Source organism: Streptomyces sp. NPDC030143, assembly GCF_055573695.1.
The window spans coordinates 1-115,343 of the sequence record NZ_JBVIAY010000005.1 but is presented as its reverse complement, the minus strand read 5'-3'; the positions used below and the strand labels follow the sequence as shown (position 1 = coordinate 115,343).

The following is a 115,343-nucleotide window of genomic DNA, read 5'->3' as shown; positions in this document are numbered from 1 at the left end:
CAGGGTGAAGTCGCCGGCGAAGATCCGGCTGCGTACCCGGACGGCACCGGTTCGGTCGGGTGTGACGACGAACTCGGTCCGGCCGCTGCTCCACTCAGCGCCGACGGTGTATCCGCCGCGGCCGCGCAGTCCGCTCACGCGCCCGGTGGGCCAGGCGGCCGGCAGCGCCGGCAGCACGTGCAGTTCGCCGTTGTGGCTCTGCAGCAGCATCTCCGCGATGCCCGAGGTGGCGCCGAAGTTGCCGTCGATCTGGAAGGGCGGGTGCAGGTCGAACATGTTGGGCGCGAGCCGGTCCGTCCGCACCAGGTCCCGGATCAGCTTGTGGGCCCGGGCTCCGTCCTCCATCCGGGCCCAGAAGTTGATCTTCCATGCGAGCGACCATCCCGTCCCGTCGTCACCGCGCAGTTCCAGCGTCCGCCGCGCGGCCTCGTGCAACTGGGGTGTCCCGCGCTTGGTGATCTGGTTGCTCGGATGCAGACCGTACAGGTGGGAGACGTGCCGGTGAGTTCGCTCGGTCTCCACCCAGTCGGCCAGCCACTCCTGGATGTTGCCCCGGGAGCCGACCCGCGTCGGCGCCAGCCGGTCCCGGGCCGCCAGTGCCTGAGCGCGGAAGGCGGCGTCCACGCCGAGGACTTCGCCGGCGCGGGCGACGCTGTTGAAGAGGTCGCGCAGGATCTGGTTGTCCATGGTGGGCCCGGCGCAGACGGTGGCGTTCGCGTGGTGTGCGAGCTCCGGCGAGTTCGACGGGTTGGTGACCAGGTGTCCGAGCGCCGGGTGGGCGACCAGGGTGTCGAGGAAGAACTGGGCGGCGCCCTTCAGGGCCGGATAGTTCGAGCGGAGGAAGTCGATGTCACCGGTGAACAGGTAGTGGTCCCAGATCAGGGTGGCCAGCCATGCGCCACCGGTCTGCCACATCCCCCACTGCGCTCCGTCGACGACCGAGGCGCCCCGCCACGCGTCGGTGTTGTGGTGCGTCACCCAGCCGCCGGCGCCGTACTGCGCCTGGGCCACCCGGGCGCCGGTCACGGTCAGGTCGCCGATCATGTCGAAGACCGGGCGGAAGCACTCGGACAGGTTCGTCGTGTCGGCGGGCCAGTAGTTCATCGGCAGGTTGGCGTTGATGGTGAACTTCGAGTCCCAGGACGGAGCCATCTGGTCGTTCCAGATGCCCTGGAGGTTCGCCGGCTGGGTGCCCGGCCGCGAGGACGAGATGAGCAGATACCGGCCGAACTGGAACAACAGGGCGGAGAACTGCGGGTCGTTCACCTGCGCGTGCTGTGCGATCCGTACATCGGTCGGCTGGTCGGCCGCCGCCGTACGTCCCAGATCGACCGACACCCGATTGAACAGCGCCTGATAGTCGGCGCGATGCCGGCTGCGCAGTCCGTCGATGCCGACGTCGCGGGCAGCGTTGAGGCGGCTTCGCGCGATCCCCTGGTAGTCGCCGTCGACCTTCCGGAAGTTGACGTAGCTGGAGCCGATCGACACCAGCACCGTCACGCTGGTGGCGCCAGAGACCCGCAGCGTGCCGCCCGAACTGCTGACCGTGCCGCCCGTCACGGCGGCGTGGGCCAGAGCGAGGAACCGGACCCGCCCGGCGATGCCCTCCATGGCGCCGGAGATGCCGTCGAGGGCGATCGTGGCCCCGTCCGGGCTGGACACCGTGGTCCGTTGTGGGCTGTCGAATGTGGCCGTGAAGGCGATGGAGTTGGCCCGGTCGGCCGTCAGCCGGACCACGATCACCTGGTCGGGTGCGCTGGCGAACACCTCACGCTGGTACCGCACGCCGTTCAGCACGTAGGTCGTGGTGGCCGTGGCGGTGGTGAGGTCCAGCGTCCGGTTGTACTGCGACGCCCCGCTGGCGCTGCCGAAGGAGAGCCGAAGGTTTCCGACCGGCTGGTAGGCCAGCTGTCCGGCCGGGCTGCCCAGCATCGTCTGATTGATCAGGTCCTGCGCCGGCCCCCACTGATCCGCGAAGACCCGCCGTCGGATCTCCGCGATGTTGGCCGCGCCGCGGGTGTTGGCGGAGTCGTACGGACCGCCGGCCCAGACGGTGTCCTCGTTGAGCTGCAGCCGTTCGGTGTCGACGTTGCCGAACACCATCGCGCCGAGACGCCCGTTGCCGATCGGCAGTGCCCGCAGCCAGTCCGCGCCGGCCGGCTTGTCGTACCACAGGGCGAGGTCGTCGGCGGCCAGAACCTCCGGCGGTGCGGCCGAGCCGCCCCTGGCAACGGCCGTCCACCCACCCGACACGATCCCTGCTCCAGCCGCCGCCCCGGCGGCGAGAAACCGTCTGCGTGTCACTTCGGACATGTCGTTCTCCCTTCACGGACTGGAGCAGGTCACTGACTTGGGTGATGACGAACCGCCGGTGAGAAGGGCGACGCCCGCACGCCGGCTTCTCCGGCGAGCCGCAGGCCGTTGCCATCGGCTCGGCCGCGGCTGGCGGTCACCGTCCACCGTGTCCGCCGAGCCGGGCGTCGCGTCGCGCGTCAGCGTTCTGGATCTGCCATTTCTGGTTGTCGCCGCCCCAGCACGTCCACAGCTGCACCTTGAAGGTGGCGGTGTTGACGTCGAGGCAGAGGCCGGAGTGAACGCTGCGGACGGTGCCGTCAGTGCCCACCGTCCAACGCTGGTTGTCGCCCCCGTTGCACGCCCACGTGCCGACCACGGCGCCGTTCGTCGTCCCGCTGCTGTACGCATCCAGGCACTTCTGGCCCCCGAGTGCGGTGATCTGTCCGCCGGCCGTCAAGGTCCACTGCCGGCCGACCGTGTTGACGCAGGTGTCCACCTGGACCTGGATGTTCGCCGTGGTCCCGCCGGGGATGTCCAGACAGCGCCCGGTGCCGACGTTGCGCAGCAGGCGGGTCGGGGCCGGGACGTCGCCGTCCAAGCCCCAGCCGTACCGGAGGCGCTCGCGGCCGCTGGCGCTGGAGGTGCTGAGCGTGAGGTTGGTACCGGTGCCGTGCAGTTTCTGCATGGCATACCAGTCGTCATCCTGGCCGGCGCGTATCTTTCCGCCCAGTCCGGGCCAGTAGATGGAGCCGATCCGCAGTTCCCGGAGCACCGTGGTGGTGGCCCGGAAGTAGCGCACGAAGTTGTCGGTGCTGCCGGCGTCGTGGTAGTTGAGCCCGGTATCCATCGGCGCGCCGAACTCGTCGACGACAGTGCGGTCGGCGCAGGAGCCGATCGCGTTCCGCAGGTACGCCACCCACTGGTCGTAGGTCTTCGCGCCGCTGAAGAACGTGTAGTGGTGCAGCGACAGGAACGTCCCGTCGAGGCGGCGGTCGGCGCACATGGATTTGATGTCGGTGTTCAGGCCGGCGCCGCTGACGAAGATGCGGTTCCGGGGAATCGACGGGTGGCCGCTGATCCAGTTGCCCACCACGTTCGCCCACTCGCCGGCGCTGTGCCCCGCCGGTTCGTTCATCGGCTCGAAGTAGACGAGGCTGTTGGTGCCGTACCGGGCAAGCACGGTGTTCCACATGGTGTCGAAGGCGCCCGGGTTGACGATGCGACCGTCGCGGGCGGCCACCCCGTCCTCCCAGTAGGAGAGGACGACCTTGAATCCCTTCGCGGTGGCCGCGTCTATCGCGCCCGTGTACGCGCTCCACCAGCTCGTGCCGACTGTGTAGGTGTTGATCGGGAGCCGAACGGTGTTGGCGCCGAGGTTGTTCTCGAAGCCGGTGTAGACGGCGTTGGCTTTCGCCACGACCGTCTGGTAGCTGTCGGAGCCGCTCAACCCGTGCAGGACCAGCGGTCCACCGTGGAAGTTGTCACCGAGCCGGGCCCAGTTGACGCCGCGGAACTGGGCGGTGTCGGCGGCGGCCGGCGAGGCGCTCTGGGGCTCGACGACCGCGAGCGCGCCGAGAGCGGCCAGGATGCAGGCGAGCGCCCGGGCGAGGTAGCGCCGGCGATGGGTGTGCGGCATGGTCGTGCCTTCCCGGTTGGCGGTGTGGTCACGTCTGCGCTGTGCGGAATCCGTTGACGTCGGCCGCCTGCCGGCAGCCGGCCGAGCCGGCGCGGAGCTTGCCCTCTCCGCGCCGGCCCCCTCCCAGATCGCTCGCGCAGTGAGCATGTCAGCGTCATGCCTCTGCCGTAGCGCCTGGAAAGCCTCGCTCCCCGGCTTCGCCCGGATCTCCGGTCAGCAGGTGGAGTTGGTCTGGGTGAGTAGCCCCGCCCCGCACGGCTGGGAGATGCAGTCGCCGCCGGCGTTGGGGGTCGTCCATGCCCTGGTACAGGAACTGCAACTGGCAATCCGTAGATCGATTTCGGATGCCGATTTCACAGGTCGTGAATGGGGAACGTCACGCGTCGACGACTAGAAGATTGCCAGATTGCCATGGCCTATTCAAGAGGGAATCGTCAATTAATATCGACCTGATCCGTCGCGCAACTAACCGGAAAAGCAAGACTGTTGACGGCCTCCCGTCATAACATTTTCGGACGGCGAATCGGAGTGGCGGACGGGTGTAAATCGCGGCAGTTCTCGTTATCGGCGGCCTGCTTGAACAGTCACATTCGCCGTAGCGCCGAAAAGCACGCCGCCGTCGCCGAACGCGATGACCTGGGTGCCGACTCGACTCCCCTCACGACGGCATTCTCGGTCACCCCGGCGAGCGCAGGTTTGCCGAGCACCGACGCCGACCGCGCCGACGGGACGGGGAGCATCGCCAAGGCGACGATCAGCCGCTCAAGGGGCACCAGTTCGTCGGCGGCCCGGCCGCAGTCCGCACAGGATCGAGTGTGCCGCCGGGTGAGGCGCTTACGCCACAGCGTGCTCGGTACGCCGTCCCAGCCCCCCAGCGCGGCGGTCAGCTGCGGGCGCCGGGGGCTGGCTTCCAGCGCGGCGACGAGTGACCGGCTCAGCTCCGGCTGGTTGCGCATCCGCTGGACGCGCACACCCGCGTGAGCCACGCTCGTTCCCAGCGCCGCCGCGAGCTCCGCCCTCGTCAGCCGGCCCACGAGCCCGTACACGTTGCCGCGGGCGAGGCCGCCCCCGGTGCCGCGCACGCCGCCACCCTCGGGTTCGCACGCACGATCGACTCGGGCGCGGCCGACTGGTAATGCTCGGCGGCTCATAATCGCCCCAGCCATCCGCCATCAACGGGAAGAACGGTGCCGTCGACAAGGTCCGAGGCCGAGGAGGCCAGGCACACCGTGGCCGCGGCCAGATCGTCGGCGCGTCTCCAGCGACCGGCCGGGATCGGGCGGCCAAGGATCGCCTGGTCGCGCCTGGGGTCCGCGCGTAACGCCTCGGTGTTGTCGGTGGCGATGCAGCCCGGCGCGATGGCGTTGACGTTGACGTCGCGCCCGCCCCACTCCTTCGCCGGGGCCGGCGCCTCGGCGGCCCTGCTCGCGATCTCGAGGGTGCGGGCCCCGCGGTGGACAACGGCCTTCATCGATCCTCCATCCTCATGGTGTCGAACGTCCCTTCCGCGGTGGATCGGCATGGTCCCGGGGTGACCGCGAGCAACCGACGGCCGGCCTGCTCCGGCCGTATGTGCGGTCCGTCGGGTGTGTGTGCCGTTCGCTGACGGGCCGCGGTCATCACCGTTTCGTCGATCCGGATGCCCAGGCCCGGCGTGTCGCCGAGCACGAAGGCGCCGTCCTCGACCTGCAGGTCCATCGCGACGCCGATCGGCGGCTGCAGGCCCTGCAGTTCGCTGACGAGGTGGTTGGGCACCGACGTCGCGGCGTGCAGCAGCGCGACAGGCGTGTTGCCGATCGGGCTGACCGGCAGGTCGTAGGCGTGCGCCAGCGCGGCGACACGCAGGAAGTGGGTGACTCCCCAGACCGCGGCCGTCTGGACGACGTCGACGCCTCCGGCCGCGATCAGCGGGCGGAACTGCTCGAGGCCGGTGAGGTTCTCCCCACTGGCGACCGCCGTCCGTACGCCACGGCTGACAGCGGCCAGGCCGTCGGCGTCCCAGCGCCGGACCGGTTCCTCGATCCAGGTCAGGTCGAGTGTGCGTTCCAGTTCAGCGACGTGGCGTACCGCCTGCTTGCGGCTCCAGGACTCGTTCACATCCAGCATGAGCCCTGGCCGGGTCCCGTGCGCGGCCTCGGTCAACACCTCGCGTACGAGCAACAGCCGGTGCCGGTCACACTCGATGTCCAGGCCGCCCTTGAGCTTCGCCGCCCTCAGACCGCGTTCGGCATAGGCCCGGTAGGTGGCGACGAGTTCGTCGTCGGTGAGCCCGATGTCCAGGCCGGAGGCGTAGGCGTGGACCATGCGGTCGTCGCCGCCGAGCAACCGCCACAGCGGCTCGCCCACGGCCTGTGCCTTGATGTCCCACAACGCCGTGTCGAACGCGCCGATCGTGCCGAACACCACGCCGGCATGCCCGGCTTTGAAGGTGTGCCGCAGCATGCGGTCGTAGAGGGCCGTCACCGCGCGCGGGTCCTGGCCGTCGATGGCGGCGAAGATCGCCTCGGCTTCCACGTGCGGTCCCAGGCCGACTCCGGTGATCCCCTCATCGGTCTCGACGACGACGACCGGCACGGGCACGACGCCGTCGGCGTAGACGCCGTTGGCATCACCGACAGGTCGGCCCCATCGCTGCGCCGTCGTCAGGGTTCTGTACCCGGTGATGCGCATGCGTCAGCCCTTCGTCGCGCCGGCCGTCACGCCGTCGGCGATCTGGCGTTGCAGGAACAGGTAGGTCACCAACACGGGGAGCCCGGCGATCAGGACACCGGCCGCGAAGGTGGGGATGTCGGCGGAGTACTGGCCGCGCAGTGCGGTGATGCCCACCATCAGGGTGCGATGGTCGGCCGACGGCATCATCAGCAGCGAGATGAGCACGTCGTTCCAGCAGAACAGCGCGTCGAGGATGCCCACCGACAGCAGTGCCGGAGCGCCCATCGGCAGCATGATCCGCCGGTAGACGCCGTACAGGGTGTTGCCGTCGATCCGTGCGGCGTCGACGAGTTCGGTGGGCACCGCTCGGTAGTAGCTCGTCATCAGGAAGACGGTGAACGGCAGGAACTGCGCGACGTAGGCGAGGATCAGCCCCGGATAGGTGTCGATGAGACCGCCGTCGGCCATGATCCTGGCCAGCGGCACCATGATCACCTGGAACGGGATGAACAGGGCCGCGAGGCAGATCAGAGCCAGCGCGGACGAGCCACGGAACCGCACCCGGGCCAGCGCGAACCCGGCCATGGACCCGATGAGCAGCAACAGCGCTACGGCGCAGGCCACCACGATCACGGAGTTGAGGAAGTACCGCCCCATGCCGACGCTGTTCCACGCGGTGCTGAGGTTGTCCCACCTGAGGGTGCTTGCCAGGGAGAACCGGTCGAGGACGTATTCCCGGCGGGTCTTCATCGCGACGTTGGCGGTGAACAGCAGCGGGTAGATCGTCGCCAGGGCGAGGAGCACCATCGGCACGGCGACCAGCCATCTGCTCGGTCCTAGGCGGGACATCAGTCCTCCCTCCCCGCCCGGCGCAGCAGGCCGACCTGCAGCAGACCCACGACCAGCATGATGAGGAAGAGGACTGTGGACGCGGCCGACGCGAGCGCCGGGCGGCTCATCTGCCCCTGTTGGACCCAGATGTAGTACTCCGGCAGGTAGGTCGCCCCTTCCGGGCCACCGCTGGTCATGACGTAGAGCAACCCGAACATCGAGGTCAGCATCCCGATCATCGTGGTGACGACGACGAACTGGATGGTGCGGGACAGCCCCGGGATGATGACGTGCCAGATCATCCGCGCGAGCGAGGCGCCGTCGACCCGGGCGGCGTCCACAAGTGCGGAGTCCAGGGTCGCGAACCCGGCCAGGAACACCACCAGCGCCATCCCTGACGTCGCCCAGATGTGCACGCCGACGACGGCGAACATGGCTACGTCGGGATCGCCGAGCCAGTCCACCGGGCCGAGCCCCGAGCCGCCGAGCACGGCGTTCAGCGGACCGTCGAAGGCCAGGAGCAGGTTGAAGATCGCGCCGACGATCACCGGTGAGAGCACAGCCGGGAAGAAGTAGACGCTCCGGAAGATCGAGTGTCCTGGGACCCGCAGATAGATGAAGGTGGCGAGCAGTCCCGGGATCGCGACCGCGACCGGCAGCAGCAGCACCAGCAGTCCGACGTTGCGCAGCGCGGTGCGGAACAGCGGGTCGTCGATGAGCTCCGCGTAGTTGTCGAACCCCACCGTGGCGCCGTTGTGTTCGCCGTCACCGGTGAAGGAGAAGTTGACACCCAGTCCCAGTGGCCAGAGCCGGAGCACCACGATGATCAGGACAGCGGGAGCGACCAGGACGTAGGGAGCGAGGCGATCGGCGCGCCGGCCGCCCCGGACTCGCGGAGACTTCGACGCAGGGCCGCGGCCACCTACCGCCTCACCTGCTCGCGTCCCCTCGGGCGGCCCTGCTTGAGCGGCGCTGACCGACGAACCGTCGGGTGACATGGCCTCAGCCCGCCTGGTCGGACGCCGCCAGCTGCTTGACCGCAGCGTCGACCGTGACCGATCCGCTCAGCAGTTGCTGGGACAGCCGCCCCATCAGGTCTACCGTCTTGGACGGCAGGGCCACATGCAGGGCGGGCTTGCCACGGTCGATCTCGGACACGATCGTGGCGACGGCCGGGCCGGCGCTCGAGACGTCCACGGTGCGGTCGGCCGCGATGGCGCCCGCGTCGGTGTGGAACGACTTCAGTGCGTCGGTCGAGGTCAGGGAGCGCACCAGGTCGGCGGCGACCTCGGGGTCCTTGGTCCACTTCGCGACGGCGTAGCCGATGCCGCCGTCGTAGGGAAGGCTCGGCGTGGCACCGGCCGTGACGACCGGCGACTCCATGACGCCGACATCGTCGGCGTCGAGGAATTCGGCGAAGTCCTTCCAGTGGCCGATGTCCGACATCAACCCGATGACGTGGGCGGCCTTGTTGGACTGGAACACCGCGAACGCGTCGTTGAACATCGCCGTCGAGTTCACCCCGTCGTTGTTCAGGCCTTTCTCGTCGGCCTCTTTCCAGAGCGCGAAGACCCGCTTGACCGCTGGTGAAGACCAGTCTCGTTCGCCGGCGATCCAGTCGTCGTACTCCGTGGGCGACAGGACGCCCGAGCCGAGCCCGGACAGGAAGAACTGGATGCCGATGCCTTCCTTGTTGCCCTGCGCGAAGCACCTGGCACCGGTCGCCTTGGTGATGGTCCGGCAGTTGGCGAGAAACTCGTCCCAGCTGGTGGCCGGCTTCTCCGGGTCCAGCCCTGCCTTCCGGTAGAGCGACTTGTTGTAGTAGATCGGGTGACCTTGCAAGGTCACCGGAGCGGCGTAGGTCTTGCTGTCCTTGGTGAAGGCCTCCCACCCGGCCAGCCGCTTCCTGTCATCACGGAGGTACTCGTCCAACGGCAGAAGGGAGTCCGCGCGGTCACGGATCTGCCCGCCGCCGTTGAAGAGCATGACGTCCGGCCCCTTGCCGGCTTGGATGGCGGCCCCGAGCAGGGTGTAGTACTGCTCGAACGGCTGCGCGACGAACTCGACCGTCACGCCGGGGTGCTGCTCGGCGAAGTCGGCCTTGGCCTTCTTGATGTAGGAGGACGCTGCGGCGTCGCCGGACTTCCAGTCCCAGACGACGAGCTTGCCCTTCGAACCACCGGACGCCGCATCCGGGTCGGAGGCGCTTCCGCAGCCGGCTAAGACAACGAGCCCGGCAACCAGGATCGCCGACCACGGTGTTCGCTGCTTCATTGCTGCCCCGCTCTCCTGAGGTGGCCGGCTGCCCGGCAGTTGAGGTTGAGGAGGAACGCAACTCGTATGACGTGTGTAACTCGTATGACGTATGACGTCAACCGGATGCCGTATAATAGGCCAGCATCCGTGGTACGACGCGGTTCCCGGGGGGTGCCATGACGGCAGTACCGCAGTCATCCACAGAGGCTTCCGAGGCCCCCGCCTGGAGTCGGCGCCCGGCGAATCTTGCCGCCGCCGTCACGGCTGAGCTGGTGGAGCGGATCGTTCGTGGAGTCCATCCGTCCGGTTCGCCGCTGCCCCCCGAACCCGTGCTCTGCGAGACCTTCTCGGTCAGCCGCACCGTGGTCCGCGAGGCGGTGAAGATACTTCAGGAGAAGGGGCTGGTGCAGGTCCGCCAGGGCGCCGGCACGATGGTCACGCCGTCGGCGATGTGGAACATGCTTGACGAGCTGGTCCTCGGCGCGACCATCGCCGAGGACGAGAGCCTGGCCATCCTCGACCACCTCGTCGCGACCCGCCGCGTGCTGGAGTCCGACATGGCCAACGTCGCCGCCCGCCTGGCGAACGCCGAGGTGATCGAGCAGCTGCGCAGTCTGGTGGAGCGGATGGACGAGCTCGTCGACGACCCCGCTTCGTACCACGAAGAGGACCGGGCGTTCCACGACACCGTCATGCAGGCGTCGGGGAACCGCATCGGCCGTGCCGTGGTCCGTTCGCTGGAGCGGCAGGTCATCGACTCCGCCCGTTACACCGGCCGAACCGGCCGCGCCTTCTGTGTCGCGTCCAACCACGGCCATCGGCGCATCTACGAGCGGATCGCCGCGCACGACCCCAAGGGTGCGGCCGAGGCGATGTTCACCCACATCACCGAGGCGTGGGTGGTGCGCCGCAGCGGGCCGGGCGAGCCGACTCTGCTACGGCGTTGACGGCGACCGACGGTCCTGCAGCTCGCGTTGCCGACGACGAAGCTGCTGGTGCTGCGGACGACTGCACCTGTCCGGGCCTTGGCACACCCCGCTGAACGACCGGATGAGCCCGGAGGGGCCAGCGGGGGCGTGCCGCATTCAGCACGTGTCGACGGATCCACCGAGGCGCGGCGGGGGCCCGCACCCACTCGGGCCCCCGCCGCCGGCATCCGCTCCTGTCCTCAAGGAGCGGACAGACGTTGATTCCGCTGTCGCAGTGCCCACTGCTGGTTGGTGCCGCCGTTGCAGGACCAGAGGATGGTCCTGGTGCCGTTGGCGGTGCCGCCGGCGTTGGCATCGAGGCACAGTCCGGAGTGGACGCCGGTGATGGTGCCGTTGGGGTTGACGTTCCACTGCTGGTTGTTCTGGCCGTTGCAGTCCCAGATGACGACGGCGGTGCCGTTGGTGGTGCCGCGTCCGCTGGCGTCGAGGCACTTGTTTCCGTGGACGGTCAGTTGTTTGCCGGTGGTGTAGGTCCAGGTCTGGCCGGCTGCGCCGGTGCAGTCCCAGAGTTGGGTCTGGGTGCCGTTGGCGGTGCCGGCGCCGGGGACGGTCAGGCAGCGGCCGGACTGCGCGCCCACGATCTGCTGACCCGTGGGCGGCGGGGTGGTGCCCTGCGGTCCGGCGGACGCCATCACGTCCTGGGCGCCGGAAGGCCAGTTGCCATTGGTGACCGTGACATTGCCGGAGACCACGTTGCCTCGGTCCCCGTTGGTGATGTTCGTGCTGCCGTTGGTCGACCAGTTGTTGGTGACGGTCCAGTTCCCCATGTTCTCGCCACCCCAGTAGTTGGCCGTCGCCCACGTACCGGTGCTCGAGAAGACGTTGTTGGTGGCCGTGTAGTACTTCGAGCCCTCGTCGAAGTACACCCCGAAGTATCCGTTGGTCCGCAGGCAGTAGTTCCGGCTGATCTGCGCGCTCGGGTTCCATCCGAGCGTGTAGATGCAGCCACCGTCGTTCATCTGCTGCATGACATCGTGGATGTAGTTGCCGATGAGCCGGTTGTTGGACGCGGTGGTCGGCGTCGTGTAGCGCGGCTGGTAGTTGTACAGGCCGCGGTTGGCATAGTGGGTGCTGCCGCCCGCGTCGTTGGCGCCCCAGCCGTACCCGATCGACATGCCGGAGTACGGCATGTTGTAGACCTCGTTCTGGGCGACGGTGCTGTTGGTGACGTACGTGGTCAGGACGGAGACGATGCCCCGGTGGTCCGCCCCGAGGTCGTGGATGCGGTTGTTGCTGATCGTGATGTCCCTGTTGACCATGCGCTGGTCGCTGGGATGGTGGGCGTCGGCGCGCACGCCGCCCACGAGGATGCCGCCGGCCGAACTCCGGGCGATCTCCGACCGGGTCACCGTGATGTTGGCGGCACCCAGGCCGACGCCGCTGGCGTGCGCGTTGGCGTCGTTGCCGATCCCGATGGCCGTCTGGCCCAGGTTGACGAACCGGGAGTCGCTGAAGGTGATGGTGTTGGCGGCGGAGACCTGCACGGCGGCCGGCATCTGCTGCCAGTGTGGCCGGGCAGCCTCGAACTGTGTGCAGCCGTTGTGGCAGGAGTCGAAGCTCGGCCAGCTCCAGTTGCCGGAGATGTACGCGCCCGTCTGCTGGTCTGCGTAACCCTGGTTGCTGCTGGGGCCCAGCCAGCTCGTACCGGTGAAGGTGATCCCGCTGAACGTGACGTGGTGCGCCGGCTCGCTGTACGTGCCCCCGACACTCACCAGCGACTGCAGCCTCGGCAGTTCCACACTGGCAGTGCTCATGTTCTGCCCGGCCAGGGGGATGTAGTACAAGGATCCGGCCGTGGGGTTGAGGTACCACTCGCCGGGCGAGTCCAGGAACTCGTACGCGTTGGACAGGTAGAACGGACCGGCCCGGTGAGGCCGCATGAGGGTGTCGTAGCCGAAGTTGTTGTTGTTCCACGCCGGCTGCTGCATCGTGATGAAGTTCCCACTGATGCTCTGCACCGGCGAGTACCGGTCGGTGAAGGAGTTGACGCTCTCCACCTCGATCCGGCTCTGGCCGGCCAGGTTGTTCAGATAGCTCAGCGCACCGCTCGAGAACCTCATCCCGGCGCTGGAGGCCGTGAAATCGGCTCTGTTCACCTGCGTGCGTGCCCGGGTGGCGACGGCGCCGTCGACATAGAGCTGCCTGGCATCGAGACCGGCGGGCACGTCGGCCTTCCAGATGTTCCTGGCTGCGTCGGCCACCGACCAGCCGGTGACCGCCCGGGCACCGGTGATCACCGGGCGCGCCGACGGGGCGGCCCGCCACACGACCGTGTGACCGCCTGAGCCGGAGTCCTCCGCCGTCAGCCGCAGGGGTTGGGCCAGCCGGTACACACCGTCGGCCAACTGCACCACGATGTCGTCCGACATGGCGTCGTTGAGCGATCGCACCGCCGCCTGCGCGGCGGTCAGTGAGCACGGCTGCGCGCTGGAACAGTCGGTGCCGGTGCCGGACGGCGAGACGTACACCGTGTGGGGAGCTGCGGCTGCGGGCGCGGGGAACGCCATCACGGCGGTCGCGGTCAAACCGACTGTGGCGGCTCCGGCCAGCAGCCGCCTTCGTATCCTGAGAGTTGTGAACACCTTTTCTCCTTTGGCGGTTCCCGGGCGGACGGGATGAGGCGCGACCGGGCTACTCGACGTGCGGGGGTGAGGGCTCGCGGAGGGGACACGATGTTCGGGCGTGGGCGTGGGCGTTGGCGTTGCGCTTCGCTCGGTGCCCACCGCCGTACTGTCGGCGAGTCGTGCGAGGTCCGCCCCACCGCGGCGTGGACCGGGCCGCCGACGCAGGGCGCGCGCCGTTGATCGGCGGCACGGGCTTGCCGGCGTCCTCGAACGCCTCGACCGCCGCGCCCGCGACCGCCCCGGCGTCCATCCAGACGCCGTCGATCGTGCCGTACCGCTCGATGCAGTCGTTGACGATCTTCTTCGCCCTGGCCGGGTCGCCGTCGGTGAACTCGACGCCGACGACGTCGACGCCCGCCTTGTCGAAGGCGACCTTCGCCGCGGACCAACGGGTCTCCAGCACGTCGACACCGGGCAGGATGCGCAGCGCGAGCACCTTGCCGCCCCGCTTCATCTCCTGGGTGACGAACTCCGCCGCGACGTGGCCGAATCCGTAGCCGCCGATCGGGTTGACGAACGTCACCGGGCAGGTCGTGTCGACGCCGCGGTCGAAGACGATGACCGGCAGGCCCTTCCGGCAGGCGGCCTCCACGGCCGGGGTGAGCGTCGCGGTGGTGTTCGGCGAGACGATGAGCGCGTGGCAGCCCTTGTTGCCGCCGGTGGTCGGTGCGTCGCCTCCTGGTGTGGACAGCGGCGGGGCGTAGTAGACGTAGACGTGCCGGCTGATGGCGAAACCCGGGTCGATGCCGATGCCCTGCCGGCCGTCCTCGTCGTGCACGTATACGGGGATGCTGCCGATCACCGTGGTGGTGCCGTTGACGTCCGTGCGGCGCACGGTCCCGCTGCGGGCGGTGTGCAGCACCGACCGGTCGGCGAGTACGGCCAGCGACATCGGCTCACCGACCTCCGCCACCCCGCGGGCCAGTTGGACCTGCTGGAAGTCGGCGGCGTTGGAACTCGGCGGCGTTGATCGGGTGCGCCGAGACCGGGGGCGCACTGGACAAGGTTGCCATGAGAGCGGCCGCTACCAGGAGCAGAGCAGAACCGATGGCCGGCCAACGCGCGGGAACACTCTTTGCTCATGAACATGACAATGCACTCCCCTTCCTGAACAGGCGGCTGCCAGGCTTGGGGCGCGCGCTGCCGCGCCGATGCCGTAGCGAGATGTCGCCGCCTCGGCTCGCTGGAATGTGCTTCAGCAGGCGACTACGCCGAGCGGGGGCAACAGCTCGGAAACAGGAGAAGTCGATGGTTACCGCGCTGTCGGGTCACATCGACGACCGTGATGGTACACCGACAAGACTAGAAGACTTCAGCCCCATATGTCCACACTGCCCTCCGGACCGACCAAGCTTCTGGCCTGATGTGGAGCAAGTCACGAAGGGCCCGAGCCCTGTCAGGACTCGGTGCCATCTGCCACCCGGTTCGGCGGGACGCAGACGGGTGCGTGATCGCCGCCGCCCGCGCGACAATCCGGCCGAGCCCGGCCACACCTTCGCCGACCACGGAAACACCCCCTGCGCACCGCAGCCGAGGCCGCGGGACTCACCACGTCCCCCAGATCGTGGCCATCAGCCGCCCCCGGCGAAGGCGACCAGTTTCTTTACTGCGCCGGCCCGGCCGAAGTCAGCCACGCGGCCAACCAGTCCGCGACCACCCCGGGTCCGCAAGTCCTGCACATCAGTTGGAGCGCCCGGAGCGGGACGAGGAACGAGCGGGACGAGGAACGACACATCCTGAGGCTTCTCCCGTACGGAGAGTCGGTCAGCCCTGGTGTAATCGGTGGCGGACGACCGAGGATCGAGGGGGGCCATCATGCAGGCCAAGGAGACGTTGTTCGCCGATCTCGTTCAGGGCCGGGCCCAGCAGTTCCAAGTGCCGCTCTACCAGCGGACGTACTCCTGGACCGAGAAGCACCTCAAGCAGCTGTGGAGCGACATCCTGGAGCAAGCCCGACTGCTCGAGTCGGCGGAGGGGAAGGCCAGCACACACTTCCTCGGTTCCGTCGTGCTCGCGCCGTCACCGCAGAACGATGCGATGTTCCCCCGCTGGCTCGTCGTCGACGGTCAGCAGCGGCTGACCACGCTGTCTCTGGCCCTGGCCGCCATCCGCGATCATGTCGCGGACACGGCGCCGAACGAGGCTCAGCGGATCGACGAGCAATACCTGATCAACAAATGGAACAGTGGCAACGACCACCTCCGCCTGCTGCCGACTCAGGCGGACCGGCCGCAGTTCGCCGCCCACATCCGCGGCTCCCTCACCGACCACGCCCCCGGCAGCGGTGTCGCCACCGCCTACACCTTCTTCCGCAAGAAGCTCGTCGAGGCGGACGATCCGGTGGCTCCGCAGGACGTGTTCCTCATCGAGCAGGCGATCATCTCCCGGCTCACGCTGGTGGCGGTGACCGCCGAACGCGGCGACAACGTGCACCGCATCTTCGAGTCGCTCAACAACACCGGTCTCAAGCTGAGCCAGGCCGACCTGCTGCGCAACTACCTCTTCATGCGGCTGACGACGCGCGGCGAGCACGTCTACGAGACTCACTGGCTGCCTCTGCAGGGCAGTCTCAGCAACGACGACCTGGAACAGCTCATGTGGCTGCAACTCGTACTCGACGGGGACGACCGGGTCCGCCGCCAGGACCTGTACGCGGCCCAGCAGAAGCATTTCGAAGAAGGGAGGACGGGCGAGGCGGAGATCGAGGGGTACATCAGGGAACTCCACCGCCGCAGCGTCCACTTCCGCCGACTGCTGCACCCCGAGGAGGAACCCGACCTCACCGTCAGGGCCGCGCTGCGCCGCCTGGACGCGTGGCAGGCGGCCGTCACCTATCCCGCCTTGATGCTGCTGCTCGATCGGCGCGAGCGCGGGGAGCTGGACTCCTCCGAAGTCGCCCGTGCCATGGCGTACATCGAGAGCTTCCTCGTCCGCCGGATGATCTGCCGGGTCCCGACCAACAACCTCAACCGGATCTTCCAGGCAGTGCCCGGACAGCTCCCGCGCGACGTGCCCGTCACCGAGGGGCTGCACCGGCTCCTCTCCTCCGAGAACCGCTTCTGGCCCGACGACACCGAACTGCGCGACAAGATCCGGAAGGCGCCGTTCTACCAGTACGGCCGTCCGCAGCAGCGCAAACTGGTACTGCAACGGCTGGAGGAGAGCTACGGGCATCCTGAGCCGGTCGACTTCACCACCGCGCAGCTCACCGTCGAGCACGTCATGCCGCAGTCGCCCGGCGACGAGTGGCTGCGCGCGCTGAGCGAAGAGGCGGCCGACGACGAGACCGCTGAGGAACTGCACGCCCTGTTCCAGCACACCCTCGGCAACCTGACGCTCACCGCGGTCAACTCGGAGCTCTCCAACCACCCCTTCGAGCGCAAACAGGATCTGCTGCGGGGCAGCCACCTGGAGATGAACCGGCGCATCGCCGCCACCGAACGCTGGGGGGTGCGCGAGATCCTGGCGCGCGCCGACGAACTCGCCGACCGCGCGATCGCCCTGTGGCCGGCGCCCCTGCGCGGAGTCGGCCGCGCGGAACGCAGCCGCGACTGGCAGCTCGCCCACCAGGTCCTCGCCGCGCTCCCCCACGGCACCTGGACCTCGTACGGCGACGTCGCCGCGTTCCTCGGCTCAGGCGCCCAGGCTGTGGGCAACCACTTGGCCAACACCCCCGGCGTGGCGTACGCGTACCGCGTCCTCACCTCCGAGGGCAGGGTCTCCGACGGCTTCCGATGGGCGGCGCCCCAGGATGCGGGAAGTGACGACGTCCGCGCCCGGCTGACCGCCGACGGCGTCCGCTTCACGTCCTCCGGGGCAGCCGACACGGCCCAGCGGCTCACCGCCGACGACCTCGCCGCGCTGCTCGCCGGCACGGACGATGACGAGACGGACGGCGAGGACAGCGCTCAGGACGGCAGCGTGGAGGCGCCGGGCGACGAAACGCGCGCCGAGCGGTTCTTCCGCCAGCTCACCAGGGACGACTCCCCGGAAACGGTCGACGCGGTCCGTGCGCTCTTCGCCCACTGGGAGGGACTCGGCGGTTGGATCGGTCACGGCGCGGGGCGCGTCACCACCAGCGCGTTCCTCATGCTCGGCGAGGCGGGCGGCCCCGGACGCGGCATCTGGCCGATGACGCTCTACCCCGGTACCGGGCGCGGCGGCACAGCGGAGGTGGTGTTCCAGTACCTCGCCGCGCGGGAGCCGTTCACCAACCGCGCCCTGCGCGCGGAACTCCTCACTCGTCTCAACGCGTTGGACGGCGTCAACATCCCGGAGGGCAAGCTGGAGCTGCGCCCCAACATCCGGTTGTCCCTGTTGGAGAAGGACGCCAACCGGGAGTTGCTCGCCCAGACGCTGACGTGGTTCCGGGACCGCTGGGAGGACCGGAGCGCGTCCTGACGCCACGTCGGCCGACGACCGGGCCGCGGTGGGACGGGCACCGGGCGGCAGAGTGCCTCACCCTGGCTGCCGCCCGGCCCGGGCGGTCCGTCGGGCGCACTCCGCCCACACCGTCTTGCCGCCCGGGTGACGGGGCTCGCATCCCCAGGTCTCGGCGAGCGCTGCGACGAGGAACAGGCCCCGCCCGGACTCGCCGTCGGCATCGGCGGCCCGCGGTCGACGTGGGCAGACGTTCACCCCTCGCGTCGGTGACCTCGATCCGCAGGGTGGTGGGCGTCAGAGCGAGGGTGAGGCGTGCGTCCCTGCCCCGCACCCGCCCGTGCGCGGCCGCGTTGGCGGTCAACTCCGCGATGAGGAGGGACGCCGTCGTCAAGCTGTCGTCGGCGGCGGGCTCCGACCGCCCTGCTGCGCGGCGAGCCAGCGCTCAGCGGCACGGCGTGCGGTGTGCGCGCCCCGCGCCGTGGTGGGGAACAACCTGTTCCGGGCCCTCGGCCGTCAGATCAAGGTCGCCCGGGAGCGGCATGAGGGGCACAGGACGAAGATCGCGCTGCGCCCGCTGCGCGGGACGAGCGGGTGTCACTGCGAGGGCCGGAGCTCCGGCCCTGCGGTTCGCGGTCGGCGTGCGCTGGTATGACTCGGCGCAGAGAGCCGTGAGGCGGCTCGGCTCCGGTGGCCGGGGGCCCGCCCGGATGGGAGCGTGGACTGCGGGGACGACCTGTACGCCGCCGGACGGGGCCGGCCTTCAGCCGAGACGGAGACTGCCATGTCGTTGGTCGAGAAACTGCTCGATGCCTACCCCGCCGAGACGGGAATGCCGCCCAGGCTCCTGGGCGAGGCGGTCGACAAGCTGTACGAGTGCGCCGGTGTCTGTCTCACCTGCGCCGACGCGGCAGCCGCCGAGCAGGATCCGGAAAAGATCGTGATGTCCATCAAGTGCGTACGGCTCGACAACGACTGCGCGGATCTGTGTACGGTCGCCGCCCGCATCCTCGCCCGGCAGACGGGCTACGACGCGCCCACGACCATGGCCGTCATCGAGGCGACCCGGACCGTCCTTCGGGCGAGCGCGGACGCCGCCGAGGAGTTCAAGGAGATCCCCTATTTCGACTTGTCCGCGAGGGCCTGCCGCGAGACGGTGAAGCTCCTCGAGAAGCTGGTCGAGCAGATGAAGTCGAGCGGGGCGGCGGAGGGCTACCCGACGTCACCGCCCAGCGCGACGACGCCGGCCGGAGCGTCGATGGACAGCGGCGCGCAGACGCCGGAGAGAGCCGACGTGTCCGAGGACGAGCTCCGTGAGATGAACGTGGACGAACTGCGCGAGATGGCCAGCGGCAAGGGCCTCAGCGGGGTGCACAGCATGCGCAAGGAGGAACTCATCAAGGCCATCAGCGGCAAGCGCGGCTCCTAGTACTGCAACGGTTGGGGCGCACAGGACGAGTGGGGCGCCCGTCCTCCGGATTGCGGCCCCGCTCCGGGCTGCGGCCCCGGTCCGTCGGCTTCCGCGGGCGCCGGCCCCCTGCCTGTGCTGGTGCGGTGGCGCCGGACCGGGACACCGGCGCGGCGCCCATGCAGCAGCGTGACCGCCCCGCACGTTTCCGGAGCCTCCCGCGGGGGGACTCGCGGCTCGTGGTGGCGTACGGGGCGGAACAGCGGGTCCAGGTGCCGGCGTTGCGGGCCGGGTGGCTGACGCAGACGTTCGTCCACTGGTCCTTCGCTCCGGAGGCGGTGCAGGCGCTGCTTCCCGAGGGCCTGGTCGTGGACGAGCACGAAGGCGCTGCCTGGGTGGGTCTCACACGTCCATTACGGCGACTACACCGTGATGCGTTCGCCGCTGGCCGCGTTCCTCAGGGAGGTCGACGCCCTCGGACTCGGCGATCGCCTCGTCCACTGCCCTCACGGACAGCGCACACGGATCACCGCAGCACCGGGAGCGACGCCGACGGTCGTCTGACGTGCCGCCGTCGAGCCGGTGATTGGAATCCGCCCATGTGGATTAGGCGGCCCGCGCCGCGCAGCGGCACGCACCGGTCGTCTTCGCCGCGACCCGCCGGACAGTCGCCGGGGCAGCGCGCGCCGCTCGCCGGCTGGGCGCTTCCGTCCGGGGCGGCCGGGTACACGCGCAGGCCCAGGCAGCCCTCCAGGGTGCCGTCGGGAGCGTCGGTCACCAGGAAGTCGGCCGCCTGGGCGGCGTAGAGCGAGACGGGACGCTCCCGCAGCGCACCCGAGCGCACGAAGGGCCGGGACAGGTCGGCGAGCGCTGCGGCGTCCTGCGGACGGGCGGTGCGCACGCAGGACGCCGGCGTGCGGCGCGCGGGCGGCTGCGGGGCGGGCCGTGGGGAGGCCGTGATCACGTCTTTCCTTCCGGCTCCACCGCGTGCGGAGAACGACCCGGCGCAGGCGCGAGGGGTCAGTCGTCCAGCGACGCCACGAGCGACCGCACTCCGGCCCCGCGCCGCCCGGTGAGACCGGAGCACCCACGGCGGCATCAGCGCTTCGGGACGTCCCTGACGAACACGATGCCGTCGCTGTCCGCCAGGTGGGCGGGGTCGAGCGGGGCGTAGCCGAACCAGGGGGACACACGGGGCGCGGGCCGCGGATCGCCGAGGGCGGCGGCCAGCCGCGGGGCGTCGACGACGCAACGGTCCTCCGGCAGCGCGTACAGGAGTCCTTCGACGGTGTCCGGCGGCGGAGTGTCCACTCCCTGGTGCCGGATCGTGCCGAGGGCCGTGGCCACGAAGGCGTACTCCTCCCCGAGGCGGGTGCTCACCAGCGCACCGGCGCCCCACCACTCCAGCGGCGCACCGCCCATCCGCATCGTGCTCCTGCCCCGCTGGAGATGGGAGTTGTGGGCGTGGACGAGCGCCGGGCCCCGGGCGGCGACGGCGAGGAGGTTGTGGGCCATCATCCCGTCCCGCGCGCTCACCAGCCGGGTCAACCGGCTCGGGGAGGTGTCGGCCATGCAGTGGTGGTAGCGCAGCAGGCCGGTGGCGGTGCGCCCGTACAGGCGGGCCCGGTCCCAGTCGTCCCACGAGGTCGACGCGATCAGGTGCGGCGTCTGCTGGTCGAGCAGCGCCACCAGATCGTCGGCGATCAGCCGCAACCGGCCGGCCTCGGCCGACCGCCCCACGGACCGGGCCGGGTCCCGCATCGCGGCGGGCTCGGTCCACCGGTCGTCGGCACCGAGCAGGTGGTCGAGCGTCTCCGCGGTACAGGGGAGCAGGTCCGCGTCCACCCAGGCCGAGAGGTAGTCGTGGAGTGCGGTCAGGGCCTGCCGGGGGCTCGCGGCCCCGGTGATCTCCAGCGGGCCGTCGAAACCGGCGAAGCGGAGCTGTTCGGACGGGGGCCGGCCGTCGTTGTGGGCGCGCATCCAGCGCACGAGCTCGCGGTTGGCCGCGAAGGCCCCCCAGCCGTGGCTGATCCCGTGCTCCACGACCTCGTCGAGGGTGCCCGTGCCCGAGGTGACATAGTCGTCGACGACCAGGCCGCTCAGGCAGTCGCTCTCGATCGCGATCGTCCGGTAGCCCTCCTCCTCGACGAGCTGCCGGAAGAGCTCGTTGCGCAGGTCGAGCAGTGCGTCCTCGCCGTGGGTGGGCTCGCCCAGGGCGAGCAGTCGGGGCCGGCCCCGGAGCAGCCCCATCACGGCGGCGGCCTCGACGGCATGGGCGGTGTCCTTGATGTCAATCGCCATGCCGTCAACGCTATCGTTGAACCTCCGGTGGAAACTTTGGACGAGTATCGGCGGGAGCATGGGGCGAAACCTTCAAAGCGGTGAGCGGCTCAGGCCGGTCGATCTGACACGCGGGCACGGTCTGTCCACGCAGGCGATCAGGAACTACGAGGAGGCCGGCATCCTTCCGGCCGCCGGTCGCACGCCGCACGGTTACCGCACGTACACCTCGCTGCACGCGGGCGCCCTGCGCGCGTTTCTCGCCCTGGTGCCCGGCCACGGCCACCGGACGGCGGCGTCGATCATGCGAGCGGTGAACGAGGGCGCGGTCGACGAGGCGCTGCGCATCGTCGACGAGAGCCACGCCCAGCTCCTCGACGACCGGCGGACCCTCCAGGCCGTCGAGCGTGCCCTGCGCGACCTCGGACCGGTCACGGCGCCCGAGCCCGGCGTCGGGACAGGCCCGACCGGGATGTCGGGCTCGGCCGGCGCATCCGCGTCGGCCCCCGTGTCCGGACCTGCCGAGGTGCCCGGTCCGGCCGCGGTCTCCGGGACCGGCGGCACGTTCATCGGGCCGCTGGCCGGGAAGCTCGGCCTCCGGCCCGCGACGCTGCGCAAGTGGGAGCGCGCCGGGCTCGTGCGCCCGCGCCGCGACCCCCTGACCGGATACCGCGTCTACGACGAGGCCGATGTGCGGGACGCCCGGCTGACGCACCAGCTCCGGCGGGGCGGCTACCTGCTGGAGCAGATCGCCCGGGTGCGGGCGGCGGGCGGCCTGGAGCCGCTGGAGGCGGCACTGGGCGACTGGCGCGGCCGGCTGTCCGCGCGCGGGCGGGCGATGCTGACCGGCGCCGCGGAGCTGGAGGCGTACCTGCGCGAGCGCGAAGGGGACGTCGGGCGCCCGCCGGGCCGGGCACGCGTCACCGCCGGTTCCGCCCCGGCCGCCGCTGAGGCCGAACCGTCCGCCGCCCGGGCGGGCCCGGTACCGGGCCCGCCCAGGTGAACCGGCCTCGGCGACCGCCGGCGGAGTGAGGGACGGGACGGCGGTTCACCGGGCCACCGCCCGGCAGTAGTCCGCGTCCGCGGCCAGCAGGTTGCGATACGTGTCCTGCGCCGTGACGACACCGTCGTCCAGGACGACGACGCGGTCGGCGGCGTCCAGGAGGACCGGGCTGCTGGTGATCACGAGGCTGGTGCGGCCCCGGCGCAGTTTCGCGATGCTAGTCCCGGCCGACCATGAACCGTTCGCCCGTCCTCGCCTCCGGCTTCAGGTCGACCTGGACCTGATGCGTCGTCTGACGGTCCACCGTCTTGCCGAGTTCGGCCGTCACCACGCCGATGCGCAGGCCGCCGCGGCCGGTTCCGCTCCGGTGGACCTGCACCGTGAACGTCAGGCTGACCTTCTCCACGCTGAAGCCCAGGGCCCGGCCCTCCCCCTCCTGCTGGGCCTGCTCCAGTTCGTCCCGGATCTGGCGGATCACGTCGGTCAGCCCCACGAACCCCGGACCATCCGTCAACTCGCACCCCCCGAAAGGTCGTTGATCTGATGTCGCCCCAGTATGCGACAGGACCCGGCACTCGTATAGTCATGGTATGGCGGCCGACGGGGGTAACCATGAGGGTTCGTCCATGGAAACGCCTTGCTGGGCGGTGCGCATCCGGCGGGCGAACGGGAAGATCGCGGGCGCCGGCATCCTGCTGAGCCCCGACCGGGTCCTCACCTGCGCCCATGTGGTGAAGGACCGAGAGGCGCACTTCACTGCGGAGTTCGTCGGAGCGGCGCCCGGACGGGCGGTGCCCTCGGTGGCGGCGCGGGTCGACGGGGACGCGTACGTGCCGAACACGCGGGACGCCGACGGCGATCCCAGCGGCGATGTGGCCCTGCTGCGCCTGGAACACCCCAGACCCGCCGGCGAAACGACACTGCTCCACCGGCTCTCCGCCCCGAACCGCGCGGTGCAGATGTACGGCTTCCCCTACGAACACAACGGCGGCATCTGGTTCCGGGCCAGCATCGTCGGCGGTTGCGGCCGCGACGGGCAGGTACAGCTGAGCCCCACGAGCGCCGGCGAGCTGGCCAGCCCGGGATGCAGCGGCTCGGGCGTGGTGGACACCCAGAGCGGCAAGGTCATCGGGATGCTCCTGAGCGGGATCAAGGACCGCCACGGCAACCTGTTCTCCTTCATGAGCCCGGCCGAGACCATCGTCCGGCATCTCCCCCAGGTCGCCCGGTGGACCCGGGGCAGGACGGCGGTCGACGACCGGCTCCGGTCCACGGGGCGGGACGCGGCCCAGTCCCTGCTCGACGAGCCGTTCGCGCAGCGCCTCGCCCACTGGCTCCAGGACGACGGACAGCAGGTGAAGATCAGCCTCGTCCCGGTCGACGACGCGGTGCGGTCGGCGACGCTGCGCCGGGCCATCACCCTCGCCGACCGGGAGCTGCGCACCTCGGCCTCCGTCGACCGGGCCTCCCTGGACTCGCCCGGCACCGTCCCGTCGGCCGGCGGCCACGACCTGGCCGTGGACGCCGCGGGGCTCACCTCCACCGAGATCGGGGAGCGGATCGCCGAGCGCATGGGGCTGTGGCGGCATCCGGCCGACCCGGTGGCCGAGCGGCTCGGGGCCGCGGACGTCACCCTCACCCTGGTCGTCGTCGGCGTCGACCAGGCCGCCGACCCGCCGGCGCTGCTGGACCTGCTGACGACGCTGCGGGCCGGGGGAAACCGTCTGCTGCTGGTCTTCCGCACCGCGGACGCGGTCTACCACCGGGCCCGTCACGACCTGGTGGTGGCGCCGGAGCGGGAACGCCGGGCCCGTCTCGTGGAGCGGCTGAAGAGGATCACCGGGCCGCTCGCCGGGACGCTCCAGGCGCGCAGGGCGGCCGTGTGGGCCGAGGACATCCGCTCCCCCGACGCCGACCTGGTCAGAGCCCACGCCGCACTGGCGGCCCTCCGGCGCGCGGAGGGCACCGCCGGCGCCGGCGGCCCGGACCTGGCCCGCTACGAACGGCTCGCGGAACGGGTGGCCGCGCGGATGACCAGGAGCATCGACACGCTCGACAGACTCCGCGACCGGCGGGACGAACTGGACGGCCGGCTGCGCAGCTACCACGTACTGCACCTGGACTCCCTCAGAGGCGAGGAAGAGGATCTGACCTTGGACGCCCTCCATCTCCGCGCACACGAACTGCTGCAGGCCAGGCCGTGTGACGTGCAGGCCGCCGAGGCCGCCGTGGACGCCTACACGCGTGACGTCGACCGCCGGGCCACCCAGAGACAGGGGCAGGGGGGTGCCTCCGCGTCATGACATCCGTCTTATCGACGCCGACGCGGTGCCCCAGATCCGCCTGCGGCGGCCGCATCATGGTGACCGGCTTCTGCGACACCTGCCAGCGCCGGCCCCCCGAGGCGGCCCGGCCGGCGCCGGCGGCGCGGCCCGCCGCCGAGCCCGAGGAGGCCTCGCGCCGGCCCACCGCGCCGGCCGCAGACGCGCTCGACGGCGACGGCCTGCTGGTCCTCCCGCCCATCCCCTCCCCCGACCCGGCGGAGGCCGCGAGCACCGCCGCCAGTCCGCCCACCGGGGGCCGGCCCTGCGGCGTCGACAACTGCACCGGCACCATCGGCGTCGCCTACGTGGGAGGCCCCGCCCTCGACGAGGGCTACTGCCCCCGGTGCGGCCGGCCGTACTCGTTCAGGCCGAAACTGCGCCCCGGCGACCGGGTCGGCGGGCACTACCGGGTGCTCGGCTTCCTCGCGGCGGGCGGACTCGGCTGGGTCCACCTGGCGGAGGACACCCGGGTGCCGGGCCTGTACGTCGTCCTCAAGGGGCTGATCAACACCGGTGACGCGGTCGCCCGGCGGTCGGCCGTCGAGGAGCGCCGCTCCCTCACCACGCTCCACCACCGGGACATCGTGCGCATCGTCACGCATGTCCAGCACCAGGAGCCCGGCGAGGCGGAACCCACCGGATACATCGTGATGGAGTACGTCGGCGGGCGCTCGCTCGACTGGATCCGGCGCGCCTCCGACGAGGAACTCACGCACCTGTTCGGCGGCCCCTTCGGCATCGGTCATGTGATCACCTACGGCTGCAAGATCCTCGGCGCCCTGGAGTACCTGCACGACCAGGGGCTGCTCTACTGCGACATGAAGCCCGACAACGTCATCCACTACGGGCGCGACATCAAGGTCATCGACCTCGGCGCCATCCGGCGCACCGACGACCGCTCCTCCAACCTCGTCTACACCTCGGGCTACGCGCCGCCGAAGCACGAACGCGACACGCGCGGCTTCCACGTCGACACCGACCTGTTCACGGTCGGCCGGACCCTGCAGACCCTGGCCGCCCGCGCCGAGCCGGCCGCGGGACTCGCCGCCCGCTCGTTCGACGCGCTGGTCCGACGCGCCACCCACGAGGAGGCGGCGGCCCGGTTCACCTCGGCGGCCGAGATGAGCCGCCAGCTGTGGGAGGTGCTGCGCGAGCACCTGGCGCTCAGCGGACACGAGCCGTACCCGGAGCGCTCCACCCGGTTCGAGCCGACGGCGGCGGTGTTCGGCGCGGCGCTCGGCACCGTGCCGTCGCTGGAGCACTGGACGGGGCGGCCGGACCCCGGGGTGCCGGAACTGCCCGTCGGTCCGCCGGAGCCCGGGGACACCGCGCGGGCCCTGCCCGTCCCCGTCCCCGACGCCCACGACGCCGCCGCCGTGCTGCTCGGCGGCCTCGTGTCGGGCAGCCCCGAGCGCATCGCGGAGCGCGCCGCTCGCGACCCGGCGCTCGACACGGTGGAGACGGCGTTGTGGCTGTGCCGCGCCTACCTCGACACCGGGGAGCCGGACCGTGCCGAACGCTGGCTCGACCGGGCGGACGAGCGCAGCCCCGCGTACGACTGGCGGCTCTTCTGGCACCGCGGCCTGGTGCGGCTGGCACAGGGTCAGGTGCAGCAGGCGGAGGACGAGTTCGCCGCGACCTACGCCGCGTTGCCCGGGGAGTCGGCGCCGAAGCTGGCGCTCGGCTACTGCGCGGAGCGACTGCGTGCCGCGGAGCACCGGACCGAGGCCTACTACGAGGCGGTGTGGCGGCGGGACCGGACCCAGGGCAGCGCGGCCTTCGGGCTCGCCCGGCTCCATCTGCGCCGCGGGGACCGGGCCCGGGCCGTCGCGGTCCTCGACGAGGTGCCGACGACCTCACGGCACTACGACGCCGCGCGCATCGCGGCCGTCCGGGTGCTCACCGGCCGGCTGGCCGGAGCGGGGCCGACGACGGACCAGTTGGCCGAGGCCGACCGGCGGCTGGCGCGGCTCGGGGAGTCCGCGCAGCACCTCGTGGGCAGCGGGGCCTGGGAGCGGCTGCTCACCGAGGTCCGGGAGAACGTCCGAGCCTGCCGTCCGCCGGAGGGGTGGGGGGCGGGATTCCCCGCCGGTGAGCGGTTCGGTCCGGCGGACACACCGAGCGCACTGAGCGAGCTGCTGTCCCGCTCGCTGCGCAGGCTCGCCGACCAGGCGGGCAGCGCCGCCGAGCGCGGTGACCTGCTCGACCGGTCCTACGCGGTGCTCCCCCGGGCGGTCGGCCTGCGGGAACTGCTGCGGGGCCTGCGGCGGACGGCGTGAAGACGCGGAGCCCGTGGGCGGGACGCCGGCGGGACGGGAACGGGCCGACGGGCGGGCCGGGGGGCCCGCGGACGAGGAGCACGGACACCGTGGACGGAGAAGTACCGTGAACGAGGACGCGGACGGCATGCATGCGGGGGGCGGCGGGGCGGCGGGGAGCCCCTCGGTCGGTCTCGGCATCAGCCAGTGGAAGTACCTGTCGGCGGAGGCGCGTGATCCGCGGATGCACGCCGTCCTGACCGTCGAGGCCGAGGGCACGGAGAACGGCGGCGGGGCGGGCGGCCCGGTGCTCGCGCAGGTCCTGGCCGTGGACTGCTCCGGTTCGATGGCGTATCCGCAGGAGAAGCTGCGCGCCGCCCACCAGGCGGCCGTGGCGGCGCTGCGGATGCTGCCGGACGGCACGCCGTTCGCGGTGGTGCGCGGCACCCAGTCGGCGGAGCTGGTCTATCCGGGGACGCACACCATGGCCCTGGCGGACGCCCGCAGCCGCGCGGAGGCGGAGCGTGCCGTGCGCCGTCTCGCCGCGGGTGGCGGCACCTGCATCGGCAGCTGGCTCGATCTGTCGCGCCGGCTGCTGACGGACGCGGACGCGCCGATCGGGCACGTGCTGCTGCTCACCGACGGCAGGAACCAGCACGACGAGCTGATGCCGCTGTCGGACGTCCTGGACGCGTGCGCCGGGCGCTTCGTGTGCGACGCCTGGGGCATCGGCGACGGCTGGGACGGGCGTGAGCTGCTGCGCATCACCAGCCGGCTGCACGGGCGGACCTCCTCGGTACGGGAGGAGGCGGCGCTCGAGGGGGAGTACGAGCAGCTGATGCGCCGGCTGCTCGCGAAGAGCATTCCCGAGCTGGTGATCTCGGTGACGCCCGCGGCAGGGGCGGAGGTGCGGTACCTCAAGCAGGTCTTCCCGACCGAGGTGGAGCTCCCCGCCGTCGGCGTCGGCGAGGACGGGGCGCGGCGGTTCGTCACGCGCGCGTGGGGCGACGAGACGCGCCGCTTCCAGCTGTGCCTGTCCGCCGATCCCGCCGGGCGGCCCCGCGGGGAGGACCTGCAGCTCGCGGTGGTGGCCCTCGACGTGCCCGGCGGTGACGGCGTGGACGTGACGCCGCCCGTGCCGTGCGTCGTGCACTGGACCGACGACATGGACCTGTCCCGGCGCACCGACGTCCAGGTGGAGCACTTCGAGCAGCACCAGCGGCTCGGTGAGGCCGTCGCGGCCGCCACCGACGCCCACGGGAAGGGGGAGCACGATCAGGCCCTGCACCATCTGGGCAGGGCCGTGCAGCTCGCCCGGGCCCTCGGCGCCGACGAGTCGCTGCGCCGGCTGGAGGAGCTCGTGGAGATCCTCGACGCCGACGCGGGACGGGTCAGACTGCGCCCCGGCGTGGCGGCCGTCGACTTCGAGCACCTGATCACCGCCAGCAGCCACAGCGAGTACGGCCCACGGTCGGGCTCCGCCGACATCGGCGGGATCGGAGGGCCGCCGACGGCCACGGTGCGGTGCCCGCGCTGTGACATCAAGGTGACCGCGACGGCCCGCTTCTGCCCGAAGTGCCGTCACGAGCTGCGGGAGCGGCCGTGAGCACCACCGGGCGCGACCTGGTCCGCCGGCTGCGGCTGCTGCTGGCCCTGGGGGCGCTCACCACCCTCGTCCTGTTCGTCGCCTACCGGGGGGTGCACGACGACACCGTGCCGCTGGCGTCGTCGAGCACGCCGGGGATCCTGGCCGTGGACACCGCGAAGAACGCGCTGCAACGGGCGCACCGGGCCGTCGACGGGAGCGGTCCCACGGGGGGCGCGACCGGTGAGTTCCACACGCAGATCTCGGTCGCCCACCAGAGCATCGCCCTCGCGGCCTCGGAGAACGTCACGGGCCCCGCGGACCGTCACACCCTGCAGACGGTCACCGGGTTGATCACCGTCTACTCGGCCTGGGTGGAGCGGGCCGGCCAGGAGACGGACGCGTCGCTGCGCCGGGCCTATCTGCACTACGCGGCCCAGGGCCGGGACGACATCCTCGACCGTCTCGACGACCTGCGGAACGAGCAGTTGGACGTCGCCCGGGAGCAGGCGTCCTTCCCCTGGCCGCTGTGGCTGGGCTGGGGCGCGGTGCTGGTGCTGTGCCTCGCGCTGTGCGCGGCGCTGGTGGAGGCCCAGCGGTTCGCGCGGCGCCGCTTCCGCGAGGCCGTGCATCCGCCCCTGCTCGCGGCGACCGTCCTGTGCGCGAGCGGGGTGGCGGTCCTCGGCTGGTTCACGGTGCGGGCGCACGCGGCGATGGGCGACTCCCTCGCCGAGCTCCGCGAGAGCCGGTCCGCGGCCGAGATCCCCGAGACGGGCGCGGACGTGGAGCGGTACATGGCGGACGCCGGACTGTGGGCGTCGTTGTCCGTATGGGTCCTCGTCGGAGGAGTGGCGCTGATGGTGTTGACGTGGGCGGGGCTGTGGCCGCGCATCTCCGAGTACCGGTTCCGGGTGCCGCGATGAGCCGGCCGCGCCGCCAGACCCTCGGCATCGTCTGCGTCTGTCTGGTGCTGCTCGCGGCGGGGGTGGTCGCGGGGGTGCGCTGGGCGCGGGGCTGGACGGGATCGGTCACCGTGCTCGCCAACTGGAGCGGCGGCGAGAAGGAGCAGTTCGAGCGGGCCCTGCGGCGGTTCGAGGAGGAGCACCGCATCGACGTCGTCTACCAGGGCAGCTCGGCCCTGAGCCAGGTGCTGGCCGCCGACCTGGCGGCCGGGACCCAGCCCGACGTGGCGGTGCTGCCCGGGCCGGGCGAGCTGACGGCCTACGCGGCCGAGGGCCGGCTGGCGCCGCTGGACGGCCTGTTCGACGCGGGTGACTACGACCGCGTCTGGATGCCGAAGGTGGCGGGCGAGGACGGTGTGCGGCGCACGTACTGGCTGCCGGTCAAGACCGGTCTGAAGAGCATGGTGTGGCACGCGGGGGACGTGTCGCCGGGCGGGCTCGCCGCTCTCGCCCGCCGCCCCGACGGCTGGTGCCTGGGCATGGCGTCCGGCGCGACCTCCGGCTGGCCGGGAACCGACTGGGTGGAGGACGTCCTCCTCCAGCAGGCCGGCCCCGGGATGTACGAGCGGTGGGCGACCGGCGGCCTGCCGTGGACGGACGCCCGGGTGCGCAAGGCGTGGCAGACCTTCGGCGCCCTGGTGGGCGCGGGCGACAGGAGCCGCGTCGAACGGGTGCTGGAGGACGACTTCGGCCAGGACTGCCCGCGCCAACGCCTGGAGCACCAGGGGTCCTTCCGCGACGCCCACTGGAAACGCCTCGCGGGGGACTTCGTCCACTCGGCCCGGGTGATCCCGGGCGCGCGGGCGGACGCCGGCCACTGGGAGGTCTCCGGTGACCTCGCCGCCCTGCTGAACCCGACCGAGGAGGCCAGGAAGCTGATCCGGTTCCTCGCCGACCCCGACGCGGGGCTGCCGGAGTTCACGGCCCACAGGAAGGCCGCCGCGCCGGACAGTGCGGGGGACCCGCTCAAGCGGAGGATCGGCTCGATCCTGCGGGGCGCGCAGCGCAACCTCTGCTGGGACGCCTCGGACACCATGCCCCCCGCCCTGCGCGACGCCTTCCACCAGGCCGTCCTGCACTTCCTCGTCGCACCCGACACACTGGAGGACCACCTCCGGTCCCTCGACGCGCTGAACGACCGCCGACAGCCCGCCCCGCCGGTGTGCGGCACCGGGTGACCGTCCGTCGGCCGCGGCGGGAGCGCCCGAGGGCACCGGGGCGCTCCCGCGCGGACAGCGGTACCGCGGCGCCAGGGGGTGTTTCGAACGTCCCGCACAGCACCCACGGCGCCCGGCAGGCCCTCTCGCCGCACCGGCCGAAAGCACGAGTACACCCGACGAGCGCGTTCGTCCGGCACGCCGAGAGCACGCACCGGACACCGCGGGCATCGCACAGGACTTTCGGAACACCCCTAGACTGGTGGCCTCCCCGTCCGTCGTTCACCCATCCGTCGCCGGATCCCCTGCTCCGGCACCCTCTGGAGGGGCGAGTTTGAGCACCCCCGCTGCCCCGTGTCCGCTGCGCCGCTACGGCTGGAACGAGTCGTTCGCCGCCGACTTCGCCCCCTACGGGGCCGACGGTCTGCGGCCCGGTCGCCTGGTGCGCGTCGACCGCGGCCGGTGCGAGGCCGTCGTCGCCGACGGCGCGGGCGTGACGTCCGTGCGGGCCGGCCTCGCGCCGGTGGACTCCCGTGATCCGGTGACTCGTCCCTGTACGGGTGACTGGGCGGCGCTGGACCTGGAGCAGAAGGTCGTGCGGGCGCTGCTGCCGCGGCGTACCGCGTTCGTGCGGGCCGTCTCCTCGCAGCGGTCGGACGGACAGGTCCTGGCGGCCAACGTCGACCTGGTGCTCATCGCCGTGTCCCTCGCCGACGAGCTGGACCTCGGGCGCGTCGAGCGTTTCCTCTCCCTGGCGTGGGAGAGCGGCGGGCAGCCGGTGGTGGTCCTCACCAAGGCCGACCTGGAGCCCGATCCGGTGTCCCGGTCGTACCTCGTGCAGGACACCGAGCGGGTGGCGCCCGGGGCGCGTGTGCTGTCGGTCAGCGCGGCCACCGGGCAGGGCATGGAGGCCCTGGCGGACCTGATCGGTGAGGGCGACGGCGTCACGGCGGCCCTCCTGGGGCAGTCGGGCGCCGGCAAGTCGACGCTCGCCAACGCGCTCACCGGGACGGACACCCAGCGGGTCGAGGCGATCCGGGACGGTGACGGCAAGGGCCGGCACACGACGACGACCCGCGATCTGCTGCCGCTGCCGGGCGGCGGCGTCCTGATCGACACGCCGGGGCTGCGCGGAGTGGGCCTGTGGGAGGCCGACGGTGGTGTCGCCCGGGCCTTCGCCGATGTCGAGGCCCTGGCGCGGGAGTGCCGTTTCCCCGACTGTTCGCACCGCGCGGAGCCCGGGTGCGCGGTGCTCGCGGCGGCCGATGAGGGGACGCTGTCCCTGCGGCGGCTGGAGAACTACCGCAAGCTGCTCCGTGAGAACGACCGGATCGCCGCCCGCAGCGACGCCCGGCTCAACGGGGAGCTGCTGCGGGACTGGAAGCGCAAGAAGGCGCTGGGCCGCCACATGATGGAACGCAAGCGCGGCCCGCGTCCGTGAGGACGGCCGTGCCGGGCCCCGGGCCCGCGTGACGGCCGGCTCGCCTCACGCAGGCGCGTCGATGTGCCGTGCGTCGTCGAACCGGAGCAGCCGCCAGTGCGAGCCGTCGTGGACGAACTCGTTGATCGAGGTCGCTGCGGGTGTCGTGTCCGTGAACAGCACGTCGGGGACGACGTCGAGCAGCGCGGACATCACCGCGACGATGAGACCGGCATGGCACACGACGAGGACGGTCCCGCCCCGGTGGCGGGACGTCAGGTCGCGGACGACGCGGCCGGCCCGGTTGCGGAAGCGGTTCCAGGTCTCGCCGCCGGGGGCGAAGGGCCGGTCGGGCTGGGCGGTCATGTCGAAGGCGCCGTGCAGGCGCCGGTATTCGTCGATGGACAGGCCGTCGGCCGCGCCGAAGTCGAGCTCCCGTGCCTGCCTTTCGACGACCGGCGCTCCGAGGCCCAGCCCCTTCGCGAGTACTTCGGCCGTCTCGTGGGCTCTGGGCACCGGACTGGTCAGCAACGCGTGCGGGCGCAGTCGTTCGGCCGCCAGTCGGGCCGTGAGCCGCGCGGCCTGTTCCCGGCCCAGTTGAGTGAGGCCGGGGCAGGTGCGGGACCCCGCGATCATCTTTCTCACGCTGGCGTGCGACTGCGCGTGCCGTACCAGCAGAAGACGGGTGGTGGGGTTTCTCTGCTCGTGATCGTGCGCCATTCGTGTGAAGATCCTTGGATCGGCCTGCCGGGGCAGGTCAGTTGAGGTCCCAGCCGCCGTCGACGGTCAGGCTCTGGCCCGTGATGAAACCCGCTTCAGGGGAAGTCAGGAACGCGACGGCGGCGGCCACGTCATCGGGACTGCCATGCCGTTTGACGCATTGCCGGGCGAATTCCCTTTGCCGCCAGGACGGGTAATCCGGGTGGGATCTCTGGTCAGCACTCAGTTCGATCGACCCCGGTCGGACGCAATTCACTGTAATGCCGTGCGGGCCGAGTTCGCGAGCGAGCGCCCGGACGAATGCCTCGAGGCCGCCTTTCGCCGCGATGTAGGGGGCGAGTTCCGCACGTCCCAGCCGGGTGAGCACCGTGGAAACGGCCACGATCCGGCCGGTTCCGCGCGCCACCAAATGCGGTGTGGCGGCGCGTGCGCAGGCGATGTGCGCGAGGAGATTGACGTCCACGGCCGCGCGCACGTCGTCCCACGCGGTGTCCCGCCAGGGCACGTAGGCGTACGCCCCGGCGTTGCACACCAGGACGTCCAGCCGGTCGCCACAGGCGGCCATGGCCTGTCCCAGCCGGTCCACGGTCTCCTCCCGGGTGAGGTCCCCGACCACGGTGGCCAGGACGTTCCCCCCGGCCGCCGCCACGCGGGCGGCGGTCTCGTCGAGTCCCGGGTCCGCGGCCAGGTGGGTCAGCACCAGGTCGTGGGTGGCGGCCAGCCGGACCGCGACGGCGGCGCCGAGGCCGGACCCAGCCCCCGTGACCACGGCGACGTCCCGAACTGACATCCCATTCCCCCCTCCGCGAGGCGAACTGATCACCCGTCCGAATCCTGCCATCTCAGAACAGGCCGATCACCCCCGTGATCCGGCCATTCCGGCAACGACCGCTGTCGGCCACGAAAGCGCTGCGGCATTGTGTGATGCCGGATCAGGCCGACGAAGCTGGAGGTATTCAGTGGGTGCCATGGACGCCGAACGTCGGACGAATGCTGATTGTCTGGAGCGCACCAAGCAGGTCATCGCCGGCGGCGTCAGCAGCAGCATGCGCGCGGCGGCCGTGCCCGTGCCACTCGTCGTGCGGCGCGCCGAGGGCTGCTCGATCCGGGACGTCGAAGACGGCGAGCTCGTGGACTTCAACATGGGCTACGGTCCGCATCTCTTCGGTTATGCCGACCGTGACGTCGCCGAAGCGGTGGCCGACCAGTTCACCAAGGGCCATATGACCGGCCTGCCGCACGAATGGGACGCGGAGGCCGGATCCCTCGTCGCCGAGCTCGTCCCCGGCGTGGAGCAGGTCAGGTTCGCGAATTCCGGCACCGAGGCGGTCGCCTCCGTGCTGCGGCTCGCCCGCGCCAGCACGGGCCGCTCGCTCGTCGTCACCTTCGAGGGGCACTACCACGGCTGGAGCGAGACCGTGCTGCGCGCGGGCAAGACGACGCTCCAGATGCAGGGCACCCGGCCGACGGACGTCGTCCCCGGAGCGCCCGGCATGATCCCGGAGGCCCTCGCCCACACCGCGCAGCTGCCGTGGAACGACGCCGCCGCCCTGGAGGAGTTCTTCGCACGCGACGGCGACCGGATCGCGGCCGTCATCCTGGAACCGGTCCTGGCCAACGCCGGTGTGATCCCGCCGGCGCCCGGCTTCCTGGAGCTGCTGCGGGAGCTGACCTCGCGCAGCGGCGCCCTGCTGGTCTTCGACGAGGTGATCACCGGTTTCCGGGTCGCCCGGGGCGGAGCGCAGGAGCGGTACGGCGTCGAGCCCGACCTCACGGTCCTGTCCAAGGTCATGGGCGGCGGGTTCCCCGTCGCGGCCTTCGGCGGCCGCCGGGCCGCGATGCGGATGCTCGCCACCAACGAGGCCCACCACGCCGGCGTCTACGCCGGGAACCACGCGGCCCTGCGCGCGGTCGTCACCGTCCTGACCAAGATCCGCGCGCTGCCCGGCCTCTACGACGAGCTCGAGGCCCTCGGGGCCAACGCGGAGGAGGCCGTGCGCGAGGTCTTCGCCGCGGAGAAGAGGCCCGTGCACATCAGCCGGGTCGGCACCCTGATGAGCGTGGCGCTGCTCAGGAAGCCGCTGGCCAAGGACGACTCCTTGCGCGACCTCGCCGACGCCGTCGACTTCTCCCGCCACCGCCGCTTCCAGACGCTGGCCCAGCGCGAGGGCGTCTACTTCCACCCCAACGCGCTGGAACCGTGGTTCCTGAGCACCGCGCACACCCCGGACGTCCTCGACAAGGCGGCGGGGGCCCTGCGGCGCGCGCTGTCCGGTCTCGGATGACCGCCGCAGCGCGCGCGGAACTGCTGCGCCTGCTGCGCGAGCGGGGCGCCCGCCGGGGCGACGCCCCGTTGTTCGAGGACGGCTCGGGGACCACCGACGCCGCGCAGCTGCTCGAGCGCGTCGACGCCACGGCAGGTGCCCTGCGGGAGGCGGGCGTCGGGCCGGGCGTCCTCGTGGGGACCGTCGCCTGGCCGGCGGCCGCGTTCGTCGCCGACGTGTTCGCGATCGTCTCGGTCGGGGCGGTCGCCGTTCCGCTGTCGCGCCGGCTCACCCCGTGGGAGCTGCGGCGCGTCCAGGAGCGCTGTCCGCTCGACTTCCTGTCGGCCCCCTCCGGGTCGCCCCTGGCCTTCCCGCGCACCGTCACGGACCGGGACGGGCGCACACTGAGCGTCGGCCGGGAGGGGCCGCGGCGCCCCGCCTTCGAGGGGGCGGCGACCGCGCAGATCACGTCGGGCACCACCGGGCACCCGCGGGTCGCGCTGCGCTCCGCGGCCGCCCTGCTGGCCGAGGCGGAGCACTACCGCACGGCCCTGGGGCTCGGCCCGGGGAGCCGGCTGGTGTGCCCGGTGCCGCTCCAGCACGCGTACGGCTTCGGGCTGTGCGCCGTCGCCGCGCCCCTGGCGGGTGCGCCCGTGCGCTGCTCGGCGCCCGACAAGCCGCGGCTGCTGCTGCGCGAACTGGCCGCCGGCGACGTGACGTTGTTCGTCGGGGTGCCCCCGATGCTGCGGCTGCTCGCCAGGGCCGCCCGCACCCGCCCGTCCGCCGACGGCGCGTCCCCGGTCGGGTTCCTCTCCGCCGGCATGGCGCTGGACGCGCACACCGCCGAACTGGTCGCGACCCGGCTCGGCGGGCACGTCGGACAGGTCTACGGCACCACGGAGACCGGGCCGATCTGCGTACGCCGCCCGCAACCCTGGCAGCCGGGTTCCGGCGGGCCGGGCGCGCCGCTGCCCGGGGTGGAGGTCGCGCTGTCCCCGGTCCCCGGGACGGTGCCGGCGGAGGCCGGGACGGGGCTGGTGACCGTCACCTCGCCGTCGATGATGCTCGGGTACGCCGAGGCGGACGGCATCGACGCGGCCCCCCTGCGGGGCGGGTTCACCACCGGCGACCTGGCCCGCTGGCAGGGACCGGAACTCGTGCTGTCCGGGCGGCTGTCCACGAGCATCAACGTGGCCGGCGTCAAGGTCAGTCCGGAGGAGATCGAGGCCGTCCTGCTCGCCTTCCCGGACGTCGCCTCGTGTCTGGTCTCCGGTGTCGACGACCCCGTCCTCGGACAGCGGATCAGCGCGACGGTCACCCCGGACACGGTCGACCTCGACAAGCTGGAGCGCTTCTGCCGGGAACGGCTGTCGCCCTCCTGGGTCCCCCATGCCTTCGCCTCCCAGGCGGAACTGCCGACCACCGAGACCGGGAAGGTCATCAGGCCCCGGACCGGTCAGTAAGGACTTGTGAGCGTGAGAACAGAGAACATCTTCCTGGCCGGGACCGGCGCGTTCGTCCCGCCCCGGGTGAGCGTGGCGGAGGCCGTCCGGCGCGGCTGGTACGACCAGGAGCGGATGGACTCCTGCGGGTGGCGCAACATCGCCGTGGCCGAGGACACTTCCGCGCCGGACATGGCGGTGGCGGCCGTCCGGCAGGCGGTGGAGCGCTCGGGTCTCGGCCCTGACGACATCGACCTCCTGATCCACTCCTGCGCCTACCACCAGGGCCCCGACGGCTGGTCGGCACCGCACTACATCCTGCGCTCCACCCTCGGCACCCCGGTTCCGGCGCTGACCGTCGAGCAGGGGTGCAACGCGTTCCTCGCCGCCCTGGAGATGGCCACCCAGTACCTGCTGTGCTCGCCGTCGCGCAGCGGGGCCGTGGTGAGCAGCGCGGACCACTTCGGCGCCCCCTCGGTCGACCGCTGGTACGCCCACCGGGACGCGGTGCTCGCCGACGCGGGCACCGCGGTGGTGCTGTCGAAGCGGTCGGGCTGGGCCGCGCTGCGCTCGATCGACTCGGTGTCGCTCCCCCAGTTCGAGATCCTCAACCGGGGCCACGAGCCGATCTTCCCGCCGGCGGTCACCACCGGGCGCAGGCTCGACATGAACGAGCACCTGGAGGCGATGGTCGAGGAGCTCGGGCCGAAGGCGTCCGAGATCGGCCGGGAGTACGCCGCGAGCGGTGCGAAGCTGATCGACCAGATCACGGGCGAGGCGGGCATCGGTGTGGCCGACCTGGCGCGGGTGCTGCACCTCGGGGCGGGCACCGCCGACTTCCTGGCCGGCCATCTGGAGCCGATGGGGCTGGACGCGTCGCTGGGTGGCGTCGACTTCTTCCGCGACCTGGGACACGCGGGCGCCGCCGACGTCGGGTTGCAGCTCAACCACCTCGTGGAGGACGGGCGGCTGAACGCCGGCGACCACCTCCTCCTGCTCAGCGCGGGACCCGGCCTCATGATCACCGCCGCGGTGGTCACGGTGCTGGAGCGCCCCACCGGGCGGGCCGCGGGCACCGAAGGGAGCCGGGCGTGAGCCCTTCGCAGGAGACCGCCGTCGACGAGGAGCCCGTCGCCGTCGTGGGGCTGAGCTGCCGGTTCCCCGGCGACGCCGACTCCCCCGACGCCTTCTGGGACCTCCTCGTCCGCGGCCGGGACGGCATCGGTGACGGGTCGCAGCGCTGGGCGCCGTACGCGGCGGCCGGGGACGACCACGCGGCCGTGGTACGGAACACCACGAGCCGGGGCGGGTTCCTCACCGACATCGCCGGGTTCGACGCGGAGTTCTTCGGCATCTCGCCGCGCGAGGCGGAGCTGATGGACCCCCAGCAGCGGCTGCTGCTGGAGCTGGCCTGGGAGGCCCTGGAACACGCGGGGATCCCGCCCCTCGGCCTGGGCGGCAGCGCCTGCGGCGTGTTCGTGGGCGTCGGCTCGGACGACTACGGGCGACGGCTGCTGGAGGACCTGCCCCGCATCGAGGCGTGGACCGGCATCGGCGCGGCGATGTGCGCCACCGCCAACCGCGTCTCCCACAGCCTGGACCTGCGCGGTCCCAGCCTCGCGGTGGACACCGCGTGCTCCGCCTCCTTGGTCGGAGTCCACCTGGCCCGGCGCAGTCTGCTGTGCGGGGAGTCCGACGTGGCGCTGGCCGCCGGGGTGAACCTCATGGTCGCCCCCGGGCTGTCGGTCACCCTGGACCGAGCGGGCGCCACCTCACCGGACGGCCACAGCAAGCCGTTCGACGCCTCGGCGGACGGCTACGGCCGCGGCGAGGGGGCGGGCGTCCTCGTCCTGAAGCGCCTGTCGGACGCCGAACGGGCGGGCGACCGCGTCCTGGCGGTGATCCGCGGCAGCGGGGTGAGCCAGGACGGGCACACCGCCGGCATCATGGCGCCCAACGGCGAGGCGCAGGCGGACCTGCTGCGGCGGACGTACGCGCGGTGCGGCATCGACCCGGGCACCGTCGACTACGTGGAGGCCCACGGCACCGGCACCGTCGCGGGCGACCCGCTGGAGGCCGGTGCGCTCGCCGCCGTCTTCGGCGCGGGCCGGCCGCGGCACGACCCCTGTCTGATCGGCTCGGTGAAGGGCAACATCGGCCATCTGGAGGCCGGTTCGGGCGTCGCCGGGATGATCAAGGCGATCCTCGCCCTGGCGCACGAGGAGATCCCGCCCAGCGTGCACTTCTCCGCCCCCAACCCGCGCATCCCCTGGGAGGAGTCGGGGCTGCGGGTGACGCGGGAGCGCACCCCGTGGCGCCGGGGGGAGCGTCCCCGCCGGGCCGGTGTCTCCAGCTTCGGCTACGGCGGCACCATCGCCCATGTCGTCCTGGAGGAGGCGCCGGCGCCGGCCGCACCCCGCGACACCCGCCCGGACGACGCGGCGCGGCCCCGTCTGTTCCCGCTCTCCGGCCGGTCCGGGGCGAGCCTGCGCCAGGACGCGGCACGGCTCGCCGACTGGCTGGCCGGGCCGGGCGCGGGCGTCCCGCTCGCCTCCCTCGCGCGCGACCTCGGCACGCGCCGCAGTCACCTGGAGAGCCGGGCCGCCGTCGTCGCCGCCGACCACGAGGGGCTGGCGAACGGGCTGCGCCGGTTCGCCGCGGGCGAGTCGGCGCCCGGCCTCGTCGAGGGCACGGTGGCGGACGAGGGCCGGGACGGCGTGGTGTGGGTCTTCTCCGGTACCGGCGCCCAATGGCCCGGGATGGGCCGCGAACTCCTGGCGCACGACGCCGTGTTCGCGGAGGTGATCGACCGGATCGGGCCGGTCTTCGACGAGGAGATGGGCACCACGGCCCGGCGGATGATCGAGGAGGGGGACGTCGGCCGGGTGGACGTCGCCCAGTCGATGATCTACGCGGTCCAGATGGGCCTGGCCGCCGTCTGGCGGTCGCTCGGGATCCGGCCCGCGGCCGTCGTCGGCCACTCGATGGGCGAGATCGCGGCCGCCGCCACGGCCGGGATCCTCTCGCCGGAGGACGGCGCCCGGCTGGTGTGCCGGCGCAGTGTCCTGCTGCGGCGGGTGGCGGGCGCGGGCGGCATGCTGATGATCGGCCTGCCCGCCGACGAGGCCGCCGCCCGGCTGGCCGGCGCCGACGGCGTGGTGCCGGCGGTGCTCGCCTCGCCCACGACGACGGTGGTGGCGGGGGCGACGGCGGAGATCGACCGCCTCGCCCGGGAGCTGACGGCCGACCCGGACCTGCTGGTGCGCCGGGTCGACAGCGACGTGGCCTTCCACAGCCCCCAGATGGACGCCCTGACGAAGGAGCTCGCCGAGGCCGCCGCCGACCTCACCGTCCACGCCCCGCGCGTCCCCGTCTACAGCACCGCGCTGGAGGACCCGCGCGACGCGAGGCCCCGCGACGGCGCCTACTGGGCGGGCAACCTGCGCAACCCCGTCCGGCTGGCCGGGGCGGTCACGGCGGCGGCCGAGGACGGTTTCCGCACCTTCCTGGAGGTGTCGGCGCATCCGGTGGTCCGGCACTCCGTCCAGGAGACGCTGGACGCGGCCGGCGCCGACCGGCACCGCGTCGCGGTGTCCCTGCGCCGCGGCGCCGGCGAGCGGGAGCACCTGCTCGCGAACGCGGGGGTGCTGTACTGCCACGGCGTCGCCCTGGACTGGCCCTCGTCCCCGGACGGGCCGCCCCTGTCGCTCCCGCCGCGGACGTGGCGGCGTCAGCGGTACTGGCGCGACCTGCCGGTGCGCAGGGCCGACCGCGGACGGCACGACGTGGCGAGCCGTACCGTGCTCGGGCCGCGCACCACCCTGGCCGGGACCACCCCCCTGGACCTGTGGCGCACCCGCGTCGACCTCGACACCCGGCCGTATCCGGGCAGCCACACCATCCACGGCGTGGAGATCGTCCCGGCGGCCGTCGTGCTGCAGACGTTCCTGGACGCGGCGGGGCGGGGGGAGGGCTCACCGGGTCTGGCCGACGTGTCGTTCGACCTGCCGCTGACCCTGACCACGGGCCGGGACGTCGACGTCGTCGCGCAGGACGGTGTGGTCCGCCTGCTGTCCCGGACGACCGGCCCGGACGAACCGGAGGCGGACGGGGACCAGCCGTGGCTGACGCACGCGGTGGCCTCCGTGGCCGCCCCCACCGTGCCGCCGGCCCGTGCGGCCGGTGACGCAGGGCCGGGGACGGTGCTTCCCCCGGACCGGATCGTCGCCGATCTCGCCTCGGTCGGCGTGCCCGGCATGGCCTTCCCCTGGCGGGTGGAACGGCTGGAGCGGATCGGGGACGGGCTGCGCGCCGACGTCGTGGCGGCCGAGGAGCCGACGCCGACCTGGGCGCCGCTGTTCGACGCCGCGCTGTCCATGGCGGCCGTCGCCTTCCCCGGGCCCGCCGCGCTGCGGGTGGTGGCCGGTGTCGGCCGCGTGTGGACCGCCGGTGAGGCCCCGTCCCGGGCCCGCCTGGAGGCGCGCGTCGACGGGCCGACGACGGCGCACGTGCGGATCACGGCACGGGACGGCCGGACGGTGGCCGTCCTGGCCGGGGTGCGCTACGCGGACTCGGAGGCCGGGACCGCCGCGAGCGACCCCGGGGACCTGCTGTTCCGCCTGGTGTGGAAGCCCCTGTCCCGCGACGGCTCACCGCTGCCCCGTCCGCCCCGGCCGCTGGTGCTGGTCGGCGGTGACGCAGACCTGACGGCGGCGCTGCGGAGCGCCGCCGACGACCTGGGCGTCCCGTGTGTGCCGGTGCTGGATCCCGACGCCCTCGACGGCCTGCGCGATCAGCTGTCCGGGCCCGTGGACGTGCTCGTGCTGCCGCTGCCGCGGGAGTCGGCGCCGGAGGCCGGGGAGCGCGCCGTGCGGGAGGCGTGGCAGCTCGCCCGGGCGGCACGGCGGCTCGGCGCGTGGCCGCCCGGTGCGGCGCGGCTGTGGTCGCTGACGACCGGGGTCCGCGAGGCGGACCGGCTGGAGGCCGTGGCGCAGGCCGCCCGCTGGGGGCTCGGCCGGGTCGTCGGCGGCGAGCACCCCGAGCTGTGGGGCGGAACGCTCGATCTCGGCCACCGGCCCACCGGGGACGACGTGGTCACCGCGCTGGGCGTCGTCGCCGAGAACCCGGGAGAGGACGTCGTCGCGGTCCGCGAGGGCGCGGCCTGGGCGAGCCGGCTGGTCCGCGCCACGGGTGCGGGCGCGGACCGCGCGCCGCTGCGGTGCCGGCCGGACGGCACGTATCTCGTCACGGGCGGACTGGGCAGCCTGGGCGGCGAGATCGCCCGCTGGCTGGTGGAGCGCGGGGCGCGTCGTCTCGTCCTGGCCGGGCGCGGAGACCTTCCGCCGCGGTCGCAGTGGGACGCCGTCACCGACGCGGACCTGAGGCGCCGTGTCGAGACCGTCCGCGGGCTCGAGGCCCTCGGGGCGAGCGTGCGGGTGGTCGGCGTCGATCTGTCCGACGCCGAGGCGGCGGCCGCCGCGCTGAACCCGGACGCGCTGGGCATGCCGCCGATCCGCGGGGTCGTGCACGCCGCCGGGGTGCTGGCGGACCAGCTCGTCGACCGGCTCGACGCCGACTCCCTGGCGGCGGTGATGCGGCCGAAGGCCGGTGGTGCGCTGACCCTCCATCGGCTCTTCCCGCCGGGCAGTCTCGACTTCCTGGTCCACTTCTCGTCGTGCGGTCAGTTCCTGGGCCTGACCGGCCAGGCAGCCTACGCCTCCGCCAACGCGTTCCTGGACGCCATGGCCGCGTACGAGCACACCCTCGGCGCCGTCGGCAGCACGAGTCTGGCGTGGACGTCCTGGCGCGGCATGGGCATGGCGGCCAACGCGGCGGTGGACGCCGAGCTGCGGGCGCACGGCGTCGGGGACGTCACGGCGTCCGAGGCCTTCGGCGCCTGGGACCGGGCCAGCCGGGTCGGCGCCGCCTCCCTGGCGGTGCTGCGCACGGTGCCGCTCCCGGACGGAGCACCCCGGACGGGCCTGCTGCGGGACGTCGTCGACGGCGCGGCGCAGGCACCGGCGCGCGAGGCGGCGGCCCGGGACCTGGGAGAGCTGTCGGAGGAGGCGCTGCGGGAGCTGCTGCACGAGCAGACGGTGTCCGTCATCGTCGACGAGATGAAGCTGGACCGGGCGGACCTCGACCCGGACCGGTCGCTGTTGAAGACGGGGCTGGACTCGGTGATGGCGATCGTCATCCGCCGCCGGCTGGAACGGCTGCTGGAGCGCAAGCTCCCGGCCAACCTGGTCTGGCACCAGCAGACGGTCACGGCCATCGTCGACTACCTCGTGACGAGCGCGCGGTCCTGAGGCATGGGGGCGGAGGCGCAGACGGTGGAGTTGGCCTGCCGGATCACCGGTGATCCGGCGGGCGCCCCGGCGGTCCTGCTGCACGCGCTGGGCGAGACCGGGCGGAGCTGGGACCGGCTCGCCGCCGCCCTGCGGCCGCGGGGGCGCCGGCTGTACGTGCCGGACCTGCGCGGACACGGGCGCAGTCCCCGGGCCGAGGCCTACACGTTCGAGCTGATGTACCGGGACGTGCTGGGTCTGCTGGACCGTCACCGTCTGGGCCCGGTGGACCTGGTGGGGCACTCCATGGGCGGTCACGTCGCGTGGCTCGTCGCCCAGCGCCATCCCGCGCGGGTCCGCAGGCTGGTGATCGAGGACGCGCCGCCGCCCCCTCGGGACCCGGCGGCGGAGGCGGAGCTGCGGGCGCGGTCCCGCTCGGACGGCGGCGAGGCCCGGGTGCTGTCCCTGTACCGGGAGTTCCGCGAGCTGTTGCGGACGGGAGAGCTGGACCGCGCCGCGGTACGTCCGGTCATCGACGGGCTGCGGGTGGCGGATCCCGGATGGTGGCGGCGGCTCGGGGACGTCACCGCCGAGACGCTGGTGATCAGCGGAGGGCTGTCCAGCCCGGTCCCCCGGCCGCTGCTGGCCGAGGTGGCCGAGGCCGTGCCCCGGGGGCGGCTGCTGGCCGTCGACGCGGGCCACTACGTGCATCGCGCCGAACCCGAGCGGTTCTGCGCCGAAGTGGCCCGCTTCCTTGCCTGACGCCGTGCCGCCGCCCCCGCGGTCAGGAGACCCGGGCGCGCTCGTAGGCGGACTCGACCACGAGCTGCACCTCCAGGGCGTCCTGGCCGCTCACCCTGCCGTGCGGGGTGGCGACACCCGTCACCGTGTCGAGGTACGCCGTGATCGCGGCGAGTTCCGGTCTCTCCCCGGCCGTCTCGACCGTGCCGTCCGCCCGGCGCAGCTCGTTGCGGCGCAGGTCCAGGACGTGGTCGCCGTCCGCGGTGGTCACGGTGACCGCCGTCTCGAGCCGGCGCGCGGCCCGGTCGATCCGTACCGTCGCCGGCAGGCCCTGGAACGACAGCTCCAGCTCGACCCGCTCCTCCACGCCCGACGTGTCGGTCCGGCACGCCTCGACGTCCGGCCTGCCGAAGACGGTCATCAGCAGGTCGACCGCGTGGGGCCCCAGATCGAGCAGGGCACCCCCGCCGGCCTGGTGGACGTCGCCGTACCAGGGGGTGCGGGAGCGCCACACCCGGTTGCCGGGGGTGGCGAAGGAGAAGTCGACGCGCTGTGCGCCGGTGCGCGCCGCCTCGGCGAACGCCTCCAGCAGCGGATGGAAGCGGAAGGGCATGTTCACCCCGAGGAGTTTCTCGGCCGCCGGATGGGCCACCATCCGCCGGGCCTCCTCGACGGTCGCGGCGAGGGGCTTCTCGCACAGCACCGCGACGCCCGCGTCCAGCGCGGCCAGCACCGGCTCGAGGTGGGCGGCGTTGGGCGTGCAGACGCTCACCACGTCCGGCCGGGCCTCCCGCAGGAGCCGGTCGACGGAGGTGCCGGTCCACACCCGTGGGCGGTCCGCGACCAGGGCCCGGGCCCGCTCCTCGTCGGTGTCCACCAGCCCCACCAGTTCCATGGTGTCGCGGGCGTCGACGCACGGCAGGTGGTAGCGCTCGAGCACCCTGCCGCAGCCGACGGCCGCGAACCGGATCCGCTCCCCCGTCATCGCCTCAGCCCCTCACCTGGGCGAGGGCGTGCTCACCGCACGCCTTCGCCGTCTCGACGACGAAGTCCGGGAAGGTGTGGCCGAGGTGCTCGCGGTCGTACGCGGTGATCATGGCGCGCAGCTCCGTCTCCAGCCGCTCGGCGAGCCCGGGCGGGTTCTCGTCCGCGAGGAGCAGCCCGGCGTTGAGGAAGGCGACGAGCAGCCCGGCGAGCCCCTGGTCCCAGCGGCGCAGCCGGCCCAGCAGCGGGCGCAGGGACTCGGCGCCGGTGCCGCGCCGCGCCCGGACGGCGTCGGCGATGCTCTGCGCGAGGAACGGGACCTCGTTCTCCTTGCGGTCGTTGATCTCCGAGGAGACCCGGCTCCACGCCGTCCACAGGTGTTCCACGCGTTCGTCCTCGACGCGGTAGTCGCGGCGGGCGTGCCGCAGCACCTCCCAGGCGGCGCCCTCCACACCGGGGATGTCGGGCTCCTCGTACCGTGTGGCCTTGTCGTAGATCTCGGTTCCGCGCAGGGCGATGGCCCGGTTGATGAGGAAGAACGGGTTCTCGCTCTCGTGCACCCGGGCGGCCACGACGAACTTCAGGTTCTCCCAGAGTTCGTCGAGGGTGGTGCCCGGTTCGATCATGATCCAGCCGGGTTCGAGTTCGATGCCCTCCTCCTTGAACAGGCGGGCGGCGTCGAAGTTGTACTCCACCGTGGTGCCCTTGCGGAACCGCTTCATCATGCCGGGCGAGCCGGTCTCCATGCCGAGGAGCGCCAGGTCCATGCCGGCCCGGCGCAGGGTGCGCAGGGCCTCCCGGTCGATGAGGCCGGTGTCGACGCGGAACTCGCAGTGGAAGGAGATCTTCAGGCCGCGGCGGAGGATCTCCTCGGCGAACCCGACGGCGTGGTGGTAGCCCTCCTGGAAGGCGCCGCCGAAGTTGTCGTCGTTGAACCACAGGAAGCGGGTGCCGAAGTCCCGTTGCAGGAACTCGATCTCGTCGACCGCGTCCTGCACCGGCCGTACGCGCCAGGGCCCGTCCACCACTCCGGGCTGGCGGGGCGCGTAGCAGAAGGTGCACTTGGCGTGGCAGCCGCGGCTGGTGTACGTCGAGGCGCGCGGGGTCGGGATGCCGTTCTTGCGATGGTGGACGAGCAGGTCGCGCGCCGGCCACGGTTCCTGGGCCAGGTCGGGCAGTTTCGGCGGGCCGCTGCTGCGGACGCGTCCGTCCTGCCAGAACCACAGGCCCGGCACGCTCCGCCAGTCACGGCCGGCCGCCAGGCACTCCATGAGCCCCTCGACGGTCAGTTCGCCCTCGCCGAAGGCCACGCAGTCCGCCTCCGGCACGCGTTCGGCGATCAGCTTGGCGTTGTACGTGCAGAACGCCCCGCCGATCGCCACGAACACCGACGGATCGGCCTCGCGCACACAGCGCAGCAGCCGCACGGCGTCGATGATGTGCAGGTCGTACATGATGCTGATGCCGACGAAGCTCGGCCGCTCCCGGCGGATCAGGTCGACGATCGCCTCATCGCTGGGGTTGCGCCCGTGCAGGTTCAGCGCCCGCACCGAGTACCCGCACGACCGCAGGTGACCGGCGATGCAGGCCACGCCCAGGTTCTCCCGGACCCGCTTGTAGAACAGGCGCATCGCCGGGTCCAGGGACAGGTACTCCTCGTCGTTGATGAGGACGTTCTGGTTGTTCAGGCTCGCGGCGCCGGTGGGGATCTCCCGGGGGGTCAACAGGACCACATCCGCCATGGCCGGTCTCCTTTCTCGTCTTCACGTGCGTGTCCCGGCACCGAAGGGGTCAGCCGGCCATGGCCTGTTCTCCGCACAGCCTCCTGGTCTCCTCGACGAAGGTGGGGTAGGGCTCGCCGAGGACCTTGCGGTCGTAGGCTTCGACCAGCGCGCGCAGCTCGGCCTCCAGCCGCTCGGCGAGCCGCGGTGGGTTCTCGTCGCCGAGCAGCAGCCCGACGTTGAGGAAGGCGACCAGCAGGTCCGGCAGCCCGTCGGCCCAGCCGCGCAGCCGGCTCAGCAGCGGGCGCAGGCCCTGTTCGCCCCGGGACCTGCGCGCCCTGGTGGCGTCGACGATGATCTGGGCGACGAAGGGCAGCTCTTCCTTGCGGTCGGCGACCTCGGCGCTGACCTTGCTCCAGGCCTCCCACACGTCCTCCACCCGCTGGTCGGGGATGCGGTACTCCCGGCGGGCCTCCAGCAGGACGTCCCTGGCCGGCCCCTCGACGTCCGGGAGTTCCGGAGGCGTGGGGTCGGCGATCTTGTCGTACATCTCGGTGCCGCGCAGGGCGATGGCGCGGCTGATGAAGGAGAACGGGTTCTCGCTGACGGCGATGTCGGCGGTCACGATGAACTTCAGGTTCTCCCAGAGTTCGTCGAGGGTGGTGCCCGGCTCGACCATGATCCAGCCGGGTTCGAGCTCGATGCCCTCCTCCTTGAACAGGCGGGCGGCGTCGAAGTTGTACTCCACCATGGTGCCCTTGCGGAACCGTTTGGCCATGCCGGGGGCTCCGGTCTCCATGCCGAGCAGCGCGGAGGCCATGCCGGCCCGGCGCAGGGTGCGCAGGGCCTCCCGGTCGATGAGGCCGGTGTCGACGCGGAACTCGCAGTGGAAGGAGATGTCCAGGCCGCGGCGGAGGATCTCCTCGGCGAACCCGACGGCGTGGTGGTAGCCCTCCTGGAAGGCGCCGCCGAAGTTGTCGTCGTTGAACCACAGGAAGCGGGTGCCGAAGTCCCGTTGCAGGAACTCGATCTCGTCGACGACGTCGACGGGCGAGCGGACCCGCCAGGCGTTGCCCGCCGTGACCCCCGGCGCCCGGGGCACGTAGCAGAAGGTGCACTTGGCGTGGCAGCCGCGGCTGGTGTAGGTCGACGCCACCGGTGTGGGGATGCCGTTCTTGCGGTGGTTGACGAGCAGGTCGCGGGCGGGCCACGGCTCCTTGGTGAGGTCGGGGAGCCGGGGCGAGCCGCTGCTGCGCACCCGTCCGTCCTGCCAGAACCACAGGCCCGGCACGCTCCGCCAGTCACGGCCGGCCGCCAGGCACTCCATGATGCCCTCGACGGTCAGCTCGCCCTCGCCGAAGGCCACGCAGTCCGCCTCCGGCACGCGTTCGGCGATCAGCTTGGCGTTGTACGTGCAGAACGCCCCGCCGATCGCCACGAACACCGACGGATCGGCCTCGCGCACACAGCGCAGCAGCCGCACGGCGTCCACGATGTGCAGGTCGTACATGATGCTGATGCCGACGAAGCTCGGCCGCTCCCGGCGGATCAGGTCGACGATCGCCTCGTCACTGGGGTTGCGCCCGTGCAGGTTCAGCGCCCGCACCGAGTACCCGCACGACCGCAGGTGACCGGCGATGCAGGCCACGCCCAGGTTCTCCCGGACCTTCTCGTAGAAGAGGCGCATCGCCGGGTCCAGACGGAGGTACTCGTCATCGTTGATCAGGACGTTCTGGTTGTTGACACTGGAGAACCCGGTGAGGATCTCCCGTGGTGTCATCAGTACCGCGTCAGCCATCCGTACTCCCCTCTCTGCGCCCGGCCGCGTCCGCCGTCAGCAGGAACGCGGCGTTGTTGCCGCCGAACCCGAAGTTGTTGACCATCACCGAGCGCACCTGCGCGCAGGGCTCCGGATCGCGCAGCACCCGTACGTGCCGCGCGCCGAGCGGGGTGCGCAGCCCGGGCGTGCCCGGCAGCACCCCGTGGCGCAGGGCGCGGACCGCCGCCACGACGCCGGGGAACACCGAGGCGTGCAGCAGATGACCGGCCGCCCCCTTGTAGGAGCTCACCGGAACGCCCCGCCAGTCGTGCTCGGCACCGACCTGGTCCAGGGCCAGCAGTTCGGCCTCGTCGCCCTGCCGGGTGCCGGGGGCGTGGCCGTGGACGTAGTCGACGGTGGTGAGACCGGCCATGGCCAGTGCCTCCCGCATGCAGGCGGCGCCGATGTGCGCGTTGAGCCGGCTGACGCCCTGGCCCGCCACCCGGCAGGAGATCCCGCTGAGCCGGGCCAGCGGGGTGTGCCCGCGTGCCGCGGCGCGCTCGGCGGTCTCCAGGACGACCACCCCGGCGCCCTCCCCGACGGTGACGCCGGAGCGTTCCTCGTCGAAGGGGCGGGCGGCGGTCGTGCTCGTCGCGCGCAGCACGTCGAGGCAGGCGTAGTCGTAGGTGTTGAGGGCGGACACCCCGGTGACGACCGCCGTGTCGGCCAGTCCGCACAGCAGCCATTCGCGCGCCATGGCCAGTCCGAACGCGCCCGACGCGCAGGCGTGCGCCATCAGTACCGCGTCGGGTGCGGCGACACCCGTTCCGTCGCCGTCCCAGTCGGGCTCCAGGGCGATCTCGTCGATCCGGGGCGCGTCGCCGACCTGCGGAAGGTGCGGGACCACGCCGGCGCACACCAGCAGGGTCCGGGCCGGCAGCGCCTCGAGCCCGGCCTCCCGCAGCGCCTCGGTGTGCGCGCGGTCCAGCAGAGCACGCCGCGTGGGCCGTCCGGGCGGTGCTTCGACGCGCGTCTGGCACACGGTCCTGCTGCGGAAGCGGGAGGCGTCGAACCGGGTCAGCTCGGACAGTCCCCGGCTGCCGTCCAGCAGGTGCTGCCAGAAGGCGGCCCCGCCGTCACCGAAGGCGGTGACCAGGCCGGTGCCGGAGACGACCACCGACGATCCCGTCGTGCCGCCGGTGCGCGGCGCGCGGTCGCCCGCGGTCACGGGGGCGGCCGCGACGCGGTAGCCGTCGCCGTGCGGGTCGCGTACGACCTCGCAGACGACCATCGCCCGGTGCAGCCCCGCGGCGGTGGCGCCCCGCGCCCAGCGCACCGCCTGCAGGGTCGCCGCGCGCGGGCTGATCAGCACGTACCCCGGCCCGTTCCAGCCGTCGGACTCCGCCAGCTCCTGCAGCAGTTGAGCCGGTTCGGGGGTCATGGCCTCGGACGGCCGCAGTCTGCGGCCCCCCGCCTCGGCCTCCGCGCACCGGCTGACGTAGCGGGAGGTGGCCGAGACGCAGTAGTCGGTGGCCGCCATGACCACGGGGGCGTCGGCCCGCAGGGACGGCGGCAGGCGGTCGAGTGCCGCGGCCAGCACGGCGACGAAGGCGGCGGTCAGCGAGTCGCCGGCGGCGAGCACGGTCAGGTCGCCGCGGGCGCCGAGCCCGTCCAGCAGGGCGGGGGCCGTGCCTCCCACGATCACCGGGGCCGCCGTCGCGGTCGTCATGACACCGCCGTACCGGGCATCCGGGCGCCGTCCGGGTGGACGAGGCGGTCGGCGAGGTCGTCGAGGGTGAGCCGGCCCGCGAGGAAGGGGCCCACGTCCGCGAGGCGCGGGTCGTCGTGCCGGTCGGCGACGAGCCGCCAGAACCGCGGCAGGAGGTCGCCGGTGTCCCGGCGTGCCGTCGGCAGGTGGTAGGCGACCTCGTCGAGCAGGGCGAACGCGGTGCCCGAGGCGGCGAGCCGCAGTCCGAGTTCGAGGTCCTCGCCGCCCCACAGCTCCCCGTAGTGCTCGTCGAAGCCGCCGACCCGTTCGAACAGCGAGCGGCGCAGGCTGGTGCTCGTGCCGACACAGGCCAGCCAGCGCAGCGGGGCGTACTCGGGCGTCGCCGTCACCTTGCGGGCGGTCCGTTCGATGAACGAGCGGCGCGGCCCGAGCAGCGGGACGGCGGAGTCGAGGCCGGCGACGGTGGCGGGGTCGATCCGGCGCCCGCGGGCGCCGGTCAGGGCCGTGCGCAGCGGCCGGGGTTCGGGGGTGAGCGCGAAGGCGGACAGGTCGGTGACGGCGCCGTGCACGACGCCGGCGCCCGCGTCCGCGTGGGCGGCGAGATGCGCCTCCAGCAGCCGCGGGGTGGCCAGCGTGTCGTCGTCGAGGAAGACCAGGAGTTCCCCGCGGGCCAGCCGCGCCCCGGTGTTGCGGGCGTGGGCGGCACCGCGTCCGCCCGTGGCCGCCGTCCGCAGGGGCAGGCCGTCCGGGAGGGCCGCCAGCACCTCCTCGACCGCACCGGGGTGCGGCGCGTCGTCGACCAGGACGACCTCGAACCGCTCCCGGCCCAGGGTCTGGTGTCCCAGGGCCGTGAGCGTGAGGAGTAATCGCGTGGTCCGGTCACGGGTCGGCACGACCACGCTGACCGGGAGGTCGCCCGTCACGTCAGGGAACGGCTCTCGCCGGCCCTCTGGTCGAGGATGTAGGTGGCCAGGCCCTCGATGGAGAAGAGCGTCTCCTCCGTGAGGTCCTCGTCCTCGAACACGACGTCGTACTTCTCCTCGAGGATCAGCAGGTACTCCAGGGCGTCGAGGGAGCTGAACCCGTACTGGTCCACGAGGCTGGCGTCGCCCTCCCCGGGCGCCGGCCGGTGCTCGCCCTTCGTCATTCCCGCTGCGATCTCGTGGAGTTCCCGTATCAGCCCGGCGCGGTCCATCGTCTGTCGTCTCCCGTGGTGAAGAGGCTCGGTCAAACCTTCGTGAACTGGGCGTCGAGCTGCTGCTCGGTCAGTCCGCGGAAGCGGTCCATGCGGAAGTAGTGCTGGAGGTCCCCGCCGAACTCGGTCCGGTAGTAGAAGTCCTCGGTGTGCCGTTCGGGCGTCGTGCTCACCGTCTCCCCGCGCCGCAGCGCGGCGATCAGCCGGGGCACGGGGTATGCGAACTCGGTGTCGCCGCGCAGGTACCAGCGTTCGCCGTACTTGGTGACGACCGGCAGGTCCTCCTCGGGACCCGAGCCGTCGGGCAGCGGACGGACCGGCTGGCACAGCAGGTCGTAGCGGAACACCTCGTCCAGCAGCGGCAGCAGGTCCTCGGGCAGGTCGGGGCGCATGGCCTCCTCCCACCACCGCTGCAGCAGCCGTTTGGTGAGCAGCCGCCAGACGTTGGGGTCGACCAGCTCGCTAGCGGAACTCGTGGGCCGGGCGACTGCGTGCAACTCCCTGGCCTCGGGGTCGTCGCTCTTGTCGACCCAGTCGGAGAAGCTGAGCAGCACGCGCGACTGCGGGACGCCGGCGAGTTCGCGCAGGGCGACCCAGATGTTGTGCAGGAACAGACTGCGCGCCAGAACCCGGTTCCAGCAGATGAAGCGCAGCATGCGCTCGTTGTCCGCGAGCGTCATGGTCCGGTGGGCGAGCACGTAGTCGAAGTCGTCCTGCTCGCCGCGCACGGTGACGAGTCCGTGCACTTCCTTCTTGTCGTGGTACTCGGTGTTCGGCAGCAGCATCAGCGGATGGACGGCGATGAACGGCGTGTGCCGTGCCGCCCGGTCGTATCCGTCCAGGAACGAGGCGACCGTCTCACCGGGCGCCCCCCAGATCAGCTCCAGATACGGTGTGATTCCGTGGTCGGTCAGCCACGCGACCAGGCTTTCCCAGTCGTTCAGCTTCATGTTCCGCCGGCGCATGAGGTCCAGTACGGAATCGTCCATCGTCTGCAGGGCGAGGATGAAGGCGCTGTGCATCCCGGACTGCTTCATCTTCTCCATGATGCGGTAGAAGCCGGGTGACTTGTTCTTCGCCCAGGAGGTTTCCAGTCTCTTCGGGAACCCGTATTTGCTGCGCACACGCAGCAGGTCGTCCAGGAATTCCTCGTCCTGACGCAGGAGCCCGAAATTCGAGTCGGCGAGCATGAGGATTTCGGCGCCGTGCCGCCCGAGCACCTCCAGCTCTTCCCGCAGCCGCTCCCGCGAGAACGCCCGCATCTTCTGCCCGGTGGCACCGCCCCAATAGCAGAAGGCGCACTTGTAGGGACAGCCGCGGTTCGTCTCCATCAGGGCGTAGTCGTACAGGAAACGCCCCTTCGCGTCGACGAGCGGCACCGCTCCGGTGAGGATGGGGGACGGCAGGATCTCGAGGTCCTGGATGCGGTCGCGTTCGGGGGTGGTGACCTGGTTTCCGTCGGCCTCCCGGAACGAGATGCCGCTGATCCCGTGGAGTTCGGTCGGGCGGGCGCCGTCGAGGTAGCCGTTCAGCAGGTCCCGGAAGACCAGTTCCCCCTCGCCGTTCACCACGACGTCGACGTGCGGGAACATGCGGAAGACACGCTCGGCCTGGTGGGCGACGTGGTTGCCGCCGAAGACGACCCAGCCCTGCGGGTTGATCTGCTTGAACGTCTCGGCGAGGGTGCCGAAGGCACGGAAGTTCCAGCCGAGGACGGAGAAGCAGAGCACGTCGGGACAGCCGTCCCGCACGAGGTCGCGGGCCATGGCGTTCAGGCCGGCGTCCCCCGGATAGTTTTTGATCGTGATGTCCGTGCGCCGTCGAATGCGATCGTCGGCCTCGGCGTAGGCCTTGAGATAGCCGATCGCGAGCGGCATGGAGGCCGCGGAATTCCCCCAGACTCCTTGCTGAACAAGCAGTACTCGAGTCTCCATTCCCCGCCTCGTCCCCTAATCGGTCCGACAGGCCAAATCGCCCTTTGAGGCTACAGCAGAAGATCCCCCGCGCAATGGGGCCTCGGCAACCGGATCGACGGTGCGTCCGTGTGATCCGCAGGTGTTCGGCCATGCCCACACCCCCGGGACGGCCGCCCTTCGGATGGCTGCCGCGGGCGCGCAAAGGCCTCGGAGCAGGGTTCCTGACGTGGGAATTCAACGCGTGTCGTACGGTGCGGGACCGGCGGCGGGAGCGGACGCGGAGGCGGGGGCGGAAGCAGTCTCCGGCGCGGAATGAATGACCGGAAACACATCTGTCCGACCGCCCGGCACTTGATCATGGAGAATGCCGGAAGCGTCTTTTCAGCCACCGGGTCCCTCATTTTCTGCCGCTTTGCGGCGCGACCTGTGCGGGTGTGCCGGCGGTCGGTATGCTCCGGCCGTAATGGGTCTGTCATTCGTCCGCCCGGGCTCGGAGTTACATGACGGAGATTCCTGACACGTGGTGTCCGACCGCCCTGCCGCACCTGGAAACCGATGACGGCAGGCTCCGATTCATGGGACGTCGGGTCGACGTCCCGGGTCCGCTGTCCGAGCGGGACGCCGCCCTGCTGGCGCGCTGCGACGGCAGTCGGCCCCTCGACGGTTTCCGCGCGGCGGAGCAGGCGGTCATCGACCTGTGGCGGCGGCACGGGCTGCTGCTCATGGCACCCCCGCTCACCTCCGGCCGCGCGCCGGCACCACCACCCGTGGTCGTCTCGCCGCATCCGGACGACGCCGCGCTGGCCCTCGGCGGGACCCTGGCGCGCCAGGGCGGCAGGTTCCTCGACGTGTTCAGCGTCGAGACCTGGACCAAGGACCCGTACTACGCCGAACGCCCGGCCGAGACCCGGCGTCTGCTGCTGGCGGAAGAGGCGGTCGCCGCCCGGGTGCTGCGCGCCGAGGTGGAGCTGCTGGGGTTCGTCGACGCCGCGGACCGCGACCTCAGACGGGACCGCTTCTTCACCGATCCGGCCTGGTCCGACGGCTTCCCGCGCGAGGAGCCCGCGCTCTTCGGCGCCGTCACCGAACGGCTCGCCGCCCTGCTGGACGGCGCCGGCCCGCTCTACGCGCCCCTGGGGGTCGGCGGGCACGTCGACCACCTGGCCTGCCGGGAGGCGGTGCTGGAACTGGTGCGCACCGGCCGGCTCGACGCGGCGCGGGTCGCCTTCTACGAGGACCAGCCGTACTCCCTGTTCTCGCCCGCGGAGGAGACCGCGCGCAAGCTCGGTGCCCGCCTCGCCGAGGCGGGACTCGGCGAACTCCGGCCGCGGCTGCTGCCCGTGGACGACCTGGCGGCGCTCACCAAGTGCGAGGCGCTCGGCGCCTACCGCATCCAGGTGCGCAGGGGCATCGTCCAGCGGGTCCGCCGGCACGGGGTGCGCCTGGCGGAGGGCTCCGACGCCCCGTCCGCCGAACGGATCTGGCTGCTGCGCAGGTGACGGCCTGCCCGGCTCCGCACGACACGCGAACCGTGAGGGGTTTCCCATGTATGCACTGGCTCAGTCCCTGACACCGGAGGACCTGGAGGTCCTCGCGGACGCCTGCGCCGAGGTAGGCCTCGCCCTGCACGTGACGGACCCGGAGGCGGGTCACGCCCCGCCGCCGGGCGCCCAGTTGGTCGCCTTCCACCGGGTCGCCGCCGACCGGCCGGACGACCTGTCCGTGGAGGAGCTCAAGCGCAGGGGCGGGTACGTGGTGGCCGTCCTGGACGGCATCTCCGCCACCGAGGTCCTGGCGGCGGTCTCCCGCGGCTACAGCTTCACGCTGGCCAGCCCGCTGAGGCGGCCGCGGCTCGTGGAGACCCTCGGCTATCTCAGGAACGTCACGCCGTCCGAGAACACCCAGGTGCTCACGCTCGACGGGAAGGGCTCGCTGAGTTCGTCCGCCAAGTCGTCACCCGTCACCGACGCCGAGGCGAACCTGCTGCGGCTGCTGTCCGACCGCCCGGGCCAGATCGTCTCCCGCGAGGAACTCACCGAGGCCACCGGCGGCGAGGACGTGAACAGGGTGACGTCGGTGCTGAAGCAGAAGCTCCTGGACATCGACTCCGGAGCGAAACTCCTGAAGATCCCGCACCTGGGTTTCCGGCTGGTCGGCACGGTCCGCGAGGGTGCGCGCTGATGCGGGTCGTGGTGATCACCGGCGCCCCCGGTGTGGGCAAGACCCGGCTGGGGCACCAGCTGGTGACCCGGTACGACGTTCCGGCCGCGGCGATCGACTGCGATCCGATCGTCCACCCCTGGGACGGCGGCGAGGACCTGTACGACCTGATGGCCGCGACGATGCGCGCCGTCCTGCCCGTCTACGGCTCGTGGGGGGCGCGTGTCGTGGTCGTCACCGGGGTGGTCCTGGCGGGACGTGCCTACGAGCGCTTCCGCAAGGTGTTCGAGGAACTGGGCGTGGACGCGGTCTACTACGGGCTGCGAGCCGACCCGGAGGCCCTGGCCGCGCGCATCGAGAAGGACGCCGGCGGCCGGCTCTTCGTCGAGGGCCGGCTGGCCGAGCGGCACCTCGACGCCGAGGTGCCCGAGGTGCCGGGCATCCGCCTGGTCGACACCACGCACCTGACCCTGCCGGAGGCGACCGACGCGGTCGCCTCCCTGGAACACGCGGAGCTGGGAGCGGGGTGGCTGGGCTCGCCCGGATGACCGGCGGCCGGCCCGCGAGGGCCGCGTCACGGACGAAAGGACCGACAACCGCCACGGACGCGGACGACCGTGGCGGGCCGGGCACCGCGGACGACCGCGGCCGGCCGGAAGCCGCCACCGGGGACCGTCATGGGCGGCCGGTGACCGGCGCCCGCGACCACCACGGACGGCCGACAGCCGCCACGGACGCGGACGTCCACAAACGGCCGGGCACCGCCACCCGGAGCGACCACGGACCGCGGACAACCGACGCCCCCGGACGGCCGACAGCCGTCATCGGGGAGGATCACGGGCATCCGGGGGCCGCCACCGGGAACACCCGCAGGTGGCCTGCAACCACCACCCGGAACCACCACGGACCGCCGGCAGCCGCCATCGAGGACGGACGGGTGAGCGGCTGTCGCTCGGACGGCGGCCTGGGGTCCGCCGACGGCACGGGCCCGGTCGGGCCGGCGACCCGCCTGGTTCGCGCACTGCCGTCACGAGCCCCCGCCCGGTCCGGGACGCAGACGCCCGCGCCGAGCACGGAGTCCTTCGGGGCTCACGGGTCGTCGGAGGTCGCCGACCGCCCGGGGCACGGGAGCGCCTGCCGAGGCGGAGGGTCCGTCGGCCGTCCCCCACGCCCTGCCGGCGACCGGGCCGGCGGGTGGGGGCCGGCCCCACCCCACCGCCCGTGGGCGTCGCCCCGGCGGTCAGCGGAAGCGGCCGACCTCCAGGCCCGCGTCGTCGAGGCGTACCGAGAGGACGAAGCCGTAGTAGTGCGTGGCGCCGATGCTCTCGACGTACTCCCGGACCTCGTCGCCGAGCGGGCCGGTGAGCTGCTGGTGTTCGTCGCGCGGGGCGAAGGCCGGCCAGCGCGGGGGCGTCGAGGGCCGCAGCAGCAGTCGTCCGGAGACCTTCAGGCGCCGCAGCTCGGCCTCCAGCTCCGGGACGAAGAACGGGCCGTGCTCGTCCCCGTAGGCGGCGGCCTGGAGGAGGGCCTCGCCCTCCTGGGTGAGCAGGCGCGGGACCTGACGCAGCAGCTCCCAGAAGAACTCCAGGCCGTCCAGTCCGGCTTCGCCGGCCAGCCAGCCGAGCGAGCCCCGACGCAGCGGCAGGCACGGGGGGTTGGAGACGACGATGTCGAAGCGGGAGTCCAGCGACAGGGACATGATGTCGCCCTCGACGGCGGTCAGCCGGTCGCCGAGCCCGTTGACATGGGCGTTGACCGTGGCGGCCGCCGTGCACTCCGGGTTGACGTCGACCGACAGCACCTCGGCGCCGTTCCGGGCCGCCGACAGGCCGAGGATGCCGGTGCCGCACCCGAGATCCAGTGCCGAACGGGCACCGCGGCGTGCCGCGACGAGCCGGGAGAGCGTCATCGAGTCGGTGCCGACCCAGGGCGCGTAGGAACCGGTGTCCCGGCCCGCGGCCCGCCAGGCGGCCAGCAGCGCCATGCCGTCCCCGCGCACCAGGCAGTAGTCGGCCGACACCTTGCCGGACTCCTCGGCGAGCACCCCGGCCCGCAGCAGCAGGTCGAGCAGCTCACCGGGGACCTCCGCGCGGACGTCGGACTCCGCCACCCGCTCCCCGAAGACGAACAGGGAGGACAGGACGGACTCCGCGGACAGCGTGGTGGAGATCGCCGCCAGCGTGTCGGCGTTGCGCCACGGCGCCAGTTCACCGAGCCAGTCACCGGCGAGGGTGAGCAGGTCGTGCTGCGGGAGCGTGAGCAGTCTCTGCAGCCCGGCGCCCGCGAAATCGTCGCCGGAAATCCCGTCCACGGAAATCATCACGTCTCCTCAAGACCTTGGTTGTCCGGCTCGAAGATCGGCGTGAACGCCGATTTCAGTTCCCGCAGCCGCTCCTGGGTGCGGGGTCCGGCGTAGGGCGCGCAGCGCGCGATTTCCTCCTGGGAGATGCCGCCGAACAGGTAGAGATTCACCACATCGATCGGCCCGGTGCAGCTCTTGCAATACGGGAAGCGCGGCCGCGGCTGCATGAACATGTCGTAGTGCTGGTGCTTGCCGAACTGTTCGTGGATCAGCTCGGGATTCTCCTTGATGTTCCCCATGGGTTTGAGCCAGGCGTACGGGCAGCAGGAGACGTCGCCCTGGCCGAAGAGCTGAACCATGGTGGCCGTCGCGTAACACCGCAGGGTACGCACCCCGGTGCGGAGTTGATTGGCGATGTGCTCGACGAAGGCGCGCGGCGGAAGGACCGCGGACAGTTCGTCGTAGCGTTCCAGGAGTGGCGCGAAATGGTCGCCGAGCGGCGGCGCGTGGGTCGTCCTGGTCTCACCGCGCACCGGGAAGAAGTAGAGCATCACGCCCTGCCCGTAGCGTTCGAGCAGGAACTCGGCGAAGTCGGCCTGGCCGGTGGCGTTCAGGTCGCTGATCACCGACTGGATCTCGATCGGGATGCCCAGCTCGACCGCGTGGTCGAGGTGCCGCATGATCACGTCGAAGAGCCGGTGCTGCTTCGGCGGCAGCCGGTGGCCGTTCATCTCCAGCGTGTGGCCGTCCAGCGAGAGGCACAGCTGGACGTTGCCCAGCTCGGCGAGCGCCTCGAGCCGGTGCGGCGTCAGGAACGCGCCGTTGGTGATGACCTGCACGACCTCGTACTTCTCGCTGCACTCCGCGACGAACTCGGTGGAGCCCTTCAGCCAGAAGAACTCGCCGCCGCTCAGGCGCATGACAGGGCTGTCCACGTTTCGGTGGTAGGCGTCGAGGATCTCGTGCCAGTCCGCGCGCCGGTCGGTGGTCAGCCGCAGCCTCGCGTCCGGGACAGCCATGAGGAGGTTGAAATCTTCGGTCAGACAGTAGGAGCAGCGCATCTGGCACAGCTGTTCCTCGATGACCATGTCGTTCATGAGGAGCTTGAGACGCTGCTGTCCATCACGATGCGCGAACATCGCATCACGATATTGACTTTTCAGGGCCATGCCTCATCACCGCACCCAGGTCGTTTTTGCGCATGACTCTCCGTCGGCGGTCGAGTCTAAGTTCGTCCGGAACAGACGGTCAATGCGTACTCCCCGGGGCGGCGCCCTTCGTCTGGAACTCGACGTGAACCGGCCGGAGGATGGCTCATATGCGCCTAACGGCCCACCAGTTGCACCGGGGTAGCGTTACGTTCACGTACTCGCCAAATCCGTGGGCCGCAACCGGCAGTAAGGACGGCAGTATGCTCACTCTGGGGCTCGGTGGTTCCAACCACGACTTCTCGGCCTGTCTCGTCGAGAACGGCGAGATCGTCGTCGGTATTGAAGAAGAGCGACTGACCCGCCGCAAATACGCGGTGAATGTGAATTCCCTGACGAACGGCTGTTGGCGCTACTGCCTGACGACGCGCGGAGTGCGGCTCTCCGAGGTCGAGGCGATCGTCGCCGACGACACCCTTCTGCCCAGCTGTTATTTCCCGTTCCGCAGCAAAACCACGCTCATCCGCCATCACATGGCGCACGCCGCGAGCGCCTTCCACCCCTCGCCCTTCCCCGAGGCCGCGGTGCTCGTCGTCGACGGGGCCGGCAGCCTGTTCGAGGACCGGGGCGTCGAGACGATGACCCTGTCGGTCGGCAACGGCACGGAGATCACCGAGATCTCCAAGGTGTACGGCACCAACTGGAGCACCGACGGACTGCGCGACACCCGGGTCTACCAGGCCGGTGACAGCGACCACTCGCTGGGCTTCATGTACAAGGCGGTCAGCCGGGCCATCGGCTTCACCCTCTACGAGGAGGGGCCCTGGTACCTGACCGAGGACGGCAAGACGATGGGCCTCGCGCCCTACGGCGGCGACCGCTACAAGACGGAGTTCCGCCGCCATCTCGACCTGCTGCCCGAGGGCCGCTTCTCCCTGCACCTGAAGGACGGCGGGCTGCTGGAGTTCGTCGAGCACGCCCTCGACGGGCTGGAGGGCGACGAGCGCTTCGCGCGGGGTGCCGACCTCGCGTGGGCCGCGCAGGACCTGCTGGAGACCGCCGTCCTGCACGCCGCCGACTGGCTGCACCGCGAGACCGGCCTCACCCGCCTCTGCCTGGCCGGCGGTGTCGTGCTCAACTCGGTCGCGAACGGCAAGATCCTGCGGAACACCCCGTTCACCGAGATCTACGCCCAGCCCGCCGCCGGCGACAACGGCTGCGCGGTCGGCTGCGCCTACTACGGCTACCACGTCCTCGGCGAACGGCCGCGCCCGCGCGGTCCGAAGGCCCCGGCGACGGCTCCGCGTCCCCAGCGCCACACCTACCTCGGCCGCCCGTACGGCACCGAGGAGATCCAGGCCGCGCTGGACGCCTCGGGGCTGCCGTACCGGCGTGTGGCACGGCCGGCCCGCGTGGCGGCCGAACTCCTGCCGCAGGGCGCGCTGATCGGCTGGTTCACCGGCGGTTCCGAGTTCGGGCCGCGCGCCCTGGGACACCGCAGCATCCTCGCCGACCCCCGCCGCGCGGAGATGAAGGACATCCTCAACGCCAAGGTCAAGCACCGCGAGGCGTTCCGGCCGTTCGCCCCGGCCGTCCTGGCCCACCGGGCCGCCGAGTACTTCGAGCTCGACATCGAGTCCCCGTACATGCTGCTCGTCGCCCCGGTGCGCGAGGACAAACGCCGGGAGGTGCCGGCCATCACCCATGTCGACGGCACGGCGCGGGTGCAGACGCTGACCCCGGAGGCGAACGGCAGCTTCTACGAACTGGTGGAGCGGTTCGGGGAGCTCACCTCGGTGCCCGTCGTGCTCAACACCTCCTTCAACGACCGCGGTGAGCCGATCGTGGAGACCCCCGAGCAGGCGCTGGCCTTCTTCGGGCCGAGCCAGCTCGACTATCTGTTCCTGGAGGACTTCGTGGTGGCGCACAGCGTGTCGGACCTCGACACGGTGACGACGGGGGCGGCCGAGTGACCGACGCTCCAAAGATGCGGTACGAGACGTGGCGGGCCCTCGCGCTGTGGGGGGAGGAAGAGGAGGCCGCCGCGCTGGAGGTGATCCGGTCGCGGTCGCTGTTCCGCTACTACGGGCCGGACCTGCGCCACCGGACCGACGCGTTCGAGGCCGCGTTCGGAGAGGTGGCGGGGGTGGCGCACACGGTCGCCGTGTCGTCCGGCACCGCCGCGCTCACCGCCGCGATGATCGGTCTCGGCATCCCGGCCGGCGCGGAGGTGATCGTGCCCGCCGTGACCTTCGTCGGCAGTGTGGGCGCGGTCGTCGCCGCGCGCGGGGTGCCCGTCTTCGCCGAGGTGGACGACTCGCTGACGCTGGACCCCGCCCACCTGGAGGAGGTGGTGAGCGAGCGCACCTGGGGCGTGATGCCGGTCCACCTCAACGGCGTCGCCGCCGACATGGAACCGATCCTCCAGGTCGCGCGCCGGCACGGACTGCGGGTGATCGAGGACGCCGCCCAGGCCGCCGGCGTCTCCTACCGCGGACGGCCCGTCGGCGGTCTCGGCGACGCGGGCGCCTTCAGCTTCCAGCTCGACAAGAACATCACCGCCGGCGAGGGCGGCGCGGTCACCACGACCGACGCCGACGTGTACGACCGGGTGGCCCGGTACCAGGACCAGGGCGGGCAGTTCACCACCTCCAAGGGCGCGACGCGCGGAAGCGCCGACCTGCCGGCGTTCGTCGGCGCCAACCTGCGCATGACCGAGCTGACCGCGGCGCTGCTGTCCGCGCAGCTCCCCCGGCTGCTGCCCATGTGCCGGCGTCTGCGTGACGTGGCGCGGCACGTGCGCGCCGAGACCGCCGATCTGCCGGTCCGCTGGCGCAGGCTGCCCGACGAGGAGGGGTCAGCGGGCGACCTGACGCTGTTCCTCGACTCCCGCCTCCAGGCGCGCGGCTTCGTCGCCGACCTGAACGCGGCCGGCATTCCGGCGCACACCCTGTACCAGGGGCAGCCGGTCACCGCCAACCGGGCCGTGCGGGAGGGGCGTACGCCCTGGGGTGTGGAGTGGGAGCGTCCCCCTCGGTTCCGCGTCAGCGAAGGCCTGCTGGGGCGGTCCGTCACCATCGGGCTGGGCGCCGCCATGACCGACGAGGACGTCGACGCCGTCGTCACCGCCTTCCGCAAGGCCCACCAGGGCATCGACCGAGCCGGCTGAGGGGTCCTTGCACGGTGAGCGCCTGATCGGGCCGCGTGGTCCGGAGCCGTGCATCACAAGGCGCCGGAGAGCCCTGGTAGCTCCGCTACGAGGGCTCTCCGGCAACGCGGCGAGGTGCGGTACCAGACCGCGCGGCCCAGGCGGGTCCACTGCAAGGACCCCTGAACGACCGTCACGCACCACAGGGAGCGACGCACCGACATGACCTTGTACGACATTCCCGTCCGCACGCTCGCCGGGGAACCCGCCGATCTCGGCGTCTACCGGGGCAGGGCGCTGCTCGTGGTCAACGTGGCCTCACAGTGCGGGCGCACCCCGCAGTACGCGGCGCTGGAGGACCTGCACCGGCACTACGGGCCCCGCGGCTTCGCCGTACTGGGCTTCCCCTGCAACCAGTTCGGGCAGCAGGAACCGGGCACGCCCGAGGAGATCCGGGAGTTCTGCGCGACCACGTACGACGTCACCTTCCCTCTTTTCGAGAAGGTCGACGTCAACGGGGAGCACCGGCACCCGGTGTACGCGTTCCTCACCGCCGCCCCCGACGAGCAGGGCGTGGCCCGGGACGTCGAGTGGAACTTCGAGAAGTTCCTCGTCTCCCCCGACGGTCTGGTGGCGCACCGGATCGGTTCCCGCGTCAAGCCGGACGCCCCCGAGGTCGTCGCCCGCATCGAAGCACTGCTGCCCGCCTGAACACCCGCCCCGTCCGGGGCCGTACCGCCGGAGAACACCGCGCACAGCGCACCCGCACGCTCGAGGAGCCGACCCTGCCCGGGACGCACCTCGCCGACGACCCCCACCCGGTCCTGGCCCACCGGGCCTGATGCGGGGGCTGCACCGGTTGCCGGTGCGGTTCGCTTCCGAGGTCCGGTCCGCCCCGCCGCGACGGCGGCAGGCGGCCCGCGCGACGACGCTCGTCCCCGGACCGGTGCGCCGGCCGGAGGGGTGGTGTCATGTCTTCCCGGCCGCGGCGCCGGGCGGCGCGCCCCTCAGGGGTCCTTGCGGACGGTCAGCCGCCACAGCGAGGTCACCTCACGGGAGCGCGCCGCGTGCAGCGGGTCGCTCTCGTCGTCCGCCCGGGGGTGGCGGGGTCTGGCGTCGAGCCGGCCCACCACCTCCAGTCCCGCCCCCGTGAACAGACCGAGCAGGTCCTGCCGCGTGCGCAGTCCGAGATGCTCGGCGAGATCCGACAGGACGAGCCACCCCTCGCCGCCCGGTTCCAGATGTCCGGGCAGTCGCCGCAGGAACTCGCGCAGCATCCGGCTGCCCGGGTCGTAGACCGCGGATTCCAGCGCGGAGGTCGGCTTCGCCGGCAGCCAGGGCGGGTTGCACACCACGAGCGGGGCCCGTCGGCGTGCCGGGAAGAGGTCGGCCTCCACCACCCGCACGCGCGCGGACAGTCCGAGCCGGTCGACGTTGTCCCGGGCGCAGGCCAGCGCACGGGGGTTGAGGTCGGTGGCGACCACCTCGGGCACACCGCGCCGGGCCAGCAGCGCGGCCAGCACTCCGGTGCCGGTCCCGACGTCGAAGGCGACCGCGGGCCCGGGGCGGCCGTCGGGAAGGGGCGCGCGGGCGACCAGGTCGAGGTACTCGCCGCGCACCGGGGAGAAGACGCCGTAGTGGGGATGGATCCGGTCGCCGCCCAGGGCGGGGATCGCGACGCCCTTGTGCCGCCATTCGTGTGCGCCGGTCATGCCGAGCAGGGCGGGCAGGGAGCAGACGAAGGGCCGGTCGAGCGGGCAGCCGGCCTCGGCGCAGGCCACGCGCACGTCGGGGGCGCGGCGCAGGGACAGCACGGCTCCCTCGTCGAGCGGGACGAGGAGGCTGCCGAGGATCTTCGCGCGGAACGCCTGGGCCTGGCGGTGCTGGTTGAAGGCGACGGCGTGGTCGTCCGCGGGGCGGCGGCGCCGGCGGTCGATCCGCCGCCTCAGGGCGGACAGCAGCTGCCGGGCGTTGTGGAAGTCGCCGGACCACAGGATCGCGGTGCCCTCGGCCGCGGTGCGGTAGGCGACGTCGGCCTTCATCCGGTCGTCGGCGACGACGACGCGCCGTGGGGGCGGGGCGCCGTTCTCCGAGTGCCATCGGGCGGTGCGGGTGCGGCCTTCGCCGTCGGTCCAGGTGATCTGCTGCTCTGTGGCCTTCAAAATGTTCTCTGGTTCCCCTCCGTGACGGATCGTCAACGGTAACCGACCGGCCCCGACGCGGACGGCGACGGCGGACGGGCCGCCCACGGCGCGGGTCTGGTCGGCCCGCGCCGCCGAGGCGGGGCCGCCCGCGCGGCCCGGGGCGGAGCCACCGACGGGCCGAGCAGGGCCGCCCGAGCGGCCGGGGTGGAGCCCACCGCGAGGCCGAGGCGGAGCCCACCGCATGGCCGAGGCAGAGCCCACCGCGAGGCCGAGGCAGAGCCCACCGCATGGCCGAGGCGGAGCCACCCGCGTGGCCGAACAGGGCCGACAGTGGCCGGGGTGGAGCCCACCGCGGGGCCGGGGCAGAGCCCACCGCGAGGCCGAGGCGGAGCCACCCGCGTGGCCGAGCAGAGCCGACAGTGGCCGGGGTGGAGCCCACCACGGGGCCGGGGCGGAGCCCACCGGGAGGCCGACCGGCTTCGCGCGGCCCTGGTGTCCGGTGGCCGCTCCGGTCGCCGTCGGCGGCTGCCTCCACAAAGCAGGCGGGCCCTGGCCGCCCCGTGAAACACCTCGGCGGGCGGGAGCCCGTGGCAACCGCCCGCCCCGTAAGCGTTTCTCAGGCCGCCGCCTCCTCCGCGGCTACCTCGGCACCCTCCTCGGCACCCTCCTCCGCACCCTCCTCCGGTCGGTGGAACTGGGTGCGGTGCAGCTGGGCGTAGCGGCCCTGCGCCTCCAGCAGCTGCTCGTGCGTCCCGCGCTCCACGATGCGGCCGGACTCGACGACCAGGATCTGGTCGGCGGTCCGCACGGTGGACAGACGGTGGGCGATGACGATCGCGGTGCGGCCCGCGAGGGCCTCGGTGAGGGCTTCCTGCACGGCCGCCTCGGAGGTGTTGTCGAGGTGGGCGGTGGCCTCGTCGAGGATGACGACGCGCTGACGGGCCAGGAGCAGCCGCGCGATCGTCATGCGCTGACGCTCGCCGCCCGAGAGGCGGTAACCGCGTTCGCCGACCACCGTGTCGAGGCCGTCGGGCAGCGAGCGGACCAGGTCCTCGAGGCGGGCGCGGCGCAGGGCGTCCCACAGGGCGTCCTCGTCGGCGTCCGGGGCGGCGAGCAGCAGGTTGGCGCGGACGGTGTCGTGGAAGAGGTGACCGTCCTGGGTGACCATGCCGAGCGTCTCCCGCAGGGACCGCGCGCTCAGGTCGCGCACGTCGACCCCGCCGAGGCGGACCGCGCCGGCGTCGACGTCGTACAGGCGGGGCAGCAGCTGGGCGATCGTGGACTTGCCGGCGCCGGAGGAGCCGACGAGGGCGATCGTCTGGCCGGGTTCGGCGCGGAAGGACAGGCCGTGCAGGACCTCGGCGCCGCCGCGGGTGTCGAGGGACGCGACCTCCTCCAGGGAGGCGAGGGAGACCTTGTCGGCGGAGGGGTAGGCGAAGCGGACGTCGTCGAACTCGACGGAGACGGGCCCCTCGGGCACCGCACGGGCGTCCGGTTTCTCCTCGATGAGCGGCTTCAGGTCGAGCACCTCGAAGACGCGCTCGAAGCTGACCAGGGCGCTCATCACCTCCACCCGCGCCCCGGCGAGCGCGGTGAGCGGCGCGTACAGGCGGGTCAGCAGCAGCGCGAGGGCGACGACGGCGCCGGGGTCGAGGGCACCGTCCAGGGCGAGCCGGCCCCCGAGGCCGTAGACGAGGGCCAGGGCCAGGGCGGAGACGAGGGTGAGGGAGGTGATGAAGACCGACTGGGCGGTCGCCGTGCGCACGCCGATGTCGCGGACGCGGTCGGCGCGGGCCGCGAACTCCGCCGACTCCTGCTCGGGGCGGCCGAACAGCTTGACCAGCGTGGCGCCGGGCGCGGAGAACCGTTCGGTCATGCGGGTGCCCATCGCGGCGTTGAGCGCGGCCGCCTCCCGCTGCATGTCCGCCATGCGCCGGCCCATCCGCCGGGCGGGCACCACGAACACCGGCAGCAGGGCCAGCGCGAGCAGGGTGACCTGCCAGGACAGGGTGAGCATGACGGCGAGGGTGAGCAGCAGGGTGACCAGGTTGCTGACCACCCCGGACAGCGTGTTGCTGAACGCGCGCTGGGCGCCGATCACGTCGTTGTTGAGCCGGGAGACGAGCGCGCCCGTACGGGTCCGGGTGAAGAAGGCGACCGGCATCCGCTGCACGTGGTCGAACACGGCCGTGCGCAGATCGAGGATGAGCCCCTCCCCCAGCGTCGCCGAGAGTCTTCTGCCCAGGATGCCGAGCGCCGCCTCCAGCACCGCGATGAGCGCGATCAGCAGCGCCAGCCGGACGACGGTGGCGGAGTCGCCGTCCGTCACGATCGCGTCGACGACCCGTCCGGCGAGCACCGGCGTCGCGACGGCGAGCAGCGCCGTCACCGTCCCGAGGAGCACGAACAAGGCGATGCGGCGGCGGTGCGGACGGGCGAACGCGCCGATGCGGCGCAGGGTGCGGCGGTTGAAGGGACGGCGTTCGTGCCGGGCGTTCATGACGCTGTACAACTGCGTCCAGGCGGTGGTCTCCATGCTCATGAGAAGGACGTTAGAACCTCGAGCATCCTTGAGGTCAACAGTCAACAGTCAAGCAGGACGACGTCTGCTCCCCCGCCGCCGTCCACGCCGGCGTCATTCCTCGTTGAGGTGACTCGGACAGCCTGTGCGGACGTGAGCGTGCCGTCCCCGCCCCGAGGGCTCCTTCCCCGGGCCCCGTCCCCCGAGGACCGTCCCCGCCGGCGTCTGCCGGTGCGCCGGGTGCTGTGTCTGCTTCCGCTCGTCCTCGTGTCGGTCGTCGCGGTACGGCACCGCGACGTCCTGGTCGAGGGCCTCGGGCAGGTGCGCACCGCCGAGTGGCCCTGGCTGCTGGCCGCGGCCGGGGCGACGTGTCTGACGTGGGTGGCGGCGGCCGTCACCCGGCAGGGCGCCGTCGTGCAACGGCTGCCCCGGTGGCGGCTGCTGGCCGCGCAGTTCGCGGCGGGCGCCGCCAACCACCTGCTGCCGACGGGCCTCGGCGCGAGCGCGGTCAACCTGCGGTTCATGACGGTGTGCGGCGTGCCGGCGGCCCGCTCGTCGGCGGCCCTCGCCCTGTACCTGCTGGCGGAGGGCGTCGCCCGGGTGGGCCTGCTGGCCGTGCTGCTGGCCGTCTTCCCCGGCGCGCTGCGGCTCGGCACGCTGCTGCCCGACGCGGCGCTCGGCCCGCTCCTGGCCGCCGTCGGCGCGGCCGTGCTGCTGCCGGCGGCCGTGCTGCTCCTCGTAGGGCGGGCGCGGTCGGCGGTGGGCTCGTTCCTGCGCGCCGCGCTCGGTGAGGCCCGCTCGGTGCACACCCGTCCGGCGCGGGTGCTGGCGCTGTGGGGCGGTTCGCTGGCGTTCCCGGTGCTGCAGGCGGCCGGGCTGGCCGCGGTGGGGCGGGCGCTGGGGCTGCCGGTGCCCCCGGCGCACATGGCCGTCGCGTACCTGGCGGCCACGGTGGCGGTCGCGCTGGTGCCGACGCCGGGCGGGATCGGCTCGGTGGAGGCGGCGCTGACCGTGGCGCTGGTGGCGGCGGGCGGCCCGGTGGCGCCGGTCACGGCCGTCGTCCTCGCCTACCGCGTCATCACGGTGTGGCTGCCCCTGCTGCCGGGGGCGCTGACCCTGGGGGCGCTGGTGCGGCTGAAGGTGATCTGAGCCCGTACGCTCGGGCTGTCACGGACGCACACACGTTCGGGGGGACGGCATCAGGGGGGATCATGACGGCACGCGACGCGGTGCCCGGGCTGGCCGGCAACCCGTCGGCGCCGGCCGAGGTGCTGCTGCGGCTGCTCGGTCTGGAGTACGACTGGACGGTCGTGACCCGGCTGACCTGGCGCCGCTCGGTACCGGACGAGGTGGCCGAGGCCATGCTCTCCCACCCCGACCGCAGGGTGCGGTCGGCGCTCGCGGAGAGCGCGAACGCCGACCCGGAGCTGCGGGCCAGGCTGCTGGACGGTCCGGAGTCCGACGCCGTCCTGGTCGCCGTCGGACCCCGTCCCTTCGGCACGACGGCGCCGCCGCTGCCGGACGCGGCGTACGCGCGGCTGCTCCGCCACGACAGGGCCGTCGTGCGGTACGAGACGGTCGACGCGCCGTCCACGCCCGCCCATGTGGTGGCGCCCCTGGCGACGCACGAGGACCCCTTCTTCCGGCTGGCGGCCTGCCGCCGCTTCTGGGGCGAACTGTCGCCCCGGGTCCGCGAGGCGCTCCTGGACGATCCGCATCCGCAGGTCCGCACCACGGCCGCGCTCCAGGTGATGGAGGGGGACGGGGAGCGCACCGCCTGGCTGGTCGAGTCGGGGGCGGCCGGCGTCCGGCTCGGGGACGTCCTCGCCCACGGCAGGCTGGAGCGTTCCCTGGCCGAGCGGCTGCTGGCCGAGGGCACCCTCCTGCCCCGACTCGTCGGCAACCCCTCCTTCCCCGCCGACCTCGCGGCCCGTCTCGCCGGCCACGAGGACCCCGCCGTCCGTCTCGCGGTCTCCGCCCGCCCGGAGCTCACCGAGCGGGAGCGGGCGGCGATCGACTGGACCGTGGGGGCCGAGGACCGGCTGGAGACCCTGCTGTGGGTCTGGTGGGCCCGGGACGACGAGGAGGCGCTGCGCCGTTGTGCGCGCTCGGCGCACCCGTGGCTGCGGCGCAGCGCCGCGGTGTGCCCGGGGCTGCCCGACGACTGCGTGGAACTCCTCGCGGACGACGAGGACTTCGCCGTGCGGCTGCTGCTCGCCGAGCGACATCCGAAGGCGCCGCCGGAGCTGCTGCTCGACCTGTACCTGCACGGCACGCACCGGGCCGTCGGCATGCTGACCACCCGGCCGGGTTTCCCCTCGGCCGGGCTCGCGGCCCGGTTCGCCGGCTCGCCGCGGGCCGAGGAGCGCGTCCTGGCCCTGCGTGATCCCGGGGCGACGCCCGCCCTCGTGGAACGGCTGAGCCGGGACGCCGCGGCGCGGGTGCGCTCGGCGGCGGCCGCCGATCCGCGCCTGCCGGTGCCCCGGCTGCTGGAGCTGCTCGAGGATCGCGAGGTCGGCAGTTCGGCGGCGGCCAACCCGGCGCTGCCGGCCGCCGCGATGTCGGCCCTGCTGGACCGGGCCGGTGTCCCCCGCCGAGCGGCGCGCCGCCCGGCCGAGGACCGACCCTCCGCAGGTCGCCCGGTACGAACCGCCGTTCCGGATACGGCAGGATGAGCGGTCGCGTCCGTGTGCGTGCGGGCGCGCTGGCACTTCCCGGAATCTTCGAGCAGGTGACAACGTGACGAGACTTCACATCCGGCCGTCGGCGGCCCCGTTTGCCGCGGATCGTCTTCCCGGAGGTGACCGGTGAACCGCGCACTGACCCTGGACGACGTCGTCCTCGCCGGGATCGCCCTGGTTACCGGACTGTTGGTGGCGTTCCTGTCGCGGACGCTGCTGCGCTGGCTGGCCAAGCACGCCAAGCGCACCCGCTGGAACGGCGACGACGTCATCGTGAACGCACTGCGCTCGGTGGTGCCGTGGGCGGCGATCGCGGGCGGCACGGCGGCCGCGGCGGCGCTGTTGCCGCTGAACCGGGCGGTCCAGCACACCGTCAACCAGAGCCTGACGGTGCTGCTGATCTTCGTGGCGACACTGTCGGCGGCCCGGGTGGTCGCCGGACTGGTACAGACCGTCACCCACTCCCGCTCGGGTGTCGCCGGGTCCGCCACGATCTTCGTCAACATCACCCGGGTCCTGGTCCTGGCCATCGGCTTCCTGGTGGCGTTGCAGAGCCTGGGCATCTCCATAGCGCCGATGCTCACCGCGCTGGGCGTGGGCGGTCTGGCCGTCGCGCTGGCCCTCCAGGACACCCTCGCCAACCTCTTCGCGGGCATCCACATCCTCGCGTCCAAGACCGTCCAGCCCGGCGACTACATCAAGCTGAGCAGCGGCGAGGAGGGTTACGTCGAGGACATCAACTGGCGCCAGACGACGGTCCGCAACCTCTCCAACAACCTGGTCGTCATCCCCAACGGGCAGCTCGCCAAGACGAACATGACCAACTTCATGCGTCCCGAGCAGCAGTTGACGATCATGGTGCAGGTCGGGGTGGCCTACGACAGCGACCTGGAGCACGTCGAGCGGGTGACGACGGAGGTCGTCACCGAGGTGATGACGGAGATCACCGGCGCGGTCCCCGACCACGAGCCGGCGGTGCGCTTCCACACCTTCGGCGACTCCCGGATCGGGTTCACCGTGATCCTCGGGGTGGGCGAGTTCAGCGACCAGTACCGGATCAAGCACGAGTTCATCAAGCGCCTGCACCGCCGCTACCTCGACGAGGGCATCCGCATCCCGGCGCCGACGCGGACGGTGGCGTTGCAGCAGGGCGCGGTGGTCATCCCGCAGCAGCGCACGGCCGGCGACGTCCTGCGGGACGGACCGGCCGCCCTGCACGACTGACGGTTCGGGGCGTCGCGGAGTCGCCCTGTCCCCCGCCCGGCCGGGCGGGCGGGGGCGGGGCCGGTGGACGTCGCCGCTCCCGGAGGCCGGGGGTCTCGCGGGGCGGGGGTCGCGTGGGCGGCAGGTGCGGCGGTCAGGTTCGTGGCAGTGCCGAGCGGGGGGACCGCGGGGGCCGTCACTCCGGTGCGATCCCAGGGTCGGTTTCCGGTCGGTTTCAGGTCGGCTTTCGCCCGGCGGCCGGAGGGTCGGACCGGGCACGGGGGCAGGGGGCGCCCCGTCGCGTGGCGCCGCGCTGAGCTCTGCGGCGCACGGTGGGCGCCGTATCGCACTGCGGGTGCCGTATCGCACTGCGGGCGCTGTGGGAGTTGTGGGCGCTCGCCGGCCCCGACCACCGGATCGAACGGTCCGGTGGCCCCGGAGGCGGATGTTCCGCGCCCGCCCTGCACGTCTGTGCGATCCGCTGTCGAGTCGGGGTCCGTCACGAGATATCTTGATGTCGAGCAATGTTGCAGACGTGGAGCGGAGCACCCGGTGACTGACTCGACCATCATCTACACGCACACTGACGAGGCCCCGGCCCTGGCGACGTATTCCTTCCTGCCGGTGGTCCGGGCGTACGCCTCGCAGGCCGGTGTCTCCGTGGAGACCCGGGACATCTCGCTGGCCGGGCGCATCATCGCGGTGTTCCCGGAGTACCTCACCGAGGACCAGCGCATCCCGGACGCGCTGAGCGAGCTCGGCGAGCTGGCCAAGACGCCCGCCGCGAACATCATCAAGCTGCCGAACATCTCGGCGTCGATCCCGCAGCTCAAGGCCGCGATCGCCGAGCTGCAGGCGCAGGGCTACGCGCTGCCGAACTACCCGGACGACCCGAAGACCGACGAGGAGCGGGAGATCCAGGCCCGCTACGACAAGGTCAAGGGCTCCGCCGTGAACCCGGTCCTGCGCGAGGGCAACTCCGACCGCCGCGCCCCCGCGTCGGTGAAGAACTACGCCAAGACCCACCCGCACCGCATGGGCGCCTGGTCGGCCGACTCCAAGACCGACGTGGCGACCATGGGGCAGAACGACTTCCGCTCCACCGAGAAGTCCGTCGTGATCTCCGAGGCCGGCGCGCTGAGGATCGAGCTGGTCGCCGAGGACGGTTCCACCACGGTCCTGCGCGAGTCGGTACCGGTCCTCGAGGGCGAGGTCGTCGACGCGTCCGTGCTGCACGTGGCCGCCCTGCGCGAGTTCCTCACCGCGCAGATCGCCAAGGCCAAGGCCGAGGGCGTGCTGTTCTCGGTGCACCTCAAGGCCACCATGATGAAGGTCTCCGACCCGATCATCTTCGGTCACGTGGTGCGCGCCTTCTTCCCGAAGACGTTCGAGCGGTACGGCGCGACGCTCGCGGCCGCCGGCCTGTCCCCGAACGACGGTCTGGGCGGCATCCTCAAGGGCCTGGAGTCCCTGCCCGAGGGCGAGGCGATCAAGGCCTCCTTCGACGCCGAGCTCGCCGAGGGTCCGGCCCTGGCGATGGTCGACTCGGACAAGGGCATCACCAACCTGCACGTGCCGTCCGACGTCATCGTCGACGCCTCGATGCCGGCCATGATCCGCACCTCCGGCCACATGTGGGGCCCGGACGGCCAGGAGGCCGACACCCTCGCGGTGCTGCCGGACTCCTCCTACTCCGGCGTCTACCGGGCCGTGATCGAGGACTGCAAGGCCAACGGCGCCTACGACCCGTCGACCATGGGTTCCGTGCCGAACGTCGGCCTGATGGCGCAGAAGGCCGAGGAGTACGGCTCCCACGACAAGACCTTCGAGGTCAAGGCCGCCGGGACGGTCCGCCTGGTCGACCAGGCCGGCACCGTGCTCATCGAGCAGGAGGTCGCCGAGGGCGACATCTTCCGCGCCTGCCAGACCAAGGACGCGCCGATCAAGGACTGGGTGAAGCTGGCCGTCACCCGCGCCCGCGCCACCGGCGACCCGGCCGTCTTCTGGCTGGACGAGACCCGCGCCCACGACGCCAACCTGATCGCCAAGGTCAACGCGTACCTGCCGGAGCACGACACCGAGGGCCTGGACATCCGCATCCTCGCCCCGGTCGAGGCGACCAAGCTGTCGGTGGAGCGCATCCGCCGCGGCGAGAACACCATCTCGGTCACCGGCAACGTGCTGCGCGACTACCTGACCGACCTGTTCCCGATCCTGGAGCTGGGCACCAGCGCCAAGATGCTGTCGGTCGTCCCGCTGATGGCGGGCGGCGGCCTGTTCGAGACGGGCGCCGGCGGCTCCGCGCCGAAGCACGTCCAGCAGCTGGTCAAGGAGAACTACCTGCGCTGGGACTCCCTCGGTGAGTTCTTCGCGCTCGTCCCCTCCTTCGAGCAGTGCGCCGAGGCCACGGGCAACACCCGCGCCAAGGTCCTCGCCGACACCCTCGACCGCGCCACGGCGACCTTCCTCAACGAGGACAAGTCCCCGACCCGTCGCGTCGGCGGCATCGACAACCGCGGAAGCCACTTCTACCTGTCCCTGTACTGGGCGCAGGAGCTGGCCGCGCAGACCGAGGACGCCGACCTGGCCAAGGCCTTCGGCCCGCTCGCGGAGACCCTCGCCGCGAACGAGCGGAAGATCGTCGACGAGCTGATCGCCGTCCAGGGCAAGCCGGCCGACATCGGCGGCTACTACCAGCCCGACCCGGCCAAGGCCGCCACGGTCATGCGCCCGTCGGCCACCTGGAACGAGGCTCTGGCCACCCTGAGCTGACCCCGGAGGCCCACTGGCCGGCCCCGCCGGCCCACGGGTCCTCGCTCCCCCTCCGCCCCGCCCGGCGCGCACCGGCCGGGGCGGAGCTGTCCGCGTCCCCACCCGAGGAGCTGCCGCATGCCCGTCGCCGCGCCGTCCTTCTCCCTCCTGGCCGGAGCCGCCGCCTCGCCGGTGGTGCTGCACGTGCCGCACTCCGCACGGGAGATACCCGCTGCCGTGCGGGCGGGCATCGTGCTGGACGACGGGGCACTGGAACGGGAGCTGGACCACATCACCGACGCGCACACCGCGGAGATCGCCGAGGCAGCCGCGGAGTCGGCGGGAGTGACGCCGTGGCGGTTCGTCAACCTGCTGTCGCGGCTGGTCGTGGACCCGGAGCGGTTCCCGGACGAGCGGGAGGAGATGCTCGCGGTGGGGATGGGCGCCGTCTACACGCGGACCACGCACCGGGAGGCGCTGCGGGCCGCGGACGTCGACCCCGAGCCGCTGGTGGCGCGCTACTTCCGGCCGTACGCGCGCGCCATGGCCGACGCCGTGGCCGAGCGGCTGGCGGTCGCAGGACGGGCCGTGATCGTCGACGTGCACTCCTACCCCACCGCACGGCTGCCCTACGAGCTGCACGGCGAGGGGCCCCGGCCGGCGGTGTGCCTGGGCACCGACGCCTTCCACACGCCGCCCGAGCTGCTCGACGCCGCGCGCGAGGCGTTCGCGGACATCGGGGAGACGGGACGGGACAGCCCGTTCGGCGGGACGTACGTCCCGCTGGAGTACCACGGGAGGGACCCGCGCGTGTCCGCGCTGATGGTGGAGATCCGGCGGGACACCTACATGAGCGAGCCGGGCGGCCCCGCCGGGGCGGGCCTGCCCCGGCTCGGCGCGGCGCTGGCGCGGCTCGTGGACGCCGTCTCCGGCTGACGCCCGGGACGGCTCAGGCGCGCAGCCACTCCGTCACGACCACCTCGCCGCCGGCGCGCAGGCGCAGCGCGAAGGGTCCGGCGGGCGGGGCGTCGCCGGCGAAGCGGCCCAGGGCGTCGGCGATGAGCGTGGTGCCCGCCCGGGGGCCGTCGAGGACCTCGATCGACGCGGCCTGCGGCGGCAGCAGCTGCCCCATCAGCCCCTGGGTGGTCACCTCGACGTCGACGGTGAGCCCGCCGCCGTGGAAGGTGAGCATCCGCGGCACGTCCACCGCGCCCCTGACCGGGATGGCGTCGACGAGCGAGTCGAAGGTCAGCTCGGCGATCCTCGCGTCGAGGTCGTGCAGCGCGTACGCCTCGACGGCGAGCTGCCGCAGCCCGGCCGGCACCGGGTCCAGGATGGCCGCGGCCCCGCGCAGCTCCTCCTCCAGGCTGCCGTGGTCGAACTCCTCGTCGTGGAAGGCGTTCCCGTCGGGATACCCGTCGTCCGCGCCGTTGCCGTCGAGGCCGTCCTCGTCGTAGGCGCCGTCGTGGTCGTCCATGGCGTTCACAGTGCTCCCCGTGCGTCGAGTCGGGCCCGCAGGCGGCGCAGGCATCGCTGGCGCATCGGTCCGATGCTGCCCACCGCGATGCCCAGGGCGGCCGACACCTCCTGGTAACTGGGCGGCGGCGAGGAGATCAGCACCCGCAGCAGCTGCCGGCAGCGCTCACCGAGCGCCTCGAACTCCTGCCAGAGGTGGCGGACGCGCTCGCTCTGCGCGGCCGCCTCCTCCGAGTCCAGCACCGACTGCTCCGGCGTACGGTCCTCGCTGACGCGGTCGAGCAGCTGCGGATCGTCCGTGGGGGTGAGCCGGCGCAGGCTCTTGATGACTTTCAGGCACTCGTTGCGCGCGGTGCTCGCCAGCCAGGATCCCGCCTTGTCGGGCTCACGGATCCGGCCGAGGTGCTGGGCGAAGCGGAACCACACCGTCTGGTACACCTCGTGCCCGTCGGCCTCGGAGAGCCGGTGCGCGCGCACGACGGACCACACCAGCGGGCTCAGCCCTTCGACCAGCGCCTTCCAGGCCGCCGTGTCACCGTCGACGGCGGACCGGACGAGCACGCCGACTTCACTACGGTCCACGGTCCCACCCCTCGTGTACGGCATGTCATCGTACGCCGTGGCGGGTGCGGCTCCGGACCTCACGGGCGGCCTCACGCCGAAGGGGCGAACCGGTCGACCGGGACCGGACGCCAGGTCGGCGGCAGCAGGGCCGGCACGTGGTGGCCGCGCACCTCGGCGAGCTCGGCGTCGTCGGCGAGGAGTCGGCGGGCGGCGGCGCGCGGGTCGCGCTCCCCGAGCGCCGTCATGCGGGCGGCGACCAGACCGGCGACGAGGGGCGTCGCGAAGGAGGTGCCGCTCCAGGAGGCGAGCCCCTCGAACATCACCTGGTCCGGCTTGCCCGCGCCGGACACCCGCGCCTCGGTCAGCACCCCGGTGTGGCGCGGCGACCGGCAGGTGCAGGGGTAGGTGAAACCGTAGCGGCAGTCGTCGTAGGTGGAGTGCTGGTAGACGTACGGGACGGGGGTGTCGAAGCCGGTGAGGGCGCTGGTGAGGCGCTCGCCGGGGGCGAAGACCCGCACCCAGGGGCCGTGGTTGCTGAAGCAGGCGCCGAACTCGCCGTCCCCGCGCAGCGCCCCGACCGACAGGACGGCGTCGGCGTACTCGGGCTGGGCGGCGTAGGCGGCGGGCCAGAAGGGCATCGCGCTCGCGTTGTTGCCGGCGGCGGCGACCAACAGGGTGTGCCGGGCGCTCAGTTCCTCCATGAACGCGGCCACGCCGAGCAGTCCGTCGACGCGGCCGTTGGAGGTGCCCGCGGACAGGCTGATGATGTCGGGCCAGCCGTCCTGCTCGACCGCCTCGAAGAGCTTGTCGCCGAAGTCGTACTCCATGATGGCGCCCGCGTCGTTGAGGGTCCCCCGGACGGTGACGTCGGTGTTGGGGGCGACGGCGGCGACGAGTCCGGCGATGAACGTGCCGTGGCCGACGTACTGCCGCAGGACGCCCCGGTCGTCGGTCTCCTCGGTCTGCGTGTCGCCGTCGGTGTGGGCGAGCGGCGGGTAGGAGCGGTAGTCGTGGGTCAGTCCGGTGTCGATGACGAGGACGCCCACCGCGTCGGCGTCGTGGGGCGCGTCGGCGGCCGACGGGTTGGGCTGCTCGCTGCGCGGGGCCGGCACGGGCTCGTCGCCGGGGCAGGCGTTGACGGCGATGTGCACCACGTGGTTGCGGCTGACCAGCCGGCGGCCGGCGCGCTCCTCGGCGCCGCGCAGGGCGCGCAGGGCACCCGCGACCGTGCGGTCGGCGCCGGGCTCCCCCTGCCCGGGATCGCCGACCCGGATGCGGGTGATGCCGGAGCGGTTGGTCTGCGGGCCCGCCCGGCGCACATGGTCCGGGACCAGGCCCTCGGTGGCGGTGAAGTGACTGCGGACGGTGTCCTCGACGACCCGGGCCTCCTCGCCGTCGCGGGCGAGGACGACGCCCTTCTCGTAGATGAACTCGGCGGAGTCGTCCGGGCCCATGGCCAGCGGGATGTCGGGCAGCGCGCGTCGGATGTGGTCGAACTGCTCGTGGAATCGCTGTGGTGGTGCCATGGCGTGTCCTCCCCTGAGACCGTCGGTCGTCAGTCAGAGCCGCGAGACCGTCGTCTGATACAGGTGGTGCGACGAGCGGGACGGGTGGCGCGGTTGCGTCCACCCGCCCGCCGCGTGCGCAGCCGGGCGGGCACCCCCGTCGACGTCGCGCGCCGTCTCTCGACGTCACGCGCTGCTGCGCCGTGGCGTCACCTCGCCCGGCCTCGCCCCACCTCGGGACGACGTCGCCCCGCCCCGGGATGACGTCGCCTCCCTCGGCGGGGCGTCGCCACGCGTTGACGCGACGTCCGACAAAAGCGACGTGATCCGGTTCCGGCTCTGTGTGCCGTGCAACCGGGCCACTACCATCCGTGGGGTGACCGCGGGAAACGACACGGTTCTCGAACTGCTGCCGATGGTGTTCGCCGCCCCCAACGACGCGCTGGCGCGGGCGGAGGAGCTGCTCGACACCGATCCGACGCCGTTGCACGCCTCCGTCGCCCACCAGGTGATCGGCATCTGGCAGCGGGACTGGGGTGACATGCGCCTGGCCCTGGACCATCTGCGCCGGGCCCGCGAGTTCGCCGCGCGCGCCGACTCCGCCGAGCGGGAGGCGGACGTCCTCGCCACGCTCGGGGTGGCGCTGGTGCACGCGGGCCGCACCCGGCAGGGCCTGGCCGCCTTCGAGCGGGGCGTCGAGCGCGGCACGGGCCACACCCGCGCGCGCGTGCTGTACCGGCGGGCCTACTCCTGGTGGGTGCTGGGACACCATCGCGAGGCGCTGGAGGACGTGCGCAGGGCGATACCGGTGCTGCGGCAGGCCGAGGACGTCATCTGGACGGCCCGGGCCCTCACCCTGCGGGCCACCGTGCACCTGGCGCTCGGCGCGGTGGACCGCGCGGAGGCGGACTTCACGGCGGCCGAGGCGCTGTGGGACACCACCGGGCAGGAGCACGACAAGGCGGACGCGGTGGAGAGCCGGGGGCTGGCCGCGTTCCGCTCGGGGGACGTCCCGGCGGCGCTGCGCCTGCTGGACGAGGCCGAGGAGCGCTACGCCAAGCTGGGCACGCCCACCTTCATGCTGAACATCCGGCGCTGCGAGGTGCTGATGGCGGCCGGGCTGGCGCCGGAGGCGCTGGCCGAGGCGGACGCGGCGACCGGCGTGCTGGACGGGATCGGCGGACAGTCGACCCGTAAGGCGGAGCTGCTGCTGGCCGCTGCGAAGGCCGCCCGGCTGGCGGGCGACGCGGGGACCGCGATCGCGCGGGCGGCCGTGGCGGTGCGGCTCTTCGCCGGGCAGCGGCGTACCTGGTGGGAGGCGCACGCCCAACTGGTGCTGATCGAGGCGCGGGTGGCCGCCGGGCGCGGTTCGGGGCGGCTGGTCGCCGACGCCGTCCGGGTCGCGGAGCGGCTGTCGGCGTTCGAGGCGCCCGCCGCGCCCGAGGCGTGGCTGCTGGCCGGGCGGATCGCGCTGGACCTGGACTGGACGACGGACGCCGAACGCTACCTGGCGGTCGCCGCCCGCAGTCGGCGCAGCGGGCCGCCGCTGGCCCGGATGACGGGCTGGGCGGCGCAGGCGTTGTGGGCGCGGGCCACCGGGTCGGGGCGCGGGGTGCTGGAGGCCTGCCGGCGCGGCCTGGACGTCCTCGACGACCACCGGACGACGCTCGGGGCCTCGGAGCTGCGGGCCCGGGCCACCGCGCAGGGCGCCGAACTCGCCGCGCTGGCACAGCAGGTCAGCCTGGAGCGGGGCGGCCCGCGGCAGTTGCTGGTGTGGAGCGAACGCTGGCGGGCCACGGTGCTGTCGGCGCCGCCGACCCGGCCGCCGGCGGACCCGGCGCTGCTGAGCGGGCTGACGGCGTTCCGGGAGATCGCGGCGCGTGCCGAGGGCGCGCGACGGGACGGCCGGCCGGTGCCGGCCCTGGAGCGCGAGCAGCGCCGTCTGGAGCGGGAGATCCGTTCCCGCACGCTGCACATCCGCGGGGACGCGCCCGGCGACGGTCACCGCTTCGACGTGGGCCGGCTGCTGGAGCGGCTCGGCGAGGGGCGGCTGGTGGAACTGGCCGTCCTGGACGGGCGGGTGCAGGTGCTGCTGTGCGGGGGCGGGCGGGTGCGGCGCTTCACGGGCGGTCCGCTCGACGAGGCCGAGCGGGAGGCCGAGCACGTGCAGGCCGCGCTGCGGCGGCTCGCCCACCCCAGGGCGGAGGGCCGGCTGCCGGTGGTGGAGGCCATGGGGCGGCGTCTGGAGGAGTTGCTCCTGGGCGGCGCGGCCGGCCAGTTGGGCTCCGGTCCGGTGGTCGTCGTGCCGCCGGCCCGGCTGCACCGCGTGCCCTGGGCGCTGCTTCCGTCGCTGCGCGATCGGGTGCTCAGCGTGTCGCCGTCGGCGAGCAGTTGGCTGCGCGCCCGGGAGACCGAGCCGCCGCCGGGCGGCCGGCACGTGCTGGTGCGGGGGCCGGACCTGGCGACCGGCGGCGCGGAGGTGCCGGACGTGGCGGGCCGCTACGGCAGTGCGACGGTGCTGGAGCAGGCGGACGCGCGGGTGCCGCGGGTGCTGGAGGAGCTGGACGGGGCCGCCCTCGCCCATATCGCCGCGCACGGCACCTTCCGCGCCGACAGCCCGATGTTCTCGTCCCTGCTGATGGCTGACGGCCCGCTGATCGTCCACGACTTCGAGCGTCTCGCCCGCAGCCCCTACCGGATCATCCTCTCCAGCTGCGACACGGCGCGGCTCGCCTCGGTCGGCGCCGACGAGCTCCTCGGCCTGGTCACGGCGTTGCTGCCGCTGGGCACGGCGGGAGTGGTGGCGAGCAGCGCGCCGGTCAACGACGAGGCGGTGGTCGCGCTGATGCTGGCCCTGCACAAGGGCGTCAGCGCCGGCCTGTCGCTGGCGGAGGCCCTGCGCGACGCGCGGACCGCGCTGCCGGGAGACGCCCCGCACCAGGCGACGGGATGGGCGTTCACCGCCTTCGGGCCTGCGTGAACACCCGTGCCGGTCAGGCGGGCCGGGCGGCGGGCGGCTCCGTCAGCCACGGCAGGGCGCCCCGGTGGCTCGTGCCCAGGCGGGTGTAGGCGCCGTAGAGGTGGTTGCCGACCGTGCGGACGGACAGGGTGAGCCGCTCGGCGATCTGACGGTTGCTCAGTCCGGCCGCCGCCAGGGTGACGATCTGCCGTTGCCGGGCGGTGAGTTCGCCCAGGGCGAGACCGGACAGGGCCGGGGTGCGGGCGTCGGGGCAGCGGCGGGCCAGGGCGGCGGCGCGGGTGCGGGCGGTGCGGGCCGCGCCGGCGTCGCGGTGGGCGCCCACCGCCTGGGCGTACGCCTCCGCGGCGAACAGCAGGAAGCCGCGTTCCTCCAGTTCGGCGGCGACCCGGTCCAGGGTGGGTCCGTCGCCGCGGGCGAGCGCGTCGGCGTGCCGGGCGAAGACGGCCGCGGGCAGCGGCAGCCGGGCGGCCCTCTCGGGGGCGCCGAGGCGTACGGCGTCGTAGGCGGCGTACGGGTCGGCCGGGTCGAGGGCCGCCAGGGCGGTGTCGAGGTGACCCCGGGCGGCGGCGGACCAGGGGGTGGCCGGTGTCGTGACGTGCGGTGGGGGCGTCTGCCCGGACTGGGCGGCGGCCAGCGCGAGTTCGCGGTGGCAGGCGCGGTCGTGCGGGGCGTTCGCGAGGCCCTCGCGCGCCCAGGCCGCCGCCTCCCGCAGTGCTCCCCGCAGCCGGACGAACCGGGCGCGGACGGCCGCGTAGCCGGGCGGGACCGCGAGGCCCTCGGCGACCAGCCACTCCCCCACCGGTGCGGGCGTCGGGCGGACGTCGGCCCGGTCGATGCGGCGGACCAGCGCGGCCGCCTCCGCGTCGAGGGCCGGCCCGTGCGGCGCCCGTGTGCCGGTGAGCCGGCGTGCCCGCAGCCGGCCCGCCGCGGCGCGCAGCACCGGGCCGTGCAGGGGGTGCGCGAGACGGACGGTGGTGCCGTCGTCGGCGTGGACCAGACCGTCCGCCTCCAGGCGTTCGAGGATCCGCAGGTCCAGGTCGTCGACGGGGAGCGGCAGCGGCTCGGCGAAGGCGAGGCGGTCGAGGGTCTCGCGTTCGTCGGGGCAGGGCCGGGCGAGGACGGACGCCGTCCGGTCCCGCAGGGCCGCGGTGACCGGGACCGGACCGCGCCAGGTCCACTCGCCGCTGTCGGGGGCCCGGGTGAGCAGGTGTCGGGCGCGCAGCGCGTCCAGCAGGTCGCGCAGGAGGCGCAGGTCGCCCCCGGACAGGCGGTGCAGACGGTCGGCGGTGAGGGGCTCCGGTGGGCCGCCGGCGACGGCGGTGAGGAGCCGGACCGTCTCCTCGCGGGACAGCGGCTCGAGGGCGAGGCGGGGCAGGAGGTCCCCCGTCCACAGGCGGGTCACGGCGCCGGGTGCGGGCGTGCCGTCGGCGGCGAGCACCAGCAGCCGGGTGCGGCCCTGCACGGCCAGGTGGTGGACCAGGGCGGCGGAGGCGTCGTCGAGCAGGTGCGCGTCGTCGACCAGCAGCAGCCGTACGCCGGTCATGAGGTGGACCGCGCGGTGCAGGGTGACGTCCTCGGGCAGCAGGTGGGCGAACGGGACGCCTTGGGTCTCCGGGGTGCCGGCGACCCGGGCGCAGTCCGTGCCGCGCACCGCCTCCGCGGCCAGGCGGGTGCGGCCGCAGCCCGCCGGACCCGTCACCACGAGACCGGGCCGGCCGGCCGCCGACGCCCGGCGGACCAGGTCGAGCTCCTCGTCGCGGCCGGTGAACGGCCAGGGCAGGGAGCGGGGTGGCTGGAGGATCCGGGCGTCGCGCAACGATTCCGCCCCGTCGACCGGCCCGTCGGTCCGCACACCGGTCCTCGCCTCGATCGGCGCATCGGTCGTCCTGCCGACCGGCACATCGGTCGTCCTGCCGACCGGCACATCGGTCGTCCTGCCGATCGGCACATCGGTCGTCCTGCCGACCGCCGCGGCGGCCGTCACGCCGGCCGCCGCATCGGTGGCCACACGCGTCCTCGCATCGGCCGTCACACCGGTCGCCGCATCGGCCGTCACACCCGTCCTCGCATCGGTCGTCACATCAGAGGGAGTCGGTGTACTCAGGTCTGATACAGGGCGACTTGAGTAGGGCCCGACTCAGGCCCCGGGACGGTGTCGCGGGGCAGCCTGGAGTCCATGACGGCCCGTTACTGCTCGCTCGCGCAGCAGCCGGCCCCCGTGTTCGCCCCGGGGCTGGCCGCCGAGCGGCTGGGCGCGCTCATGAGCGGACGCCGGATGTGGGTCAACGGCACGGTGCTGCACTACTACCTGTTCGACGGCGAGGCCGACGGATCGGTGATCCCCCTGCCGGGCTCCGGCGGGACCCGGTGGGTGTCGTGGGCCGGCTCGCAGGAGCAGCGGGACGTGGTGCGCGACTGCTTCCGCGAGTGGCGGGACCTCGGCATCGGGATCACGTTCACCGAGGTCGCCGACCGTTCGGAGGCCGAGCTGCGCATCGGCTTCCAGCAGGGCGACGGGTCCTGGTCGGCGGTGGGCCGTGACGCGCTGCGGGCCGGTCGGAACGAGCGCACCATGAACCTCGGCTGGGACCTGACCGTGCCCGGGGAGCGTGCGACGGCCCTGCACGAGATCGGGCACTCGCTCGGCATGCAGCACGAGCACCAGAGCCCGTTCGCCGGGATCCACTGGGACGACGAGGCGGTGTACGCCGATCTGGCGGGCCCTCCGAACTTCTGGAGCCGGGACCGCACGTACTTCAACATCCTGCGCAAGCTCGACCCGGCCGAGGTCAACGGGTCGGTGTGGGACCCGCAGTCCGTCATGGAGTACCCGTTCCCGGCGGGGCTGATCCTGGAGCCGGAGCAGTTCCGCGGGGGCGTGCACCCGCCGGGGACGCTGTCGCCGATGGACAAGGAGTTCGTGCTGCGCTGGTACCCGCCCCCGGCCGCGTCCCGGCCGCCGGCGCTGGTGCCGTTCCGGTCGGCGCCGCTGGCGCTGGGGCCGGGGGAGCAGGCCGACTTCACCGTCGAACCGCCGGAGACGCGCCGGTACACGCTGGGCACCTTCGGGGCGGGCGACTCGGTCGTGGTGGTCTTCGAGGAGCGGGACGGCGAACCCCGCTTCCTCGCCGGCCACGACGACGGGGGCGCTCCGCACAACGCCACCATCACCGCACGGCTCGTCAAGGGCCGCCGCTACGTCGTCCGCGTCCGCCTGTACTCGGGCTGGGGCTCGGGCGAGACGGCGGTCATGTGCTGGTGAGGTGAGGGCACGGGCCGCACGGGCCCTCACGGACCGCAGTCCGGCGCCGGGGGACGGGCCGGGGAACGCCACCCGCTCGGGGGAGGGGTGGCGCTCCCCGGTCCCACGGGCCACCGCCCCGCGCCAACCCGGTCGATCGTGGGTGATCGCCGGGGACGTCACGGCGTCCCGGCGAGGGGTCGGCGGTTGAGGGGTCCTTGCAGATGAGCGCCTGGTCAGGCCGTGTGGCCCGGTGCCGTGCATCGCAAGGCGCCGGGCCACGCGGCTCGGGCATCGTGCAAGGACCCCTGAGGCCGCGAGTCGACGCGGGTGCCCGGACGGTGTCGACGGTGGTCCGGTGCGGGACCGGGTCAGGGGCGTCCGAGCTGCGGCCGGGTGCCCGGGGCGGGGGTGCAGTGGGCGGCCCAATCCAGAATCCGGACGGCTGCTCCGGCGGCCTCCAGACCCAGACAGCGGGCGTGGTGGCGGCGGTCGATGCCGTCGAGGTCGAGGTGGGGGCCGAACGCCGGGTGGGCGGTGAGGCGACGGGCGTGGGCCCACAGCGCCGGATGGCCGGCGACGCGGTGCACGGCGGCTGCGTCGAGGTGGTGGCGGTGCACGGTGTCGAGCTGCACCAGCGCTACCCACAACGCGACGTCCGCGGCGGTGAGCTGATCCCCCATCAGGAACGGTTCCGCCCGGAGGCCGCGGTCCAGCACCCCGAGCGCGGTGAGCAGGACGTCGAGGGCGGCCGCGCGTTCCGCCGCGTCGGCCCCGGCCGTCCCCGCACGCTGTGCCGCCTCCGCGATGCCCTGGACGCACATCCGCTCGACGGCCTCGATCCGGGACTCGGCGCCGCGCGGGTACAGCGCGGGCCGGCCGCCGCCGAAGTGCCGGGCGAGGTCGCGGGCGATGTCGGGGCCGTGGGTGGAGACGATGCGCCCCGACCAGTCGTCGCTGAGCACCGGCCCGAGGGCGGGTCCGGTGTAGCGGTGGGCGCTGGCGTCGTAGAGCGGACGCAGTGCCGTGTGGCCGCCGTCCGGACGGTCCGGGACGGCGGGCAGGACGGTCACCGGGCAGACCCGTTCCAGGCCGAGCAGGCTGTGGGTGACGGCGATGCGCAGCCCGTCGGGGTCGGCGGGCGACAGGTGGAGGCGGTAGCGGCGCGGCACGGCGTAGTGGCCGCTGCGCGCGTCGCGGCCGATCCGGCCCCGGAAGGCGGGTGCGGGGCGGACGGACGGGTGGGCGGCCGACGGTGTGACGGACATGACTCTCCCCGGGGCGGTGCGCGGACGGACGCGCGGCGGACGCGACGTCGGACGGCAGGCGTGGCTCATCCGCGCGCCGGGCGGGGCTGCCGGTGGGACACCGCCAGCGCGATCCGCCCGCACGGGGACGGCCGTTCAGCCGCGCGGGCGGATCGCGCTGGCGACGCGCAGCAGATCGATGTGGCGGCGGGAGGTGAGGAGCGGCGGCGACCACACCGTGCCGCTCGCGCGGCTGGTGACCGGCTCAAGGCGCCCCATGTTTCCCTACCCGTTCACTAGGATTCCCGCCACCGAGTGTCGATGGGCCTCATTGCGTCGTCAAGGGGGTGTCCACCAGGTGAGTACGGGCCCCGGTCGTCGGCTCCCGGTGTCCCGTCGTCACCTCAGGAGCGGGGCTTGCCCGCCGCGGCGAACGCGTCGGCGGCGGCGAGGTTGAAGTCGCCGTGGTCGCTGCCGAGCCCCTGCGCGACCAGCGCCGCCGCGGCGCTGCCCAGCACGGCGGCGTCGCTCGGTGTCCGGCCGAGGGCGACGCCGCGCAGATAGCCCGCCGAGAAGGCGTCGCCGCAGCCGGTGGTGTCGACCACGTCGACCACGAAGGCGGGAACCGGTTCCGCGCCCTCCGAGGTCACCACGAGGGCGCCGTCCCCGCCACGGGTGACCGCGACGACGCCCGCACCGGCGGCGAGGAGCTTGCGGGCACCCCTGAGCAGGTCGTCCTCGCCGGTGAAGCCGAGGACCTGGTCCTCGTTGGGCAGCAGGTGGTCCACGTAGGGCAGTGCCGCCTCGATCTGCTCGAAGCTGCCGAGGGCGCCGGGGGCGAGGAGGTCGACGGAGGTGACCGTGCCGTGGTCCTTCGCGTGCGCGAGGATGCGCGCGGCGACGTCGACGCCGATCAGCTCGGGTCCGCCGAGGTGCAGGTGGGTGGCCTCGGCGACGGCGTCCCAGGGGACGTCGTCGGGGCCGTAGGTGATGTTGGCGCCGAGCAGGTGCAGGGAGGGCCGGTCGCCGTTGGGGCGGATGGGCAGGACGCTCGCGGAGGTGGCGGTGTCGGTGCGGCGCACGAGCAACTCGGTGTCGACCCCGGCCCGTTGCAGGAGCTGGAGGAGCAGGTCGCCGGTCGGGTCGGAGCCGACGGCGCCCGCACTGCGGACGGACGCGCCGAGCTTGGCGAGGGTGAGCGCGGTGCCGCCGGCCGTCCCGGCGGCGGTCATCCGGATGTCGTCCACCAGGGTCGCGCCCTGCCCCTCCGGTATGGCCTCCACCGGCCGCACCAGCACGTCCAGGACGTGCACACCCATCGTGACGACCTTCATCGGGTTCCCTCCTGCGGGGGCGTTACGGGGTGGGTGGTGCCGTAGCCGCGGGCGAGTGCCGCCTCGACGACCGCGAGCTGCTGCCGTTCGTCGAGCGCCCGGGGGCGGCCCATGGCGGCGGCCCGCTGGTAGACGCCGCAGGCCCATTCGAGCAGCAGCGCGTGTTCGACGGCCTGGTCGAGGGTGGCGGCCCGGGTCACCGCGCCGTGGTTCGCCATCAGCGCGGCGCTGCGCCCCTCGAGTGCGGTGAGCACGGACTCGGCGAGCCCGGGTGTGCCGAAGGTGGCGTAGGGAGCCACCCGGACCGTGCCGCCCAGGGCGAGCAACTGGTAGTGGATGCAGGGAAGTTCGTCCAGCACGCAGGAGACCGCGGTGGCCATCGGCGCGTGGGTGTGGACGACGGCTCCCGCGCCGTGGCGGCGATGGACGCCCAGGTGCAGTTCCAGTTCGGAGGTCGGCCGGAGGTCGCCCGCCACCACCCCGCCGTCCGCCAGGTCGACGACGGTGACCTGGTCGGCGGTCAGTCGGGCGAGGACCGCTCCGGTCGCCGTGACGGCGACCCGCTCCCCCACGCACACGCTGACGTTCCCGGCCGTTCCGATGAGGAGGCCCTCGGCCCCCAGGCGCCGGCACGCGTCCGCCACGGCGGCGCGCTCCTGACCCAGCGCGGAGCTTGAGTCGGTCATGGGCTGGAAGGTAGCGTAAAGGTGAAACAAAGTCACGTTCATGTTCGGAGGACGTTCTTGGGCCGGTCGACCGCGGATCCGGGCCGCACTCCCCTGCGCCGCACCCCGCGCCAGGCACGCAGCAGGGCGCGGCTGGCGTCGGTCCTGGAAGCGGCCGAGCGGGTGCTGGTCGCCGAGGGCGTCGAGGCGCTCACGACGACCCGGGTCGCCGCCGAGGCGCAGGTGTCGGTGGGCTCGCTGTACCAGTACCTGCCGGACCGCGACGCGATCATCGACGCCCTCGCCGCGGGCTGCTTCGCGCGGCTGGAGGCCGCGATGGACGACCTGGTGCGGGCGGCGGCCGCCGAGCACTGGGAGGACCCCGTCGGCGTCCTCCTCGACGCGTTCGCCGGCATCTACCGCACCGACCACGGCTTCCGTGCGCTGTGGTTCGGCAGCGGGCTGACCGAGCGGACCCGGGCCGCCGACCGCGAGCACAAGCGCCGGATGGCCGACGGCGTCCGCCGCGTGCTGCTCGCCCTCGACGCCGCCCACGACGGCGAGCCCCTCGCCCGCGCCTGCCACGCCGCGGTCCTGGCCGCCGACGCCCTCGCCCAGGAGGCGTTCCGCCGGGACGCGCAGGGTGACGTGGAACTGCTGGGGGAGGCGAAGGTGATGTTGCGGGGGTACCTGGCGGAGGTGGTGGGGCGGCCCCCGGGGCGGTGACCCGGGGGGCCCGGCGTCGAGGGGCCCGCATCGACACCGGGCACGACAGAGGGTCCCGGCCCACCGTGGTGAGCCGGGACCCTCGAGTGGCGGACACCCGCCCTGCTGTCGGGACGACAGGATTTGAACCTGCGACCCCTTGACCCCCAGTCAAGTGCGCTACCAAGCTGCGCCACGTCCCGTCACGCCCGCCCCGGTGAAACCGTGGGAACGCGGAGGTAAACCCTACCGTACGAGCGCCGGTGCCGTGCCGGGCGGCGGGCCGGGGCGCGGGCGCCCGCGGGCCCGCACGGGGGCGGTGGAGCGGCGGACCCGCAACCCGACGGGCACGTCGGAGGGCCGGCGGCAGGGGCCGGACCCTCGACGGCGGCGGCGAGGAGGCCGCCGGGCGGCGGAGCCGGTGAGGGGGCCGACGCGCGGGCAGCGACGGCGGAACTCCGGCCGTGGCCCCGACGCACTCCTGCCGGTCCGGCCGCGGCCCCGGAGCCGGTCCTGCCGGCCCGGTCGGCCGGACCACGTGGTCAAGCCGGTCCACGACCTCCCGAAGACCGGGCTCGACCACGCAGTCACGTCAGTTCTCGCGGCGGGTGCGCCCCCGTCGAGCCCCTGTCCGCGTCGTGGCCGGGGCGGAGCCCCCGCGCCGTCGCGGCGGTGGCCCGAGGGCGCCGGCGGCGCCCGGAGACTCCTGTGGCGCGCACTTTCCCGGTCACTCCGGGGCCGGCCCCGCGGCATTCACCCGCCGTCCGCGCGAGGCCGGAAATACGGTGTCCCCTTTTCGGACATGCGGTCCGAAGGAACTCATTTCCATCGGCTTTCCGTCGGCCGTGCGCGGGTCGACTCGACCCGCCGCGAGAGGCCCGCGGACGGCCCGGGACTGCGATTGACCCGATTTCCTACACCCTGGCCATGTCTCGGCCGCTGACCGAATCGATACGGCCGCTGACCGGGGGTCCGTTCAAACGTTGACCAGTGAGTAACAACGGCACTACCTTTCAACGCGCTTCGAACAAGTGCTTTGTCGGCGTTCCGGGGTGAACCCTGCCCGCCGGAATCCGGTGTGCGGCCTCTGCAGTCCTTCACTGTCCCGAACCCCACCGTGCAGTTTCACCCTTGATTCGGAGAATCATGACGTCCGCTGTGCGTTCCGAGGACCTGATCATCGGCATCTCCCCTCTCGGTGAACCGGACGCCGGGCTCGCTCTGGCGGTCGGCCGGGCCGGCGGGCTGGGGGTACTCGACCTCGGCGACGGCGACCGAAGATCGCGCGAGGCGCTGGCCCGGTTGCGACGCGCGGCCCCGGGCGCCTTCGGGGTACGGGTCGGCCCGGGCTGCCGCCTCGACCCGGCCGGTATGCACCCGGACGGTCCTCACACGGTCGTCCTCGCCGCCGACGCGCCCTGGAGGGTCACCGAGATCGCCGCGCGCCACCGCGTGCTGGTGGAGGTCACCGACGCGGCGGGCGCGCGGGAGGCGGCCCGCGCGGGGGCGCACGGACTGATCGCGCGGGGCGGCGAGTGCGGTGGCCGGATCGGCGAGCTGAGCACCTTCGTACTGCTCCAACAACTGCTGTCCGCGCCCGACCTGGGGCTTCCGGTGTGGGCGTGCGGCGGCATCGGACCGCGGACGGCCGCCGCGGCGGTGGCCGGCGGGGCGGCCGGGGTCGTGGTGGACGTTCAGCTCGCGCTGCTGGCCGAGTCTGCGCTGCCGGAGACGACGGCCGCCGCGCTGCGGTCCCTGGACGGCTCGGAGACGGTCGTCCTGGGCGGCCACCGGGTCCTGATGCGCCGCGGCCCCGACGCCCCGCGGATGCCGGCCGGCGCGGACCCCGAGGCGGTGGCCGCCGCGCTCGGCGAGCGCGCCCCCGGCGCCCGGCTGCTGCCGGTGGGCCAGGACGGCTTCCTCGCCGCCCGGTTCGCCGACCGCTGGGGGGACGTACGGCGGACGGTGCGGGCGTTGCGGGACGCGGTGCGGGACGCCGTGGGCGACGGCCGGGCCGGGCGGGCACTGCGGGACGGTTCGGCGATGAGCCGGGCGCTCGGGACACGGCTGCCGGTGGCCCAGGGGCCGATGACGCGGGTCAGCGACGGGGCCGCGTTCGCGGCGGCGGTCGCCGCGGACGGGGCGCTGCCGTTCCTGGCCCTGGCCCTGGCCGACGGCCGGCGCACGAGGGAGATGCTGGCCGACACCAGGGACGCGGCGGCGGGCCGGCCCTGGGGCGTGGGCGTGCTGGGCTTCGCGCCGGAGGACGTCCGGGCCGCCCAACTGGAGGCCGTACGGGAGATGCGGCCGACGCACGCGATCATCGCGGGCGGACGGCCGTCCCAGGCGCGGGCGCTGGAGCGGGACGGCATCCGCACCTTCCTGCACGTGCCCTCGCCGGGGCTGCTGCGGCAGTTCCTCCAGGCCGGGGCGCGCCGGTTCGTGTTCGAGGGCTCCGAGTGCGGCGGGCACGTCGGGCCGCGCGCGAGCTTTCCACTGTGGGAGGCCCAACTCGACGTGATCGAGGACGAGTTGTCCGACTCCGACATCGGTGACATCGAGGTGTTCTTCGCGGGCGGCGTGCACGACGAGCGGTCGGCGGCGATGGTCGCCGCGCTCGCCGCCCCGCTGACCGCGCGCGGCGCGGCGGTCGGCGTGCTGATGGGCACCGCGTACCTGTTCACCGAGGAGGCGGTGGCGCACGGCGCGGTCCGGCCGCTCTTCCAGCGGCAGGTCCTGGCCGCCGAGCGCACCACCCTGCTGGAGTCGGCGCCCGGTCACGCCACCCGCTGCGTGCCGAGCCCGTTCGCGGCCGGCTACCGCGAGGAGGAGGCCCGGCTGCGGGCGGCGGGCGTGCCCGACCGCCGGATCTGGGAGGAGCTGGAGCGCCTCAACGTCGGACGGCTGCGCATCGCGAGCAAGGGCGTGACCCGGGAGGCCGACGGCACGCTCGCCCCCGTCGACGAGCGACGCCAGCTCGCCGAGGGGATGTTCATGGCCGGCGAGGTGGCCGTGCTGCGCGCCGCCACGACGACGGTCGCCGCGCTGCACACGTCCGTGACGACGGGCGCCGCCGACTTCCTGGCCCGGCGGTCCGCCGAACTCGGCCCCGGCACGACGCGGACGCGTCCGGAGGCGCCCGCACCGCTCGACATCGCCGTCGTCGGCATGGCCTGCATGTTCCCCGAGGCCCCCGACCTGGCCACGTTCTGGGCGAACGTCGTCGGCGGCGTCGACGCGGTCGGCGAGGTCCCGGCCGACCGCTGGGACCCGGCCGTCCACCACGGCACCTCCACCGCGTCGAAGTGGGGCGGCTTCCTGCCCCGCATCCCCTTCGACCCGCTGCGCTACGGCATCCCGCCCGCCTCCCTGGGCTCCGTCGAGCCGGTCCAGCTGCTGTCCCTGGAAGCGGCCCGGCGGGCCCTGGAGGACGCCGGGTACGGCGACGGGGGGCGGGAGTTCGACCGCTCCCGCACCTCCGTGGTGTTCGGCGCGGAGGCCGGCAGCGACCTGTCCAACGCGGCCACGCTACGGGCCGTGCTGCCCGCCTACTACGGGAAGGTCCCGAGCGGTCTGGAGGACCAGCTCCCGCAGCTCACCGAGGACTCCTTCCCCGGCATGCTCGCCAACGTCATCTCCGGCCGGATCGCCAACCGCCTGGACCTCGGCGGCGCCAACTACACGGTGGACGCCGCCTGCGCCTCCTCGCTGGCCGCGGTCGACGTGGCCTGCAAGGAACTGCTCGCCGGCACCAGTGACGTCGTGCTGTGCGGCGGCGCCGACCTGCACAACGGCATCAACGACTACGTCCTCTTCTCGTCCGTGCACGCCCTGTCCCCCACCGGCCGCTCCCGGGCCTTCGACAGCGCGGCGGACGGCATCGCCCTGGGCGAGGGTGTCGCCTGCCTCGTCCTGAAGCGGCTCGCGGACGCCGAGCGCGACGGCGACCGGATCTACGGCGTCGTCAAAGGGCTCGGATCCTCCAGCGACGGCCGCTCCCTCGGTCTGACCGCGCCCCGGCCCGAGGGGCAGCGGGCGGCGCTGGAGCGGGCCTACCGCAACGCGCGCGTCTCCCCGGCCGACGTCGGCCTGGTCGAGGCGCACGGCACCGGCACGGTGGTCGGCGACCGCACCGAACTCGCCGTCCTCGGCGAGGTGTTCAGCGCCGCCGGGGCCCGGCCCGGCAGTTGTGCGATCGGCTCGGTGAAGTCGCAGATCGGCCACACCAAGTGCGCCGCCGGCCTCGCCGGGATGATCAAGACGCTGCTGGCGCTGCACACCGGTGTCCGGCCGCCCACCCTGCACGTGACGGCCCCCAACGCGGCCTGGGACGCCGACAGCAGCCCGTTCGCCTTCCACACCGAGGCCCGCCCCTGGGCGACCCCCGCGCCCCGACGCCTCGCCGGGGTCAGCGCGTTCGGCTTCGGCGGCACCAACTTCCACGTCGTGCTCGCCGCCCACGGCGACGGCGTCCCGCCGGTGCGGTCGGTCGACGCCTGGCCGGCCGAGCTGTTCCTCTTCCGCGGCCGGGACGAGGCCACCGCCCACCGCGCCGCCCGGGACCTGCTGACGGCCGCCGACGCGCCGGACCGGCCGTGGCGGCTGCGCGACCTGGCGCTGAGCGCGGCCCGCCGGTCGGACGCGAGCGGCGATCCGGTGCGCCTCGCGCTGGTGGCGCGGGACGTGGACGACCTCGTCGCGCAACTGCGGCACGTGCTCGACGCGGCGCCCGACCCCGGGCACGGGATCCACCGGCCCGCTCCGGACGGCCCCGGCGGCCGGGTCGCCTTCCTCTTCCCCGGTCAGGGCAGTCAGCGCACCGGCATGCTCGCCGAGCTGTTCGTCGCCCTCCCCGAACTGCGCCCCTACCTGGAACTGGGGCGGGCGCACGCGGACACGCTGTTCCCGCCCGCCGCGTTCGACGACGACACGCGCGAACGGCAGCAGGCGGCGCTGACCGACACACGGGTGGCGCAGCCGGCCCTCGGCATCGCCGGACTCGCCGCCCACGCCGTGCTCACCGCCGCCGGGATACGGCCGGACATGGCCGCCGGGCACAGCTACGGCGAGCTGGTCGCCCTCTGCGCGGCCGGCGCCCTCACCCCCGAGACGCTGCTGGAGCTGAGCGCGGAGCGGGCGACGGCGATCCTGGAGGCCGCCGGCTCCGCCGGACGGGACCCGGGAAGCATGGCCGCCGTCACCGCGGGCGCCCAGGACGTCGCCGACGCCCTGAAGGCGGCCGGGCTCGCGGACTCCGTCGTCGTCGCCAACCGCAACGCGCCGCAGCAGACGGTGGTCTCCGGTCCGGCCGACGCCGTCGCCGAGGCGGTACGGCGGTTGCGCGCGGCGGGCCTGGGCGCCCGGCGCATCCCGGTGGCCTGCGCCTTCCACAGCCCGCTGGTCGCCGGGGCCGGCGACCGGTTCGCGCGGGCGCTCGCGGCCCACCCCGTGCACCCGCCCGAGTTCCCGGTGTGGGCCAACCGCACGGCCGCCCCGTACGCCGCGGACCCAGGCGCGGTCCGGGCGGAGCTCGCCGCGCAGATCGGCGCGCCGGTCGCCTTCGTCGAGCAGATCGAGGCGATGCACGCGGCGGGGGCCCGGATCTTCGTCGAGGCCGGGCCCGGCTCGGTGCTGACCCGGCTGGTCGGGCAGATCCTCGGCGACCGGCCGCACACCACGGTGGCCTGCGAGCCGCGTCCCGGTGCCGGCCTGCGCGGCTGGCTCGACGCCCTGGCCCGGCTCGCCGTGGCGGGACTGCCGGTGCGCACCGGGTGGCTGCTGCGCGGCCGGGACGCCGTCGACGCCGTGCGCGCCCCGGCGCCGAAGCGGCCGGGCTGGACGGTGGACGGGCAGCTCGTCCGCACCGCCGCCGGCGCCCTGCTCCCCGGTGCGCTCGCACCGGCCCGACGTGTCGTGGAACCCCAGGAGACGACTGTGACGACCAACCCCCCGCACGGCGTCCCGTCCGACCGGGACGCGCTCATCTCCGAATTCCTGCGCACCAGCCGGGAGATGATCGCCGCCCAACGCGACGTCCTGCTCACCTACTTCGGATCCGCGCCGGGGGCGACGGCCGCGCCGCCGCCCGTCCTCGTGCAGGCGCCCGAGGCCGTGACCCGGCCCGTACCGGCGGCGGAGGTCCGGCCCGCGCCGGCCGTGGGGCCCCGGCCCGCCGCGGACGCCGTCGAGCCGGCGGCAAAGCCCGAACCGGTCACCGACGTACGGCAGTTGGTCCTGGAGATCATCAGTGAGCGCACCGGCTACCCGGTCGACATGATCGAGCCCGACCTCGACCTGGAGGCGGACCTCAGCATCGACTCCATCAAACGCGCCGAGATCGCCGGGGAGCTGGCCCGAAGGCTGGGCGCGGGCGGGACGGACCTGACCGCGACGGACGACGCCGCGCTGGAGGAGCTGACGAAGGCCCGCACGGCGGCGGCGGTGACCGACTGGCTGACGGCACGGCTGAACGAGCCGTCGACGGCCGGGACCGCCGCCGGCGCCTCCCGGTCCACCGCCGCCGGGGGCTCCGACCCGGCCGACGAGGCGGTGGCCGGTGAGCCGCCCCGCCGGCACGTCCTGAAGCCCGTCCTGCTCGACGCCCGGGACGGGGCCGCCGACCCCTCGGCCGTGCTCGCCGGAACCCGTTGGGCGGTCCTCGGGGACGGCCCGGACGTCGCCGCCCGGCTCGGCTCCTCGGGCGCCGACGTCCTCGTCCGCGACCGCGCCCATCTGCTGACGGACGCGGACGGGCCGCTGGACGGCGTGGTGTACCTCGGTGCGATCGGCCCGGCCGGCGGCCCCGGCGCGGACGACGACACGCCGGTCCTGCCGGACGCGTTCCCCCTCCTGAAGGCGGCCCTGGAGCGGGGCCCCCGGTGGCTGCTGGCCGTCCGGGCCGCCGACGGGGAGACGCCCGAGTGCCGGTCGGCAGGGCTGCGCGGTCTCTTCCGCACCGTGGCGCGCGAGTACCCGGAGACGGTGGCACGGCTCGTCGAGCTCGCCGACGCCGCGCCGGCCGCCGTGGCGGACGCCGTGGTCGCGGAGGCCGCCGCGCCGGACCGGACGCCGGTCGTGCTCCGCACGGCGGCCGGACGGCACGGCTTCGACCTCGTGGAGGCGCCGCTCGGCGCCCTCGGCGCGACGGGGGCCGGCCCGGCCGGGGACGGGGCCGCCGAGGCCACCGCACTGGGCCTGGACCGGGAGTCGGTGGTGGTGCTGGCGGGCGGGGCGCGGGGCATCACCGCGCAGTTCGCCGCCGCCCTCGCGGGCGCCGCCCGCTGCCGCCTGGAACTGCTCGGCCGGACGCCCGCGCCCGACGGTCCCGAGGACGCGGAGACGTCCGCCGCGCACACGCCGGCCGAGCTGCGCGCCGTGCTCGCCGCTCGCGGCGGCTCGACACCGGCCGAGATCAACCGCGCCGTCGACCTCCTGCTGGCGCAGCGCGAGATCAGGGCGACGCTGGCGGAGCTCACCGCGCTCGGCAGCCGGGTGCGCTACCGCTCCGTCGACTTCCGCGAGCCCGACGCGGTGCTCCAGGCGGTGAAGGAGATCCACGCCGAGCACGGCCGGCTCGACGGTGTGGTCCACGCGGCCGGCGTGATCGAGGACCGGCTGGTCGCGGAGAAGACACCCGAGTCCTTCCAGCGGGTCTACGCCACGAAGGCCACCGGAGCGCACGCCCTGCTCAGGGCGGTGGAGGAGCTGCCGGCCGCGCCCGCGTTCACGGTGCTGTTCGGCAGCATCGCTGCCGTCCTCGGCAACCGGGGCCAGGCGGACTACGCGGCGGCCAACGACGCCCTGGAGACCCTCGGCGCGGCCTACGCCGCCCGGACCGGGCACCGCGCGCTGACCGTGCACTGGGGACCGTGGGCGCCCGCCGCCGGGCACGCGGGCATGGTCGGGGCGGAGCTGGCCCGCGCGTACGCCCGGCGCGGCGTCCGGCTGATCGACCCCGAGGAGGGCACGGCGGCTCTGATGAGGGAGCTGGCCTGGGGCGAGGAGTCCGCGACCGCCGTCGTCTACACCGCCTCGGGCTGGTGACGCCGGAGGTGACCGGTCGTCACCTCCCGGTGGCGATCGTGGGGATGGCGGTGCTGCTGCCCGGCGCCGCCGGCCTGGACGCGTACTGGCGCAACCTGCGCGACGGCGTGGACGCGATCGGTGACGTCCCGGACGGACGCTGGGACGCCGCCTACTACCGTCCCGGCACCGCCTCCGGCCCGGCCGTCGCCGACCGGGTGTACTGCCGGCGCGGCGGGTTCGTGGACGCTCTCGCCGAGGTGGACGTCACCCGGTTCGGGATCATGCCGCACTCCGTGGCCGGCACCGAGCCCGACCAGCTGATCGCGCTGCACGTGGCCGCCGCCGCGCTCGACGACGCGGGCGGCGTCGACCGTGTCGGCGACCGGGGGCGCGTCGGCGTCGTCCTCGGCCGCGGCGGCTACCTCACGCCCGGTCTGGTCCGGCTCGACCAGCGGGTGCGCACCGCGGGTCAACTCGTGCGCACGCTGGGCGAGTTGCTGCCGGAGCTGACCGCCGGACAACTCGACCGGGTGCGGGAGGCGTTCACCGAGCGGCTCGGCCCGGACAGCCCCGAGCAGGCGATCGGCCTGGTGCCGAACCTGGCCGCGTCGCGGATCGCCAACCGGCTCGATCTGCGCGGTCCGGCGTACACCGTGGACGCCGCCTGCGCCTCGTCGCTGGTCGCCGTGGACCAGGCGGTGGGGGAACTCGCCTCGGGGCGCTGCGACGTGATGCTCGCCGGAGGCGTCCACCACTGCCACGACATCACCCTCTGGAGCGTCTTCTCCCAGCTGCGGGCGCTCTCCCCCACCGAGCGCATCCGCCCCTTCCACCGGGACGCCGACGGCATCCTCGTCGGCGAGGGCACGGGCGTGGTCGTCCTCAAGCGGCTGGCCGACGCCGAGCGCGACGGCGACCGGGTCTACGCCGTGATCCGGGGCAGCGGCGTGACGAGCGACGGCCGTGCGGCGGGGCTGGTCAACCCCGACCCGGGGGGCCAGGCGCAGGCCGTGCGGCAGGCGTGGCGGGCGGCCGGCCTCGATCCGGCCGCGCCCGGCTCGCTCGGGCTGCTGGAGGCCCACGGCACCGCCACGCCGGCCGGGGACGGAGCCGAACTGGCCACGCTCGCCGAGGTGTTCGGGCCGGGCGCGGGGGAGGCGGTGCTCGGTTCGGTGAAGTCGATGATCGGGCACACCATGCCCGCCGCCGGGGTCGCCGGTCTGGTCAAGGCCGCGCTCGCCGTGCACCACGCCACGCTGCTGCCGACTCTGCACTGCGACGACCCGCACCCCGCGCTGGCGCGCACCCGCTTCCGCCCCCTGGAGAAGGCGGAGCCCTGGGAGACCACCCCCGGGCAGCCGGTGCGACGGGCGGCGGTCAACGCGTTCGGGTTCGGCGGGATCAACGCGCACGTGGTCCTGGAACAGGCGCCCGGAGCTCCGATGACGGCGGCCGCCCCGCCCGCCCGGCCGACGGAACCCGGGCCCGGCGTCCCGATGACCACCACCCCCACCACCCGGCCGACGGAACCCGGACCCCGCGCCTCAGTCGCCACCGCCCCCGCCACCGGGCCGACCACACCCCTGCCCGGCACCTCGACGGCCACCACCCCCGCCGCCCGGGTGGCGGAGCCCGAACGCGTCCTGCTGCTCGCCGCCGGCTCCCCCGACCGCCTCGCCGCGCTCCTCGACGCGGACGACGCCGCCGTGCGGGCCGCCGGTCTCGACGCCGGCCGGCCGCACCCGGACGCGGGACCGGTCCGGCTCGGCGTCGTCGACCCGTCGGCGAAGCAGCTCGCCCTGGCCCGTCGCGCGGTCGCCCGAGGGCGCGCCTGGCACGGCCGCGGCGACGTGTGGTTCCGGCCGCACCCCCTGCTCGGCGCCGGGCACGGACGGCTGGCGTTCCTCTTCCCCGGCCTGGAGGGCGACTTCACGCCCCGCGTGGACGACGTCGCCGCCCACTTCGGGCTGCCCGTCCCCGCTCTCCCGCGGGAGGGCACCGACGACGTCGGCCGGCACGGTCTCGGTGTCGTCGCCGTCGGCCGGCTCCTCGACGCGGCGTTGCGCCGCTGCGGGATCGTGCCGGACGCGGTCGCCGGGCACAGCGTGGGCGAGTGGACGGCGATGGCGGCGGGCGGGCTGTACGACGGGGGCCAGGTCGACGCGTTCATGGCGGACTTCGACCCGGACGCGGTGGCGGTGCCGGGCCTCGCCTTCGGGGCGATCGGCGCGCCCGCCGAGCGGATCCTCACCGCGCTGCGCGACGAGGGCTGGGCCGGGGCGGGTCTGGTGCTCTCCCACGACAACGCGCCCGGCCAGTCGATGGTGTGCGGCCCGGGGACGGCGGTCGAGGACTTCGTCAGGGCCTTCCGCTCCCGGGGGGTGCTCGGCCAGGTGCTGCCGTTCCGGTCGGGGTTCCACACGCCGATGCTGGAACCCCACCTGGGGCCGATCAAGGAGGCCGCCGGCCGTTTCCGGCTGCACGCCCCGCACACCCCCGTCTGGTCGGGGACGACCGCCGCGCCCTTCCCCGAAAGCGATGCCGCCGTGCGGGAGTTGTTCGTCCGGCATTTGCTGGAGCCCGTGCGGTTCCGGCAGTTGGCCGAGGCGCTGTACGCGGCAGGCCACCGGGTGTACGTCCAGGTCGGCCCCGGCCGGCTCGGCTCCCTCGTCGGTGACACCCTGAGCGGCCGGGACCATCTGGTCGTCGCCGCCAACTCGCCCCACCGCGCCGGCCTCGCCCAGTTGCGGCGGGTGGCCACCGCACTGTGGGCGGCGGGGGCGGCGGTGGCTCCGGCGCTCTGTGCGCCCGGCCGGGACGCGCGCCGACGGCCGCCGGTGCGGCTGGACCTGGGCGGCTCGCTCGTCTCCCTCCCGCCCGGGAGGCTGGCCGAGCTGCGCAGCGCACTGCGCACCGAACCGCGACCGCGTCCGGACGGCGCGCCCGCGTCCCCGGCCGCGCCGGGCGAGCGTTCGCCGTTGGCCGCGCTCACCGAAACGTCGCCCGTGGCCGCCGAGTTGAGCGCGCTGCTGCACGAGACGGCGGACACCGCCGCCGCGCTCCTGGCCGCGCGCACCCGGGCCCCGGCCCGGATCGCCCCCCGAACCACCACCGTCCGGGTCTCCCCCGACACCATGCCGTACCTCCTGGACCACTGCTTCTTCCCGCAGCGGCCCGGCTGGCCGGACGTGGCCGACCGGTGGCCGGTGGTTCCGGCGACGACGATCGTGCAGCACCTCGTGGACGCGACCGCCGAGGCCGCCCCGGGCAGCGTGCCGGTCGCCGTGCACGGGGCGCGGTTCGAGGAGTGGCTCACCGCCACCCCCGCCGTGGACGTCCCGGTGACCGTGACGCCCGAGGGCCCGGACCGGGCGGCCGTCTCCTTCGGTCCGCGCGCCCGGGCCGTCGTGGAGGTGGCCGCCGCCCACCCGTCGCCCGCCCCCGCCCCCTGGACCGTCGACCCGGCCGGCGAACGCGCCCCGCGGCACACCGCCGAGCGGCTCTACGCCGAGCGCTGGATGTTCCACGGCCCGGCGTTCCAGGGCGTCACCGAACTGACCGCGATCGGCGACCGGCACGTCCGCGGAGTGATCACCACCCCGTCCGCGCCGGGCGCGCTGCTGGACAACGTCGGCCAGATCCTCGGCTACTGGATCATGGCGACCCGCACCGAGCGGACGGTGGTCTTCCCCGTGGGGATGCGGGAGATGCGCTTCTACGGCCCGCATCCGGGGCCCGGTACCCGGGTGGCGTGCTGCGTGCGGATCACCTCGCTCACCGACACCGCCCTGGAGGCCGACGTCCAGCTGACGGTCGACGGCGCGGTGTGGGCGGAGCTGCGCGGCTGGCAGGACCGCCGCTTCGACAACGACCCGAGGACCCGGCCGGTCGAGCGGTTCCCGGAGCGCAACACGCTGTCGGAGGCGCGGCCGGGCGGCTGGTCGCTGCTGCACGAACGCTGGCCGGACCTGGCCTCCCGGGAACTGATCATGCGCAACTCGCTGGGCGGGGCGGAGCGCGCGCAGTACGCCGGGCACCCCCCGCGCGGGCGCCGCCAGTGGCTGCTCGGACGGATCGCGGTCAAGGACGCCGTACGGCGGTGGCTGTGGGACCACGGCGAGGGGCCGGTCTTCCCCGCGGAGCTGCGCGTGCACAACGACGAGGCGGGCCGCCCGTACGTCACCGGCGTGCACGGCCGGGTGCTGCCGCCGCTGGACGTGTCGCTGGCGCACCGCGCCGAGGCGGGCGTGGCGATCGTCAGGCCGCGCACGCCGGGTCCGGGCCCCGGCATCGACATCGAGGAGGTCGCCGAGCGCGCCCCGCAGACCCTCACGGCCGCCCTCGGCGCGCAGGAGCTGCGGCTGCTGGACGCGCTCGCGCAGGACGGCTCCCGGGCGCTGTGGTTCACACGGTTCTGGGCGGCGAAGGAGGCGGTGGCCAAGGCGGAGGGCACCGGGTTCGACGGCCGGCCGCGGGACTTCACCGTGCTCGACGCGACGGCCGACGGCGCGCGGCTGACCGTCGCGGGCCGCCTGGAACGCGCCTACCCGGTGCACTGCGCGCCGGCCGCCAACCCGCCCGGTCTGGCCCCGCGCGCGTACGTCGTGGCCTGGACCACGGGACCCACCCGAGCGAAGGAGGACGCAGGATGACCCCCCACACCCCCGTCACCGCCGACGAGGAGACCGTCCTCGCCGATCTCACCGACATGCTCGCCCGGCTCCTGGAGGACGAGTACGGCCTCGACGACGTCGAGATCGGCATGCACACCACGTTCCACCGCGACCTGGAGCTGGAGAGCATCGACCTCGTCACCCTCGCCGGGCTGCTCCAGGAGCGGTACGGCGAGCGGGTCAACTTCGCCGAGTTCCTGGCCGGCATGGAGTTCGACGAGATCATCGAGCTGACCGTGGGCCGGCTCGTCGAGTACGTCGTGACCGGTCTGAAGGCCACGGAGGCGAGCTGAGCCATGGCGATGGTCGACACCGGCGCCGTCCGGTTGCACGTGCAGAGAATCGGCCCCCGGGCCGGCCGGCCGGTCACCGGCACCGTGGTGCTGGTGCACGGCCTGCTCACCGACAGCCTGGCCAGCTACTACTTCACCGTCGCCCCGGCGTTCGCGGCGGCCGGTCTCGACGTCGTCATGTACGACCTGCGCGGCCACGGCCGCAGCGCGCGCCCCGCCGGCGGCTACACCCTGGACGACGCCGTCGACGACCTGGAGGCCCTACTCGACCGTCTGGCGGTGACCGGCCCGGTGCACCTGGTCGGCAACTCCTACGGCGGTACGGTCGCCTTCGGCTACGCGGCGCGCCGGCCGGAGCGGGCGGCGAGCGTCACCCTGATCGAGTCCGAACCGGCCACCGCCGCCTGGGCGGTGAAGCTCCGCGGGATCCTGGACCGCGTGGTGACCGAACTGGCGCACCACGAGGCCGACTCGATCGCCTGGATCACCGCGCACCGCGGCCCCCGAACGGCCCGGCTGGCCAGGGGCGCGGCCCGGCTGGCCCGCGAGACCTCCCTCGCCCGGGACATCCCGGCCAGCCGGGTGCTGACGGAGGACCGGATCCGGGAGGTGCGCTGCCCGGTGCTCGGCGTGTACGGCGGTGACTCCGACCTCGCCGAGCTCGCGCCGTGGCTGGAGTCGCTGCTGCCGGACTGCCGGACCGTGGTGGTGCCGGGGCACGAGCACTCGGTGCTGGTGGAGGCGGCCGGGACGGTGGGCGGGCACGTGCTGACGCTGGTGCGGGAGGCCGCGCCGGCGGGGGCCGAGGCACGATGAGCCGCTTCCTGTTCGTCGTACCGCCGTTGACCGGACACATCAACCCGGCCGTCGGGGTCGCCGCCGAACTGGCCGGACGGGGGCACCGGGTGGCGTGGGCGTGTGCCGACGCGGAGCTGGTGGCGCGGCTCGCGGGGGCGGGCGCCGAGGTGTTCGCGTGCGCGGGGGCGCCCCCGGGCAGCCGGCCGCCCGAGCTGCGCGGTCCGGAGGCGCTGAAGTTCCTGTGGGAGCGGTATCTGCTGCCGCTGGCCGAGGCGATGGCGCCGGGGGTGCGGGCGGCCGTCGAGGGGTTCCGGCCGGACGTCGTCGTCGCCGACCAGCAGGCCTTCGCGGGCGCACTGGTCGCGGAGCGGCTCGGCGTGCCGTGGGCGACCTCCGCGACGACGTCGGCCGAGTTCACCGACCCGCTGGCGGGACTGCCCAGGGTCCGGGAGTGGCTCGACGCGCGGCTGGCCGGGCTGCGGGCCGCCGTCGGGGATCCGGCGGCCGACACCGATCCGCGGTTCTCCCCGCACCTCGTCCTCGCCTTCAGCACACCCGAGTTGGCGGGCGCCCGCGCGGACGTCCGCTGGGTGGGGCCCTCGATCACCGCCCGTCCGGTGCCGCCCGGCTTCCCGTGGGAGTGGCTCGACGCGGGGCGGGCCACCGTGCTGGTCACTCTCGGCACCGCGAACACCGATGTCGGCGGGCGCTTCCTCGACGTGTGCCGGACGGCGCTGCGCGAGCGGGCGGACCGCGTGCAGGGGGTGATCGTCGATCCCGGGGGCACCCTCGCGGCCGGGGGCGACGACAAGGACGTCCTGGTGGTGCCGTCCGTGCCGCAGCTCGCCCTGCTCGAACGGGCGGACGCGGTGGTCTGCCACGCCGGCCACAACACGGTGTGCGAGGCGCTGTGGCACGGGGTCCCGCTCGTGGTGGCGCCCATCCGCGACGACCAGCCCGTGGTGGCGGGGCAGGTCGTGGACGCGGGCGCCGGCATGCGGGTGCGCTTCGGCCGGGTCACCGCGCCGAAGCTGGGCGCGGCCCTCGACGCCGTGCTGCACGAACCGGGCTACCGCGCGGCGGCCGACCGGATCCGCACGGCGTTCCGCACGGCCGGCGGCGCACCAGCCGCGGCCGACCGTCTCGACGAGCTGGCCAGGGAGTCGTGATGAGCGACGAGAGCACACGCACCGAGCGGATCGCCGCGCTGCGCCCCGGCTACCTGGCCGACCTGGCCGCCGGCCCGGACCGCTTCTTCGAACCGCGCCGCACCACCTGCCCCTGGTGCGGCTCGGACCGGCTGACCACGCGGCTGCGGACCACCGACCTGCTCCAGCACAAGCCGGGCCGCTTCGTCCTGGACCGCTGCGGGGCCTGCCGGCACACCTTCCAGAACCCCCGGCTCAGCGCGGAGGGCCTGGAGTTCTACTACCGCGACTTCTACGACGGGCTCGGCGAGAAGAGGCTCGGCGACACCTTCGGCGGGCGCACCGGGATGTACCGGGGGCGGGCCGAGTCGATGCTGGCGCACGACCCGGGCCCGAAGACCTGGCTGGACGTCGGTACCGGGCACGGCCACTTCTGTGCGGTGGCGCGGGAGGTGCTGCCCGGGACGGTGTTCGACGGGCTCGACTTCACCGACGGCGTCGAACTCGCCCAGCGCGAGGGCCGCGTGGAGCGCGGCTACCGGGGCGCGTTCTGCGAGCTGGCGTCCGAACTGGCCGGACGGTACGACGTGGTGAGCATGTTCCACTACCTGGAGCACAGCACCGACCCGGACCGCGAGCTGCGGGCCGCCCGGGAGGCGGTACGGCCCGGCGGGCACCTGCTGATCGAGGTGCCCGACCCCGACAGCCGCTACGCCCGGCTGCTCGGGCGCTGGTGGCTGCCCTGGCTCCAGCCGCAGCACCTGCACCTGGTGCCGGTCGCCAACCTGCGGCACCGGCTGGCGGAGCTGGGCTTCACGGTCGTCGCGGAGGAGCACGCCGCACCCCATGACCCGGTGGACCTGCTGGCCGCGGTCTGGCTGGCGCTCGACCACGCGGCGCCGCGCGAGGACGCGCCGTGGCTGGCCGGGCCGCCCGGCCGGCTGCGCCGCACGGCGCGCGGGGCGCTGCTGCTCGCCGGGATCCCCGCGCTGGTCGCGGCCACCCTCCTGGACCGGTTCGCCGTCCGGCCCCTGGCGCACCGGCTGGGGGTGTCCAACGCGTACCGACTCGTGGCGCGGCGCGACTGAGCGCTCGCCGTCGCCGACGGCAGGCGGATCCGCGGCATCCGGCGGCGGATCGCGGCCGGCGCCGTCGTCACCGCCCCCGGTGCCGACACCGCCGAAGAGCCGTTCATGGGTGATCAACGGCTCGGCGGCCGTCGAGGACGGGGACGGGCCCGCCCCCACGGGAGCGGCGACATGGCCGTGCCGCGCGCCGGCGACCGGACGAGGCGGTGTTGGGAGACCCGGCGCGTGCAGGGCGGACGTGATCAGCCTCAGAGCTCCGAACAAAAGGGGAGCCCGGCTCGCGACGCCTGGCACGCACGCTCGCCGCGTTGCCGAGAGCCCCTGGTAGCTCCGCTACGAGGAGCTTCCGGCGCCCTGCGATCGCACGCACCGGACGCCGCGAGCTGACCGGACTTCACTTTTGCTCGGAGCCCTTAGAGCGGCGGCCCCGTCGTCCCCCGCACCTCCAGCGTCGGCGGGGCCAACCGCAGCCGGCCCGGGCCCCCCGGCCGCTCCATCCGGTCCAGGAGGCAGCGGGCCGCGCGGCGGCCGACCTCGTGGCCGGCGGGGTCGACCGTCGTCAGCCACAGGTGGCGCAGCCGGGAGACGCTCGTGTTGTCGTAGCCGACGAGGGAGAGGTCCCGCGGCACGGTGAGGCCGAGTTCCTCGGCCGCCGACAGGACGCCCACGCAGGCGATGTCGTTGACGGCGAAGACGGCGGTGGGGCGGTCGGGGCGGGTCAGCAGCCGGACGGCGGCGCGGTAGCCGCCCTCCTCGGTCATGTCGCAGGGCTCGACCGGAGCGCGGTCGGCCAGGCTGTGCGCCGCCATCGTCGCCTCGAAGCCGCGCCGGCGCAGGGCGCCGACGGCGCCGTACCCCGCGAGGTGCGCGATGTGCCGGTGGCCGAGGGCGACGAGGTGCTCGGTGACCAGACGGGCGCCGCGCTCGTCGTCGTCGGCGACGACGTCCACGCCCGCCGGTACGGGTTCGCGGGCGGCGGCGACGACCACCGGGATGCGGGCGGCGACCGCGTCGAGGGCCGCCGGGTCGGGCAGCGTGCCGACGACGACCAGACCGTCCGCCCCGAGATCCAGGAAGGGCCCGGCGAGGTCGTGTCCGACGCGGCGGTTGAGGCGGGCGTCGGAGAGCAGCATGTGCAGCCCGCTCGCGTGCAGCAGCGAGTTGAGGCCGTCGAGGAGATCGACGTACCAGGGGTTGCGCAGGTCGTCGAGGAGGACGCCGACCGTGCGCGTACGCCGTTCGCTGAGGCTGCGGGCGGCCGCGTTGGGCCGGTAGCCCAGCTCGCGCACCGCCCGCAGCACCGCCTCGCGCTTCTCGGCGCGCACCTGGTCGGAACCGCGCAGCACGAGGGAGACCAGCGATTTCGACACCCCGGCGCGGTCGGCGACGTCACGGATGGTCGGCGGCCTCATGCCCTGGACCGTTCCACGCGGCCGACGGGGTTGTCAAAGGGTTGACACCGCGGGAGAAGCGACCTCAGGGTGGCCTGGACAAGGTATGGACCGGTCCAAAGAGGGGCTGTGGTGGCTGTCATGGCAGATGCGCTCGGTGTCGCCGTCGTCGGGTTCGGCTGGATGGGCCGGGTGCACACCCAGGCGTACGCGCGCGTGCTCCACCATTTCCCGCAGCTGACCGTCCGGCCCGAACTCGTCCTGGTCGCCGAGGAGGTGCCGGGCCGCGCCGAGGAGGCGGCCGCGCGCTACGGCTTCGCGTCGGCGACCCGCGACTGGCGGGAGGTGGCCGCCGACCCGCGCGTGCGGGCGGTCAGCGTCACCGCGCCGAACTTCCTCCACCGCGAGATCGGCGTCGCGATGGCCGAGGCGGGCAAGCACCTGTGGATCGAGAAGCCGGTGGGGCTCACCGCCGACGACGCCCGCGCGGTCGAGCACGCGGTGGCCGAGGCGGGCGTCCAGGGCGCCGTCGGCTTCAACTACCGCAACGCCCCCGCCGTCGAGGCCGCCCGCGAGCTGATCGCCTCCGGCGAGATCGGCGCGGTCACCCATGTCCGCGTCCGGCTCCTCAGCGACTACGCCGCCCATCCCGACGGCGCTCTGACCTGGCGGTACGAACGCGAGCGCGGTGGCAGCGGGGTCCTCGGCGACCTCGCCTCGCACGGCGCCGACCTGGCCCGCTTCCTGCTCGGCGACATCACCTCGCTCGTCGCCGACACCGCCGTCTTCGTCCCCGAGCGCGCCCGACCGTCCGGCGCCACCGCCGGCCACACCCTGGCCACCGGCGGCGACCTCGGCCCGGTCGAGAACGAGGACTACGTCAACTGTCTGCTGCGTTTCGCCTCCGGTGCGCGCGGCGTCCTGGAGGCCTGCCGCGTCTCGGTCGGCGAGCAGAACAACTACGGCTTCGAGGTGCACGGCACCAGGGGGGCCGTCTTCTGGGACTTCCGCCGGATGAACGAACTGGCGGTCAGCCGCGGCACGACGTACCAGGACCAGCCCGTGAGCACCGTGTACGTCGGCCCGGGCGCCGGCGAGTTCGCCGCCTTCCAGCCCGGCTCCGCCAACGCGATGGGCTACGACGACCTCAAGGTGATCGAGGCCTACCGCTTCCTGCGCTCGATCGCCGAGCGCACCCCGTACGGGGCGACGCTCACGGACGCCGTGCACAGCGCGGCCGTCCTGGACGCGATGGCGCGGTCCGCGGCCGGAGGTGACTGGGTGACGGTGGAGGCCTGACGCGCACGGGCACGGCGGCGTGACGCGGTCACCCGGCCGGCGCGCCCGGCCGGGTGGGCCCACCCGGCCGCGGTGGCCGTCGGCAGCGGGAGCAACCGTCGCCCGGCCGCCGTCCCGGATCGCGGCCGTACGCGCCCGAAACCGTCAGCGGACGGGGGTGGGCATGTTGTACGGCGTCACCACCTGGATCGCCGACGGCAGCACCGGGCCCGCGGGCGGCAGTGCGCCGTGCGCCCGCATCACGACGTGGCAGGCCTCGCGCACGTCCTGACGCAGGTCGTGGTGGAGCACGACCGTCAGCCGGTGCTCGCGCAGCAGGCGCGTGTTGTCGTGGTCGAGGTCGTGCGCGACGAACACGGCGCACTCGCGGCCCACGTCGGCGAACGCGCGCAGGGTGGCGATGTTGCCGCCGCCGATGGAGTAGACGGCGCGGATGTCCGGGTCGCGGGCGAGGGCGGCGCGCACCAGGTCGTACTGGGTGGCGTCGAGGCCCTGGCCCTCGGCTGTCTCGACGAGGGCCCGCTCGGGGTGGCGGGCCCGCATGGCGCTGCGGAAGCCCATCTCGCGCTCCTCCTCGTTGCGGAAGAAGCCGCTGCTCAGGCTGGTGAGCACATTGCCGGGCCGCTCGCCGAGCCACTGCCCCATGAGGTAGGCGGCGGTGGCGCCGGCCGCCCGGTTGTCGATGCCGACGTAGCCGAGGCGGGGGGTGGAGGGCAGGTCGGTCACCAGGGTGACCACGGGGATGCCCGCCTCCGCGAGCCGGGCGACCGCCGCCGTGACCTCGGGGACGTCCGGGGCCTTGAGGATGACACCCTGCGAGCCGCGCCGGGCGATCCGGTCCAGGGTCGTGGCCAACTCCTGCACCGGGCCGGTCTCGCGGAAGTGGAACCGCGAGCGCACGACCGCCGGGTGCAGGGCAGGCAGTTCGGCCTCGAGGGCGGCGCGCACGGCGGTGCTGAACCGCTCCGGGGCCTGCATCACGATGTCGACCATGAAGGTACGGCCGATCAGCCGCACCTGGGTGCGCTGCCGGTCGAGGTCGGCGATGGCCCGACGGACCTCCCGCTCGGTGCTCTCCCGGACCCCGCCGCGGCCGTTGAGCACCCGGTCCACGGTGGCCTCGCTCAGGCCCGCCTGGCGTGCGATCTCACGGATCGGGAAGGGGTGGCCCATGCGGAGGCTCCTTGAGGGGTTTTTGATGGATGCCTGCTGGTTGTTCGACGGGTTTGTCCTGACAAGAATGACAGCACTGCGCCTCCCCTGTCACCGAGAGGACGACGATGTCCCTCCGCTCCGCCCACCGCGCCCGGCTGTCCGAGCAGGACTGCGACCTCGTCGCCTTCCGCGCCCTCGTCGAGCGGACCACCGAGCTCGCCGACCACCCGCACGCCACCGCGATCGAACAGGGCGTGCCGGTCTACGACAGCGAGCGCGTCCGCCGCGCCGACGCCCCGGACGCGCTGCGGGCCGAGCTGGTGCGCGTCCTCGCCGACGGTCCCGGCATCGCGGTCTTCAGGGGCGCTTTTCCCGACCCGCGGGTCGTCGACCGGCTCACCCAGGTCTTCGAGGTCCTGATCGCCCGGCAGCGCGCCTCGGGCGCCACCGCGGGCGACCACTTCGCGCGGCCCGGCGCCAACGACCGCGTCTGGAACGCCCTGGAGAAGGCCGCCCTGTACGACGCCGAGGCCTTCGCCGACTACTACGCCAACGACGTCCTCGCCCTGGTCTCGACCGCCTGGCTCGGCCCCGGCTACCAGGTCACCTCGCAGGTCAACGTGGTCCATCCGGGCGGCGCGGCGCAGACCGCGCACCGTGACTACCACCTGGGCTTCCTCTCCAACGAGGCGGCGGCCGCCTACCCCGCGCACGTCCACCGCCTCTCCCCCGTGCTCACGCTCCAGGGGGCGGTGGCCCACTGCGACATGCCCGTCGAGTCCGGCCCGACGATGTACCTGCCGCACTCGCAGACGTACGAGCCGGGGTACCTGGCCTGGCGGCTGCCGGAGTTCCGGGCGTACTTCGAGGAGCGGTACGTGCAGCTGCCCCTGTCCAAGGGCGACGCCGTGTTCTTCAACCCGGCCCTCTTCCACGGCGCCGGCACCAACCGCTCCACCGGCATCCGCCGCACCGCCAACCTGCTCCAGGTGTCGTCGGCGTTCGGCCGGGCGATGGAGACGGTGGACCGGGAGGCGGTGACGAACGCGGTCTACCCGGTGCTGCTGGCGCGGGCCGCCGACGGCGCGGACGAGGCGTGGCTGGAGCGGGTGGTCGCCGCGAGCGCCGAGGGCTACCCCTTCCCCACCAGCCTCGACAGCGATCCGCCGGTGGACGGCCTGGCCCCGCCCTCGCAGGCGGACACCGTACGGCGCGCGCTGCGCGAGGGGTGGGCCCCTCAGGCGCTGCGGGAGGCACTGCGGGCCGGCGCCGAGCGGCGTCAGAGCTGAAAGGACGCGCACATCATGGGACTTCTCGACGACAAGGTCGTGCTGGTCAACGGCGGCAGCCTGGGGGTGGGGGCCGCGGTCGCGCGGGCCGCCGTCCGTGAGGGGGCGGTCGTGGCCGTCAGCGGCCGGCGTCCGGAACCGGGCGAGGCGCTCGTGGCGGAGCTGACCGCGGCCGGCGGCGAGGCGATGTTCGTCCGGGCCGACCTGGCGGACGCCGCGCAGGCGAAGGCGTCCGTCACCCGGGTGGTCGAGGCGTACGGCAGGATCGACGGCCTGGTGAACTCCGCCGGCCTGACGTCCCGGGGCACGCTCCTCGACACCACGCCCGAGTTGTTCGACCAGCATGTCGCGATCAACCTCAGGGCGCCGTTCTTCGCCATGCAGGCGGCGGTCGCGGACATGGTGGACCGGGGCGCGCCCGGCACGGTCGTCAACATCATCACCTCCTCGGCGCACGGCGGGCAGCCCTTCCTCGCCCCGTACGTCGCCGCCAAGGCCGGGCTGGTCGGGCTGACGCGCAACGCGGCGCACGCCCACCGCTTCGACCGGGTCCGGATCAACGGCCTGAACATCGGCTGGACGGCGACCGAGGGCGAGGACGCGACCCAGCGCGCCTTCCACGGCGCCGGCGACGACTGGCGCGAGCAGGCCGCCGCACGGCTGCCGATGGGCAAGCTCGGCCGGCCGGACGAGATCGCCGACTTCGTGGTGTTCCTGCTGTCCGAGCGGTCCGGCGTGGTCACCGGTTCGGTGATCGACTGGGACCAGAACGTGCTCGGCGGGCTCGACTAGTCCCTCCCCTCCCCGCCCCGCCCTCACCTCCCCCCTCCCGTCCTCCTCGTACGATCCTCAAGGAGCTGCACCCCCATGCGCATCGGAATCCTCGGCCTCGGCCGTATCGGCGCCTTCCACGCCGAGACCCTCTCCGGACTCGACGCCGTCGAGTCGCTCGTCGTCGCCGACCCGTTCGCCGAGGCCGCCAAGTCCGCCGCGGAGCGGTTCGGCGCCGAGGTCGCGGACTCCCCCGAGGCGGTGCTGGCCGCCGGGGTGGACGGGGTGGTGATCGCCGCGGCGACGGACGCCCACCCGGGCCTGATCCTCGCGGCCGTGCAGGCGGGCGTGCCGGTCTTCTGCGAGAAGCCGGTCGCCCGCACGATGGCGGAGGGAGTCCGGGTGCTCGAGGCCGTCCGGGGCGGCGACGTGCCGATCCAGATCGGCTACAACCGCCGCTTCGACGCCGGTTTCGTCGCCGCCCGCGCCGCCGTGCGCGCCGGGGAGCTGGGCACGCTGCACACCGTGCGGTCGACGACGCTGGACCCGGCACCGCCGCCGGCCGCGTACGTCGCCGCCTCCGGGGGGATCTTCCGGGACTGCTCGGTGCACGACTTCGACATCATCCGCTGGGTGACCGGCCGCGAGGTGCGCGAGGTGTACGCGGCCGGCGGCAACCGGGGCGCCGACTACATCAGGGAGGCGGGCGACGCCGACACCACGGGGGCGGTCCTCACCCTGGACGACGGCACTCTCGCGGTGGTCTCCAACTCCCGCCACAACGGCCGTGGTTACGACGTCCGCATGGAGATCCACGGCTTCCGGGACTCCGTCGCGGTCGGCCTGGAGGACAGGCTGCCGCTGCGGTCGGTGGAACCCGGGGCGACCTTCCCGTCCGGCACCCCGCACGACTTCTTCATGGACCGCTTCACCGCCGCCTACCGCGCCGAACTGACCGCCTTCACCGAGGTGGTGGCCGGCACCCGGCCCTCGCCCTGCACGATCGAGGACGCGCTGGAGGCGGGCTGGATCGCGGAGGCGTGCACGCTGTCGCTGCACGAGCACCGACCGGTGACGCTCGCGGAGGTGCGCACCGCCTGACCGGGCCGGGGACCATCCGAGGGGAGGCGCTGCGGGCGCCTCCCCTCGTGCTTCTCACAGGCTGTGGCGGACCAGCCACTCGTGAGGATCGTAGGCGTCCCGCGCCGGGTCGGGCGCGGTGGCGGGGTTCTCCTCGACGGTGTCCTCCAGCCGGACCGGCTCCGGCAGCGCCCCGAAGCGGGCCCGCCGCCGGGCCGCCGCCTCCTCGTGCTCATCCTGCTCCTCGTGCTCCTCGTGCTCCTCGTGCTCCTCGTGCTCCTCGTGGATCAACGCGTCCTCCCCCTGTCGCGGGTCTTCCCTCCGGCACCGGTCGGCACCGCCCGCCGGTTCCCCGCCCGGCCCCTCGGCCGGCCGCGCACCCGGGCCGCGTCCGAGGCACGGCGGAGGCCGGCGCGTCGGCGCCGGCCTCCGGGTGCGCCGCGGTGTCGTCCCTGCCGCGGTCGTGGACGGGTGACGGGCTGCCGTCACGCCCCGCAGGAGCGCAGGAACGCGCGGGTCCGTACCGCGATCGGCAGGGGCTTGTCCGGTTCGCAGGGATACATGTCCTGCTCGACGATCGCGAACAGCTCGACGCCGAGCCGCTGCGCCGCGACCAGCACCGGCTCCAGGTCCGGCACTCCGGAGGGCGGTTCGCACATCACACCGCGCCGGACCGCCGGCCCGAACGGCACCCCGTCGGCGACGACCTCGGCGAGGATCTCCGGGTCGACCTGCTTGAGGTGGAGGTAGCCGATGCGCTCGCCGTAGGTCTCGATCAGCTTGACGCTGTCGCCGCCGCAGTAGGCGTAGTGCCCGGTGTCGAGGCAGAGGTTGACCAGGTCGGTGTCGGTGGAGTCCAGGAAGCGTTCGACGTGGTCCTCGGTGTCGATGTGGGTGTCGGCGTGCGGGTGGACGACGATGTCCAGGCCGTAGGTCTCCTTGACCTCGTGCCCGAGGCGTTCCATGCCCTTGGTGAGGTGGGCCCACTGCTCGGCCGTCAGCTCGGGCGGTTCGAGGATCTCGGCGGTCTTGTCGTCACGCCAGAAGGACGGGATGACGACCAGGTGCCGTGCGCCCGTCGCCCGGGTGAGCGCGGCCACCCGGCTGACGTGCGCCCAGGTGTCCTCCCAGACGGACGGGCCGCGGTGCAGGCCCGTGAAGACCGTGCCCGCCGACACCTGCAGACCGCGCCGCGCCACCTCGTCGGTGAGGCGGGCCGGGTCGGTCGGGAGGTAGCCGTACGGGCCGAGTTCGATCCAGGAGTAGCCGGCCTCGGCGACCTCGTCGAGGAAGCGTTCCCAGGGCACCTGCCGGGGGTCGTCGGGGAACCAGACGCCCCAGGAGTCGGGGGCGGAGCCCACCCGGATGCGGTCGAGGCTCATCTCAGGGCTTCCCTTCCCCCGCGCCCCTCCCGGGGGCGGTGAGGTCGGTCTCCTCGGGGAGCTCCTCGACGTCGACGCCGCGGACCTGGGACAGTTCGTGTTTGAGGGCGGCGAGTTCGGCGCCGCCGGCCATGTGGTTGGTGAGTTCCTCCAGGCCGACCTGGCTGCGGTCGGCAGAGAGTTCCATGGTGCCCAGACGCAGGACGCCGAAGTGGTCACCGACCATGTAGGCGTGGTGGGGGTTGTGGGTGATGAAGATGACGCCGAGACCGCGGTCGCGGGCGGCGGCGATGTACTTCAGGACCACGCCGGACTGTTTGACGCCGAGGGCGGCGGTGGGCTCGTCCAGGATCAGGACGCGGGCGCCGAAGTAGACGGCGCGGGCGATCGCGACGCACTGGCGCTGGCCGCCGGAGAGGGTTCCGATGGGCTGTTCGAGGTCGTCGAGGACGATGCCCATCTCGCGCAGCTCGTGGTCGGCGGTCCTCTTCATCGTCTCGATGTCCAGGCGTCGGATCGGCCAGGGTCCCTTGGTCATCTCGGAGCCGAGGAAGAAGTTGCGCCAGACGGGCATGAGGGGGACGGTGGCGAGGTCCTGGTAGACGGTGGCGATGCCGCGGTCGAGGGCCTCGCGCGGAGTGGAGAAGCGGACCGGGGTGCCGTCGACGAGGAACTCGCCCTCGGTGTGCTGGTGCAGTCCGGAGACGATCTTGATGAGGGTGGACTTGCCGGCACCGTTGTCGCCGAGGACGCAGGTGACCCTGCCGGGGTGAACGGTCAGGTCGACGCCGTGCAGGGCGCGGATGTTGCCGTAGGACTTGCCGGCGTTGCGCAGTTCGACCAGGGGGTGGTCCCCGTCGGGGGTCGGGGTGTCCGCGAGGACGGCACCGTGGGTGCCGGTCTTGTCGGTCGTCATGGGGTCGGTCACCTCCGGGTCGCCGTGCGCTGGACCCACAGATTGATGAGGACGGCGCCGAGGAGCATCACGCCGAGGAAGGCCTTGAACCAGTCGGGGTTCCAGCCGGCGTAGACGATGCCCTGCTGCACCATGCCGAACATGAACGCGCCGAAGACGGGGCCGATCGCCGAGCCGTAGCCGCCGGTCAGCAGGCAGCCGCCGATGACGGCCGCGGCGATGTAGATCAGCTCCTGGCCGACGCCCTCACCGGACTGCACGGTGTTGAAGGAGAACAGCTGGTGCATGCCGACGAACCAGGCGCCGAAGCCGACCAGCATGAACAGCGAGATCTTCGTGAACGTCACCGGGACGCCCACGGCCCGCGCGGACTCCTTGTTGCCGCCGACCGCGAAGATCCAGTTGCCGTACTTCGTGCGCAGCAGCACCCAGGTGGCCAGCGCCGCGAAGACCAGCCACCACACGATGGTGATCTTCACCTGGACCCCGCCGACGTCGAAGGACGAGGCGAAGACCGACTTGGCCTGGGAGAAGCCGTCCATGTCGCTGATGTCGTCCGTGGCGACGTTGCCGGTGACCAGCTTCGTCACCGCCAGGTTCACACCCTGGAGGATCAGGAACGTGCCCAGCGTGACGAGGAAGCTCGGCAACCCGGTCCTCACCAGCATCCAGCCGTTGAAGAAGCCGACGGCGAGCGAGAACACCAGGGCGAGGGCCACGCCCACCCACACGTTCAGCGTCAGCTGGTAGCTGAGCATCGCCGCGGTGAGCGCCGAACTGATGACGGCGACACCGGCCGACAGGTCGAACTCGCCGCCGATCATCAGCAGCGCCACCGGCAGCGCCATGATCCCGATGGTCGACGACTGGTAGAGGATGTTCGCCATCGAGCTGCCGTCGCGCACCGGCGACGCGGTGATGAGGAAGAAGACGTAGACCGCGACGGCGCCGAGGAAGACTCCCACCTCGGGCCGGGCCAACAGCCGCAGGGCGAGCGGGCGTCGGGCGGTCCGGCCGTCGGTCTGCCGGGGGCCGGGACCCGGCGGTGCGTTCACCGCCGGGTCGGCGTGTCGGGTCGTGCTCATCACCGGGTGCCCTTCGCGGCGAAGGCGGCGACGCTCTCGACGTTGGACTTGTCCACGAACGCCGGCCCGGTCAGCACCGGGGCCTCGCCGCCGCCCATGTAGTTGCCGTTGTTCTTGTAGAGCCACAGCGAGTCGATCGCCAGGTATCCCTGGAGGTAGGGCTGCTGGTCGACGGCGAACTCGATGGTGCCCTTGCTGATGGCTCCGGTCAGGTCCTTGTTGAGGTCGAAGGTGGCGACCTTGGCGCTGCTGCCGGAGTCGGACACCGACTGGGTGGCGGTCAGCGCGATGGGGGCGCCGAGCGTGATCACGTGGTCGACGGCCTTGTCCTGCGACAGCTTGGCGGTGATCGTCGACTTCACCGAGGGCATGTCGGTGCCGTTGACGTAGAGGTTCTCGAGGGAACCGGAGAACGTCTTCTTCACACCGTCGCAGCGCTGGGTGAGGCCGATGTTGCCCTGCTCCTGGATGACACAGACGGCCTTCTTGGCGCCGACCTGGTTCAGCTTGTTGCCCAGGGCCTCGCCGGCGACGGTCTCGTCCTGGCCGAAGAACTCCAGCAGTCCGAGCTTCTTCCACTCGCTGACACCGGAGTTGAGTCCGACGACGGGGATGTTCGCGGCCTTCGCCTTGCTGATGACGTCCTTCAGCGCGTCGGGCTTGGCGAGGGTGATCGCGATGCCGTCGACCTTCTGGTCGACGGCGTTCTGGACCAGGTTGGCCTGGTTGCCGGCGTTGGGGTCGGCAGAGTAGATCAGCTTGACGTTGTCCTTGGCGGCGGCGGCCTCGGCGCCCTTGCGGACGATGTCCCAGAAGGTGTCGCCGGGTGACTGGTGGGTCACCAGCGCGACGGTCATCTGCGGGGTCGTGGCCTTGCCCGCGGAGGCGTCGCTCCCCCCTTCCTCGGCCTTCTTGCCGCCGGAGCTGCTGGAGCAGCCCGCGAGGGTCAGGGCCACCGCCGCGGCCATGGCCACGACCGGGGCGATTCTGCGGGAGCGGGAGGGAGTAGAGCTGTCCATCTTTCCTGCACCTCACTGTGCGACAGGGGAACGACGGGAAAAGGGGGAGTCGAGGGATCCGGGTCCGGCCGGTGGCGGCCCGGGACGTATGCGCTGTTGGGACGGGATCCAATCCCCTGGGGCGCCCGCTGTCAATACTTTGTTAAGACATCATTTCACAAGCAGGTCAGAATGTAAGTACAAAGGATTGACAGGGTGGTCACGGGGCCCTACACCTGAGGGGACGATCTCTACCCCGTGCACACGGGCGTCACCCACCGCCCGAGGAGGTGCCCCGATGCCGAAGACCGGTGACAGAGCCCGTGCCGCGTCCGGATCCGCGCTCGACCCGTTGCACTTCGAGCTGGACCGTACCAGTCCGGTCCCGCTGTACTACCAGCTTGCCCGGCAGTTGGAAGCGGCGATCGAACACGGCGCGCTCGCCCCCGGCGACCTGCTGGGCAACGAGATCGATCTGTCGACCCGGCTCGGCCTCTCGCGCCCCACGGTCCGCCAGGCCATCCAGTCCCTGGTCGACAAGGGTCTGCTGGTGCGCCGCCGCGGCGTGGGCACGCAGGTCGTGCACAGCCAGGTCAGACGACCACTGGAGCTGAGCAGCCTCTACGACGACCTCGATGCCGCCGGGCAGGGTCCGACGACGCACGTCGTCCGCAACGAACGGGTCCCGGCGACCGCCGGCGTCGCGGCCGCGCTCGGGATCCCGGAGGGCGCCGAGGTCACGCTCCTGGAGCGGCTGCGCTCCACGCACGGGCAGCCGGTGGCCTTCCTGTGCAACTACCTGCCCCCGGCACTGCTCGACCTGGACACGGACCGGCTGGAGGAGACCGGCCTGTACCGGCTGCTGCGCACGGCCGGGATCACGCTGCACAGCGCCCGTCAGACGATCGGCGCCCGCTCCGCCACCGCCGAGGAGGCCGCCCTGCTCACGGAGGAGCGGGGCGCGGCCCTGCTCACCATGCAGCGCACCGCCTACGACGACACCGGACGCCCGGTCGAGTACGGGACGCACATCTACCGCGCGTCCCGGTACGCCTTCGACTTCCAACTGCTGGTCAGACCGTAGGGGGCCCCGGCGGGCGGGAGGGGCGGGACGGGGCCTCGGCGGGTCGTCCGGACCGGCCGGCACCACCCGACAGGCCACCGCCGGGCCGCCCCCGCGAGGACCCGCTCCGGCGACAGCCGAACGACGTCCCCGCCCGGCCCGCGGCCGGGCGGGGACGTCGTTCGGCATCGACCACCTAGCTGTTCTGTCCACGGAGGTTGGTGACGGAGGTCTCGGCTGGGGGATCTTGAAATGGGTGAGGGCCTTCTGGCCTGGTGTGGATTGCGACATCTGCA

At 73.3% G+C, this 115,343-nt stretch carries 80 protein-coding genes, 1 tRNA gene and 4 pseudogenes (1 of these 85 running past the window's edge); 41 read left to right on the top strand and 44 right to left on the bottom strand.

The genetic code is table 11. From position 1 onward, the window contains the following. The 9 genes and pseudogenes from ACZ4YY_RS11075 to ACZ4YY_RS11035 all read right to left on the bottom strand — a co-directional run. Window positions 1–2,313, bottom strand: the 5' portion of a protein-coding gene (locus ACZ4YY_RS11075) for a glycosyl hydrolase family 95 catalytic domain-containing protein (protein ID WP_468286878.1). It extends 609 nt beyond the left edge of the window; only the first 2,313 of its 2,922 coding nucleotides appear in the window; it begins with the start codon at window positions 2,311–2,313; its stop codon lies beyond the left edge, outside the window. Window positions 2,314–2,449: 136 nt separating this feature from the next. Continuing rightward, window positions 2,450–3,931 (bottom strand): RICIN domain-containing protein, encoded by a 1,482-nt coding sequence (locus tag ACZ4YY_RS11070; RefSeq protein ID WP_468286875.1) that lies wholly within the window; start codon window positions 3,929–3,931, stop codon window positions 2,450–2,452. Window positions 3,932–4,144: 213 nt separating this feature from the next. Next, window positions 4,145–4,256, bottom strand: a pseudogene (locus tag ACZ4YY_RS11065) (non-reducing end alpha-L-arabinofuranosidase family hydrolase); the annotation flags it as partial. A 259-nt stretch (window positions 4,257–4,515) separates the two neighbouring features. After that, complete coding sequence (locus ACZ4YY_RS11060) at window positions 4,516–5,013, bottom strand: hypothetical protein (RefSeq protein ID WP_468286872.1); 498 nt, start codon at window positions 5,011–5,013, stop codon at window positions 4,516–4,518. Between the two features lie 65 nt (window positions 5,014–5,078). Next, window positions 5,079–5,336 (bottom strand): annotated as a pseudogene (locus ACZ4YY_RS11055) (SDR family oxidoreductase); the annotation flags it as partial. 62 nt (window positions 5,337–5,398) lie between these two features. Beyond that, a complete protein-coding gene (locus ACZ4YY_RS11050; RefSeq protein WP_468286869.1) occupies window positions 5,399–6,601 on the bottom strand; it encodes a mandelate racemase/muconate lactonizing enzyme family protein in 1,203 nt (400 codons plus the stop codon). 3 nt (window positions 6,602–6,604) lie between these two features. Further along, window positions 6,605–7,432, bottom strand: coding sequence for a carbohydrate ABC transporter permease (locus ACZ4YY_RS11045; protein WP_468286866.1), 828 nt, complete (start codon window positions 7,430–7,432; stop codon window positions 6,605–6,607). Further along, window positions 7,432–8,232: a carbohydrate ABC transporter permease gene (locus ACZ4YY_RS11040; protein ID WP_468287694.1), complete on the bottom strand. Its 801-nt coding sequence runs from the start codon at window positions 8,230–8,232 to the stop codon at window positions 7,432–7,434. Before ACZ4YY_RS11040 ends, ACZ4YY_RS11045 begins: the two co-directional genes overlap by 1 nt. Before the next feature lie 184 nt (window positions 8,233–8,416). Beyond that, window positions 8,417–9,688 carry an ABC transporter substrate-binding protein gene (locus ACZ4YY_RS11035; protein ID WP_468286864.1) on the bottom strand — a complete coding sequence of 424 codons (1,272 nt, stop codon included), beginning with the start codon at window positions 9,686–9,688 and terminating at the stop codon, window positions 8,417–8,419. A 158-nt stretch (window positions 9,689–9,846) separates the two neighbouring features. On the opposite strand from ACZ4YY_RS11035, the gene ACZ4YY_RS11030 reads away from it, so the two are divergent. Then, window positions 9,847–10,617 (top strand): FadR/GntR family transcriptional regulator, encoded by a 771-nt coding sequence (locus ACZ4YY_RS11030; RefSeq protein WP_468286861.1) that lies wholly within the window; start codon window positions 9,847–9,849, stop codon window positions 10,615–10,617. Between the two features lie 221 nt (window positions 10,618–10,838). Here the strand turns inward: ACZ4YY_RS11030 and ACZ4YY_RS11025 are convergent, their stop codons facing one another. Further along, window positions 10,839–13,166 carry a ricin-type beta-trefoil lectin domain protein gene (locus ACZ4YY_RS11025; RefSeq protein ID WP_468287691.1) on the bottom strand — a complete coding sequence of 776 codons (2,328 nt, stop codon included), beginning with the start codon at window positions 13,164–13,166 and terminating at the stop codon, window positions 10,839–10,841. Window positions 13,167–13,290: 124 nt separating this feature from the next. Beyond that, on the bottom strand, window positions 13,291–14,280 hold the full coding sequence (locus ACZ4YY_RS11020) for a substrate-binding domain-containing protein (protein WP_468286858.1): 990 nt from the start codon (window positions 14,278–14,280) through the stop codon (window positions 13,291–13,293). Window positions 14,281–15,098: 818 nt separating this feature from the next. Between ACZ4YY_RS11020 and ACZ4YY_RS11015 the strand changes: the two genes are divergently transcribed. The 3 genes and pseudogenes from ACZ4YY_RS11015 to ACZ4YY_RS11005 form a co-directional block, all read left to right on the top strand. Next, window positions 15,099–17,684, top strand: a complete 2,586-nt coding sequence (locus ACZ4YY_RS11015) for a GmrSD restriction endonuclease domain-containing protein (RefSeq protein WP_468286855.1) — start codon at window positions 15,099–15,101, stop codon at window positions 17,682–17,684. A 763-nt stretch (window positions 17,685–18,447) separates the two neighbouring features. Further along, on the top strand, window positions 18,448–19,092 hold the full coding sequence (locus ACZ4YY_RS11010; RefSeq protein ID WP_468286852.1) for a four-helix bundle copper-binding protein: 645 nt from the start codon (window positions 18,448–18,450) through the stop codon (window positions 19,090–19,092). Window positions 19,093–19,310: 218 nt separating this feature from the next. After that, window positions 19,311–19,478: pseudogene (locus ACZ4YY_RS11005) on the top strand (DUF2071 domain-containing protein); the annotation flags it as partial. 119 nt (window positions 19,479–19,597) lie between these two features. On the opposite strand, the gene ACZ4YY_RS11000 reads toward ACZ4YY_RS11005, so the two are convergent. Together ACZ4YY_RS11000 and ACZ4YY_RS10995 are read right to left on the bottom strand one after the other, a co-directional pair. Then, window positions 19,598–20,035, bottom strand: a complete 438-nt coding sequence (locus ACZ4YY_RS11000) for a hypothetical protein (protein ID WP_468286849.1) — start codon at window positions 20,033–20,035, stop codon at window positions 19,598–19,600. A gap of 134 nt (window positions 20,036–20,169) precedes the next feature. Continuing rightward, a complete protein-coding gene (locus ACZ4YY_RS10995; protein ID WP_468286846.1) occupies window positions 20,170–21,372 on the bottom strand; it encodes an erythromycin esterase family protein in 1,203 nt (400 codons plus the stop codon). A gap of 58 nt (window positions 21,373–21,430) precedes the next feature. On the opposite strand from ACZ4YY_RS10995, the gene ACZ4YY_RS10990 reads away from it, so the two are divergent. Beyond that, a complete protein-coding gene (locus ACZ4YY_RS10990) occupies window positions 21,431–22,354 on the top strand; it encodes a TioE family transcriptional regulator (protein ID WP_468286844.1) in 924 nt (307 codons plus the stop codon). 45 nt (window positions 22,355–22,399) lie between these two features. Here the strand turns inward: ACZ4YY_RS10990 and ACZ4YY_RS10985 are convergent. Next, a pseudogene (locus ACZ4YY_RS10985) lies at window positions 22,400–22,573 on the bottom strand (ABC transporter ATP-binding protein); the annotation flags it as partial. Continuing rightward, entirely contained in the window at window positions 22,572–22,847 is a 276-nt protein-coding gene (locus ACZ4YY_RS10980) for a trypco2 family protein (protein ID WP_468286841.1), read from the bottom strand. The pseudogene ACZ4YY_RS10985 and the gene ACZ4YY_RS10980, both read right to left, overlap by 2 nt. A 97-nt stretch (window positions 22,848–22,944) precedes the next feature. Here ACZ4YY_RS10980 and ACZ4YY_RS10975 point away from each other — a divergent pair, with 97 nt between their 5' ends. The 6 genes from ACZ4YY_RS10975 to rsgA all read left to right on the top strand — a co-directional run bounded on the left by ACZ4YY_RS10975 (window position 22,945) and on the right by rsgA (window position 32,081). Beyond that, window positions 22,945–24,657 carry a trypsin-like serine peptidase gene (locus ACZ4YY_RS10975; protein WP_468286838.1) on the top strand — a complete coding sequence of 571 codons (1,713 nt, stop codon included), beginning with the start codon at window positions 22,945–22,947 and terminating at the stop codon, window positions 24,655–24,657. Continuing rightward, entirely contained in the window at window positions 24,654–26,957 is a 2,304-nt protein-coding gene (locus ACZ4YY_RS10970) for a tetratricopeptide repeat protein (protein WP_468286835.1), read from the top strand. The genes ACZ4YY_RS10975 and ACZ4YY_RS10970 overlap by 4 nt, the downstream gene beginning before the upstream one ends. Before the next feature lie 106 nt (window positions 26,958–27,063). Beyond that, window positions 27,064–28,542 carry a VWA domain-containing protein gene (locus ACZ4YY_RS10965; protein WP_468286832.1) on the top strand — a complete coding sequence of 493 codons (1,479 nt, stop codon included), beginning with the start codon at window positions 27,064–27,066 and terminating at the stop codon, window positions 28,540–28,542. Next, a complete protein-coding gene (locus ACZ4YY_RS10960; RefSeq protein WP_468286829.1) occupies window positions 28,539–29,444 on the top strand; it encodes a hypothetical protein in 906 nt (301 codons plus the stop codon). Before ACZ4YY_RS10965 ends, ACZ4YY_RS10960 begins: the two co-directional genes overlap by 4 nt. Continuing rightward, complete coding sequence (locus ACZ4YY_RS10955) at window positions 29,441–30,661, top strand: ABC transporter substrate-binding protein (protein WP_468286826.1); 1,221 nt, start codon at window positions 29,441–29,443, stop codon at window positions 30,659–30,661. The genes ACZ4YY_RS10960 and ACZ4YY_RS10955 overlap by 4 nt, the downstream gene beginning before the upstream one ends. Window positions 30,662–30,974: 313 nt before the next feature. Next, on the top strand, window positions 30,975–32,081 hold the full coding sequence (gene rsgA / locus ACZ4YY_RS10950) for a ribosome small subunit-dependent GTPase A (RefSeq protein ID WP_468286821.1): 1,107 nt from the start codon (window positions 30,975–30,977) through the stop codon (window positions 32,079–32,081). 45 nt (window positions 32,082–32,126) lie between these two features. Here the strand turns inward: rsgA and ACZ4YY_RS10945 are convergent, their stop codons facing one another. Both ACZ4YY_RS10945 and ACZ4YY_RS10940 read right to left on the bottom strand, forming a co-directional pair. Then, window positions 32,127–32,780 carry a histidine phosphatase family protein gene (locus ACZ4YY_RS10945; RefSeq protein ID WP_468286818.1) on the bottom strand — a complete coding sequence of 218 codons (654 nt, stop codon included), beginning with the start codon at window positions 32,778–32,780 and terminating at the stop codon, window positions 32,127–32,129. A 37-nt stretch (window positions 32,781–32,817) separates the two neighbouring features. Beyond that, complete coding sequence (locus ACZ4YY_RS10940; protein WP_468286815.1) at window positions 32,818–33,570, bottom strand: SDR family NAD(P)-dependent oxidoreductase; 753 nt, start codon at window positions 33,568–33,570, stop codon at window positions 32,818–32,820. Window positions 33,571–33,748: 178 nt separating this feature from the next. Between ACZ4YY_RS10940 and ACZ4YY_RS10935 the strand changes: the two genes are divergently transcribed. From ACZ4YY_RS10935 to ACZ4YY_RS10915, 5 genes are read left to right on the top strand one after another with little or no spacing between them, the layout of a single operon-like run. Then, window positions 33,749–35,065 (top strand): aspartate aminotransferase family protein, encoded by a 1,317-nt coding sequence (locus ACZ4YY_RS10935; protein ID WP_468286812.1) that lies wholly within the window; start codon window positions 33,749–33,751, stop codon window positions 35,063–35,065. After that, entirely contained in the window at window positions 35,062–36,507 is a 1,446-nt protein-coding gene (locus tag ACZ4YY_RS10930) for a class I adenylate-forming enzyme family protein (protein WP_468286809.1), read from the top strand. Before ACZ4YY_RS10935 ends, ACZ4YY_RS10930 begins: the two co-directional genes overlap by 4 nt. Before the next feature lie 12 nt (window positions 36,508–36,519). Next, window positions 36,520–37,581 (top strand): ketoacyl-ACP synthase III family protein, encoded by a 1,062-nt coding sequence (locus ACZ4YY_RS10925; RefSeq protein ID WP_468286805.1) that lies wholly within the window; start codon window positions 36,520–36,522, stop codon window positions 37,579–37,581. After that, complete coding sequence (locus tag ACZ4YY_RS10920; RefSeq protein WP_468286803.1) at window positions 37,578–42,794, top strand: type I polyketide synthase; 5,217 nt, start codon at window positions 37,578–37,580, stop codon at window positions 42,792–42,794. Before ACZ4YY_RS10925 ends, ACZ4YY_RS10920 begins: the two co-directional genes overlap by 4 nt. A gap of 3 nt (window positions 42,795–42,797) precedes the next feature. Further along, window positions 42,798–43,535 carry an alpha/beta fold hydrolase gene (locus tag ACZ4YY_RS10915; RefSeq protein ID WP_468286800.1) on the top strand — a complete coding sequence of 246 codons (738 nt, stop codon included), beginning with the start codon at window positions 42,798–42,800 and terminating at the stop codon, window positions 43,533–43,535. 22 nt (window positions 43,536–43,557) lie between these two features. On the opposite strand, the gene ACZ4YY_RS10910 is transcribed toward ACZ4YY_RS10915, so the two are convergent. From ACZ4YY_RS10910 to ACZ4YY_RS10880, 7 genes are read right to left on the bottom strand one after another with little or no spacing between them, the layout of a single operon-like run. Beyond that, window positions 43,558–44,499 carry a Gfo/Idh/MocA family protein gene (locus tag ACZ4YY_RS10910; RefSeq protein WP_468286797.1) on the bottom strand — a complete coding sequence of 314 codons (942 nt, stop codon included), beginning with the start codon at window positions 44,497–44,499 and terminating at the stop codon, window positions 43,558–43,560. 4 nt (window positions 44,500–44,503) lie between these two features. Continuing rightward, window positions 44,504–46,240: a B12-binding domain-containing radical SAM protein gene (locus tag ACZ4YY_RS10905; protein ID WP_468286794.1), complete on the bottom strand. Its 1,737-nt coding sequence runs from the start codon at window positions 46,238–46,240 to the stop codon at window positions 44,504–44,506. A gap of 49 nt (window positions 46,241–46,289) precedes the next feature. Next, window positions 46,290–48,017, bottom strand: a complete 1,728-nt coding sequence (locus ACZ4YY_RS10900) for a B12-binding domain-containing radical SAM protein (RefSeq protein WP_468286791.1) — start codon at window positions 48,015–48,017, stop codon at window positions 46,290–46,292. After that, entirely contained in the window at window positions 48,010–49,707 is a 1,698-nt protein-coding gene (locus tag ACZ4YY_RS10895; protein WP_468286788.1) for a beta-ketoacyl synthase N-terminal-like domain-containing protein, read from the bottom strand. Before ACZ4YY_RS10895 ends, ACZ4YY_RS10900 begins: the two co-directional genes overlap by 8 nt. After that, a complete protein-coding gene (locus tag ACZ4YY_RS10890) occupies window positions 49,704–50,630 on the bottom strand; it encodes a glycosyltransferase family 2 protein (RefSeq protein WP_468286784.1) in 927 nt (308 codons plus the stop codon). Before ACZ4YY_RS10890 ends, ACZ4YY_RS10895 begins: the two co-directional genes overlap by 4 nt. After that, entirely contained in the window at window positions 50,627–50,902 is a 276-nt protein-coding gene (locus tag ACZ4YY_RS10885; protein WP_468286781.1) for an acyl carrier protein, read from the bottom strand. Before ACZ4YY_RS10885 ends, ACZ4YY_RS10890 begins: the two co-directional genes overlap by 4 nt. A gap of 32 nt (window positions 50,903–50,934) precedes the next feature. Beyond that, window positions 50,935–52,836 (bottom strand): KedN5 family methylcobalamin-dependent radical SAM C-methyltransferase, encoded by a 1,902-nt coding sequence (locus tag ACZ4YY_RS10880; RefSeq protein ID WP_468286778.1) that lies wholly within the window; start codon window positions 52,834–52,836, stop codon window positions 50,935–50,937. A gap of 557 nt (window positions 52,837–53,393) precedes the next feature. Here ACZ4YY_RS10880 and ACZ4YY_RS10875 point away from each other — a divergent pair. From ACZ4YY_RS10875 to ACZ4YY_RS10865, 3 genes are read left to right on the top strand one after another with little or no spacing between them, the layout of a single operon-like run. Next, window positions 53,394–54,317: a PIG-L family deacetylase gene (locus tag ACZ4YY_RS10875; protein WP_468286775.1), complete on the top strand. Its 924-nt coding sequence runs from the start codon at window positions 53,394–53,396 to the stop codon at window positions 54,315–54,317. Window positions 54,318–54,363: 46 nt separating this feature from the next. Next, a complete protein-coding gene (locus tag ACZ4YY_RS10870; protein WP_468286772.1) occupies window positions 54,364–54,999 on the top strand; it encodes a hypothetical protein in 636 nt (211 codons plus the stop codon). Continuing rightward, window positions 54,999–55,526 (top strand): P-loop nucleotide/nucleoside kinase family protein, encoded by a 528-nt coding sequence (locus tag ACZ4YY_RS10865; RefSeq protein ID WP_468286765.1) that lies wholly within the window; start codon window positions 54,999–55,001, stop codon window positions 55,524–55,526. The genes ACZ4YY_RS10870 and ACZ4YY_RS10865 overlap by 1 nt, the downstream gene beginning before the upstream one ends. Before the next feature lie 692 nt (window positions 55,527–56,218). Here ACZ4YY_RS10865 and ACZ4YY_RS10860 read toward each other — a convergent pair. Both ACZ4YY_RS10860 and ACZ4YY_RS10855 read right to left on the bottom strand, forming a co-directional pair. Then, window positions 56,219–57,298 (bottom strand): methyltransferase, encoded by a 1,080-nt coding sequence (locus ACZ4YY_RS10860; protein ID WP_468286760.1) that lies wholly within the window; start codon window positions 57,296–57,298, stop codon window positions 56,219–56,221. Further along, window positions 57,298–58,419: a radical SAM protein gene (locus ACZ4YY_RS10855; protein ID WP_468286756.1), complete on the bottom strand. Its 1,122-nt coding sequence runs from the start codon at window positions 58,417–58,419 to the stop codon at window positions 57,298–57,300. The genes ACZ4YY_RS10860 and ACZ4YY_RS10855 overlap by 1 nt, the downstream gene beginning before the upstream one ends. 272 nt (window positions 58,420–58,691) lie before the next feature. On the opposite strand from ACZ4YY_RS10855, the gene ACZ4YY_RS10850 reads away from it, so the two are divergent. From ACZ4YY_RS10850 to ACZ4YY_RS10840, 3 genes are all read left to right on the top strand, one after another. Next, the gene (locus ACZ4YY_RS10850; protein WP_468286753.1) at window positions 58,692–60,401 is read left to right on the top strand and encodes a carbamoyltransferase family protein; all 1,710 of its coding nucleotides are present in this window, start codon (window positions 58,692–58,694) and stop codon (window positions 60,399–60,401) included. A gap of 14 nt (window positions 60,402–60,415) precedes the next feature. Continuing rightward, window positions 60,416–61,597: a DegT/DnrJ/EryC1/StrS family aminotransferase gene (locus ACZ4YY_RS10845; protein WP_468286750.1), complete on the top strand. Its 1,182-nt coding sequence runs from the start codon at window positions 60,416–60,418 to the stop codon at window positions 61,595–61,597. 201 nt (window positions 61,598–61,798) lie between these two features. Then, window positions 61,799–62,287: a glutathione peroxidase gene (locus ACZ4YY_RS10840; RefSeq protein WP_468286747.1), complete on the top strand. Its 489-nt coding sequence runs from the start codon at window positions 61,799–61,801 to the stop codon at window positions 62,285–62,287. 296 nt (window positions 62,288–62,583) lie between these two features. On the opposite strand, the gene ACZ4YY_RS10835 is transcribed toward ACZ4YY_RS10840, so the two are convergent. Further along, entirely contained in the window at window positions 62,584–63,738 is a 1,155-nt protein-coding gene (locus ACZ4YY_RS10835; protein WP_468286742.1) for a methyltransferase, read from the bottom strand. Window positions 63,739–64,336: 598 nt separating this feature from the next. After that, window positions 64,337–66,262, bottom strand: a complete 1,926-nt coding sequence (locus tag ACZ4YY_RS10830; protein ID WP_468286739.1) for an ABC transporter ATP-binding protein — start codon at window positions 66,260–66,262, stop codon at window positions 64,337–64,339. Between the two features lie 204 nt (window positions 66,263–66,466). Between ACZ4YY_RS10830 and ACZ4YY_RS10825 the strand changes: the two genes are divergently transcribed. The 5 genes from ACZ4YY_RS10825 (at window position 66,467) to ACZ4YY_RS10805 (ending at window position 73,812) form a co-directional block, all read left to right on the top strand. Then, window positions 66,467–67,390, top strand: a complete 924-nt coding sequence (locus ACZ4YY_RS10825) for a lysylphosphatidylglycerol synthase transmembrane domain-containing protein (protein ID WP_468287689.1) — start codon at window positions 66,467–66,469, stop codon at window positions 67,388–67,390. A gap of 62 nt (window positions 67,391–67,452) precedes the next feature. After that, window positions 67,453–68,916, top strand: a complete 1,464-nt coding sequence (locus tag ACZ4YY_RS10820; RefSeq protein WP_468286735.1) for a hypothetical protein — start codon at window positions 67,453–67,455, stop codon at window positions 68,914–68,916. Between the two features lie 132 nt (window positions 68,917–69,048). After that, on the top strand, window positions 69,049–70,146 hold the full coding sequence (locus ACZ4YY_RS10815; RefSeq protein ID WP_468286732.1) for a mechanosensitive ion channel family protein: 1,098 nt from the start codon (window positions 69,049–69,051) through the stop codon (window positions 70,144–70,146). Between the two features lie 531 nt (window positions 70,147–70,677). Continuing rightward, window positions 70,678–72,897, top strand: coding sequence for an NADP-dependent isocitrate dehydrogenase (locus ACZ4YY_RS10810; protein WP_468286727.1), 2,220 nt, complete (start codon window positions 70,678–70,680; stop codon window positions 72,895–72,897). A 117-nt stretch (window positions 72,898–73,014) separates the two neighbouring features. Continuing rightward, complete coding sequence (locus ACZ4YY_RS10805) at window positions 73,015–73,812, top strand: N-formylglutamate amidohydrolase (protein ID WP_468286722.1); 798 nt, start codon at window positions 73,015–73,017, stop codon at window positions 73,810–73,812. Between the two features lie 13 nt (window positions 73,813–73,825). Here ACZ4YY_RS10805 and ACZ4YY_RS10800 read toward each other — a convergent pair whose 3' ends face one another. The 3 genes from ACZ4YY_RS10800 to ACZ4YY_RS10790 are packed head-to-tail and all read right to left on the bottom strand — an operon-like array spanning window position 73,826 to window position 76,442. Further along, window positions 73,826–74,353, bottom strand: a complete 528-nt coding sequence (locus tag ACZ4YY_RS10800; RefSeq protein WP_468286718.1) for a hypothetical protein — start codon at window positions 74,351–74,353, stop codon at window positions 73,826–73,828. 5 nt (window positions 74,354–74,358) lie between these two features. Continuing rightward, entirely contained in the window at window positions 74,359–74,958 is a 600-nt protein-coding gene (locus ACZ4YY_RS10795) for an RNA polymerase sigma factor (RefSeq protein WP_468286714.1), read from the bottom strand. Window positions 74,959–75,005: 47 nt separating this feature from the next. Further along, window positions 75,006–76,442 carry a S8/S53 family peptidase gene (locus ACZ4YY_RS10790; protein ID WP_468286709.1) on the bottom strand — a complete coding sequence of 479 codons (1,437 nt, stop codon included), beginning with the start codon at window positions 76,440–76,442 and terminating at the stop codon, window positions 75,006–75,008. A 394-nt stretch (window positions 76,443–76,836) separates the two neighbouring features. On the opposite strand from ACZ4YY_RS10790, the gene ACZ4YY_RS10785 reads away from it, so the two are divergent. Next, window positions 76,837–79,401: a CHAT domain-containing protein gene (locus tag ACZ4YY_RS10785; protein WP_468287686.1), complete on the top strand. Its 2,565-nt coding sequence runs from the start codon at window positions 76,837–76,839 to the stop codon at window positions 79,399–79,401. Between the two features lie 13 nt (window positions 79,402–79,414). Here the strand turns inward: ACZ4YY_RS10785 and ACZ4YY_RS10780 are convergent, their stop codons facing one another. Next, window positions 79,415–81,217 (bottom strand): LuxR family transcriptional regulator AbsR2, encoded by a 1,803-nt coding sequence (locus ACZ4YY_RS10780; RefSeq protein WP_468287683.1) that lies wholly within the window; start codon window positions 81,215–81,217, stop codon window positions 79,415–79,417. Window positions 81,218–81,577: 360 nt separating this feature from the next. Between ACZ4YY_RS10780 and absR1 the strand changes: the two genes are divergently transcribed. After that, complete coding sequence (gene absR1, locus ACZ4YY_RS10775; RefSeq protein WP_468286706.1) at window positions 81,578–82,663, top strand: beta-glucuronidase AbsR1; 1,086 nt, start codon at window positions 81,578–81,580, stop codon at window positions 82,661–82,663. A gap of 350 nt (window positions 82,664–83,013) precedes the next feature. On the opposite strand, the gene ACZ4YY_RS10770 is transcribed toward absR1, so the two are convergent. From ACZ4YY_RS10770 to ACZ4YY_RS10755, 4 genes are all read right to left on the bottom strand, one after another. Then, entirely contained in the window at window positions 83,014–83,910 is an 897-nt protein-coding gene (locus ACZ4YY_RS10770; RefSeq protein WP_468286703.1) for a glutathione S-transferase C-terminal domain-containing protein, read from the bottom strand. 135 nt (window positions 83,911–84,045) lie between these two features. Further along, window positions 84,046–84,168: a putative leader peptide gene (locus ACZ4YY_RS10765; protein ID WP_468286700.1), complete on the bottom strand. Its 123-nt coding sequence runs from the start codon at window positions 84,166–84,168 to the stop codon at window positions 84,046–84,048. Window positions 84,169–84,293: 125 nt separating this feature from the next. Continuing rightward, window positions 84,294–85,223, bottom strand: coding sequence for a carbohydrate kinase family protein (locus tag ACZ4YY_RS10760; RefSeq protein ID WP_468286697.1), 930 nt, complete (start codon window positions 85,221–85,223; stop codon window positions 84,294–84,296). Next, window positions 85,220–85,909, bottom strand: coding sequence for a class II aldolase/adducin family protein (locus ACZ4YY_RS10755; RefSeq protein WP_468286694.1), 690 nt, complete (start codon window positions 85,907–85,909; stop codon window positions 85,220–85,222). Before ACZ4YY_RS10755 ends, ACZ4YY_RS10760 begins: the two co-directional genes overlap by 4 nt. A 57-nt stretch (window positions 85,910–85,966) precedes the next feature. Between ACZ4YY_RS10755 and ACZ4YY_RS10750 the strand changes: the two genes are divergently transcribed. Continuing rightward, window positions 85,967–86,614, top strand: a complete 648-nt coding sequence (locus ACZ4YY_RS10750) for a TetR/AcrR family transcriptional regulator (RefSeq protein WP_468286691.1) — start codon at window positions 85,967–85,969, stop codon at window positions 86,612–86,614. A gap of 108 nt (window positions 86,615–86,722) precedes the next feature. Here ACZ4YY_RS10750 and ACZ4YY_RS10745 read toward each other — a convergent pair. Further along, a tRNA-Pro gene (locus ACZ4YY_RS10745) sits at window positions 86,723–86,796 on the bottom strand. 943 nt (window positions 86,797–87,739) lie between these two features. Here ACZ4YY_RS10745 and ACZ4YY_RS10740 point away from each other — a divergent pair. Genes ACZ4YY_RS10740 through ACZ4YY_RS10715 form a run of 6 tightly spaced genes read left to right on the top strand, consistent with a single transcriptional unit; the run spans window position 87,740 to window position 102,618 of the window. Continuing rightward, window positions 87,740–94,636: an SDR family oxidoreductase gene (locus tag ACZ4YY_RS10740; RefSeq protein WP_468286688.1), complete on the top strand. Its 6,897-nt coding sequence runs from the start codon at window positions 87,740–87,742 to the stop codon at window positions 94,634–94,636. A gap of 8 nt (window positions 94,637–94,644) precedes the next feature. After that, window positions 94,645–99,270, top strand: coding sequence for a beta-ketoacyl synthase N-terminal-like domain-containing protein (locus ACZ4YY_RS10735; RefSeq protein ID WP_468286683.1), 4,626 nt, complete (start codon window positions 94,645–94,647; stop codon window positions 99,268–99,270). Beyond that, the gene (locus ACZ4YY_RS10730; protein ID WP_468286680.1) at window positions 99,267–99,584 is read left to right on the top strand and encodes an acyl carrier protein; all 318 of its coding nucleotides are present in this window, start codon (window positions 99,267–99,269) and stop codon (window positions 99,582–99,584) included. The genes ACZ4YY_RS10735 and ACZ4YY_RS10730 overlap by 4 nt, the downstream gene beginning before the upstream one ends. A 3-nt stretch (window positions 99,585–99,587) precedes the next feature. Beyond that, a complete protein-coding gene (locus ACZ4YY_RS10725; RefSeq protein WP_468286677.1) occupies window positions 99,588–100,400 on the top strand; it encodes an alpha/beta fold hydrolase in 813 nt (270 codons plus the stop codon). Next, window positions 100,397–101,551, top strand: a complete 1,155-nt coding sequence (locus ACZ4YY_RS10720) for a glycosyltransferase (protein WP_468286675.1) — start codon at window positions 100,397–100,399, stop codon at window positions 101,549–101,551. The genes ACZ4YY_RS10725 and ACZ4YY_RS10720 overlap by 4 nt, the downstream gene beginning before the upstream one ends. Next, complete coding sequence (locus tag ACZ4YY_RS10715) at window positions 101,551–102,618, top strand: class I SAM-dependent methyltransferase (RefSeq protein ID WP_468286672.1); 1,068 nt, start codon at window positions 101,551–101,553, stop codon at window positions 102,616–102,618. The genes ACZ4YY_RS10720 and ACZ4YY_RS10715 overlap by 1 nt, the downstream gene beginning before the upstream one ends. A gap of 413 nt (window positions 102,619–103,031) precedes the next feature. Here the strand turns inward: ACZ4YY_RS10715 and ACZ4YY_RS10710 are convergent, their stop codons facing one another. Then, on the bottom strand, window positions 103,032–104,030 hold the full coding sequence (locus ACZ4YY_RS10710) for a LacI family DNA-binding transcriptional regulator (RefSeq protein WP_468286667.1): 999 nt from the start codon (window positions 104,028–104,030) through the stop codon (window positions 103,032–103,034). A gap of 120 nt (window positions 104,031–104,150) precedes the next feature. On the opposite strand from ACZ4YY_RS10710, the gene ACZ4YY_RS10705 reads away from it, so the two are divergent. After that, window positions 104,151–105,308 (top strand): Gfo/Idh/MocA family protein, encoded by a 1,158-nt coding sequence (locus ACZ4YY_RS10705; protein WP_468286662.1) that lies wholly within the window; start codon window positions 104,151–104,153, stop codon window positions 105,306–105,308. Window positions 105,309–105,452: 144 nt separating this feature from the next. Here the strand turns inward: ACZ4YY_RS10705 and ACZ4YY_RS10700 are convergent, their stop codons facing one another. Further along, window positions 105,453–106,481, bottom strand: a complete 1,029-nt coding sequence (locus ACZ4YY_RS10700; RefSeq protein ID WP_468286659.1) for a LacI family DNA-binding transcriptional regulator — start codon at window positions 106,479–106,481, stop codon at window positions 105,453–105,455. A gap of 107 nt (window positions 106,482–106,588) precedes the next feature. Here ACZ4YY_RS10700 and ACZ4YY_RS10695 point away from each other — a divergent pair, with 107 nt between their 5' ends. From ACZ4YY_RS10695 to ACZ4YY_RS10685, 3 genes are all read left to right on the top strand, one after another. Beyond that, complete coding sequence (locus tag ACZ4YY_RS10695) at window positions 106,589–107,752, top strand: phytanoyl-CoA dioxygenase family protein (RefSeq protein ID WP_468286654.1); 1,164 nt, start codon at window positions 106,589–106,591, stop codon at window positions 107,750–107,752. A gap of 15 nt (window positions 107,753–107,767) precedes the next feature. Then, the gene (locus ACZ4YY_RS10690; protein WP_468286648.1) at window positions 107,768–108,544 is read left to right on the top strand and encodes an SDR family oxidoreductase; all 777 of its coding nucleotides are present in this window, start codon (window positions 107,768–107,770) and stop codon (window positions 108,542–108,544) included. A 75-nt stretch (window positions 108,545–108,619) separates the two neighbouring features. Beyond that, entirely contained in the window at window positions 108,620–109,624 is a 1,005-nt protein-coding gene (locus ACZ4YY_RS10685) for a Gfo/Idh/MocA family protein (RefSeq protein WP_468286645.1), read from the top strand. 54 nt (window positions 109,625–109,678) lie between these two features. On the opposite strand, the gene ACZ4YY_RS10680 is transcribed toward ACZ4YY_RS10685, so the two are convergent. The 5 genes from ACZ4YY_RS10680 to ACZ4YY_RS10660 form a co-directional block, all read right to left on the bottom strand. Then, a complete protein-coding gene (locus ACZ4YY_RS10680; RefSeq protein ID WP_468286642.1) occupies window positions 109,679–109,894 on the bottom strand; it encodes a hypothetical protein in 216 nt (71 codons plus the stop codon). A 194-nt stretch (window positions 109,895–110,088) separates the two neighbouring features. Beyond that, the gene (locus tag ACZ4YY_RS10675) at window positions 110,089–110,985 is read right to left on the bottom strand and encodes a sugar phosphate isomerase/epimerase family protein (protein WP_468286637.1); all 897 of its coding nucleotides are present in this window, start codon (window positions 110,983–110,985) and stop codon (window positions 110,089–110,091) included. Between the two features lies 1 nt (window position 110,986). Further along, window positions 110,987–111,901 carry an ATP-binding cassette domain-containing protein gene (locus ACZ4YY_RS10670; protein ID WP_468286634.1) on the bottom strand — a complete coding sequence of 305 codons (915 nt, stop codon included), beginning with the start codon at window positions 111,899–111,901 and terminating at the stop codon, window positions 110,987–110,989. A gap of 8 nt (window positions 111,902–111,909) precedes the next feature. Beyond that, a complete protein-coding gene (locus ACZ4YY_RS10665; protein ID WP_468286631.1) occupies window positions 111,910–112,986 on the bottom strand; it encodes an ABC transporter permease in 1,077 nt (358 codons plus the stop codon). Beyond that, the gene (locus ACZ4YY_RS10660; protein ID WP_468286628.1) at window positions 112,986–114,005 is read right to left on the bottom strand and encodes a sugar ABC transporter substrate-binding protein; all 1,020 of its coding nucleotides are present in this window, start codon (window positions 114,003–114,005) and stop codon (window positions 112,986–112,988) included. The genes ACZ4YY_RS10665 and ACZ4YY_RS10660 overlap by 1 nt, the downstream gene beginning before the upstream one ends. 277 nt (window positions 114,006–114,282) lie before the next feature. On the opposite strand from ACZ4YY_RS10660, the gene ACZ4YY_RS10655 reads away from it, so the two are divergent. Then, window positions 114,283–115,068 carry a GntR family transcriptional regulator gene (locus ACZ4YY_RS10655; RefSeq protein WP_468286625.1) on the top strand — a complete coding sequence of 262 codons (786 nt, stop codon included), beginning with the start codon at window positions 114,283–114,285 and terminating at the stop codon, window positions 115,066–115,068. Window positions 115,069–115,343 lie beyond the last annotated feature (275 nt).

Coding starts and splice junctions, on each gene's coding strand:
- ACZ4YY_RS11070 (WP_468286875.1), bottom strand. CDS start 3,931: ATGCCGCACACCCATCGCCGGCGCTACCTCGCCCGGGCGCTCGCCTGC.
- ACZ4YY_RS11050 (WP_468286869.1), bottom strand. CDS start 6,601: ATGCGCATCACCGGGTACAGAACCCTGACGACGGCGCAGCGATGGGGC.
- ACZ4YY_RS11045 (WP_468286866.1), bottom strand. CDS start 7,432: ATGTCCCGCCTAGGACCGAGCAGATGGCTGGTCGCCGTGCCGATGGTG.
- ACZ4YY_RS11035 (WP_468286864.1), bottom strand. CDS start 9,688: ATGAAGCAGCGAACACCGTGGTCGGCGATCCTGGTTGCCGGGCTCGTT.
- ACZ4YY_RS11030 (WP_468286861.1), top strand. CDS start 9,847: ATGACGGCAGTACCGCAGTCATCCACAGAGGCTTCCGAGGCCCCCGCC.
- ACZ4YY_RS11025 (WP_468287691.1), bottom strand. CDS start 13,166: ATGGCGTTCCCCGCGCCCGCAGCCGCAGCTCCCCACACGGTGTACGTC.
- ACZ4YY_RS11015 (WP_468286855.1), top strand. CDS start 15,099: ATGCAGGCCAAGGAGACGTTGTTCGCCGATCTCGTTCAGGGCCGGGCC.
- ACZ4YY_RS11010 (WP_468286852.1), top strand. CDS start 18,448: ATGTCGTTGGTCGAGAAACTGCTCGATGCCTACCCCGCCGAGACGGGA.
- ACZ4YY_RS10995 (WP_468286846.1), bottom strand. CDS start 21,372: ATGGCGATTGACATCAAGGACACCGCCCATGCCGTCGAGGCCGCCGCC.
- ACZ4YY_RS10990 (WP_468286844.1), top strand. CDS start 21,431: ATGGGGCGAAACCTTCAAAGCGGTGAGCGGCTCAGGCCGGTCGATCTG.
- ACZ4YY_RS10975 (WP_468286838.1), top strand. CDS start 22,945: ATGGCGGCCGACGGGGGTAACCATGAGGGTTCGTCCATGGAAACGCCT.
- ACZ4YY_RS10970 (WP_468286835.1), top strand. CDS start 24,654: ATGACATCCGTCTTATCGACGCCGACGCGGTGCCCCAGATCCGCCTGC.
- ACZ4YY_RS10955 (WP_468286826.1), top strand. CDS start 29,441: ATGAGCCGGCCGCGCCGCCAGACCCTCGGCATCGTCTGCGTCTGTCTG.
- ACZ4YY_RS10945 (WP_468286818.1), bottom strand. CDS start 32,780: ATGGCGCACGATCACGAGCAGAGAAACCCCACCACCCGTCTTCTGCTG.
- ACZ4YY_RS10940 (WP_468286815.1), bottom strand. CDS start 33,570: ATGTCAGTTCGGGACGTCGCCGTGGTCACGGGGGCTGGGTCCGGCCTC.
- ACZ4YY_RS10935 (WP_468286812.1), top strand. CDS start 33,749: ATGGACGCCGAACGTCGGACGAATGCTGATTGTCTGGAGCGCACCAAG.
- ACZ4YY_RS10930 (WP_468286809.1), top strand. CDS start 35,062: ATGACCGCCGCAGCGCGCGCGGAACTGCTGCGCCTGCTGCGCGAGCGG.
- ACZ4YY_RS10915 (WP_468286800.1), top strand. CDS start 42,798: ATGGGGGCGGAGGCGCAGACGGTGGAGTTGGCCTGCCGGATCACCGGT.
- ACZ4YY_RS10910 (WP_468286797.1), bottom strand. CDS start 44,499: ATGACGGGGGAGCGGATCCGGTTCGCGGCCGTCGGCTGCGGCAGGGTG.
- ACZ4YY_RS10905 (WP_468286794.1), bottom strand. CDS start 46,240: ATGGCGGATGTGGTCCTGTTGACCCCCCGGGAGATCCCCACCGGCGCC.
- ACZ4YY_RS10900 (WP_468286791.1), bottom strand. CDS start 48,017: ATGGCTGACGCGGTACTGATGACACCACGGGAGATCCTCACCGGGTTC.
- ACZ4YY_RS10895 (WP_468286788.1), bottom strand. CDS start 49,707: ATGACGACCGCGACGGCGGCCCCGGTGATCGTGGGAGGCACGGCCCCC.
- ACZ4YY_RS10885 (WP_468286781.1), bottom strand. CDS start 50,902: ATGGACCGCGCCGGGCTGATACGGGAACTCCACGAGATCGCAGCGGGA.
- ACZ4YY_RS10880 (WP_468286778.1), bottom strand. CDS start 52,836: ATGGAGACTCGAGTACTGCTTGTTCAGCAAGGAGTCTGGGGGAATTCC.
- ACZ4YY_RS10875 (WP_468286775.1), top strand. CDS start 53,394: ATGGGACGTCGGGTCGACGTCCCGGGTCCGCTGTCCGAGCGGGACGCC.
- ACZ4YY_RS10870 (WP_468286772.1), top strand. CDS start 54,364: ATGTATGCACTGGCTCAGTCCCTGACACCGGAGGACCTGGAGGTCCTC.
- ACZ4YY_RS10865 (WP_468286765.1), top strand. CDS start 54,999: ATGCGGGTCGTGGTGATCACCGGCGCCCCCGGTGTGGGCAAGACCCGG.
- ACZ4YY_RS10860 (WP_468286760.1), bottom strand. CDS start 57,298: ATGATTTCCGTGGACGGGATTTCCGGCGACGATTTCGCGGGCGCCGGG.
- ACZ4YY_RS10855 (WP_468286756.1), bottom strand. CDS start 58,419: ATGTTCGCGCATCGTGATGGACAGCAGCGTCTCAAGCTCCTCATGAAC.
- ACZ4YY_RS10850 (WP_468286753.1), top strand. CDS start 58,692: ATGCTCACTCTGGGGCTCGGTGGTTCCAACCACGACTTCTCGGCCTGT.
- ACZ4YY_RS10845 (WP_468286750.1), top strand. CDS start 60,416: ATGCGGTACGAGACGTGGCGGGCCCTCGCGCTGTGGGGGGAGGAAGAG.
- ACZ4YY_RS10840 (WP_468286747.1), top strand. CDS start 61,799: ATGACCTTGTACGACATTCCCGTCCGCACGCTCGCCGGGGAACCCGCC.
- ACZ4YY_RS10830 (WP_468286739.1), bottom strand. CDS start 66,262: ATGAGCATGGAGACCACCGCCTGGACGCAGTTGTACAGCGTCATGAAC.
- ACZ4YY_RS10820 (WP_468286735.1), top strand. CDS start 67,453: ATGACGGCACGCGACGCGGTGCCCGGGCTGGCCGGCAACCCGTCGGCG.
- ACZ4YY_RS10805 (WP_468286722.1), top strand. CDS start 73,015: ATGCCCGTCGCCGCGCCGTCCTTCTCCCTCCTGGCCGGAGCCGCCGCC.
- ACZ4YY_RS10800 (WP_468286718.1), bottom strand. CDS start 74,353: ATGGACGACCACGACGGCGCCTACGACGAGGACGGCCTCGACGGCAAC.
- ACZ4YY_RS10795 (WP_468286714.1), bottom strand. CDS start 74,958: ATGCCGTACACGAGGGGTGGGACCGTGGACCGTAGTGAAGTCGGCGTG.
- ACZ4YY_RS10790 (WP_468286709.1), bottom strand. CDS start 76,442: ATGGCACCACCACAGCGATTCCACGAGCAGTTCGACCACATCCGACGC.
- ACZ4YY_RS10785 (WP_468287686.1), top strand. CDS start 76,837: ATGGTGTTCGCCGCCCCCAACGACGCGCTGGCGCGGGCGGAGGAGCTG.
- absR1 (WP_468286706.1), top strand. CDS start 81,578: ATGACGGCCCGTTACTGCTCGCTCGCGCAGCAGCCGGCCCCCGTGTTC.
- ACZ4YY_RS10770 (WP_468286703.1), bottom strand. CDS start 83,910: ATGTCCGTCACACCGTCGGCCGCCCACCCGTCCGTCCGCCCCGCACCC.
- ACZ4YY_RS10765 (WP_468286700.1), bottom strand. CDS start 84,168: ATGGGGCGCCTTGAGCCGGTCACCAGCCGCGCGAGCGGCACGGTGTGG.
- ACZ4YY_RS10760 (WP_468286697.1), bottom strand. CDS start 85,223: ATGAAGGTCGTCACGATGGGTGTGCACGTCCTGGACGTGCTGGTGCGG.
- ACZ4YY_RS10755 (WP_468286694.1), bottom strand. CDS start 85,909: ATGACCGACTCAAGCTCCGCGCTGGGTCAGGAGCGCGCCGCCGTGGCG.
- ACZ4YY_RS10740 (WP_468286688.1), top strand. CDS start 87,740: ATGACGTCCGCTGTGCGTTCCGAGGACCTGATCATCGGCATCTCCCCT.
- ACZ4YY_RS10730 (WP_468286680.1), top strand. CDS start 99,267: ATGACCCCCCACACCCCCGTCACCGCCGACGAGGAGACCGTCCTCGCC.
- ACZ4YY_RS10725 (WP_468286677.1), top strand. CDS start 99,588: ATGGCGATGGTCGACACCGGCGCCGTCCGGTTGCACGTGCAGAGAATC.
- ACZ4YY_RS10720 (WP_468286675.1), top strand. CDS start 100,397: ATGAGCCGCTTCCTGTTCGTCGTACCGCCGTTGACCGGACACATCAAC.
- ACZ4YY_RS10715 (WP_468286672.1), top strand. CDS start 101,551: ATGAGCGACGAGAGCACACGCACCGAGCGGATCGCCGCGCTGCGCCCC.
- ACZ4YY_RS10710 (WP_468286667.1), bottom strand. CDS start 104,030: ATGAGGCCGCCGACCATCCGTGACGTCGCCGACCGCGCCGGGGTGTCG.
- ACZ4YY_RS10705 (WP_468286662.1), top strand. CDS start 104,151: ATGGCAGATGCGCTCGGTGTCGCCGTCGTCGGGTTCGGCTGGATGGGC.
- ACZ4YY_RS10700 (WP_468286659.1), bottom strand. CDS start 106,481: ATGGGCCACCCCTTCCCGATCCGTGAGATCGCACGCCAGGCGGGCCTG.
- ACZ4YY_RS10695 (WP_468286654.1), top strand. CDS start 106,589: ATGTCCCTCCGCTCCGCCCACCGCGCCCGGCTGTCCGAGCAGGACTGC.
- ACZ4YY_RS10690 (WP_468286648.1), top strand. CDS start 107,768: ATGGGACTTCTCGACGACAAGGTCGTGCTGGTCAACGGCGGCAGCCTG.
- ACZ4YY_RS10685 (WP_468286645.1), top strand. CDS start 108,620: ATGCGCATCGGAATCCTCGGCCTCGGCCGTATCGGCGCCTTCCACGCC.
- ACZ4YY_RS10675 (WP_468286637.1), bottom strand. CDS start 110,985: ATGAGCCTCGACCGCATCCGGGTGGGCTCCGCCCCCGACTCCTGGGGC.
- ACZ4YY_RS10670 (WP_468286634.1), bottom strand. CDS start 111,901: ATGACGACCGACAAGACCGGCACCCACGGTGCCGTCCTCGCGGACACC.
- ACZ4YY_RS10665 (WP_468286631.1), bottom strand. CDS start 112,986: ATGAGCACGACCCGACACGCCGACCCGGCGGTGAACGCACCGCCGGGT.
- ACZ4YY_RS10660 (WP_468286628.1), bottom strand. CDS start 114,005: ATGGACAGCTCTACTCCCTCCCGCTCCCGCAGAATCGCCCCGGTCGTG.
- ACZ4YY_RS10655 (WP_468286625.1), top strand. CDS start 114,283: ATGCCGAAGACCGGTGACAGAGCCCGTGCCGCGTCCGGATCCGCGCTC.